The organism is Aeromonas sp. S41-2 (assembly GCF_027705845.1).
In the GTDB taxonomy this organism is placed as follows: Bacteria; Pseudomonadota; Gammaproteobacteria; order Enterobacterales; family Aeromonadaceae; genus Aeromonas; species Aeromonas hydrophila.
In genome coordinates this window covers 1-111,814 of the sequence record NZ_JAPDCG010000010.1, presented here as the reverse complement: position 1 = coordinate 111,814, position 111,814 = coordinate 1, and the positions used below count along the sequence as shown (strand labels likewise).

The 111,814-nt window shown below is 62.1% G+C and carries 105 protein-coding genes, 4 tRNA genes, 1 other RNA gene, 1 pseudogene and 1 riboswitch (1 of these 112 cut by a window edge); of the genes and pseudogenes, 62 read left to right on the top strand and 49 right to left on the bottom strand.

The window, feature by feature from the left end:
• From OKC44_RS19050 to OKC44_RS18995, 12 genes are all read right to left on the bottom strand, one after another.
• On the bottom strand, positions 1-40 hold the beginning of the coding sequence (locus OKC44_RS19050) for a BglG family transcription antiterminator (protein WP_270814580.1). 1,865 nt of this gene lie to the left of the window's left edge; only the first 40 of its 1,905 coding nucleotides appear in the window; it begins with the start codon at positions 38-40; its stop codon lies off the left edge, out of view.
• Positions 41-144: 104 nt separating this feature from the next.
• Complete coding sequence (gene dagF / locus OKC44_RS19045; RefSeq protein ID WP_270814579.1) at positions 145-885, bottom strand: 2-dehydro-3-deoxy-phosphogluconate aldolase; 741 nt, start codon at positions 883-885, stop codon at positions 145-147.
• Complete coding sequence (locus OKC44_RS19040; protein WP_113994833.1) at positions 885-2,000, bottom strand: DgaE family pyridoxal phosphate-dependent ammonia lyase; 1,116 nt, start codon at positions 1,998-2,000, stop codon at positions 885-887. The genes dagF and OKC44_RS19040 overlap by 1 nt, the downstream gene beginning before the upstream one ends.
• Positions 1,984-3,123: an amidohydrolase/deacetylase family metallohydrolase gene (locus tag OKC44_RS19035; protein WP_270814578.1), complete on the bottom strand. Its 1,140-nt coding sequence runs from the start codon at positions 3,121-3,123 to the stop codon at positions 1,984-1,986. The genes OKC44_RS19040 and OKC44_RS19035 overlap by 17 nt, the downstream gene beginning before the upstream one ends.
• Before the next feature lie 43 nt (positions 3,124-3,166).
• On the bottom strand, positions 3,167-3,817 hold the full coding sequence (locus OKC44_RS19030; RefSeq protein WP_049046546.1) for a DUF4310 family protein: 651 nt from the start codon (positions 3,815-3,817) through the stop codon (positions 3,167-3,169).
• Positions 3,818-3,828: 11 nt separating this feature from the next.
• Complete coding sequence (locus OKC44_RS19025) at positions 3,829-4,605, bottom strand: DUF4311 domain-containing protein (protein ID WP_016352193.1); 777 nt, start codon at positions 4,603-4,605, stop codon at positions 3,829-3,831.
• Between the two features lie 40 nt (positions 4,606-4,645).
• Positions 4,646-4,942, bottom strand: coding sequence for a DUF4312 family protein (locus OKC44_RS19020; protein ID WP_270814577.1), 297 nt, complete (start codon positions 4,940-4,942; stop codon positions 4,646-4,648).
• On the bottom strand, positions 4,942-5,307 hold the full coding sequence (locus OKC44_RS19015; RefSeq protein ID WP_011707603.1) for a glycine-rich SFCGS family protein: 366 nt from the start codon (positions 5,305-5,307) through the stop codon (positions 4,942-4,944). The genes OKC44_RS19020 and OKC44_RS19015 overlap by 1 nt, the downstream gene beginning before the upstream one ends.
• Complete coding sequence (locus tag OKC44_RS19010; protein WP_118880249.1) at positions 5,308-5,670, bottom strand: transcriptional regulator; 363 nt, start codon at positions 5,668-5,670, stop codon at positions 5,308-5,310.
• A 308-nt stretch (positions 5,671-5,978) separates the two neighbouring features.
• Complete coding sequence (gene degS, locus OKC44_RS19005; RefSeq protein ID WP_011707601.1) at positions 5,979-7,100, bottom strand: outer membrane-stress sensor serine endopeptidase DegS; 1,122 nt, start codon at positions 7,098-7,100, stop codon at positions 5,979-5,981.
• Positions 7,101-7,189: 89 nt separating this feature from the next.
• Positions 7,190-8,551, bottom strand: coding sequence for a Do family serine endopeptidase (locus OKC44_RS19000; protein WP_011707600.1), 1,362 nt, complete (start codon positions 8,549-8,551; stop codon positions 7,190-7,192).
• 81 nt (positions 8,552-8,632) lie between these two features.
• Entirely contained in the window at positions 8,633-9,013 is a 381-nt protein-coding gene (locus tag OKC44_RS18995) for a YhcB family protein (RefSeq protein ID WP_011707599.1), read from the bottom strand.
• Positions 9,014-9,153: 140 nt separating this feature from the next.
• Between OKC44_RS18995 and zapE the strand changes: the two genes are divergently transcribed.
• The 8 genes from zapE (at position 9,154) to OKC44_RS18955 (ending at position 15,327) form a co-directional block, all read left to right on the top strand.
• Positions 9,154-10,248, top strand: coding sequence for a cell division protein ZapE (gene zapE, locus OKC44_RS18990; RefSeq protein WP_270814576.1), 1,095 nt, complete (start codon positions 9,154-9,156; stop codon positions 10,246-10,248).
• A 266-nt stretch (positions 10,249-10,514) separates the two neighbouring features.
• Entirely contained in the window at positions 10,515-10,943 is a 429-nt protein-coding gene (gene rplM / locus OKC44_RS18985) for a 50S ribosomal protein L13 (protein ID WP_005336289.1), read from the top strand.
• Between the two features lie 15 nt (positions 10,944-10,958).
• On the top strand, positions 10,959-11,351 hold the full coding sequence (rpsI, locus tag OKC44_RS18980; RefSeq protein WP_005336286.1) for a 30S ribosomal protein S9: 393 nt from the start codon (positions 10,959-10,961) through the stop codon (positions 11,349-11,351).
• Positions 11,352-11,646: 295 nt separating this feature from the next.
• Positions 11,647-12,237, top strand: coding sequence for a ubiquinol-cytochrome c reductase iron-sulfur subunit (gene petA / locus OKC44_RS18975; protein WP_011707597.1), 591 nt, complete (start codon positions 11,647-11,649; stop codon positions 12,235-12,237).
• Positions 12,238-12,239: 2 nt separating this feature from the next.
• Entirely contained in the window at positions 12,240-13,457 is a 1,218-nt protein-coding gene (locus tag OKC44_RS18970; protein WP_011707596.1) for a cytochrome b, read from the top strand.
• The gene (locus tag OKC44_RS18965; protein WP_011707595.1) at positions 13,454-14,188 is read left to right on the top strand and encodes a cytochrome c1; all 735 of its coding nucleotides are present in this window, start codon (positions 13,454-13,456) and stop codon (positions 14,186-14,188) included. The genes OKC44_RS18970 and OKC44_RS18965 overlap by 4 nt, the downstream gene beginning before the upstream one ends.
• Before the next feature lie 87 nt (positions 14,189-14,275).
• On the top strand, positions 14,276-14,905 hold the full coding sequence (sspA, locus tag OKC44_RS18960; RefSeq protein ID WP_011707594.1) for a stringent starvation protein SspA: 630 nt from the start codon (positions 14,276-14,278) through the stop codon (positions 14,903-14,905).
• Entirely contained in the window at positions 14,902-15,327 is a 426-nt protein-coding gene (locus tag OKC44_RS18955) for a ClpXP protease specificity-enhancing factor (protein WP_017409380.1), read from the top strand. The genes sspA and OKC44_RS18955 overlap by 4 nt, the downstream gene beginning before the upstream one ends.
• A gap of 52 nt (positions 15,328-15,379) precedes the next feature.
• Here the strand turns inward: OKC44_RS18955 and dolP are convergent, their stop codons facing one another.
• The 4 genes from dolP to OKC44_RS18935 are packed head-to-tail and all read right to left on the bottom strand — an operon-like array spanning position 15,380 to position 18,663.
• A complete protein-coding gene (gene dolP, locus OKC44_RS18950; protein WP_024945441.1) occupies positions 15,380-15,958 on the bottom strand; it encodes a division/outer membrane stress-associated lipid-binding lipoprotein in 579 nt (192 codons plus the stop codon).
• Positions 15,959-15,962: 4 nt separating this feature from the next.
• Entirely contained in the window at positions 15,963-16,553 is a 591-nt protein-coding gene (locus OKC44_RS18945) for a D-sedoheptulose-7-phosphate isomerase (RefSeq protein WP_005305871.1), read from the bottom strand.
• A 9-nt stretch (positions 16,554-16,562) separates the two neighbouring features.
• The gene (locus OKC44_RS18940) at positions 16,563-16,955 is read right to left on the bottom strand and encodes a YraN family protein (RefSeq protein WP_073351968.1); all 393 of its coding nucleotides are present in this window, start codon (positions 16,953-16,955) and stop codon (positions 16,563-16,565) included.
• The gene (locus OKC44_RS18935; RefSeq protein ID WP_016352185.1) at positions 16,876-18,663 is read right to left on the bottom strand and encodes a penicillin-binding protein activator; all 1,788 of its coding nucleotides are present in this window, start codon (positions 18,661-18,663) and stop codon (positions 16,876-16,878) included. Before OKC44_RS18935 ends, OKC44_RS18940 begins: the two co-directional genes overlap by 80 nt.
• A gap of 199 nt (positions 18,664-18,862) precedes the next feature.
• Between OKC44_RS18935 and rsmI the strand changes: the two genes are divergently transcribed.
• From rsmI to mutT, 21 genes and pseudogenes are all read left to right on the top strand, one after another.
• Positions 18,863-19,696: a 16S rRNA (cytidine(1402)-2'-O)-methyltransferase gene (gene rsmI, locus OKC44_RS18930; RefSeq protein ID WP_139748812.1), complete on the top strand. Its 834-nt coding sequence runs from the start codon at positions 18,863-18,865 to the stop codon at positions 19,694-19,696.
• 115 nt (positions 19,697-19,811) lie between these two features.
• Positions 19,812-20,198: RNase P RNA component class A (gene rnpB, locus OKC44_RS18925), an RNA gene on the top strand.
• A gap of 449 nt (positions 20,199-20,647) precedes the next feature.
• Positions 20,648-21,106 (top strand): division/cell wall cluster transcriptional repressor MraZ, encoded by a 459-nt coding sequence (gene mraZ / locus OKC44_RS18920; RefSeq protein WP_005305730.1) that lies wholly within the window; start codon positions 20,648-20,650, stop codon positions 21,104-21,106.
• Complete coding sequence (gene rsmH, locus OKC44_RS18915) at positions 21,107-22,045, top strand: 16S rRNA (cytosine(1402)-N(4))-methyltransferase RsmH (RefSeq protein WP_011707587.1); 939 nt, start codon at positions 21,107-21,109, stop codon at positions 22,043-22,045.
• 3 nt (positions 22,046-22,048) lie between these two features.
• A complete protein-coding gene (gene ftsL, locus OKC44_RS18910) occupies positions 22,049-22,363 on the top strand; it encodes a cell division protein FtsL (protein WP_005305726.1) in 315 nt (104 codons plus the stop codon).
• Entirely contained in the window at positions 22,360-24,114 is a 1,755-nt protein-coding gene (locus OKC44_RS18905) for a penicillin-binding transpeptidase domain-containing protein (protein WP_270814575.1), read from the top strand. Before ftsL ends, OKC44_RS18905 begins: the two co-directional genes overlap by 4 nt.
• Positions 24,095-25,579 (top strand): UDP-N-acetylmuramoyl-L-alanyl-D-glutamate--2,6-diaminopimelate ligase, encoded by a 1,485-nt coding sequence (gene murE / locus OKC44_RS18900; protein WP_270814574.1) that lies wholly within the window; start codon positions 24,095-24,097, stop codon positions 25,577-25,579. The genes OKC44_RS18905 and murE overlap by 20 nt, the downstream gene beginning before the upstream one ends.
• Complete coding sequence (gene murF, locus OKC44_RS18895; protein WP_270814573.1) at positions 25,576-26,931, top strand: UDP-N-acetylmuramoyl-tripeptide--D-alanyl-D-alanine ligase; 1,356 nt, start codon at positions 25,576-25,578, stop codon at positions 26,929-26,931. The genes murE and murF overlap by 4 nt, the downstream gene beginning before the upstream one ends.
• Positions 26,925-28,007, top strand: coding sequence for a phospho-N-acetylmuramoyl-pentapeptide-transferase (gene mraY, locus OKC44_RS18890; RefSeq protein ID WP_011707583.1), 1,083 nt, complete (start codon positions 26,925-26,927; stop codon positions 28,005-28,007). The genes murF and mraY overlap by 7 nt, the downstream gene beginning before the upstream one ends.
• 3 nt (positions 28,008-28,010) lie before the next feature.
• Complete coding sequence (gene murD / locus OKC44_RS18885; protein ID WP_270814572.1) at positions 28,011-29,294, top strand: UDP-N-acetylmuramoyl-L-alanine--D-glutamate ligase; 1,284 nt, start codon at positions 28,011-28,013, stop codon at positions 29,292-29,294.
• Positions 29,291-30,472: a cell division protein FtsW gene (gene ftsW / locus OKC44_RS18880; RefSeq protein WP_016352178.1), complete on the top strand. Its 1,182-nt coding sequence runs from the start codon at positions 29,291-29,293 to the stop codon at positions 30,470-30,472. The genes murD and ftsW overlap by 4 nt, the downstream gene beginning before the upstream one ends.
• Positions 30,472-31,557 (top strand): undecaprenyldiphospho-muramoylpentapeptide beta-N-acetylglucosaminyltransferase, encoded by a 1,086-nt coding sequence (gene murG / locus OKC44_RS18875; protein WP_270814570.1) that lies wholly within the window; start codon positions 30,472-30,474, stop codon positions 31,555-31,557. The genes ftsW and murG overlap by 1 nt, the downstream gene beginning before the upstream one ends.
• Positions 31,554-33,008, top strand: coding sequence for a UDP-N-acetylmuramate--L-alanine ligase (gene murC, locus OKC44_RS18870; protein ID WP_010635950.1), 1,455 nt, complete (start codon positions 31,554-31,556; stop codon positions 33,006-33,008). The genes murG and murC overlap by 4 nt, the downstream gene beginning before the upstream one ends.
• 97 nt (positions 33,009-33,105) lie before the next feature.
• On the top strand, positions 33,106-33,858 hold the full coding sequence (locus OKC44_RS18865) for a cell division protein FtsQ/DivIB (RefSeq protein WP_017409434.1): 753 nt from the start codon (positions 33,106-33,108) through the stop codon (positions 33,856-33,858).
• Positions 33,839-35,098: a cell division protein FtsA gene (gene ftsA, locus OKC44_RS18860; protein ID WP_005305690.1), complete on the top strand. Its 1,260-nt coding sequence runs from the start codon at positions 33,839-33,841 to the stop codon at positions 35,096-35,098. Before OKC44_RS18865 ends, ftsA begins: the two co-directional genes overlap by 20 nt.
• A 40-nt stretch (positions 35,099-35,138) precedes the next feature.
• A complete protein-coding gene (gene ftsZ, locus OKC44_RS18855; RefSeq protein WP_005305686.1) occupies positions 35,139-36,290 on the top strand; it encodes a cell division protein FtsZ in 1,152 nt (383 codons plus the stop codon).
• Positions 36,291-36,391: 101 nt separating this feature from the next.
• Positions 36,392-37,315 carry a UDP-3-O-acyl-N-acetylglucosamine deacetylase gene (gene lpxC / locus OKC44_RS18850; protein WP_011707578.1) on the top strand — a complete coding sequence of 308 codons (924 nt, stop codon included), beginning with the start codon at positions 36,392-36,394 and terminating at the stop codon, positions 37,313-37,315.
• 140 nt (positions 37,316-37,455) lie between these two features.
• A complete protein-coding gene (locus OKC44_RS18845; RefSeq protein ID WP_016352175.1) occupies positions 37,456-38,361 on the top strand; it encodes a M23 family metallopeptidase in 906 nt (301 codons plus the stop codon).
• Positions 38,362-38,419: 58 nt separating this feature from the next.
• Entirely contained in the window at positions 38,420-41,140 is a 2,721-nt protein-coding gene (secA, locus tag OKC44_RS18840) for a preprotein translocase subunit SecA (RefSeq protein WP_101614268.1), read from the top strand.
• A 74-nt stretch (positions 41,141-41,214) separates the two neighbouring features.
• A pseudogene (locus OKC44_RS22160) lies at positions 41,215-42,400 on the top strand (tetratricopeptide repeat protein).
• A gap of 8 nt (positions 42,401-42,408) precedes the next feature.
• Positions 42,409-42,822, top strand: coding sequence for an 8-oxo-dGTP diphosphatase MutT (mutT, locus tag OKC44_RS18825; protein WP_016352173.1), 414 nt, complete (start codon positions 42,409-42,411; stop codon positions 42,820-42,822).
• A gap of 60 nt (positions 42,823-42,882) precedes the next feature.
• Here mutT and yacG read toward each other — a convergent pair whose 3' ends face one another.
• The 9 genes from yacG to OKC44_RS18780 form a co-directional block, all read right to left on the bottom strand.
• On the bottom strand, positions 42,883-43,077 hold the full coding sequence (yacG, locus tag OKC44_RS18820; protein ID WP_005305661.1) for a DNA gyrase inhibitor YacG: 195 nt from the start codon (positions 43,075-43,077) through the stop codon (positions 42,883-42,885).
• A 9-nt stretch (positions 43,078-43,086) separates the two neighbouring features.
• Positions 43,087-43,809: a cell division protein ZapD gene (gene zapD, locus OKC44_RS18815; RefSeq protein WP_024945431.1), complete on the bottom strand. Its 723-nt coding sequence runs from the start codon at positions 43,807-43,809 to the stop codon at positions 43,087-43,089.
• A 37-nt stretch (positions 43,810-43,846) separates the two neighbouring features.
• A complete protein-coding gene (coaE, locus tag OKC44_RS18810; RefSeq protein WP_024945430.1) occupies positions 43,847-44,461 on the bottom strand; it encodes a dephospho-CoA kinase in 615 nt (204 codons plus the stop codon).
• Positions 44,462-44,480: 19 nt separating this feature from the next.
• Positions 44,481-45,353, bottom strand: a complete 873-nt coding sequence (locus tag OKC44_RS18805; RefSeq protein WP_270814561.1) for a prepilin peptidase — start codon at positions 45,351-45,353, stop codon at positions 44,481-44,483.
• A gap of 22 nt (positions 45,354-45,375) precedes the next feature.
• Positions 45,376-46,617, bottom strand: coding sequence for a type II secretion system F family protein (locus OKC44_RS18800; protein WP_270814560.1), 1,242 nt, complete (start codon positions 46,615-46,617; stop codon positions 45,376-45,378).
• Between the two features lie 115 nt (positions 46,618-46,732).
• On the bottom strand, positions 46,733-48,439 hold the full coding sequence (tapB, locus tag OKC44_RS18795) for a PilB family type IVa pilus assembly ATPase TapB (protein WP_270814558.1): 1,707 nt from the start codon (positions 48,437-48,439) through the stop codon (positions 46,733-46,735).
• Positions 48,440-48,445: 6 nt separating this feature from the next.
• Positions 48,446-48,877, bottom strand: coding sequence for a pilin (locus OKC44_RS18790; protein ID WP_041216993.1), 432 nt, complete (start codon positions 48,875-48,877; stop codon positions 48,446-48,448).
• A 322-nt stretch (positions 48,878-49,199) separates the two neighbouring features.
• Positions 49,200-50,057, bottom strand: coding sequence for a carboxylating nicotinate-nucleotide diphosphorylase (gene nadC / locus OKC44_RS18785; protein WP_270814554.1), 858 nt, complete (start codon positions 50,055-50,057; stop codon positions 49,200-49,202).
• A gap of 5 nt (positions 50,058-50,062) precedes the next feature.
• Entirely contained in the window at positions 50,063-50,533 is a 471-nt protein-coding gene (locus OKC44_RS18780) for a retropepsin-like aspartic protease family protein (protein WP_270814552.1), read from the bottom strand.
• 147 nt (positions 50,534-50,680) lie between these two features.
• On the opposite strand from OKC44_RS18780, the gene ampD reads away from it, so the two are divergent.
• The 5 genes from ampD to lpdA all read left to right on the top strand — a co-directional run bounded on the left by ampD (position 50,681) and on the right by lpdA (position 58,625).
• Positions 50,681-51,253 (top strand): 1,6-anhydro-N-acetylmuramyl-L-alanine amidase AmpD, encoded by a 573-nt coding sequence (gene ampD, locus OKC44_RS18775; protein WP_124251318.1) that lies wholly within the window; start codon positions 50,681-50,683, stop codon positions 51,251-51,253.
• A 275-nt stretch (positions 51,254-51,528) separates the two neighbouring features.
• A complete protein-coding gene (gene pdhR, locus OKC44_RS18770; protein WP_011707564.1) occupies positions 51,529-52,293 on the top strand; it encodes a pyruvate dehydrogenase complex transcriptional repressor PdhR in 765 nt (254 codons plus the stop codon).
• A 79-nt stretch (positions 52,294-52,372) separates the two neighbouring features.
• Positions 52,373-55,033, top strand: a complete 2,661-nt coding sequence (aceE, locus tag OKC44_RS18765) for a pyruvate dehydrogenase (acetyl-transferring), homodimeric type (RefSeq protein WP_011707563.1) — start codon at positions 52,373-52,375, stop codon at positions 55,031-55,033.
• Between the two features lie 113 nt (positions 55,034-55,146).
• Positions 55,147-57,048, top strand: coding sequence for a pyruvate dehydrogenase complex dihydrolipoyllysine-residue acetyltransferase (aceF, locus tag OKC44_RS18760; RefSeq protein ID WP_270814547.1), 1,902 nt, complete (start codon positions 55,147-55,149; stop codon positions 57,046-57,048).
• Between the two features lie 149 nt (positions 57,049-57,197).
• The gene (gene lpdA / locus OKC44_RS18755; RefSeq protein WP_017409445.1) at positions 57,198-58,625 is read left to right on the top strand and encodes a dihydrolipoyl dehydrogenase; all 1,428 of its coding nucleotides are present in this window, start codon (positions 57,198-57,200) and stop codon (positions 58,623-58,625) included.
• 67 nt (positions 58,626-58,692) lie between these two features.
• On the opposite strand, the gene OKC44_RS18750 is transcribed toward lpdA, so the two are convergent.
• The 3 genes from OKC44_RS18750 to OKC44_RS18740 form a co-directional block, all read right to left on the bottom strand.
• On the bottom strand, positions 58,693-58,875 hold the full coding sequence (locus tag OKC44_RS18750) for a hypothetical protein (protein ID WP_011707560.1): 183 nt from the start codon (positions 58,873-58,875) through the stop codon (positions 58,693-58,695).
• A gap of 143 nt (positions 58,876-59,018) precedes the next feature.
• Positions 59,019-60,665, bottom strand: a complete 1,647-nt coding sequence (locus tag OKC44_RS18745) for a methyl-accepting chemotaxis protein (RefSeq protein WP_201975711.1) — start codon at positions 60,663-60,665, stop codon at positions 59,019-59,021.
• Between the two features lie 133 nt (positions 60,666-60,798).
• Positions 60,799-62,706 (bottom strand): methyl-accepting chemotaxis protein, encoded by a 1,908-nt coding sequence (locus OKC44_RS18740; protein ID WP_041216960.1) that lies wholly within the window; start codon positions 62,704-62,706, stop codon positions 60,799-60,801.
• 237 nt (positions 62,707-62,943) lie between these two features.
• On the opposite strand from OKC44_RS18740, the gene OKC44_RS18735 reads away from it, so the two are divergent.
• The 3 genes from OKC44_RS18735 to OKC44_RS18725 all read left to right on the top strand — a co-directional run bounded on the left by OKC44_RS18735 (position 62,944) and on the right by OKC44_RS18725 (position 69,767).
• A complete protein-coding gene (locus OKC44_RS18735) occupies positions 62,944-65,202 on the top strand; it encodes a patatin-like phospholipase family protein (protein WP_270814543.1) in 2,259 nt (752 codons plus the stop codon).
• A 228-nt stretch (positions 65,203-65,430) separates the two neighbouring features.
• Positions 65,431-68,028, top strand: coding sequence for a bifunctional aconitate hydratase 2/2-methylisocitrate dehydratase (acnB, locus tag OKC44_RS18730; protein WP_045788912.1), 2,598 nt, complete (start codon positions 65,431-65,433; stop codon positions 68,026-68,028).
• A gap of 164 nt (positions 68,029-68,192) precedes the next feature.
• Positions 68,193-69,767 (top strand): cyclic diguanylate phosphodiesterase, encoded by a 1,575-nt coding sequence (locus tag OKC44_RS18725; RefSeq protein ID WP_270814540.1) that lies wholly within the window; start codon positions 68,193-68,195, stop codon positions 69,765-69,767.
• Positions 69,768-69,771: 4 nt separating this feature from the next.
• Here the strand turns inward: OKC44_RS18725 and OKC44_RS18720 are convergent, their stop codons facing one another.
• A complete protein-coding gene (locus OKC44_RS18720; RefSeq protein ID WP_049046609.1) occupies positions 69,772-70,680 on the bottom strand; it encodes a LysR family transcriptional regulator in 909 nt (302 codons plus the stop codon).
• 76 nt (positions 70,681-70,756) lie between these two features.
• On the opposite strand from OKC44_RS18720, the gene OKC44_RS18715 reads away from it, so the two are divergent.
• From OKC44_RS18715 to mdtD, 4 genes are all read left to right on the top strand, one after another.
• Positions 70,757-71,374 (top strand): LysE family translocator, encoded by a 618-nt coding sequence (locus OKC44_RS18715; RefSeq protein ID WP_257685719.1) that lies wholly within the window; start codon positions 70,757-70,759, stop codon positions 71,372-71,374.
• A 123-nt stretch (positions 71,375-71,497) separates the two neighbouring features.
• On the top strand, positions 71,498-72,892 hold the full coding sequence (locus tag OKC44_RS18710; protein WP_270814536.1) for a D-arabinono-1,4-lactone oxidase: 1,395 nt from the start codon (positions 71,498-71,500) through the stop codon (positions 72,890-72,892).
• Between the two features lie 71 nt (positions 72,893-72,963).
• Positions 72,964-74,091, top strand: a complete 1,128-nt coding sequence (locus OKC44_RS18705; RefSeq protein WP_270814534.1) for a CobW family GTP-binding protein — start codon at positions 72,964-72,966, stop codon at positions 74,089-74,091.
• Positions 74,092-74,152: 61 nt separating this feature from the next.
• Entirely contained in the window at positions 74,153-75,541 is a 1,389-nt protein-coding gene (gene mdtD / locus OKC44_RS18700) for a multidrug transporter subunit MdtD (protein ID WP_101614284.1), read from the top strand.
• Positions 75,542-75,550: 9 nt separating this feature from the next.
• Here the strand turns inward: mdtD and OKC44_RS18695 are convergent, their stop codons facing one another.
• The 3 genes from OKC44_RS18695 to folB all read right to left on the bottom strand — a co-directional run bounded on the left by OKC44_RS18695 (position 75,551) and on the right by folB (position 77,035).
• Entirely contained in the window at positions 75,551-76,033 is a 483-nt protein-coding gene (locus OKC44_RS18695; RefSeq protein WP_139388313.1) for a YbaK/EbsC family protein, read from the bottom strand.
• 121 nt (positions 76,034-76,154) lie between these two features.
• Entirely contained in the window at positions 76,155-76,664 is a 510-nt protein-coding gene (gene folK / locus OKC44_RS18690) for a 2-amino-4-hydroxy-6-hydroxymethyldihydropteridine diphosphokinase (protein WP_106551660.1), read from the bottom strand.
• The gene (gene folB / locus OKC44_RS18685; RefSeq protein ID WP_011707547.1) at positions 76,664-77,035 is read right to left on the bottom strand and encodes a dihydroneopterin aldolase; all 372 of its coding nucleotides are present in this window, start codon (positions 77,033-77,035) and stop codon (positions 76,664-76,666) included. Before folB ends, folK begins: the two co-directional genes overlap by 1 nt.
• 176 nt (positions 77,036-77,211) lie before the next feature.
• On the opposite strand from folB, the gene plsY reads away from it, so the two are divergent.
• The 6 genes from plsY (at position 77,212) to OKC44_RS18655 (ending at position 79,928) form a co-directional block, all read left to right on the top strand.
• Positions 77,212-77,874, top strand: coding sequence for a glycerol-3-phosphate 1-O-acyltransferase PlsY (gene plsY / locus OKC44_RS18680; RefSeq protein ID WP_270814530.1), 663 nt, complete (start codon positions 77,212-77,214; stop codon positions 77,872-77,874).
• A 47-nt stretch (positions 77,875-77,921) separates the two neighbouring features.
• A tRNA-Phe gene (locus OKC44_RS18675) sits at positions 77,922-77,997 on the top strand.
• A 52-nt stretch (positions 77,998-78,049) separates the two neighbouring features.
• Positions 78,050-78,125: transfer RNA gene (locus tag OKC44_RS18670), tRNA-Thr, on the top strand.
• Between the two features lie 3 nt (positions 78,126-78,128).
• Positions 78,129-78,204: transfer RNA gene (locus tag OKC44_RS18665), tRNA-Phe, on the top strand.
• Positions 78,205-78,249: 45 nt separating this feature from the next.
• Positions 78,250-78,325 (top strand) — tRNA-Asn (locus tag OKC44_RS18660).
• Between the two features lie 259 nt (positions 78,326-78,584).
• Complete coding sequence (locus OKC44_RS18655; protein ID WP_024944784.1) at positions 78,585-79,928, top strand: potassium channel family protein; 1,344 nt, start codon at positions 78,585-78,587, stop codon at positions 79,926-79,928.
• Between the two features lie 27 nt (positions 79,929-79,955).
• Here the strand turns inward: OKC44_RS18655 and OKC44_RS18650 are convergent, their stop codons facing one another.
• A complete protein-coding gene (locus OKC44_RS18650) occupies positions 79,956-80,288 on the bottom strand; it encodes a hypothetical protein (protein WP_270814527.1) in 333 nt (110 codons plus the stop codon).
• A gap of 119 nt (positions 80,289-80,407) precedes the next feature.
• Here OKC44_RS18650 and OKC44_RS18645 point away from each other — a divergent pair, with 119 nt between their 5' ends.
• Positions 80,408-80,923, top strand: coding sequence for a ClbS/DfsB family four-helix bundle protein (locus OKC44_RS18645; protein ID WP_244089211.1), 516 nt, complete (start codon positions 80,408-80,410; stop codon positions 80,921-80,923).
• A 344-nt stretch (positions 80,924-81,267) separates the two neighbouring features.
• Positions 81,268-82,440, top strand: a complete 1,173-nt coding sequence (locus tag OKC44_RS18640) for a CD0519/CD1768 family membrane protein (RefSeq protein ID WP_270814523.1) — start codon at positions 81,268-81,270, stop codon at positions 82,438-82,440.
• Positions 82,441-82,500: 60 nt separating this feature from the next.
• Here the strand turns inward: OKC44_RS18640 and OKC44_RS18635 are convergent, their stop codons facing one another.
• Positions 82,501-83,514: a chemotaxis protein gene (locus tag OKC44_RS18635; RefSeq protein ID WP_011707542.1), complete on the bottom strand. Its 1,014-nt coding sequence runs from the start codon at positions 83,512-83,514 to the stop codon at positions 82,501-82,503.
• Between the two features lie 206 nt (positions 83,515-83,720).
• On the opposite strand from OKC44_RS18635, the gene OKC44_RS18630 reads away from it, so the two are divergent.
• Positions 83,721-84,440, top strand: coding sequence for an SDR family NAD(P)-dependent oxidoreductase (locus tag OKC44_RS18630; RefSeq protein WP_270814522.1), 720 nt, complete (start codon positions 83,721-83,723; stop codon positions 84,438-84,440).
• On the opposite strand, the gene OKC44_RS18625 is transcribed toward OKC44_RS18630, so the two are convergent.
• Both OKC44_RS18625 and OKC44_RS18620 read right to left on the bottom strand, forming a co-directional pair.
• Positions 84,427-86,493 carry a tRNA(Met) cytidine acetyltransferase TmcA gene (locus OKC44_RS18625; protein WP_270814520.1) on the bottom strand — a complete coding sequence of 689 codons (2,067 nt, stop codon included), beginning with the start codon at positions 86,491-86,493 and terminating at the stop codon, positions 84,427-84,429. The genes OKC44_RS18630 and OKC44_RS18625 overlap by 14 nt on opposite strands.
• The gene (locus OKC44_RS18620; RefSeq protein ID WP_270814518.1) at positions 86,490-86,801 is read right to left on the bottom strand and encodes an HlyU family transcriptional regulator; all 312 of its coding nucleotides are present in this window, start codon (positions 86,799-86,801) and stop codon (positions 86,490-86,492) included. The genes OKC44_RS18625 and OKC44_RS18620 overlap by 4 nt, the downstream gene beginning before the upstream one ends.
• 137 nt (positions 86,802-86,938) lie before the next feature.
• Here OKC44_RS18620 and OKC44_RS18615 point away from each other — a divergent pair, with 137 nt between their 5' ends.
• The 4 genes from OKC44_RS18615 (at position 86,939) to OKC44_RS18600 (ending at position 90,622) form a co-directional block, all read left to right on the top strand.
• Positions 86,939-87,145 (top strand): bacterioferritin-associated ferredoxin, encoded by a 207-nt coding sequence (locus tag OKC44_RS18615; protein WP_016352142.1) that lies wholly within the window; start codon positions 86,939-86,941, stop codon positions 87,143-87,145.
• A gap of 142 nt (positions 87,146-87,287) precedes the next feature.
• On the top strand, positions 87,288-87,767 hold the full coding sequence (bfr, locus tag OKC44_RS18610; RefSeq protein ID WP_011707537.1) for a bacterioferritin: 480 nt from the start codon (positions 87,288-87,290) through the stop codon (positions 87,765-87,767).
• A gap of 202 nt (positions 87,768-87,969) precedes the next feature.
• Entirely contained in the window at positions 87,970-90,075 is a 2,106-nt protein-coding gene (locus tag OKC44_RS18605) for a DUF885 domain-containing protein (protein WP_270814516.1), read from the top strand.
• A gap of 88 nt (positions 90,076-90,163) precedes the next feature.
• Entirely contained in the window at positions 90,164-90,622 is a 459-nt protein-coding gene (locus OKC44_RS18600) for a methylglyoxal synthase (RefSeq protein WP_010635987.1), read from the top strand.
• A 60-nt stretch (positions 90,623-90,682) separates the two neighbouring features.
• On the opposite strand, the gene OKC44_RS18595 is transcribed toward OKC44_RS18600, so the two are convergent.
• Entirely contained in the window at positions 90,683-91,270 is a 588-nt protein-coding gene (locus OKC44_RS18595) for a superinfection exclusion B family protein (RefSeq protein ID WP_010635988.1), read from the bottom strand.
• A 194-nt stretch (positions 91,271-91,464) separates the two neighbouring features.
• Positions 91,465-91,572, top strand: a riboswitch (yybP-ykoY riboswitch).
• An 88-nt stretch (positions 91,573-91,660) separates the two neighbouring features.
• Between OKC44_RS18595 and OKC44_RS18590 the strand changes: the two genes are divergently transcribed.
• Positions 91,661-92,647 (top strand): sodium:calcium antiporter, encoded by a 987-nt coding sequence (locus OKC44_RS18590; protein WP_270814515.1) that lies wholly within the window; start codon positions 91,661-91,663, stop codon positions 92,645-92,647.
• 90 nt (positions 92,648-92,737) lie between these two features.
• Here OKC44_RS18590 and ansB read toward each other — a convergent pair whose 3' ends face one another.
• From ansB to OKC44_RS18575, 3 genes are all read right to left on the bottom strand, one after another.
• Positions 92,738-93,796, bottom strand: a complete 1,059-nt coding sequence (gene ansB / locus OKC44_RS18585) for an L-asparaginase 2 (RefSeq protein WP_011707533.1) — start codon at positions 93,794-93,796, stop codon at positions 92,738-92,740.
• A 132-nt stretch (positions 93,797-93,928) separates the two neighbouring features.
• A complete protein-coding gene (locus OKC44_RS18580; protein ID WP_011707532.1) occupies positions 93,929-94,123 on the bottom strand; it encodes a heavy-metal-associated domain-containing protein in 195 nt (64 codons plus the stop codon).
• 100 nt (positions 94,124-94,223) lie between these two features.
• Positions 94,224-95,174, bottom strand: coding sequence for an AEC family transporter (locus OKC44_RS18575; RefSeq protein WP_227290592.1), 951 nt, complete (start codon positions 95,172-95,174; stop codon positions 94,224-94,226).
• Positions 95,175-95,454: 280 nt separating this feature from the next.
• Between OKC44_RS18575 and treR the strand changes: the two genes are divergently transcribed.
• The 4 genes from treR (at position 95,455) to OKC44_RS18555 (ending at position 100,363) form a co-directional block, all read left to right on the top strand.
• On the top strand, positions 95,455-96,402 hold the full coding sequence (gene treR / locus OKC44_RS18570; RefSeq protein WP_270814512.1) for a trehalose operon repressor TreR: 948 nt from the start codon (positions 95,455-95,457) through the stop codon (positions 96,400-96,402).
• A gap of 191 nt (positions 96,403-96,593) precedes the next feature.
• A complete protein-coding gene (gene treB / locus OKC44_RS18565) occupies positions 96,594-98,024 on the top strand; it encodes a PTS trehalose transporter subunit IIBC (RefSeq protein WP_042066915.1) in 1,431 nt (476 codons plus the stop codon).
• A 68-nt stretch (positions 98,025-98,092) separates the two neighbouring features.
• Positions 98,093-99,754 (top strand): alpha,alpha-phosphotrehalase, encoded by a 1,662-nt coding sequence (gene treC / locus OKC44_RS18560; RefSeq protein ID WP_227290594.1) that lies wholly within the window; start codon positions 98,093-98,095, stop codon positions 99,752-99,754.
• Positions 99,755-99,757: 3 nt separating this feature from the next.
• Positions 99,758-100,363 (top strand): sugar O-acetyltransferase, encoded by a 606-nt coding sequence (locus OKC44_RS18555; RefSeq protein ID WP_227290596.1) that lies wholly within the window; start codon positions 99,758-99,760, stop codon positions 100,361-100,363.
• 118 nt (positions 100,364-100,481) lie between these two features.
• Here the strand turns inward: OKC44_RS18555 and OKC44_RS18550 are convergent, their stop codons facing one another.
• A complete protein-coding gene (locus tag OKC44_RS18550) occupies positions 100,482-100,940 on the bottom strand; it encodes an Lrp/AsnC family transcriptional regulator (RefSeq protein WP_039214000.1) in 459 nt (152 codons plus the stop codon).
• Between the two features lie 103 nt (positions 100,941-101,043).
• On the opposite strand from OKC44_RS18550, the gene OKC44_RS18545 reads away from it, so the two are divergent.
• Complete coding sequence (locus OKC44_RS18545; RefSeq protein ID WP_050490575.1) at positions 101,044-101,910, top strand: EamA family transporter; 867 nt, start codon at positions 101,044-101,046, stop codon at positions 101,908-101,910.
• A 335-nt stretch (positions 101,911-102,245) separates the two neighbouring features.
• Complete coding sequence (locus OKC44_RS18540; protein ID WP_016352131.1) at positions 102,246-102,578, top strand: hypothetical protein; 333 nt, start codon at positions 102,246-102,248, stop codon at positions 102,576-102,578.
• A gap of 156 nt (positions 102,579-102,734) precedes the next feature.
• Here OKC44_RS18540 and OKC44_RS18535 read toward each other — a convergent pair whose 3' ends face one another.
• The 7 genes from OKC44_RS18535 to nhaC form a co-directional block, all read right to left on the bottom strand.
• Positions 102,735-104,165, bottom strand: coding sequence for a gamma-aminobutyraldehyde dehydrogenase (locus tag OKC44_RS18535; protein ID WP_270814509.1), 1,431 nt, complete (start codon positions 104,163-104,165; stop codon positions 102,735-102,737).
• Between the two features lie 29 nt (positions 104,166-104,194).
• On the bottom strand, positions 104,195-105,010 hold the full coding sequence (locus tag OKC44_RS18530; protein ID WP_019840685.1) for an ABC transporter permease: 816 nt from the start codon (positions 105,008-105,010) through the stop codon (positions 104,195-104,197).
• A 7-nt stretch (positions 105,011-105,017) separates the two neighbouring features.
• Complete coding sequence (locus OKC44_RS18525) at positions 105,018-105,986, bottom strand: ABC transporter permease (RefSeq protein ID WP_270814508.1); 969 nt, start codon at positions 105,984-105,986, stop codon at positions 105,018-105,020.
• The gene (locus tag OKC44_RS18520; RefSeq protein ID WP_270814507.1) at positions 105,983-106,996 is read right to left on the bottom strand and encodes an ABC transporter ATP-binding protein; all 1,014 of its coding nucleotides are present in this window, start codon (positions 106,994-106,996) and stop codon (positions 105,983-105,985) included. The genes OKC44_RS18525 and OKC44_RS18520 overlap by 4 nt, the downstream gene beginning before the upstream one ends.
• A gap of 72 nt (positions 106,997-107,068) precedes the next feature.
• Positions 107,069-108,214: an ABC transporter substrate-binding protein gene (locus tag OKC44_RS18515; RefSeq protein ID WP_270814505.1), complete on the bottom strand. Its 1,146-nt coding sequence runs from the start codon at positions 108,212-108,214 to the stop codon at positions 107,069-107,071.
• A gap of 199 nt (positions 108,215-108,413) precedes the next feature.
• A complete protein-coding gene (locus OKC44_RS18510; RefSeq protein WP_011707518.1) occupies positions 108,414-109,337 on the bottom strand; it encodes a LysR family transcriptional regulator in 924 nt (307 codons plus the stop codon).
• 106 nt (positions 109,338-109,443) lie between these two features.
• Positions 109,444-110,853, bottom strand: coding sequence for a Na+/H+ antiporter NhaC (gene nhaC, locus OKC44_RS18505; RefSeq protein ID WP_029302109.1), 1,410 nt, complete (start codon positions 110,851-110,853; stop codon positions 109,444-109,446).
• Positions 110,854-111,152: 299 nt separating this feature from the next.
• Between nhaC and OKC44_RS18500 the strand changes: the two genes are divergently transcribed.
• Positions 111,153-111,362 (top strand): hypothetical protein, encoded by a 210-nt coding sequence (locus OKC44_RS18500; protein ID WP_045525625.1) that lies wholly within the window; start codon positions 111,153-111,155, stop codon positions 111,360-111,362.
• On the opposite strand, the gene OKC44_RS18495 is transcribed toward OKC44_RS18500, so the two are convergent.
• Positions 111,357-111,629: a late competence development ComFB family protein gene (locus OKC44_RS18495; protein ID WP_016352123.1), complete on the bottom strand. Its 273-nt coding sequence runs from the start codon at positions 111,627-111,629 to the stop codon at positions 111,357-111,359. The two genes, OKC44_RS18500 and OKC44_RS18495, sit on opposite strands and share 6 nt — an antisense overlap.
• Between the last annotated feature and the right edge of the window lie 185 nt (positions 111,630-111,814).

Here is a 111,814-nt window from a genome sequence, read left to right as displayed (position 1 = left end):
TGAGCAGTTGATGGAGTCTGGGGTGGGGCAGCTTGATCATGAGGGGGGAACGGACTCCTGTCGCGGAATGAACAATCGATGTTAACAAGCGGGTCATTAACAAGCCAGGCACCGGTCAGTGATCGGACCGGTGCCTGAAGGCCGTCAGGCCAGCAGCCGCTTCACCGTGGCCAGCAGGGTACGCACGTCTTCGGGACGAGTCTGACCGCTCGCGCTGTCGATGATGGAGCTGTAGATGTGGGGGATCACCTTCTCGACCCCGGCATCCAGTGCAATCCGCACTATCTCCTCGAAGTTGTCCAGATCGATGCCGCCGGTGGGCTCCAGCCAGAAGCCGTGGCGAGCACAGGCCTCGGCCACCGCCTGATACTCGGCGCGGCAGGTGAGCCCGCCCATGGGGAAGAACTTGACCGAGCTGCCGCCCATGTCCTTGAGCAGGGCGATGGCGGTGTCGATGGGAGCGATGCCGTCGGGCTGCTGGCTACTCAGGGGGCCGGTGGAGATCTTCACCATCCCCGGGGTACCGGTGGGAGAAACAAGGCCATTGACGAGGGTGTCAGACTGGCCGAGCAGTGCCCGGCTGGCGCCGACCCCGGTGAACACCTGGTTGACGTGCTGGGGCTGCAGCTGGCGAGCCAGCTCGGCCACCATGGCAGACTGGCGCGGATCGCCGGCTCCCAGCCCGATGGAGAGGGCGTTGTCGATAAGCTTGGCGTAGGCCTGCATGTCAGCGACGGCGGAGGGCACATCCGGGTAGTTCTTGGAGAGCACACCGACCAGCACGTGGCCCTCGGCGGCCTCATAAATGTCGACGGCATTCTGTCGGGAGCCAGCCAGCACGTTGAGGCAGACCCGATCGCGGTAGTAATTGGGAGTCAAAGACATCAGTTGTTCTCCTGAACGAGGTGGGCAATGGCGGAGTGGATTTGGTCGAGCTGGGGCACGGTGACGCTGCGCACGTCTATCTCGATATGCCCCTCGTTGGCCTTGTAGCCACGGCAGTAGATGGCAGGTGTGCCCTGCTGCAGACGGGCGACGACCTGCACTGTGGTCATGCCGATCTGCTGGTGGTCGAAGGCGATGTCGGTGCGGGCAATATCGCGCCCCGCGCTGTCCCACACCACCCGGGCCTCGACGCCGGGCAACTGGTTGAGGCGCTCGATGAAGGGGGTCATCTTGGCGACCATGGCGGCGCCGCTCTCCTTCTCTTTGAGCAGGTAGCGCTCAATGGCGTGGGTGAGGCCGAGGATCCCCTCCTTGCCCACCTTCATGGCACGGCCGATGCCGTTGGCCTGCTGCTTGACCCACTCCACATACTGGCGCTTGCCGAGTACCAGCCCGCTGGTGGGCCCTTCGATGGCCTTGGCGCCGCTGTAGATGACCAGATCCGCCCCCAGGTTGTAGTAGAGACGCAGATCTTCCTCGGCCGCGGCATCGACGATGAGCGGGAGCCCGTGGGCCTTGGCCACCTCGGCTGCCTCTGCCACCGACAGAATGCTCTTCTGCACGCAGTGGTGGGACTTGATGTAGAGGATGGCAGCTGTGCTGGCATTGATGGCGGCGGCCAGCTGGGCAGCAGAGCACTCGTTGGCGTAGCCGGCCTCCACCACCTTGCCGCCCCCCAGGTTGACCATGGTACCGACCGGGGCGCCGAAGTTGACGTTGTGCCCCTTGGGCAGCACGATTTCGCTCGGCACATGGTGGGCATGGGCGTGCAACTGCTCGAGGCGGTAGGGGTCGCCGCGCACTATCACGGCGGCCACCGACTGGGCGATGCCGGCGCTGGCGCAAGAGACCACCACCGCATCTTCCACGTCCAGCAAGCCCGCCAGATAGGCGCCGGTCTTGTTGACCAGATCCTTCACCTCGAAGTAGTGGCCGAGGCCGAAGTTGACTGCATCGATCACCTCCTGCTCGGGGGTGGAGACGCCGAGAATGGTCATGCGCCCGGAGGCGTTGATCACCGGTTTGAGCTGATATTTCTCATACACAGAAGGCATGGTGTGATTTCCCATAGTGAGTCAGAACCAGTTCGCCACCAACCAGGGCGGCGAGGGGCAGCAACTGCCGATCGCCATTGCGGGCGCCGGCTTCGGTATCGGTAAAGAGGGTTGGGCCGCTGCTCACCTCGAACAGGGTCAGATCGGCAGCGGCGCCCACCTCGAGTCGCCCCTTGCCGGGCAGGCGCAGGGCATCGGCGGCATGGTGGGTGACACAGGCGAGCACCTGCTCCAGGGTCATGCCGATGGCGAGAAACTTCGACATCACGTGGGCCAGGCTGTAGACCGGCCCCTTGATGCGGTTCTTGCAGTAGATGTCGGAGCTGATGGTGCGGGGCAGGATCCCCTGCCGGATAGCCAGCTCCGCCACCTCGAAGCTGAAGCTGGCGCCGCCGTGACCGATGTCGAGCAAGAGGCCCCGCTGCATCGCCTCGCGCACCGCCTGGCGCAGTTCGCCGGCCGGGGTCAGGATGCGGTTGGGCTTGCCGTTGAAGCAGTGGGTCAGCAGATCGCCATCCCCCAACAGGGCGACGATCTCGTCCAGATCCGGCGGCGTGTTGCCCACGTGTACCATCAGCGGCAGCCGGCCGTGGGCCTGTTGCAGCGCCTTGGCCATGCGCAGCGGCTGCAGGCCGTTCTCACCTACCACGCTGCCGCTCATCCGCGCCTTGATGCCGACGATGAAGCCGGGGTGGCGAGCAATGGCCGCCGAGGCGAGATCCATGTCGAGGTCCCGGCTGTCGGCCAGCTCGTTCTGGCGCAGCAGGCCGATGCGGGAGATGTTGAGCAGGGCGTGCACCCGGGTCTTGCAGCCGGCGGCGAGACGCTGGAAGTCATCCACGTCGTCGGCCCCGGTGCTGCCGGCATCGATGACGGTGGTGACACCGGACTCCACGCCCACCTTGTCCGGCTCATCGTGATAGATGGGGGAGGCGGGGTAGCAGTGGGTGTGGCCGTCGATCCAGCCGGCGCTCACATGCACCCGGCCGCCGAGATCCAGGATCTGCCGCGCCGCTGCCGTCTCCGGCAGAGTGCCGATGGCGGCTATCCTGCCCTGCTGGATGGCGATATCGATGAGCTGGCCATCTCCCTGGCGCCCCGCTCTGATGATCATGTCGTACATGCTAGATGGCCTCTCGAGCGCCGCCCCGCAGGGCGGCGGATGGTTATGCAAGTGCAACCGGGAAGAAGGTGCCGAGCAGCATGGCCCCCAGGATGGCACCGCCGGTGATGGGCTTGCCCCACACGTAGAACAGCAGCGCACCCAGCAGGGAACCGATACCGATCGGGATCGAGGCGCCCATGGCGGAGAGGATGATGAGGGGGCCGAGGAAGCGGCCCGAGCTGTTGCCAGCCCCCATCATGACGTCTGCGCCATAGGTGGAGTTGCTCTGGTTGATGGTGAACTTGCGCGCCAGGATGATCACGTAGCCGATGGCCAGACCAATCCCCATGCCGGTGACCAGCGAGGCACCGAAGTTCTCCACTGGATAGACGATGCCGGCCCCCAGCAGCAGGGCGGGCACGCCGAGGCCGACCCCGGTCTGGATGGCGCCGCCGATATCCAGGATCCCCACCAGGGAGCCCTCGATGATGCGGGCAAACAGGAAGCTGGCGCCGAAGGCCGCCACCGCACCATAGGCACCGGTGTCCATGCCGGCCTTGAGCATGGCGACGAAGGCCACCTCGTTGAAGGCGCCGACCCCGTACAGGTAGAACATGTGGGTACCGGCAAAGACCCCGGCCGACAGCAGGCCGACAAAGATGGGGAAGGACCAGTCTGCGTACCAGAAGTTGTTTTTCAGTTTCTCATCCACGGTGTGACCCCTTATTTGCCGCTCAGCAGGTTATGGACGTTTTCCAGCCACAGGGGAACACCCAGATGGAAGGACTCGATGAGTTTCATGTCGAAGCCGCGGAAGAAGCCGCTCAGCACGAACAGCAGGACGATGGCTGCCATCATCACCTTGGTGACATGGTTCCAGCCGCTCTCTTCCACGCCCTTGCCGATCAGGATGCCGAGCACCAGGCCCGGTACCGCGTTGCCCATGATGAGCTGGGCCAGACCGCCGAAGATGGTGGCCCAGAAACCGGACTTCTTGCCCGCCTCGATGGCGGCCAGCCAGAAGATCACCGGCATGACGGTGTTGACCAGCAGGTTGGCAGCCGGTACCAGCACCTTGACCGCGGTGACTTGCAATGCGGCCGGTACGGCGGCGGCCGTGCTGTTGAGGAAGGCGACCACGATGGCACCTATGATGCCGCCGGCAATGGCCATCTTCTTTGGGTCGTGCAGGGTGGTGGCGAGATCCCGGTTCTTGAACAGCAGTGCCGCCGTGGCCCAGTGCGGAATGATGCGGTGATCCACATCCTGGGTGAAGGCGCCGGCTGCCACGGTGGAAGCCCAGGCGTTGAAGAAGAAGCCGAGACCAAACGAGAAGTGGGAGGCGGGGTCCCCTTCGCAGGAGTTGAGCTCACCCAGGGTACGGAAGGCTCCCATGCCCTGCACGGTCGGCGCGTGGAACATCCGTGCCGCGCCGGCCCCCACCCCGACGCCCACCAGGCCGCCGATGATGAGTGACTTGATAAATATGATTAGAAACATCCAACGTATCCTTCTTGTGGGGTGGTACCCGCGGGCGGCGTCACACCAGGGTGAACGTCACTTGTTCGGCATCCAGGCTGGTGACCTTGACCGTGAGCGCCAGCTGGACCCGGAATTCGCGGCGCTGGCGCGGCAGGAAGAAGAACAGGAACTTCTCCACCCGGACCGACTCTTCGGCCTTGAGCACCTGCACCTCGAGCGGCTCGATGCGCAGCATCACCCGCGGGTTGTCCTTGAGCAGCGTTGGCTGCACCTGGCTGAGGGCGGCGGCGAACGCCTGCTGGCGAGTCGGCCCCTTGCCGCTGACCATGACCTGGGTGGTGAAGTCCTCTTTCATCAGGCGCGTCCGTGTTTCTTGGCGAAGGCTTCGATCAGCTTCTGACCCAGCTCTTCCTTGTCCATGAAGCCGAAGCCCAGCACCACGCAGCCTTCGTTGATGGCGGTCACTCCCTCTTCGATGGAGCGCATGCCGTAGCGGCACTTGTAGCCGTACTTGGTCTGGGCCGTGATGGCACCGGCGCCGCCGCTGCCGCAGAAGGAGATGCCGAGATCCGCCTGCTCCTTGTTCATCACGTCACCGAGTTTCATGTCGGCGGCCATGCCGGGGATGATGGTCACGCTGGCGCCGGCGGTTTCCGCGCCTGCCCCCACTTTCTGGCCCTTGCCGAGTCGATCACCGATCACGAGTTTGATGGCTGTCATTTAGCTTTCTCCTTTCACTGAGCTGAGTTCGTTTTCTTTGGCAACTTCGAAATGGACGGACAGCAGATGGGCCTCTTCATAGGCCAGCTTGTCCAGCCAGGCGACGACCTGTTCTGCCAGACGCAGGGAGAGGGGGGAGATCTCCTCGAACAGGCTGAGATCCACCTCCGGCAGTGATTCACCGCTGTAGGAGCGCCACACCATGGCTTTGACGTGGGAGGCCAGCATCTGCCGCTGTACCTCGTTGGGGTGGATGCCCTGCTCGCCGAGCAGGGTGTGGATGCGCGCCAGCGTGTGGTCGGTCTGGCGCAGCAACGCCGGGCTGTCCGGGGTCAGGTTCTGGTCATGGGTCTCTGTGTGCAAGATCTGCTCTCCAAGGCTGGCAGAAGGGATAGCGCTACCCTAAGCCGGCAGTAGAGGAGAGAGGAGGCACGGTTTTTCCGATTCGAAGCGGAAATTCCCGCACGCCTGGGCTGAAAACGGTGATTTTTGTGGGGTGGAGGGAAAAAGGGCTGCTATCGGGGCCGATTTTGTGTGATCGAGGGCGCACTTGGCCCGTCGAGTCGGGCCGACAAGGCTTGCTGGAAACTGTGAGTCGCCTCACGGATGGGGGAGTATGGGAGAAACAAACAGGGGCGGTTGACCGCCCCTGTCGAAGGGGATTGGCGGGATCAGCTGGCGGTGGCGGCGCTCGCGCTGGCCCGGTTCTGGTAGCGCAGATCCTCTTCGATGGTGACCTCCACCTCCAGCGGCTTGCCGTCACGGATCACCGAGATGGTGAGCTTGGTGCCCGGCCGGCTCTCGACGATCTTGTCCATGGCGGTACGCACGCCGCTGATGGCCTCGCCGTTGATCTTGAGCAGCACGTCGCCCCGCTTCAACCCGCCTCTGGTGGCCGGACCGTTGGGATCCAGGCTCTCCACCACCAGGCCGCGCAGATCGCCCAGGTTCATCATGCGGGCGACGATGGGGTTGATCTCGACGCTGGAGATGCCGAGGTAGCCGCGGATCACCCGGCCGTTGGCGATGAGCTCATCCATGATGCGCTTGGCCAGCTTGTAGGGGATGGCGAAGCTGATGCCGTAGCTCTCCTGGTTGCCATTGAGGTGGTAGGCGGCGGTGTTGATGCCCACCAGATCGCCGCGGGCATTGACCAGGGCGCCCCCCGAGTTGCCCTCGTTGATGGCGGCGTCGGTCTGCAGCAGATCCTGCCGGCCGTTGCTGTCCGGGCCCATGCTGGAGAGGCCGATGCGGCCGGTGGCGCTGATGATGCCCTGGGTGATGGTCTGGCCGACGTTGTAGGGGTTGCCGATGGCGAGCACCACGTCGCCCACGTCGGGCAGGCGTTCCGGATCCTGCGGGATCACCGGCAGATTGTCCGACTCGATGTAGAGCACCGCCAGATCGGTCAGCTGATCGGAGCCGACCAGCTCGGCGCTGAATACCCGCCCATCCTGCAGCGCGACGATGATCTGGTCCGCATCGGCGATGACGTGATAGTTGGTCAGCACGTGGCCACGCTGGCTCATGATGACGCCGGAGCCGAGCCCCTGCGGCCTGAGTTCGGCCTGATTGCCCTGGTTGCGGGCGAAGCTGCGGGTATAGATGTTGACGACCGCCGGCCCGGCGCGGTGGGCGGCGTAGGAGAAACTCAGTTCACGGGCATTGGTGATGAGGCCGGGCAACTGGGCCCCGCCACGGAAATTGGGGAACAGCAGCAACAGAAGAGCCGCCACGGTGAGACCGAAGCCGACAGACTTGCCCAAGTAACTGACTAGAGGGGGGATTTTCATGTCATTCTCATCCGTACATACAGCGCGCAGAGAATAACACTATCGGTGGATAAAAATCACCCGCGGCGAGGGCCGCGGGTGAGAGGGAGTTAACGGATCACCAGATAGAGGGAGGATTCCCCGCGCTGGATGTTCAGCGCCAGCACATCCGGCTTGTTCTTCAACGCCTTGCTCAGCTCTTCCAGTGAGTTGATGCGCAGGCGGTTGACCCCGATGATGATGTCACCCTTCTGCAGGCCGGAGGCGGCGGCAGGCGAGCGCGGATCGATGTCGGCCACGGCCACGCCGGTCACCGGCTCGGCGGTGGTGCTCAGCTTGGCCCCTTCCAGTGCCGGGTGGAGGGCGCTGGCCAGGATCTCGCTGTCATCCGCCTTCTTCAGCGTGACCTTGACAGTCTGCTCCTTGCCATCGCGGATGAGGCCCAGAGCGACCTGCTTGTCAGCCCCCATGGTGGCGATCTTGGCGCGCAGCTCACCAAACGAGCGGATGGCCTTGCCATCGATGCTGATGATGATGTCGCCGGCCTTGATGCCCGCCTTGGCGGCGGCGGAGTCAGGCATGACCTGGTTGACGAAGGCGCCATCCTTCTTGTTGTAGCCGAAGGTCTTGGCGATTTCGGAGGTGAGCTCGGTGCCGGTGATGCCCAGCTGGCCGCGGCGCACTTCACCGTATTTCACGATCTGCTCGGACAGGTCGCGCACCATGTTGGACGGAATCGCGAAGCCGATGCCGATGTTGCCGCCGTTCGGTCCCAGGATGGCGGTGTTGATGCCGATCAGCTCGCCGCGCAGGTTGAGCAGGGCACCACCTGAGTTGCCGGAGTTGATGGCCGCATCGGTCTGGATGAAGTTTTCCAGATTTTCGATGTTGAGGCCGCTGCGGCCGAGCGCACTGACGATGCCGGAGGTGACGGTCTGGCCGAGGCCGAACGGGTTGCCGATGGCCAGCGCATAGTCACCGACCCGCAGCTCGTCGGAGTCGGCAAACTTGATCTGCACCAGATCCTCGGCCTTGATTTGCAGCAGTGCGATGTCGGACTGCTTGTCCTCACCGATCTTCTTGGCGGCGTATTCACGGCCATCCTTCAGATTGACCTTGATCTCGTCCGCCTCGTGCACCACGTGGGCGTTGGTGATCACGTAGCCCTTCTTGGCATCGATGATGACGCCGGAGCCGAGCGCCTGGAAGGGCTGCTCGCTCACCTGCTCGTCGGGCATGTTGGGGCCGAAGAAGAAACGGAACTGTTCCGGCAGACGCTGGCGGGTGATCTTCTTGCCGGAGACTGAAATGTTGACCACGGCAGGCGTGACCTGCTCGAGTACCGGCGCCAGGCTCGGCATCTCCTGATTGTTCGCCAGCAGAGAGGGCAGTGCAGCCTGTACAGGGGCCGCAGACATGGCGATACCGACACTGAGGGCTAACACACTGAGCACAGAAAGAGGTTTACGCATATGAAAAACAGCTCCCAGAAAAAGTTGCAATGCAATCGTCAAGGTCTGACCACGCTACCGCGCAATTAGTTCCGCAGGGAACTAACTGGACTGCTTGAGCAGACCGGAGGCCCCGGCATAGTCACGGGGTGGAACGCCCGGTTCTTCATTGGCCGGGACATCGCTGCTCTCGTCGAGCAGGGTTTCACGGAACAGCGGCTCCTGAGCCTTGGCCAGGAATTTGCTCTGCTCCGCCATATGGCGATAAAGGGTCTGGTACTGCTCGGCCAGTTGCTCCATCAGGGCGGCGCTGTCGGCGAAGTGGGTATTGATCTGGCCCTGGTAGCTTTCCAGTTCCTTGTGAGCCTTCTTCAGTTCTTGTTCCAGACGGCCGGCATCCCGGCTGCGCACTGTGAAGCGGCCGATGATGACACCGATAATCAAGGCGGCGACAGCCAGCAGGATCCCGTTTAACAGACTCATAGAAGCTCCTTGTTACAGCTAAATCAATGTGGGTTGATGCGGCCAAAGCGGCCGCTACGCCTTGATGGCACTATACCGTGCACCCCGAGAGCGTGATACCATTTTGTCCTTCATTCAGGGACTTGAAGGCAATCGACAGGATGACCCCGCAGCAAAAGTATCAGCAGGATTTGCAGCGCCCCGGCTTCGTGGCCGACCCCGCCCAGGCGATGGCAGTGGCCCGTCTGGAGCGACTCTATCAGGATTTGTGCCAAACCCCGACTCCGACCAGATCCCGCGGCCTGCTGGGCTGGCTACAAAAGCCGAAACCTCGCACGCCCATCCTGGGTCTATATATGTGGGGCGGAGTGGGCAGAGGCAAGACCTGGCTGATGGATACTTTTTTCGACAGCTTGCCGGGAGAGCGCAAGCTGCGCATTCACTTCCACCGTTTCATGCACCGGGTGCACGATGAGCTCAAGGGGCTGACCGGTCAGGCCGATCCGCTCAAGCTGATCGCCAGCAAGCTGGCCGGCGAGACCGACGTCATCTGCTTCGACGAATTTTTCGTCTCCGACATCACCGATGCCATGCTGTTGGGAACGCTGTTTCAGGAGTTGTTCGGCCACGGGGTGGTGCTGGTGGCGACCTCGAACATACCGCCGCAGGATTTGTATCGAAATGGTCTGCAGCGCGCCCGTTTTCTACCGGCGATTGCGCTCATCGAGCGCCATTGCGAGATACTTAACGTGGACGGCGGCACCGACTATCGCCTGCGCACGCTGGAGCAGGCGGAGATTTATCACTTCCCGCTGGATCAGCAGGCAAAATCCAATCTGGATCGTTATTTTGGGCAGTTAACCGGGTTGGAGGAGGCCCGGGCGGGCAGTGTCGAGATCAATCACCGTCAGCTGGCGTCGCTGGGGATGGGAGAAGGTGTGCTCTATATGGAGTTTGAGCAACTTTGCTGTACTCCCCGCTCACAGGGCGATTACATCGAGCTGGCCCGGCTGTTTCACACCGTCCTGCTGGCCAATGTGCAGCCAATGGGGGCGGGCACGGATGACGCGGCGCGGCGCTTCATCGCCATGGTGGACGAGTTCTATGAGCGGCACGTCAAGCTGATCATATCGGCGGCGGTGCCGATGCAGGAACTCTATGGCAACGGGCTGCTGAATTTCGAGTTCAAACGTTGTCTTTCACGGCTTCAGGAAATGCAATCGCACGAATACCTTGCCAGAGTGCACCTTCCTTAGTCACAATACCGCGCCTGCCAGTCGGATGGGCATCTGCGGCAGGTAGGGCCGGGCGACATTTGCTAGCTTCATGGCAGTGAAATTAGCAGGTGATATTTAAGGCAACTTCACTTATAATCGCCCGGCCCACGTTACAGCTGTCGATAAGACAGCAACACTTTAAGCTTTACTTGTATTCGAAGGGGTACAGGTAGGCCATCGTTTGTTGTTTGTGGGAGAGCCCCCATAAGCAATTGGGTCTGTAACAGGTAATTGGGTTTAACTTAATGAAAACTTTCGTTGCCAAGCCAGAAACCGTAAAACGTGACTGGTACATTGTGGACGCAGAAGGTAAAACTCTGGGTCGTATCGCAACCGAGATCGCTGCTCGTCTGCGTGGTAAGCACAAAGCTGAGTACACTCCGCACGTTGACACCGGTGATTACATCATCGTTGTAAACGCTGAGAAGGTACACGTAACCGGTAAGAAATTTACCGACAAAATGTACCATGCTCACTCCGGTTTCCCGGGTGGTATCAAGTCCATCAGCTTCGACAAGCTGATTCAGCGTAAACCGGAAATGGTAATCGAAGCTGCCGTCAAAGGCATGCTGCCGAAGGGTCCGCTGGGCCGTGCCATGTTCCGTAAGCTGAAAGTTTACGCAGGCGCCGAGCACGCTCATGCTGCTCAGCAACCTCAAGTACTGGATATCTAACGGGAACTGGCAACAATGGCAGAAAATCAATACTACGGTACCGGCCGTCGCAAAAGCTCCACTGCTCGCGTATTTATCAAAGCGGGTAGCGGTAAAATCGTAATCAACCAGCGCTCCCTGGAGCAGTACTTCGGCCGTCCGACTGCCCGCATGGTAGTTCGTCAGCCGCTGGAACTGGTTGAGATGACCGAGAAACTGGACCTGTACATCACCGTTAACGGTGGTGGCATCTCCGGTCAAGCTGGTGCGATCCGCCACGGTATCACTCGTGCTCTGATGCAGTACGATGAAACCCTGCGTTCCGAACTGCGTAAAGCAGGCTTTGTTACTCGCGATGCCCGTAAGGTTGAGCGTAAGAAAGTCGGTCTGCACAAAGCTCGTAAGCGTCCGCAGTACTCCAAGCGTTAATTCGCTTTTGGTACGCACTCTCGCGAGTGTCAAAAAAGCCTGGCCATGTGCCAGGCTTTTTTTATTGGTAATATTACCAATGGTATTGCTAACACCACGTCACAAAAGACAAAAAATTGTGTATTTATTGTTTTTGACCTTCGCTTCTCTTTCTTGTCAAGTTGTTATCTTTTCTTTAAAATTCCCTCGGTTTTTCTGTGACAATTGTAACTCCGCTTCCGCCGCTGTTGTCACGGAAGAAAGGGGAACAGGGACACAATAAGAATGTGCGGAGTCCACATGGGAGAGTTTTTGGATGAGCAATGCGCCAGTTGATACCGGTCGCCGCAGATTTCTTACCTGGTCAACGGTCGCCGTTGGTGGGGTAGGAGCTGCTTTTACCGCAGTGCCGTTTATTAAGTCATGGAACCCGAGTGCCAAAGCCAAAGCGGCGGGTGCTCCGGTAGAAGTGGATATCAGTAAGTTGGAACCAGGCCAGCTCATCCGTGTTGAGTGGCGAGGCAAGCCGGTCTGGGTGGTGAAACGCACCAAGCAGACGCTGGATGCCCTGGCCGCGCACGACGACAAGTTGCGCGATCCGGCTTCCGACGAGCCCCAGCAACCCGACTATGCCCACAACGGTTACAGATCCATCAAGCCGGAGATCTTCGTGGCCGTCGGTATCTGCACTCATCTGGGCTGCTCCCCCTCCTATCTGCCGGACAGCTTTGGCGAGCAGGTGCAGGGCGTGACTTCAGGCTTCTTCTGCCCCTGTCATGGCTCCAAGTTCGACATGGCTGGTCGAGTGTTCCAGGGGGTGCCAGCACCCTTGAACCTGGTCATTCCGCCGTACAAATATCTTAGCGACACCACCATCCTGGTCGGTGCCGATGGCAAGGAGGCCTGACCATGTTTGCCAAACTGATGGGCTGGATTGACTACCGTTTTCCGCTCACTGCCATGTACAACGACCACATGGCCAAGTATCCGGCGCCCAAGAACCTGAACTTCTGGTACTTCTTTGGCTCGCTCGCCATGCTGGTGCTGGTCAACCAGATCATCACGGGTATCTGGCTGACCATGAACTACAACCCCTCCGCCGAAGGTGCTTTCGCCTCCGTCGAGTACATCATGCGGGATGTGGACTACGGCTGGTTGCTGCGCTACATGCACTCCACCGGCGCGTCTGCGTTCTTCATCGTGGTCTATCTGCACATGTTCCGCGGCATGATCTACGGCTCCTACCAGAAGCCGCGCGAGCTGCTGTGGATCTTCGGCATGCTGATCTTCCTCTGCCTGATGGCGGAAGCCTTCATGGGCTATCTGCTGCCGTGGGGCCAGATGTCGTTCTGGGGGGCCCAGGTCATCATCTCGCTGTTTGGCGCCATTCCGGTCATCGGCGACGATCTGACCCTGTGGATCCGCGGTGACTACGTCATCTCCGGCGCTACCCTGAACCGCTTCTTCGCGCTGCACGTCATCGCCCTGCCGCTGGTACTGGTGATGCTGGTTGCCATGCACATTCTGGCGTTGCACGAAGTGGGTTCCAACAACCCGGACGGCATCGATATCAAGAAGCACAAGGACGAGAACGGCTGGCCGCTGGATGCGGTGGCATTCCACCCCTACTTCACCGTCAAGGACATGATCGGCGTTGCAGGCTTCCTGTTCCTGTTCTGCGCCATCATCTTCTTCAAGCCGGACATGTGGGGTTATTTCCTCGAGAAGCCGAACTTTGAAGTGGCCAATGGTCTGAAGACCCCGGCCCACATTGCGCCTGTGTGGTACTTCACTCCCTTCTACGCCATCTTGCGGGCGGTGCCTGACAAGCTGCTGGGCGTCATCATGATGGGGCTCTCCATCGTGGTGCTGTTCCTGCTGCCCTGGCTGGATCGCTGCAAGGTACGTTCGGTGCGCTATCGCAGTACCCTGCACAAGCTGAACATCGCCCAGTTCGTGGTCTGCTTCATCATTCTCGGGGTGCTCGGCGTCTTGCCATCGACTCCGACCCTGACGCTGATCGCCCAGATCTGTACCCTGGGTTATTTCGGGTTCTTCGTCCTGTTGTTCTTCTACAGCAAGAATGAAAGCACCAAGCCGCTGCCGGAGAGGGTGACATTTAAATGAAAAGAATAATTTTTGCAGTGCTGACCCTGCTGCCGTCGCTGGTGTTTGCCAACACCGGGGCAGTGCACCTGGACAAGGCCAACTATGACCTGAACGACAAGGCGTCGTTGCAGCGTGGTGCGGCCACCTTCATGAACTACTGCTTTGGCTGTCACAGCACCCAGTACCAGCGTTACAACCGGGTGGCGGCAGACATCGGTATTCCGGAAGATCTGATGGCGGCCAACCTGATCGTCAATGGTGCCAAGATCGGTGATCTGATGGAAAACTCGGTGCCGGACAAGGATGCGGCCAAATGGTTTGGCGCCCCGCCCCCCGACCTGACCCTGGTTGCCCGGGTACGTGGTGCCGACTGGATTTACACCTACCTGCGCTCTTTCTACGTGGATGAGACCCGTCCGTTTGGCGTGAACAACGTGGTATTCCCGTCCGTGGGCATGCCCCATGTGCTGGAGCCTCTGCAAGGCACGCCCCGCGCCGAGTTCGCGACCCACACCGTCGACGGAGTGGAAGTACAGCAGGTTGTCAGTGTCAAATCTGACGGCAACGGTGAAATGAATAACGAAGAGTATGATCAGACGGTACTGGATCTGGTAAACTTCTTGGTCTACTCGGCTGAACCGGTACAACAGGAGCGCGAACGCATGGGCTTCTGGGTACTTGGCTTCATCGTGATCTTCTTCATCTTCACTGTGCTGTTGAAGAAGGAATTCTGGCGCGACGTTCACTAAGCGACCAGATCCGGGTAATATAATGCACGGCAATGAAGACCAAGAGGCTTCATTGCCGTTTCTGCTTTTTAATGACGGGAGGGTTCAATGGCTGTAGCTGCCAATAAGCGTTCGGTAATGACGCTGTTTTCCGGTGCCAACGATATGTTCAGCCATCAGGTGCGTATTGTCCTGGCGGAGAAGGGTGTTAGCGTAGATATCTGCCAGGTTGACCCAAGCAACCTGCCGGATGAGCTGGCCGAGCTGAACCCCTACAACACCGTACCGACCCTGGTCGATCGCGAGCTGGCGTTGTACACCTCACGCATCATCATGGAGTATCTGGACGAGCGCTTCCCGCACCCGCCCCTGATGCCGGTCTACCCTGTGGCCCGCGGCAACAGCCGTCTGATGATGCATCGTATCGAGCTGGACTGGTATTCTCTGGCCGACAAGATCATGGCGGGTACCGACGTGGATGCGGCGCGTGCCGAACTGCGGGACAACCTGCTGGCCATCGCGCCGATTTTCGGTGAAATGCCCTATTTCATGAGCGAAGAGTTTGGCCTGGTCGACTGCTACATGGCCCCGCTGCTGTGGCGTCTGCCGAGCCTCGGCATCGACTTCACCGGTCGTGGTGCCAAAGAGCTGAAGGCCTACATGGTTCGTCTGTTCGAGCGCGAGTCTTTCCAGGCTTCCCTGACTGAAGCCGAGCGCGAGATCCGTGCCGGCGTATGAGCATGGAACCGACAATGACACCCAGTCGCCCGTACCTGCTGCGGGCGTTCTTCGACTGGTTGCTGGACAATGACCTGACCCCGCATCTGGTGGTCAACGTCAACATCCCTCATGTGATGGTGCCGATGCAGTTTGTCCAGGATGGACAGATAGTGCTGAACATCGCACCCCGTGCGGTAGGGCAGTTCCACATGGACAATGAAGCCATCAGCTTTAGCGCCCGTTTTGGTGGTGTCTCCCAGCAGGTTTACATCCCGATGGCGGCCGTATTGGCCATCCATGCCCGGGAAAACGGCGTGGGGACCCTGTTCCCGCCCGAGCCGGGTTATGACCTCTGGCTGGAGCAAGCCGAAGCGCCGGTGGAACCCGAGCCGGAACCACCGCGTCCGAGCGGTCGTCCGACCCTGAAGGTCATCAAATAAAAAACGCAGCCAGCTGGCTGCGTTTTTTTATGCCGAGAGCCGGTGGTCAGCGCTAGTTCTGGGCAAACTCGAAGGCCTTGATGACGCGCTTGACGCCGCTGACGTGGCGGGCGATCTCGACGGCGTGATCCCCTTCCTGGCGGGTCACCAGGCCAATCAGGAATACCTCGCCGTTCTCGGTGACCACCTTGACCTTGGCACTGTCAAAATTCTTGGCGCCCAGCATGTCTGCCCGCACCTTGGAGGTGATCCAGGAGTCATTGCTGCGAACCCCTATGCTGACCGGCTGGCCGAGGCGCAATTCGTTGTAGACATGGCGCACCCCCTCGATGCGGGCCACTATCTTGCCAGCTTCGAGCTTGTAAGCGTCAGAAGGTGTCTGGCCGACCAGCAGCACACGGCCGTTGTTGCTGTAGACGCTGATCTTGCTGGCCGCGCTCAGCGGCTTGTTGTCAGCCAGCAGGTTGGCCGCTTTCAGCTCGATGGCCTGATCGTCCCACTGGGCGCCCAGGGTGCGACGATCGCCGGAGGCTTTGGCGGTGCCGGCGGCACCGCCAACCACTACGGCTGCGCAACCTTGCAGCAGCAGGGTGCCGGCCAGCAGGCCGAGCAGGAGCATTTGCTTGTTCATGGTTTCAATCTTCCTGTTGCGGGAAAAGAGTCTGGTCGATGAGATCACACAGGCAGTGCAGGGTCAACAGGTTCACTTCCAGAATGCGGGGCCGACGAGCCGACGGCACCCGGATCTCCACGTCGTTGGGACCGAGCAGGCCGGCGATCTCGCCACCGTCACCACCACCCAGCACCACTATGGTCATGTCGCGGGAGAGGGCGGCCTCGGCAGCCTTGATCAGGCTGCGGCTGTTGCCGGTGGTGGTGATGACCACCAGGATGTCGCCGGGCTGACCGAGCGCCCGGATCTGCTTGGCATACACCTCTTCAAAACCGTGATCGGTGGCGATGGCGCTGATGGTGGCCATGTCAGGGGTCAGCGCCATGCCGGGCAGGGAAGGGCGCTCGGTTTCGTAGCAGTTGACCAATTCCGAGATGAACAGCTGGGCCAGCGCTGCGGAAGGACCGTTGCCGCATGCCATCACCTTGTGGCCATTGAGCAGGCAGATGGTCAGCATCTGGGCTGCGGTATGGATGGCATCCGGCAGCGCCTCGGCGGCGGCTATCTTGGTCTGGATGCTCTCGGTGTAGTTCTCTTTGATGCGGTCAGTCATGGGGTCCTCTTAAAATGCGTTCTGGATCCAGTCTGGCTGGTCGCCCTCGAACGCGATCACATCGAATCGGCAGGCCTGGCTGGCCTCGTTGATGGCATGTTGCTTGAAATAGTGGCGCGCTGCCAGCACGATCTTGTGCTGCTTGCGCCGGGTGACCGAGGCGGCGGCGCCGCCATGGCTGGTCTGGGCGCGGTAGCGGACCTCAACAAACACCAGGGTCTCCCCCTGGCGCATGATGAGATCGATCTCGCCGCCCCGGCAGCGGTAGTTGCGGGTCACGGGTTGCAGGCCGCGGGCCTGCAACCAGCGTTCCGCTAGCTGCTCAAAGTGCTGTCCCTTGCTCGGTGCTGACGGGAACAGGTTCTGCCACTGCTGGTGCATCCGTGCCAATAGACCCTTCATGGGGGGCTCCCTCGAGCTGAGGCATGGCACTGTCGCTGACCAGCTTGCCGTTCTGGTAGGTGGCCCAGTCCAGTACCCGCACTATGTTGCCGCTGGCATCCACGCTCAGCTGGCCGCTCATGCCCGGCTGCTGCATGGCATTGACCTTGCGCATCTGCTGCAGGTTTTCCGCCAGTGCCACGGCATCGTAGCCCAGCGCGAACAGTCGCAGCAGGTCACCCTGAGTTTGCGGCCAGAGCAGGGCAATCTGTTCGCGCTGCTTCTCGTAACCGCCCAGCAGCAGCGGCATATCGGAGATATGCATGCCGTTGAGCTCGGAAGCCACTTCGGTGGTGGCGCTGTCATAGCTGCGCGAGCTGCTGTAGATCGGCAGGCTGCCCATCGGATTGACCGAGATGTCCACATACGGCTTGATCATCCGGGTCTCCAGGCTGTTGGCGACCACATAGACCACGTCGATGCTGCGCGGCGCCGTGTCAGCAAGCTGCACCACTTCGCCGGCCCGGGCGGTGGAGCGACCGCTCAGAGCGTTCTTGACCATGCCCTGCACTTCGTTGCGAGCGCCGAAGGTGGCGACGACCGGCTTGTCCTGGCTCACGGTGGCCCAGGCCTGTTCGAACGCCTTGATGCTGCCATAGCCGATCCGGCCCTGGGCGGCGATCAGCAGGGGCTTGCGATAGCCCTGACCGTAGAGGTACTGGGCGGCCTGCGCTGCATCGGCGGCGGCGGAGAGGGAGAAGTAGAAGGTGTTGTCGTTGACGATTGGCTTGTCCAGCTCGTTGAGAGCCAGCACCGGCACGGTCGGATTGGACTTGAGCAGCTCCTCGACCCGGTCTTTGAGCAGCGGGCCGATGATCATGTTGGCCCCTTCCTGAATCGCCTGTTTGTAGAGCTCGCCCATCGCCTTGGTCTGGGTGTCGTAGAAGTTCAGGGTGAACTGGCCCTGATTCTCCTTGTAAGACATCAGCATGCCGTTGCGGATGGCGGCGCCCTGCGGCTCCAGATTGCCGGAGAGCGGCAGGAACACGGCGATCTGCTGCAGGGTATTGATGTTGCTGGTCGCCAGATCGCCCAGACCCGCCGGCATGTCTTTCTGGGCCGGGTGGTTCGGGAAGGCCTGCTTCCAGCCAGCGAGTTGGCGTGCCAGCTGATTGGGCTGGGCGCCGAACTCGTTCACCAGCGCTGCCAGTCGCAGCCAGCCGGTAGTCACGTCGGGAGCCGGCGCCTCTTCCAGTGCCTGCAGGGTGGAGGGGGTCATGCTTTTGAGCAGTGACCAGATTTGCTGGTGATTGGTGGCCAGCTCGTTCTGGGCCAGATAGGGCTCCAGCAGGATCAGCGACTTGGCGGCACCGAACTTGTTGTTGATGTCCAGTTGCAGCACCACCCGCTGGCGATACCAGTCCTTCTGGGTATCGGCATCCAGCGCCACCTCGGGTTTGCCCTCCAGCAGGATCAGCGCCTGGTTGGCGTTGCCCTGGGCGAGCAGCAGGTGAGCCTGCAACAGTTGCAGCTGAGCTTTTTGCTCGGCGCTCTGGCCCTGCTTCTGCAGTTGCTGGAACAGGGCCGCGGCCGGCTTGGCCTGACCGAGCGCCAGATAGCTGCGCGCCGCCATCACCTGCCAGGTGAAGGCTTCGGCCGGCTTGGCCGGATCCACCTGTGCCAGATACCACTGGGCATTCTTGGTCAGATCCGAGAAGGCCGACGGCATGCCGGATTGTCCGGCTGATTGATTGGGCTCCGACGCACAGGCGGCAAGCAGTACTGCCGCGAGTAGGATGCCGAAGAGTCGTGATACACTTAGCTGCTTTGTAACCCGGTTCAAGTTCATTCCCCGACCAGTGTTGAAATTCTCCATAGTGTAAACGGGCCAATATGGCGACACAATTGTCGGGACACTCGGAGCTCCCATGAGTGACATCCCAACCCTGTACATAGTCCCCACCCCGATCGGCAATCTGGCTGACATTACCCAGCGTGCATTGGACATTTTACGCAGTGTCGATCTGGTGGCTGCCGAGGATACCCGTCATACCGGCATCCTGCTCAGCCACTATCAAATCTCGGTACCCACCTTCGCGCTGCACGATCACAACGAACAGCAGAAGGCTGATGTATTGATCGGCCGGATAAAAGAGGGCAAGAACGTGGCCCTGGTCTCCGATGCCGGTACGCCGCTCATCAGCGACCCCGGTTATCACCTGGTCACCCGTTGTCGCGAAGCCGGGGTCAAGGTAGTGCCGCTGCCCGGCCCCTGCGCTGCCATCACGGCACTTTCTGCGGCCGGGCTGCCCACCGACCGGTTTGCCTTCGAAGGTTTTTTGCCCGCCAAGAGCAAGGGACGTGACGACCGTTTGCAGGCGGTGATCGAAGACACCCGTTCACTGGTGTTCTACGAATCCCCGCGTCGGGTGCAGGACACGGTGGAAGCAATCGCCCGCATTCTCGGCGAACGCCAGGTGGTGGTGTGCCGCGAACTGACCAAGACCTTCGAGTCGATCCACGGTCTGCCCGCTTCCGAGATGCTGGTCTGGCTGGGCGAAGACGAAAATCGCTGCCGCGGCGAGATCGTGCTGGTGGTCGCGGGCGCCAATAAAACGGAAGAGGAACTGCCGGCCGAGGCGATCCGTACCCTGGGGCTGCTGGTGGCCGAACTGCCGCTCAAAAAAGCGGCGGCGCTCACCGCCGAGATCCACGGGGTGAAGAAGAACGCGCTCTACAAGTACGGCCTCGAACATTACTGAGGCGGGCAGATGCAGGCCGGAGGCCAGCCTTGGCGTTCTCTCGAGTGCGATTAACTCGGTTAAAACTCAATTGCAGGTTTACCCGAGGTGCCGGACAAGGCTATAATCCGCGCCCGGAGTTGGCTGGGCAATCGCTGCTTCGTCGTTGTGTCCCTCGGGACAGACGGGCGGAGGGGAGGAAAGTCCGGGCTTCATAGGGCAGGGTGCCAGGTAACGCCTGGGGGGCGTGAGCCTACGACCAGTGCAACAGAGAGCAAACCGCCGATGGCCCGCAAGGGATCAGGTAAGGGTGAAAGGGTGCGGTAAGAGCGCACCGCGCGACTGGCAACAGTTCGTGGCACGGTAAACTCCACCCGAAGCAAGACCAAATAGGCCCCTATTGGCGCGGCCCGCGTTGGGGGCGGGTAGGTTGCTTGAGCCAGCGAGCGATTGCTGGCCTAGAGGAATGATTGCTACCCGGGGCAACCCGGTACAGAACCCGGCTTACAGGCCGACTCCGACCTATTCCTGAAGAGCCTTGCGATTTATCGCGAGGCTCTTTTTTATTGGCGAGAAAATAGCAGCTTGTACCGAGAGATATATGCGTTGGCGGATAGTGAGATAGCTGGCTCTATGCATATAGATCAGTTGGTTATGGATTTTTTATACACAATGCCTGAGTTATGTGGGTGCCTGTGAATCTGAGAGGATCATACCGCTGCTTATTGGTTCACCCTGCTGAGCTTTTAATTCTTCGCAATTAATCGATACGCCTCTTACGCAAATAACTTGTGGAAAATCAACTCATTTAATCCTTGCTGCTGAAACGCTGCGTCAATATGTTCCCCATGCCCGAGATCCTCGCTTGAAAAGCCCTCAGCACGTCCTTAAACTTCAAGGTGGGGAAAAGTGGATCAAAGTGGTTTTTATCGGGCGGTTTGCCCCCTTTAACTCATTTTCAGGGACTGCAATTTGTTGCGTGGTGCGCATGCCATCAGCCTCGACAGCAAGGGGCGATTGGCGATTCCGACCAAGTACCGTGATTGGCTGCGCGACGAAAGCGAGGGCCAGCTGGTCTGCACCATCGATATTGCCCATCCCTGCCTGCTGCTTTATCCCCTGAACGAATGGGAAGAGATCGAGCGCAAGCTCAAGACGCTCTCCAGCATGAATCCCCTTGAGCGCCGCCTGCAGCGGCTGTTGCTCGGGCATGCGACCGAATGCGAGCTGGATGGCAATGGCCGTCTGCTGCTCAGCCAGCCACTGCGCAGCCACGCCGGGCTGGACAAGAAGATCATGCTGGTGGGCCAGCTCAACAAGTTTGAGCTGTGGGATGAAGCCCGCTGGCAACAACAGGTCAATGACGACATTCAGGGCTTGCCCGAAGACGACTGGGCAAGCTCGCCACGACTACAGGATTTCTCTTTATAAATGACCCAAGCCGCTGAACACATCACAGTGCTGCTGCACGAAGCCGTTGAAGGGCTGGCCATCAAGCCGGACGGCATCTACGTCGACGGTACGTTTGGCCGGGGTGGTCACTCTCGTCTCATTCTCCAGCAGCTTGGCCCCAACGGCCGGCTGATCGCCATCGACCGGGATCCCCAGGCCATTGCAGAAGCGGCCAAGATCCAGGATCCCCGCTTCGAAATCGTGCACGGCCCCTTCTCCGGTATTGCCTCCTATCTGGATGAACGCGGCCTGCTGGGCAAGGTAGACGGTTTCCTGCTGGATCTGGGGGTCTCTTCTCCCCAGCTGGACGATGCCGAGCGCGGTTTCAGCTTCATGAAGGACGGTCCGCTCGACATGCGGATGGACCCCACCTCCGGTCAGAGCGCCGCCGAATGGCTCGCTCGCGCCGATGTGGACGACATCGCCTGGGTGCTGAAGACCTTTGGCGAGGAGCGTTTCGCCAAGAAGATCGCCCGCGCCATCGTGCACGATCGTGTCACCGAGCCCTATGTCCGCACCCGTCAACTGGCGGAGATGATTGCCCGCGTCAATCCGAGCAAGGAGAAGGGCAAGCACGCCGCCACTCGCAGCTTCCAGGCCATCCGCATCTACATCAACAGCGAGCTGGACGAGATCGAGACTGCGCTCAACGGGGCCCTGCAGGTGCTGGCACCGGAAGGTCGTCTCTCCGTCATCAGCTTCCACTCGCTGGAAGATCGGCTGGTGAAGCATTTCATTCGCAAGCATGAGAAAGGCCCGGAAGTGCCGCACGGCATTCCGTTGACCGAGGCCCAGTTGGCCGGCGGTCGCAAATTGAAGTCGGTCGGCAAGGCGCTTAAGCCTTCCGAGCACGAGGTCAATGAAAACAGCCGATCCCGCAGCTCGGTGCTGCGGGTTGCCCAGCGGTTGGCGGAGTAAGCCATGAGCGAGGTGCGCGTTCATCTGGCCAGGGAGATCCTCGGTGATCTCTGGCGGCACAAGCTGCAGGTGGTGCTGGCCATCGCGGTGCTGATCACCGCCTTTGCGGTGATCCTGGTGACCAACATGACCCGCGGTCTGACGGCCAAGCAGAACGACCTGATGGCGGAGGAGGATCGCCTCAATATCGAATGGCGGCACCTGTTGCTGGAGCAGGGGACACTGGCCGAGCACTCCCGGGTGGCGAGTCTGGCCATGGACAAGTTGCAGATGGCTCGCCCGCTGGTGACCACCGAGAAGGTAATTACACAACCATGAAACGCAAGGCTTCCGCCAAGGCCCAACCCAAGGTCAAAGCTCCGTCACTCTATCCGTGGCGCTTTCGCACGCTGGTGTTCTTCATCGGCATTGCGTTTGCCGGCTTGATCCTGCGACTGGCCTGGATCCAGGTGATCGACCCGGATCGGCTGCGCCAGGAGGGGGACATGCGTTCGCTGCGTACCACCGCCACTCAGGCGGTGCGCGGCATGATCACCGATCGCAACGGCGAGCAGCTGGCGGTGTCGGTGCCTGTTGAAGCTGTCTGGGCCGATCCCAAGACGGTGCACGAGTCTGGCGCCATCCATAACGAGCGGGCCTGGCTGGCCCTGTCCGCCGTGCTCAAGCTCGACATCAACACCCTCAAGCACCGCATCTCCAACCCGAGCAAGCGCTTCGTCTACCTGCAGCGTCAGGTGACGCCGGCGGTGGCGGAATACATCAAGGGCCTCAAGCTGGGCGGCATCTATCTGCGCCCCGAGGCGCGCCGTTTCTATCCGACCGGCGAAATCAGCGCCCATCTGGTGGGGGTAACCAACATCGACGGTAGCGGCATCGAGGGGATCGAGCGCAGCTACAACGAGTGGCTGACGGCAACCCCTGGCGAGATGCGGGTGCGCAAGGACAGGCAGGGCCGGGTCATCGAGCGGCTTGGTCTGGTCAAAGAGGGCAAGAACGCCAACGACCTGCAGCTGAGCATCGATCAACGGGTGCAGGCGCTGGCCTACCGGGCGCTCAAGCGGGCCACCGACGAGAACAAGGCGACCTCCGGCTCCATGGTGATGCTGGACGTCAAGACCGGCGAGGTGCTCGCCATGGTCAACACCCCTTCCTACAACCCCAACAACCGCGGTCAGTACCAGAGTTTCCGGGTGCGCAACCGGGTGGTGACTGATACCTACGAGCCGGGCTCCACCGTCAAGCCGTTGATCCTGCTCAGCGCGCTGCAGGCCGGCGTTACCAGCTGGAAGGACACCATTCCTGGCGGCCCACTGTTTATCGGGGCCAAGCAGATTCGCGACGTGAGTATCCACAAGGCGACCAACCTGTACGACATTCTGCGCTACTCCTCCAACATCGGCATGTCGCGCATCGCGCTGCGGATGCCGGCGCAGGAGATGATCAACACCCTCAGCATGGTGGGCTTCGGGATGGACACCGGCAGCGGCCTGATGGGTGAGAGCAGCGGCATGCTGCCCCAGCGCCGGCGCTGGTCCGACATCGAACGGGCCACCCTGTCGTTCGGCTATGGCCTGCGGGTCACCCCGCTGCAGCTGGCCTCCGCCTATGCCACCCTGGCCAACAAGGGCAAGCGGGTGCCGCTCTCCATCGTCAAGGTGGCCGAGCCGCCCAAGGGGGAGCAGGTCATCGACCACAACAACGCCACCGCCATGCTGCAGGCGCTGGAGTACGTGGTCAGCAATGCCATTCCGAAAGCGCAGATCCCCGGTTATCGGGTCGGCGGCAAGAGTGGTACCGCCAAGGTTGCCGTCGCGGGTGGCTACGGCAAGGACTACATGGCCTGGTTCGCCGGTTTCGCCCCGGCCAGCAATCCCCGTTTCGTCATGGTAGTGGTGATCAACGAGCCCAAGGGCGACGCCTACTACGGTGGCGCCGTGGCGACGCCGCCGTTTGCCGAAGCCATGGGCGGGGTACTGCAGCTCTTCAATATTCGTCCCGACGCGGTGCCGCCTGCGGTGCCCACCAAACTTGCCCGTACGGAGGCTTCCAATGTTGTCCCGCGCACTTGATCAACTGATGCGCCCCTTTGGCATTACTGCCCCGGCGCTCGCGCTTACCGACATCCAGCTGGACAGTCGGCGGGTCGGGCCCGGTTGTCTCTTCGTGGCGATTCGCGGGCATCAGGTGGATGGAAGACGGTTTATCGAACAGGCGGTGGCTCAGGGAGCGACCGCCGTACTGTTTGAAGAGGACGGTGAATTCGTGGCACCGGCACTGAGTGTGCCTTGTCTCGGGATCCCGGATCTGCCAGCTAGGCTCTCCGAGCTGGCCGGCTATTGCTACGACCAGCCGGCCGGCAAGCTGGATCTGGTGGGCATCACCGGCACCAACGGCAAGAGCACCACGGCGCTGCTGGTAGCCAACTGGCGCACCCTGCTGGGGGGCAAGGCCGGGGTGATGGGCACCATCGGCAACGGCCTGTTCGGCGATCTGGTGGAAGCGGAAAACACCACCGGCAGCGCGGTGCAGGTGCAGGCCAATCTGGCCGCTCTGCAAGCGCAGGGGGCGGATCTGGTGGCGATGGAGGTGTCCAGCCACGGCCTGGTACAGCATCGCGTGGCGGCCCTGCCGTTTGCCGCTGCCGTGTTCACCAACCTGAGTCGGGATCATCTGGACTATCACGGCACCATGGAGGCCTACGGCGCCGCCAAGGAAGAGCTGCTGAAACTGGTGGACGAACCTTGCGCCGTGCTCAATGCCGACGACCGGTTGGGCCGCCAATGGCTGGCCGCCTATCCGGCCGCAGTGGCGTTCAGCGTGCACGGCCCGGTGGCCGGTCACCCGGGGCGACAGCTGACGGCGCAGGATCCCCATTTCCACCAGCAAGGTTTTCGCACGCAGATTAACTCCAGCTGGGGGAATGGTGTATTATCCGCCCCCTTGCTCGGGCGCTTCAACGTCAGCAATGTGCTGGCCGCGATGGGCGCCATGCTGGTGCTCGGTTATGACTTCGACGAGTTGCTGGCCAGCGCGCCGCAACTGCAGCCGGTAACCGGCCGCATGGAGTGCTTCGGTGGAGGCAAGGCGCCGCTCGCCGTGGTCGATTATGCCCACACGCCGGATGCGCTGGAGAAGGCCTTGCAGGCCCTGCGGGTGCACTGTGAAGGACGGCTCTGGTGCCTGGTGGGTTGTGGTGGCGACAGGGATCGCGGCAAGCGTCCCATGATGGCCGCCATGGCCGAGCTGCATGCGGATCGCGTGATCCTGACCGATGACAATCCCCGTACCGAGGAGCCGGCCCGGATCATGGCCGACATGGTGGCGGGTCTTCGCGATCCCGGCGCCGTGCAGATCGAGCACGACAGGACCAAGGCAATCCAGCTGGCACTGAGCCAGGCGAGCAAACAGGACATCATCCTGGTGGCCGGTAAGGGTCACGAGGATTATCAGATCATTGGAACCGACAAGCGGCACTACAGCGACCGGGAAACCGTCGCGGCCGCTTTGCACACATTATTGGAGTCATTCGCATGATGACCCTCAGGCTTGCCGAGCTGGCGCAGGTACTCGATGCCCGTCTGATTGGTGAAGACGGAGCGATCACGGCTGTCAGCACCGACACCCGTACCTTGGGCGCAGGCGCGCTATTCGTTGCGCTGCGCGGCGAACGTTTCGATGCCCACGATTTCTGCGAGCAGGCCGTGGCCGCCGGGGCATCGGCCTTGCTGGTCGAGCGTGAACTGCCGTTGGCGATCCCCCAGCTGGTGGTGACCGACAGTCTCAAGGGACTGGGTCGCCTCGGTCGGCTGGTGCGCGAGCGGATCAACCCGAAAGTGCTGGCCATTACCGGCAGCTGCGGCAAGACCACGGTGAAGGAGATGGCGACCGCCATCCTGCGTCAGGAAGGGGACGTGCTGGCCACCGCCGGCAACTTCAACAACGAAGTGGGGGTACCGCTGACCCTGCTGCGCCTCGAGCCGCAACACCGGTTTGCAGTGATGGAGCTGGGGGCCAACCACCCGGGCGAGATCGCCTGGACCACCTCGCTGGCCAAACCCGATGCCGCCATCATCAACAACGTGGCGGCCGCCCACCTGGAGGGCTTCGGCTCGCTGGAAGGGGTATTCCACGCCAAGAGCGAAATCTTCGAGGGGCTGGGTGAAGGTGGCTGCGCCATCGTCAATGCCGACAACGAATTCTGGCCGAAGTGGCAGGCTCGCGGGATCCAGTGCGCCTTCTCCATCGAGGATCAGCGTCAGCTGTTCCACGCCAAAGACGTGGTGATCAACCAGCAGGGCTGTGCCGAGTTCGTCATGGTGACCCCGCAGGGCGAAGTGAGCCTGACCCTGGCCATCCCGGGCCGCCACAACGTGGCGAACGCCCTGGCCGCCGCCGCCGGCACGCTGGCGCTCGGTGCCTCGCTCGCCTCGGTCAAGGCCGGGCTCGAGCAGATGGCGCCGGTCAAGGGCCGTTTCTGCGTCCAGCGCTGGGGTGGTCTCACTTTGGTGGACGATACCTACAACGCCAGCGTGGAGTCCGTGCTGGCGGGCATCGATGCCCTGACCGCCATGAGCGGCTACAAGGTGCTGGTGTTCGGTGACATGAAGGAGTTGGGTGAGGAGTCCGCCGAGCAGCACGCCCGGGTCGGACGCCACGCCAGCGAGCGCGGCCTCGATGCCGTGCTGACCGTAGGGGAACAGAGTCGCCACACCGCAGATGCCGCGGCTGGCCGACATTTCGATAACAAGGCGTCGTTGTTTGAAGTGCTTGCGCAAATGATAAATACACATCAAGAAATCGCGATCCTGGTCAAGGGTGCCCGCGGCTCCCGTATGGAAGATATCGTCGAGATGGTCAAAGACCGTCAGGAGTCAGCCACATGCTAGTCTGGCTGGCGGAACTGCTCACCCCGCACTTCACCTTCTTCAACGTCTTCTCCTACCTGACGTTTCGCGCCATCCTGTCGATCATCACCGGCCTGGTGGTGGCGCTCTGGATGGGGCCTCGCCTCATCCGCCGATTGCAGATCCTCAAATTTGGCCAGGTGATCCGCAATGACGGACCCGAGTCGCACCTGAGCAAGAAAGGCACCCCGACCATGGGCGGCCTGATGATCATTGCCGCCATCTTCATCTCGGTGCTGCTCTGGTGCCGCCTCGACAACCCCTATGTCTGGTTGGTGCTGTTCGTGCTGGGCGCCTATGGCGCCATCGGCTTTGCCGATGACTACCTCAAGGTGGTGCGCAAGAACACCGATGGCCTGATCGCCCGCTGGAAGTACTTCTGGCAATCCGCCGTTGCGCTGGGGGTGGCCGTGTTCCTTTACGCCACCGCCACGCACGACGGTCAGACCCAGCTGGTAGTGCCCTTCCTCAAGGACGTGATGCCGCAACTCGGGCTGATGTTCATCGTATTGACCTACTTCGTCATCGTCGGCACCTCCAACGCGGTCAATCTCACGGATGGCCTGGATGGTCTCGCCATCATGCCGACCGTGATGGTGGCGGGGGGCTTCGCCTTCATCGCCTGGGCCACCGGCAACGTCAATTTCGCCAACTACCTGCATATTCCCTATGTGCCCTATACCTCCGAGCTGGTGATCGTCTGTACCGCCATCGTCGGGGCGGGTCTGGGTTTCCTCTGGTTCAACACCTACCCGGCCCAGGTATTCATGGGGGACGTGGGCTCCCTGGCGCTGGGCGGCGCGCTCGGCACCATCGCCGTGCTGGTGCGTCAGGAGTTTCTGCTGGTGATCATGGGCGGCGTCTTCGTGATGGAGACCGTCTCGGTGATCCTGCAGGTGGGGTCCTACAAGCTGCGCGGCGTGCGCATCTTCCGCATGGCACCGATCCATCACCACTATGAGAAGAAGGGCTGGCCGGAGCCGCGCGTCATCGTGCGCTTCTGGATCATCACGCTCATGCTGGTGCTGCTCGGCCTCGCCACCCTGAAGGTGAGGTAAGCCATGGTCATCATCATCGGACTCGGCAAAACCGGACTCTCCTGCGTCGATTACTTCCTCGGCCGTGGCGTGACGCCGCTGGTGATGGACACCCGCGCCAACCCGCCCGGCAAGGATCAACTGCCTGCCGAGGTGGCGCTCATCCACGGGCTGGATGGCGAGCTGCTCAAGCAGGCGCACATGATAGTGGCGAGCCCGGGCATTGCCCTGGCTACGCCCGAACTGCAAGCGGCCGCCGAGTTCGGGGTGCGCATCGTCGGCGACATCGAGCTGTTCGTGCGCGAGACCCAGGTGCCGGTGATCGCCATCACCGGCTCCAACGGCAAGAGCACGGTCACCACCCTGGTGGGCGAGATGATCGCCGAAGCCGGCCTCAAGGTCGGGGTGGGTGGCAACATCGGCACGCCGGCGCTCGAGCTGCTCAAGCAGCCGATGGATCTCTGCGTGCTGGAGCTCTCCAGCTTCCAGCTGGAGACCACCCACAGCCTGCGCGCCGCCGCCTCCGTGGTATTGAACCTCAGTGAAGATCATATGGATCGCTATCAGGGCATGGCCGACTATCGCGCCGCCAAGATGGAGATCCATCAGCACTCACAGCACATCCTGATCAATCGCGACGATGCCCAGACCCTGCCCGACGTGGGGCAGGTGTGGCAGAGCTTCGGCCTTGACTGCAACGGTTACGGTCGCTGCGAGCTGGATGGCCGTCACTGGCTGACCCTGCACGGCGAGCCGTTGCTGGCGGTGGACGAGATGAAGATCGTCGGCGCCCACAACCAGGCCAACGCGCTGGCCGCCATGGCCCTGTGCGATGCGGTCGGTATCCCGCGCGAGCCGCAGTTGCGAGTACTGCGCCGTTTCGAGGGGTTGCCCCACCGTGCTCGCTTCGTGCGGGAGGTAAACGGGGTGCGCTGGATCAACGACTCCAAGGCCACCAACGTGGGGGCGACTCTGGCTGCCGTGGCCGGGGTGCGTGAGTCGGTGAAAGGCCGTCTGCTGTTGCTGGCCGGTGGCCAGGGCAAGGGCCAGGATTTCGGCCCGGTGCAGGCCCTGCTCGGCAGCCAGATCGATCACATGTACTGCTTTGGCCAGGATGCCGAGGTGCTGCTGGCGCTGGGTGAGCAGACCGAGCGGGTGGCGGATCTGGATGCCGCGGTCGCCAAGGCGGCTGCCGATGCCAGACCCGGCGACTGGGTGCTGCTGGCGCCGGCCTGCGCCAGCCTGGACCAATTCAAGTCTTTCGAAGCGCGCGGTGATCGTTTCACCGAGCTGGTACAGAAGTTATGAACGCCCTTCGCGCAGTCGCAGGCTTCTTGCAGCGCTGGCTGTTGCCGGCGCGCCCTGCCGGTCTCTATGACCGGCAGCTGGTCGTGCTGGCGCTGGCGCTGATGGCGGTGGGTCTGGTGATCGTGGCCTCCGCCTCGATCCCGGAGGGGATCGCCATCAACAACGATCCCTTCATGTTCGTGAAGCGTCACGGCCTGTTTCTGCTGATGGCGCTCGGCATCTCCTGGTTCGTGCTGCAGGTGCCGATGGCGCGCTGGCAGCACTACAACGGCCCCATGCTGCTGCTGGCCATCGTCATGCTGGTGCTGGTGTTGCTGGTGGGCCGCAGCGTCAACGGCTCGGTGCGCTGGTTGCCGCTTGGCCCGTTCAACCTGCAGCCGGCCGAGTTCGGCAAGCTGGCGCTGTTCGTCTATCTGGCGGGTTATCTGGTGCGCCGTCAGAGCGAGGTGCGCGAGCGTTTCATCGGTTTCATGAAGCCGATGGCGGTGCTGTTCGTGGTGGCCATCCTGCTGCTGGCCCAGCCCGATCTGGGCTCCGTGGTGGTGATGTTCGTCACCTCGCTCGGCATGCTGTTCCTGGCCGGCGCCCGCTTGGTGCAGTTCATCGGCCTCATCCTGGTGGGGGTGAGCGCCGTGGTGACCCTGATCATCGCCGAGCCGTACCGGATGCGGCGGGTGACCTCCTTCCTCGATCCCTGGGCCGATCCGTTCGGCAGCGGCTACCAGCTGACCCAGTCGCTGATGGCCTTCGGCCGTGGCAGCTGGTTTGGCGAGGGGCTTGGCAACTCCATCCAGAAGATGGAGTACCTGCCGGAGGCGCACACCGACTTCGTGTTCGCCATCCTGGGGGAAGAGCTGGGCTATGTGGGCGTGCTGGGCGCGCTGTTTCTCATCTTTGCGCTGGCAATCAAGGCGCTCAAGCTGGGGCACCAGGCGCTGGTGGCCGAGCGACTGTATGAAGGCTATCTGGCCATCGGCATCGGCATCTGGTTCAGCTTCCAGACCTTCGTCAACGTGGGGGCAGCCAGCGGCATGATGCCGACCAAGGGGTTGACCCTGCCGCTGGTCAGTTATGGTGGTTCGAGCCTCATCATCATGATGGTGGCGGTGAGCATGTTGATTCGTATCGATTTCGAGTTGCGCCAGGCCAGTGCCCAGGCGCGCGTGCGGGAGGTTTAGTGAGCAAGACGCTGTTGGTGATGGCAGGCGGTACCGGGGGCCATGTGTTCCCCGGCTTGGCCGTGGCTGATCGCCTCAAGGCCCAGGGCTGGACCATTCACTGGCTCGGCACCGCCGACCGGATGGAGGCCGAGCTGGTGCCTGCCCATGGTTACCCCATCTCCTTCATCGATATCCAGGGGGTGCGTGGCAACGGCATCAAGCGTCTGCTGGTGGCGCCCTATCGCATCGTCAAATCAGTGCTGCAGGCGCGCCGGGTGCTCAAGACCATTCGCCCCGACGTGGTGCTCGGCATGGGCGGCTTTGCCTCCGGCCCGGGTGGCGTGGCGGCCTGGCTGTCCGGTATCCCGCTGCTGCTGCACGAGCAGAATGCTGCTGCAGGCCTGACCAACAAGCTGCTGGCTCGCCTCGCCAAGCGGGTGCTGATGGCATTTCCGGGCGCCTTCGCGCCGAGCCGTCGCACCGCCGTGGTGGGCAATCCGGTACGCCCCGAAGTGGTGGCACTGCCGGATCCCCAGTTGCGCAGCGGGGCAGAGCCCCTGCGGCTGTTGATCGTCGGTGGCAGCCTGGGGGCCCGGGTGCTCAACGAGCAGGTGCCGCCAGCGGTGGCGGCGGCCGGCGTGCCCATCGAGGTACGTCACCAGTGTGGCAAGGGCAATCGGGATGCCGTGGCCGAAGCCTACGCCAAGCAGGGTGTTGCGGCTGAAGTGAGTGAATTTATCAAGGACATGGCCGGTGCCTATGCCTGGGCCGATCTGGTGGTGTGCCGGGCGGGGGCGCTGACCGTCTCCGAAGTGGCTGCCGCCGGGGTCGCCGCCATTTTTGTACCACTGCCTCACGCGGTGGATGATCACCAGACCCGCAACGCCCTGACCCTGGTCGATTGCGGTGCGGCTGAATTCCTGCCCCAATCCGAGCTGACGACGGCCTCGCTGGCTGCCCGTCTCTCCTGGCTTGCCGGGCGCAGGGAAACCCTATTGAACATGGCTCAGGCCGCCCGTCGCGTGGCCATTACCGATGCCGCCGAGCGGGTTGCCGATGAGTGCAAACGCCTGGCGACCGGGCAGATTGAGAGAGAACTATGACCAAGGTTGAACTGGCAAAACTGCGTACCGTTATCCCTGAAATGCGCCGCGTGCGTCGCATCCACTTCATCGGCATCGGTGGTGCCGGGATGGGCGGTATCGCCGAAGTGCTTGCCAACGAAGGGTATCAGGTAACCGGCTCGGATCTGGCCCGCAATGCGGTGACCGAGCGACTCGAGTCCCTTGGCGCCCACATCTTCGTCGGTCACAGTGCCGAGCACGTGAACGAGGCGAGCGTGGTGGTGGTCTCTACCGCCATCAAGCAGGACAACCCCGAGCTGCTGGCCGCCCGCGAGCTGCGCATCCCCGTGGTGCGCCGCGCCGAGATGCTGGCCGAGCTGATGCGTTTCCGCCACGGCATCGCCATCGCCGGCACCCATGGCAAGACCACCACCACCAGTCTGGTGGCGAGCATCTATGCCGAAGCGGACCGGGATCCGACCTTCGTCATCGGCGGTTTGCTCAACAGCGCCGGAACCAATGCCCGCCTGGGCAGCAGCCGCTATCTGATTGCCGAGGCGGACGAGAGCGACGCCTCCTTCCTGCATCTGCAGCCGATGGTCTCCATCGTGACCAACATCGAAGCGGATCACATGGATACCTATGGTGGCGACTTCTCCAAGCTGAAGGCCACCTTCATCGACTTCCTGCACAACCTGCCGTTCTACGGGCTGGCCGTGGTGTGCGTGGATGACCCGGTAATCCGCGGCATGCTGCCGGAGATCGCTCGTCCCACCATCACCTACGGCCTGAGTGATGATGCCGACGTGCAGGTGCTGGACTTCGTGCAGACCAGCAACCGCAGTCGCTTCCGGGTGCGCCGCAAAGATGCCGGCGAGCTGGAGGTGACTCTCAATCTGCCCGGCATCCACAATGCGCTCAATGCCGCCGCGGCGATTGCGGTCGCCACCGAGGACGGGATCGGCGATGATGCCATCATCCGGGCGCTGGCCAAGTTTGAAGGGGTCGGTCGCCGCTTCCAGCAATATGGCGAGTTCGAGACCGGTCGCGGCAAGGCCATGCTGGTGGACGACTACGGTCACCACCCGAGCGAGGTCAAGGTCACCATCAACGCCGCTCGCGCCGGCTGGCCCGAGAAGCGGTTGGTGATGGTGTTCCAGCCGCACCGCTACACCCGTACCCGTGATCTCTACGAAGACTTCGCGGATGTGCTTTCCAAGGTGGACGTGCTGGTGATGCTGGAGGTTTATGCCGCCGGTGAAGAGCCGATTCCGGGCGCCGATGGCCGTGCCCTGTGCCGTTCCATCCGCTCCCGCGGCAGCCTGGAGCCCATCTTTGTCGCGACGCCGGACGATGTGCCGGCGGTGCTGGCCGGGCTGGTCGGCGAGGGCGATCTGGTACTGACCCAGGGGGCAGGGAACGTCGGCGCACTGGCTCGCCGTCTTGGCGAGATGAAATTGAGCATCGAGAGCATGAAATCCGGCGCCTGAGGGCCCAATGAGTATTTTGACCGCCAAGCCGGGGCCTATATAATGGCGAACCGGTCTGCAAAGGGCCGGCATGGCGCGTTAAACGGGGATCGATCGGGTGGAGGCAAGGGCACAAGGGCGCACCAAGGGGGGCTTCATCGCCGGGGTGGGATTTTTCATCCTGGTCATGTGGGGCCTCTACCAGACCGCGCTGGATGTTAAAGATTGGCTGACGGATGCCAATCGGTTGCCCATGAGCGAGCTGTTGCTGCAGGGGCAACACCAGTATTTGCAAACCGATGAACTGCGCAGCGCCGTGCTGGATGGCGCCGAGTTGCGCAACTTCTTCGAGTTGGATGTGAACGAATTGCAGGCGCGGTTGAACGCCTTGCCTTGGGTGGCCCAGGTCTCGGTACGCAAGAAGTGGCCCAACAAGATCAAGGTCTACCTCACCGAACAGGCGGTCGCGGCCCGCTGGAACGGCAACCGCTTCGTCAACACCAAGGGTGAGGTGTTCAGTGCGCCGGACAGGGTGAAGACCCCTCTGATGCAGCTGTCAGGGCCAGAAGATCAGGCCGTCAAGGTGCTGGAGGCCAGCCGCCAATACGAGGCGCAGCTGGCGGCCAGAGGGTACAAGCTGCTGGGGGTGAATCTGACCCCCCGCCATGCCTGGGAACTGACCCTGGATGGCAACATTCAGCTGTTTTTGGGGCGCTCGGATATTGCGCTTCGATTGCAGCGGTTTATCGATGCCTTTCCGGTCATCGAGCCTCGTGAGCGGGTTGCTTACGTGGATCTTCGATACGACACCGGAATGGCAGTTGGCTGGAAGAAGAACGAAGAGAAAGTGAATGACCAAAACCGCAGATAGAAATCTGATTGTCGGGCTGGATATCGGCACAACCAAGGTGGCGGTTCTGGTTGGCGAAGTGCTGCCAGACGGTGAGCTCAATGTCATCGGCATGGGCAGTCACGCCTCTCGCGGCATGGACAAGGGCGGGGTCAACGATCTTGATTCCGTGGTTAAGTCCCTGCGTCGCGCGGTGGAAGAGGCTGAAATGATGGCCGACTGCCAGATCAGCTCCGTCTATCTGGGGTTGTCCGGCAAGCATATCGACTGTCGCAATGAAACCGGCATGGTGCCCATCTCCGATGAAGAGGTGACCCAGGAAGACGTGGACAACGTCATCCACACCGCCAAGTCGGTACGGTTGTCCGATGAGCTCCGGGTGCTGCACGTGCTGCCCCAGGAGTTCGCCATCGACTACCAGGAAGGGATCAAGAACCCGGTCGGCCTCTCTGGCGTGCGGATGGCGGCCAAGGTGCACCTGATCACCTGCCACAACGACATGGCTCGCAACATCGAGAAATGTGTGGAGAAGGTGGGTCTGCGGGTGGATCAGCTGATCTTCTCCGCACTGGCGTCCAGCTACGCCGTGCTGACCGAAGACGAGAAAGAGCTGGGTGTCTGCGTGGTGGACATCGGTGGCGGCACCATGGACATGTCGCTGTTTACCGGCGGTGCCCTGCGTCACACCAAGGTGATCCCGTACGCCGGCAGCACGGTGACCAGCGACATCGCCTATGCCTTCGGCACCCCGCCGCTGGATGCGGAGGCGATCAAGGTGCGCTATGGCTGCGCCCTCGGCCGGCTGGTCAGCAAGGAAGACAATATTGAAGTACCCAGTGTCGGCGGTCGTCCGGCGCGCAGCCTGCAGCGGCAGACACTGGCTGAAGTGATTGAGCCCCGTTACACCGAGTTGCTCTCCATGGTGAATGATGAGCTGGTGCGGGTACAAAGCGAATTGAAAGCGCAGGGGGTCAAGCATCAGCTTGCAGCCGGTGTGGTCTTGACCGGCGGCGCTGCCCAGATCGAAGGCATTGTGGAGTGCGCAGAGCAGATCTTCCAGAGCCAGGTCCGGGTAGGGGAGCCCATGAATATCCGGGGATTGAGTGATTATGTGCAGGCGCCTGTGTACTCGACCGCGGTCGGGTTGCTGCAGTATGGCCGCACCCATCAATCCACCGGCAGTAGCAAGGAATATGCCGCCAAGGCAAGCGTAGGTGGGCTGGTCAAACGGGTCAGCAACTGGTTGCGTGGCGAGTTCTAAAAGATTTTGCTGAGTCAGGCAAATAAAGCGGAGAGACAACATGTTTGAATTTATGGATAGCCACACTGACGAAGCCGTCATTAAAGTGATTGGTGTGGGTGGCGGCGGCGGCAACGCGGTCGAGCACATGGTTCGTCAAAACATCGAAGGCGTTGAATTCATTACCGTCAACACCGACGCTCAGGCTCTGCGTAACTCCAGCGCCAACACAACCCTGCAGATCGGCGGTGGCATCACCAAGGGTCTGGGTGCCGGAGCCAATCCGGAAGTGGGTCGCGATGCGGCCATGGAAGATCGGGAAGCGCTGCGTGAGCTGCTGACTGGCTCCGACATGGTGTTCATCGCCGCCGGCATGGGTGGCGGTACCGGTACCGGTGCTGCGCCGATCGTGGCCGAAGTGGCCCGCGAGATGGGTATCCTGACAGTTGCTGTCGTAACCAAGCCGTTCTCCTTTGAAGGGAAGAAGCGGATGGGCTTCGCCGCTCACGGTATCGAAGAGCTGTCCAAGAACGTCGACTCCCTGATCACCATCCCCAACGACAAGTTGCTGAAGGTGCTGGGCCGCGGTATCTCCCTGCTGGACGCCTTCAAGGCTGCCAACGACGTACTGCTTGGCGCGGTACAGGGCATTGCCGAGCTGATCACCCGTCCGGGCTTGATCAACGTCGACTTCGCGGACGTGCGTACCGTGATGCGTGAAATGGGTACCGCGATGATGGGTACCGGTTCCGCCTCCGGTGATGACCGCGCCGAAGAAGCGGCCGAGAAAGCCATCTCCAGCCCGCTGCTGGAAGACGTGGATCTGGCCGGTGCCCGTGGCATCCTGGTCAACATCACCGCCGGCATGGACATGACCATCGAAGAGTTCGAAACCGTGGGTAACGCGGTCAAGGCCTTCGCCTCCGAGAACGCCACCGTGGTGGTAGGTACCGTAATCGACCCGGAAATGCACGACGAACTGCGCGTGACCGTGGTTGCCACCGGTATCGGTGCCGAGCGCAAGCCGGACATCACGCTGGTGAAGAACAACATGGTACAAGAGCGTCCGGCCCGTCAGCCCCTGATCAGCGAAGCCCTGCAGTCTCGCGTGATGGAAGAGGCTCCGGCCAAGGTGGTCAACGCCGAGCCGCAAGCTCGTCGCGAACCGGATTATCTCGATATTCCTGCGTTCCTGCGCAAGCAAGCTGACTAAGCCTCCAATGACGCTGGTTTGTTTGTTGCTTAAGGAATGTGCTAAGATGGCCCGGCAACGACCATCTGGTCAGGAATTTGAGCTGTTAAGCGGATACGCCCATGATTAGACAAAGAACCTTGAAAACGAGTGTCCAGGCCACCGGTGTCGGCCTGCATTCGGGCCGGAAAGTCACAATGACGTTCCGTCCGGCGCCTGTTAACACAGGGATCGTTTACTTGCGTACCGATCTGAATCCTGTGGTTGAGCTGCCAGCCAATGCCGATCAGGTGCGTGATACCGTGCTTTGTACCGCTCTGGTCAATGAAGCCGGTGTCCGAGTCTCTACTATTGAGCACCTCTCTGCCGCGCTGGCCGGGATGGGCATCGACAACCTCTATGTCGAGGTTGATGCGCCCGAGATCCCGGTGATGGACGGTAGTGCGCACCCCTTTATCTACCTGCTGCAAGAAGTTGGTATCCGTGAACAGAATGCGCCCAAGCAGTTTGTGCGGATCAAGCAGAGCATCCGGGTTGAAGACGGCGACAAGTGGGCGGAATTCCACCCCTATCGCAACGGCTTCAAGATGGATCTCGAGATCGACTTCCAGCATCCGGTATTTGAAGGACGCAATCAGCGTTGCGTGCTGGACTTCTCCGGTGCCTCTTTCGTGAAAGAGATCAGCCGTGCTCGTACGTTCGGTTTCATGCGTGACATCGAGTACCTGCGTTCCCAGAACCTGGCGCTGGGCGGAAGCCTGGAAAACGCCGTGGTGCTGGATGACTACCGGGTACTGAACGAAGATGGTCTGCGCTATGAAGATGAATTCGTCAAACACAAGATGTTGGATGCAATCGGTGACCTTTACATGTGTAACCGCAGCATTATCGGCGAATTCCGTGCCTACAAGACCGGCCATGCCCTGAACAACAAGCTGCTGCGTGCCTTGCTGGCCAAGCAGGAGGCCTGGGAACTGGTGACCTTCGAGGGTGAGGGCGACAAAGCGCCCATCGCTTACTACGATAACGGTCTGGTTCTGGCCTGATAGCTGTGCAACGGAACGTCGGTCTTCTCTCCGCACCGACGTTCCGTCATTTGTTTACTCCATTCTGTAATACCGATTATCTCCCGGTTTTATTTCCCGTGCGGGCCAATGGCCACACCTGACCGAGCAGACTGATTTCTATGAGCATTACCCTGATCCTCAATGGCAAGCAGCGACGCAAGTTGCACTTACCTAAACAACGTCTGGCCTGGGTCGGCGGTATCTTCTTCACTGTATTGGCCCTGAGTGGTGGCTGGCTCTGGCAGAGCTGGCATCAAAAAATGGAGGCGCTGGAAGTCGCGCTGGCCATGGCCGAACAGCAAAAATCCACGCAAGGGGCTGACGAAGCCCGCGAACAGCTTGCCATGCTGGCCGCCCAGGTGGGCACCATGCAGGGGCAGCTGGGTCGTCTCAACGCGCTCGGCGAGCGGCTGACCGAAAAGGCCGACCTCGATCCCGAAGAGTTCAATTTCAAGGAGCTGCCTCCCATGGGCGGCCCCTCCTATGATGCGGATCTGGAAGTCAGCCTCAACGAGCTGCAGGACTCCATGAAGCATCTCAGCCAGCAGCTCAGCAGTCGTGAAGAGCAGCTGTCGGTACTTGAATCTTTCATCATGAATCACCATATAACCGATGCCGGCTTTATTTCCGGAACACCGGTCAAGCAGGAGCGGGTTTGGGTCTCCTCTGGCTTCGGTGGCCGGGTCGATCCGTTCAACGGTCGTGCCAAGATGCACAAAGGGGTGGATTTCCGTGGCAAGCCCGGCACTCCCATTCTGGCGACGGGCCCGGGCGTAGTGAGCTGGGCGGGCCGTCATCCGGAATTTGGCAACATGGTGGAGATCAATCATGGCAATGGTTTGGTGACCCGCTATGCCCACAACTCCAAGTTGCTGGTCGAAGTGGGCACCCTGGTCGATGAGGGCCAGAAAATTGCCTTGATGGGACGCACCGGTCGCGCGACCGGGGTCCATTTGCATTACGAAGTGTTGAAAGATGGTCGTCAGGTGGACCCCGCGCGTTTTCTCAATGCCAGACGGGGTTAGGTTTTTTTCTCCAGGTTCCAGTGACGGAACACTTATATAACCAGAATAGTTGGTACCCATGATTAGCACACTGCTTACCAAGATTATCGGCAGCCGGAACGACAGAACGCTCAAGGCTCTGCGCAAAATTGTAAAACAGATCAATGCGATGGAGCCTCAGTTCGAAGCTCTGTCCGATGCACAGCTGCAGGCCAAGACGGCCGAGTATCGTCAGCGTCTGGAGCAGGGTGAGACACTGGAGCAGTTGCTGCCGGAGGCCTTTGCCACCGTGCGTGAAGCCTCTCGCCGGGTGTTCGGCATGCGTCATTTCGACGTTCAGCTGATCGGTGGCATGGTGCTGAACTCCAACCGCATCGCCGAGATGAAGACAGGTGAAGGTAAAACCCTCACCGCGACCCTGCCGGCCTACCTGAACGCCCTGAGCGGTCGTGGCGTGCACGTGGTGACCGTGAACGACTATCTGGCCAAGCGTGACGCCGAGGCGAACCGCCCGCTGTTCGCTTTCCTCGGCATGACAGTCGACTGCAACGTGCCCGGCATGGACGCGTCCCAGAAGCGTGACGCCTACGCCGCCGACATCACCTACGGTACCAACAACGAATTCGGTTTCGACTACCTGCGCGACAACATGGCGTTCTCGCCAGAGCAGCGCGTGCAGCGTCCGCTCAACTACGCGCTGGTGGATGAGGTGGACTCGGTGCTCATCGATGAAGCCCGTACCCCGCTCATCATCTCCGGCCCGGCAGAAGACAGCTCCGAGCTCTATATCCGTGTCAACAAGCTGATCCCGCTGCTGGTCAAGCAGGACAAGGAAGACTCCGAAGAGTACACCGGCGACGGCCACTACACGGTGGACGAGAAGAACCGCCAGGCATTGCTGACCGAGAACGGCCAGATCTTCGTGGAAGAGCTGCTCAAGAAAGAGGGGCTGCTGGCCGAGGACGACTCCCTGTTCTCCGCCACCAACATCAGCCTGCTGCACCACGTCAACGCCGGCCTGCGTGCTCACACCCTGTTTGAGCGCAACGTCGACTACATCGTCCAGAAGGACGAGATCGTCATCGTCGACGAGCACACCGGCCGTACCATGCCGGGCCGTCGCTGGTCCGATGGTCTGCATCAGGCAGTCGAGGCGAAGGAAGGGGTCAAGATCCAGAACGAGAACCAGACCCTGGCCTCCATCACCTTCCAGAACTACTTCCGTCTGTACGACAAGCTGGCGGGCATGACGGGTACTGCCGATACCGAAGCCTTTGAATTCCAGCAAATTTATGGCCTGGATACCGTGGTTATCCCGACCAACAAGCCGATGGTGCGCAAGGACATGGGCGATCTGGTCTACCTGACCGCCAACGAGAAGTATGCCGCCATCATCGAAGACATTCGCGGTTGCGTCGAGCGCGGCCAGCCGGTACTGGTCGGTACCGTCTCCATCGAGAACTCCGAGCTGCTCTCCGGCATCCTGACCAAGGAAAACATCCCGCACAAGGTGCTGAACGCCAAGTTCCACGCCATGGAAGCGGAGATCGTCGCCCAGGCCGGTCAGACCGGTGCCGTCACCATCGCCACCAACATGGCCGGTCGTGGTACCGACATAGTGCTCGGGGGCAACTGGCAAGCGGAAATCGCCCAGCTGGAGAACCCGACCGAGGAGCAGATTGCCGAGCTGAAAGCGGCCTGGCAGGTGCGTCACGATGCGGTATTGGCCGCCGGTGGTCTGCACATTATCGGTACCGAGCGCCACGAATCCCGTCGTATCGACAACCAGCTGCGCGGCCGTTCCGGTCGTCAGGGCGACCCGGGCTCCTCCCGTTTCTACCTCTCCATGGAAGATACCCTGATGCGGATCTTCGCCTCCGATCGCGTCACCGGCATGATGAAGAAGCTGGGGATGGAAGAGGGCGAGGCCATCGAGCACCCGTGGGTGACCAAGGCGATCGAAAATGCCCAGCGCAAGGTGGAAGGTCGCAACTTCGACATCCGCAAGAGCTTGCTGGAGTTTGACGACGTTGCCAACGATCAGCGCAAGGTGGTCTACGAGCAGCGCAACGAGCTGTTGGACACCAGCGACATCTCCGAGACCATCCACGTCATCCGTGACGATGTCTATGGCGCCATCATCGACGAGTACATCCCGCCGCAGTCCCTGGAAGAGATGTGGGACGTGCCGGGTCTGGAAGCCCGTCTGAAGTCTGACTTCGCACTGGATCTGCCGTTGCAGCAGTGGCTGGCGGAAGACGACAAGCTCTATGAAGAGAAGCTGCGCGAGCGCATCCTGGATGAAGCCACCAAACTCTATGCCCACAAGGAAGAGCTGGTCGGCAAGGAAGTGCTGCGCAACTTCGAGAAGGCGGTGATGCTGCAAACCCTGGACGGCCTGTGGAAAGAGCACCTGGCGGCCATGGATCACCTGCGTCAGGGCATCCATCTGCGCGGTTACGCCCAGAAGAACCCCAAGCAGGAGTACAAGCGCGAATCCTTCGATCTGTTCACCCAGATGCTGGAAACCCTGAAGCGCGACGTGGTCAGCATCCTGAGCCGGGTACAGGTTCAGGAACGCGATGTGGAGGCGATGGAAGAGCAGCAGCGCCAGCAGGCCGAAGCCGCTCCCCGCACCTACACCCATGCTGCGGCCGACAACCAGCTGGCTGACGACGAGGCCCAGGCCGAAGCGGCCCCGGTTACCTTCGTGCGGGATGAGCAGAAGGTGGGACGCAATGACCCCTGCCCATGCGGTTCAGGCAAAAAATACAAGCACTGCCACGGTCAGTTGACCTGATAGCGCAATGACGATGATGCACCGCCTCCGGGCGGTGCATTCATTTCCGGCAGGCAAAGAAGGAGAGCCGTGCGATGAGCAAGATGCCGACAGGATGGGATACTACTGCCCACAACAGCTGGCTGGCGGGCCAGCGCCAGGTTGCCATCCAGCAACTGCTGGCCCGGCTCAACGGCAGCGCAGCCAAGCCGATTGCCTTGCAGCTGCAGTTTGCCTATTACCTCTTTCTGTGCGATGACCCGGCTTCCGCGGCGCAGGTGCTGGAGATGGCCCACAAGGCCGAACCCGGCAATGACGAGGTGCTGCGCAACCTCTGCGCTTGCCTGTCGCGGGCCGGTCAGTACGAGCTGGCAGTAGCACGCTTGCAGACCTTGCTGCAGCGCGTCCCCGACGATTTCCATGCGCTGGACGCCCTCTGCGCCTCGCTGGCCAAGCAGGATCGCTACGATGAGGCCGCCCTGGCGGGAACCCGCTCATTGACCCTGAAGGCCCGGTCGGCGGGCAAGGCGCCACCATCCTGGTCATTGCCTGCGGCAGAACCGGCCGTCTGGTTGGCCGATGGCAGTGGCAAGCTGGATGTCATCGCTTTTTCCCTGTGGGGCAGTGAGCCCCGTTATCTGCGGGGGGGCCATCGACAATGTGCTGGCAGCGGCCTATCTCTACCCGGGCTGGCGGGTGCGTTTCTACGTGGATGAGAGCGTGCCGGCCGAGTTGCTCGCTGCGCTGCGCGAACTGGGGGCTGAGCTCTTGTTGCAACCTGCCGGTCAGACTTTGCGTCAGCGTTTGTGCTGGCGCTTCCAGGTGGCCAATGATCCATTGGTGGGGCGCTTCCTGGTGCGGGATGTGGATTCGGTACCGGGCGTGCGCGAGCGGCTGGCGGTACAGGAGTGGCTTGCATCGACGCGCTGGTTTCATATCATGCGCGACTGGTGGAGTCATACCGATCTGGTGCTGGCGGGGATGTGGGGCGGGGTGGCCGGCGTATTGCCACCGTTGGCACCCCTGCTCGAAGGCTATCAGCCCGACGTGATGGAGACGCCAAACATCGACCAATGGTTTTTGCGCGATCGGCTCTGGGGTTATCTCTCGCAGAGCTGTCTGGTACACGATCGCTGCTTCACGCCGCCAGGCGCCATACCCTGGCCGCAGCCCGCCCCTGGCGGGAGCAAGCATGTGGGGCAGGATATCTTTACGGCACAAAGGGAGCCGCAGGCCCGTCGGCTGGCGCCCTGGATTGCCCGTTTGCCGTGTTTACGTTGAGGACAATGATGGAACAGAAGAAACGGATCTGGGTGGCGGTCGGCGTCATCGAGAACGAACGGGGCGATATCTTCATCGCCAAGCGCTCCGCCGATCGCCATCAGGGGGATCGCTGGGAGTTTCCAGGCGGCAAGGTGGAAGCCGGGGAGGATCTGCTTACTGCGCTGGATCGCGAACTGTGGGAAGAGATCGGGATCCGGGTGCAGGATTGCGCCCCCTTCATGGAACTGCATCACGACTATCCGGACAAGCAGGTGCTGCTGGATATCTGGAAGGTGACCCGCTTCAGCGGCGAGCCGTTCGGCAAGGAGGGGCAGGAGTGTCGCTGGGTGCCGCTGGCCTCGCTGCACGAGTACCATTTCCCCGACGCCAATGGCCCGATCGTGACGCGCCTGCAGGCATCGCTGGCTGCACAGGGCTGATGTGAATCGCAGTGCATACCAAAATAAAAAGGGCCGTATCGGCCCTTTTTATTTGCTGGCTTACTGCCACTGCTCCCCTTCTTCGGGGTATGGTAGCAGCTCCGGGTCTATTTCCCCCGGGATCCGCTTCTCCTCGTCGGCCCACTCGCCGAGATCGATCAGCTGGCAGCGCTTGCTGCAGAACGGGCGAAACGGGCTTTGCGGGCCCCATTCCAGCTCGGTTTGGCAGGTCGGGCACTTTACTTTGGTCACCATGAATACTCCTCAGCAGCAGGCAAGCTGGAAGGGGACATCACCGATCTGCTGCTCCGTGGTGGGCAGGAAACGCAGGGCGAACCGGTTCTTGTGGCCGCTCAGGGTGGGGTAGCACTGCTGGGTGCCGGTCAAACGAATGCGGATCAGCTCGGCGCTCTCGGCAGTGTCCTGGAAGAAGCCATTGACGGCAACCTGCTCGCTGAAGTTGCCGGACTCACGCCACAGTCGCAGCAGCAGGGAGATGGCGTTCATCAACAGATTGATGTCGCTCAGCCACAGCTGCATCTGCTGATGACGGGCGATGGCCGGGGTGGCCAGCCAGTGGTGCAGTTGCGGCACGTCGAAGGCGCACAACCCGCCCGGAATGGAGAAGCGCTGGCGAATGGAGCCGAGCAGCCGATCCTCTTTGAGGCGGGCACCGGGACGTGGGGCACTCAGCAGGTTGCGGGAGAGCTGGGCGCTCTCCTGTTGCATCTGGCTGATCTGCTCCAGGTCGACATCGGGCAGGCTGGCCCAGTGGCTCAGGCGCTGGCCGAGGCGCTCCAGATCCTTGATCAGATCGGCGCGCAGGTCGCCGCGTTCCAGCAACTCCTGCAGGTCGAACAGACCCTTGAAAAAGGCGATATGTGCCCAAGACTGGTCGCTCTCCAGATTGTCGCGGATCTGGGAAAACAGGGACTCCAGACGAAGATAGGTCCGGCTTTTTTCATTGAGGGGAAAATCGTAAATCATGCCTAATCCTGGCCAGCCATAAACCGGCCTAGTGTACTCACAGTTGGCGGGCTTGTTGAGAGGCAAATGCCAGATATGTCTCGTGCAGCGTTAAAATTCGGCTCTTTATCGCCTCGGGCGTGCCATTCTGGTTATCCAGCACATCGTCGGCTGCCGCCAGCCGTTCGGCCCGGCTCGCCTGGGCGGCCAGGATGGCTTGGGCCTGCTCGCGGCTCACGCCGTCCCGGCGGCAGGTTCGTTCAATCTGGGTCGCCTCGTCCACGTCGATCACCAGTACCCGATTGGCCAGGGCAGTGAGCCGGTTTTCCACCAGCAAGGGCACTACCAACAAGCAATAGGGGGAGCGAGCGGCCGCACACTGGCGCTGCATCTCGGTGCGAATGAGGGGGTGGAGCAGAGCGTTGAGCCAGCCCTTGGCCTGCGGGTCAGTGAAGACCCGCTCACGCAGCCGACGGCGATCGAGCTGGCCAGCGGGAGTGATGACTGCTGAGCCAAAATGGGCAGTAATGGCGGCCAGGGCCGGGGTACCGGGCTCGACGACCTCGCGGGCGATGACGTCCGCATCCACTACTTCGATGCCGAGCTCTGCAAACTGATTGGCAACCGTGGTCTTGCCGCTGCCAATTCCGCCGGTGATTGCGACTACATACATGGGTCAGTGCTGCCTTTGATCAGAGAAACGTCGTGAGGTACCAGCGGGTGATGGTATCGCCCCACAGCAGCGCGATCCAGCCGGCGATGGCCAGGTAGGGGCCGAAGGGGATGGGTTTGTTCTGATGATGGTTGTGCAGCAGGATGAGACCAATCCCGATGAAAGCGCCCACCAGCGACGAGAGCAGCAGCACTATGGGCAGTGCCTGCCAGCCGAGCCAGGCACCCAGCGCCGCCAGCAGCTTGAAGTCGCCATAGCCCATCCCTTCCTTGCCGGTCAGCAGCTTGAAGGCCCAGTAGAGGCTCCAGAGTACCAGATAGCCGGCCATGGCGCCGATCACCGCATCGGCCAGCGGTGCAAATCCCCCTGCCAGGTTGAACAGCAAGCCGCCCCACAGCAGTGGCAGGGTCAGCTGGTCAGGCAGCAGCATTTTGTCCAGATCGATGAAAGTGAGTGCCACCAGTACCCAGGTGAGCAGCAGGGCGGCCAGCAAGCCCCAGCCCGGTGGGAATGTTGCGGCGACGACCAGCGAGAGCAGGGATGTCAGCAGTTCCACCAGAGGATAACGGGCCGAGATGGGGGCTTGGCATTCACGGCAGCGCCCCTTGAGCCAGAGCCAGCTGAGCAGAGGGATGTTCTCCATGGCCGTGATGGCGTGGCCGCAATGGGGACAGGCAGAACGCGGCACCATCAGGTTGTAGCGCTCTTCCTGCTGCGGCTGTATTTCCGGATTGAAATAGCCGAGATACTCGGCCTGCCACTCCCGCTCCAGCATGATGGGCAGGCGATGAATGACCACGTTGAGAAAACTGCCGATCATCAGGGAAAAGAGGAATACCAGCGAGAAATAGAGCCAGGGCAGGCTGTGAAAAACGTCAGTGATCAGCAACATTGAGTCTCGGATTGATGGGGGATCAGTGGATCACCGACCCCAGTTTGAAGATGGGCAGATACATGGCGACCACCATGCCGCCGACCAGAACCCCCAGCACCACCATGATGAGAGGTTCCAGCAGGCTGGTGAGGCCGTCGACCAGATCGTCCACCTCCTGCTCGAAGATGGTGGCGACCTTGGAGAGCATATCATCGATGGCGCCAGACTCCTCGCCGATCATCACCATCTGGATCACCATGTCCGGGAACAGATCGACGGTGCGCATGGCCACGTTGATCTGCATGCCGGCCACCACCTCGTTGCGAATGGCCATGACGGCAGTGCGGTAGACATAGTTGCCGGAGGCGCCAGCTGCAGAAACCAAGGCATCCACCAGTGGAATACCGGCGGAGAAGGTAGTGGAGAGGGTGCGGGCGAAGCGGGCCATGGCGGCCTTGTGCAATATCATGCCGACCACGGGGATGGTCAATATGAACTTGTCGGTGTTGTCCTTGACCTTCTGGGAGGCGCGCCAGGCGCGCACGTAGAGAAAGATGGCGAGCGCTATGCCGCCAAAGATCACATACCACCAGTTCTGCATGAAACGGGAGATGCCGATAACGAACTTAGTGAAGATGGGCAGCTCGGCGCCGAAACTCTTGAAAATGTCCTCGAACTGGGGAATGACGAACAGCAGCAGGATGGAGGTAACGACAATGGCCACCAGGATAACCATGGTGGGGTAGAACATGGCTTTCTTGATCTTGGACTTGAGGGCTTCCGATTTCTCGCGATAGGTAGCGATGCGATCGTAGATGGTCTCCAGGGCGCCGGACTGCTCACCAGCCTCCACCAGATCGCAGTAGAGATCGTCAAAGTGACGGGGATGGCGGCGTAGCGCCTCCGACATGGGCGTACCGGTCTCCACATCGGCGGCAATCTGGCCCATGAGCTCGCGCATGGCTGCCTTCTCGTGGCTGCGAGCGATGATCTGCAGGCTCTGGACCAGAGGTACGCCGGCTGACAGCATGGTGGTGAGCTGGCGGGAGACGACGGCGATGTCCATCGGCTTGACCTTGGCGCCGCCCTTGGAGAAAAGCCCCTGGCTCTTCTTGCTCACCTTGGTGACGTTGACACCCTGTTTGCGCAGCTCTGCCTTGACCGTGTTGATGCTGTCGGCCTGCAATTCGCCGGAGACCTTTTGGCCCTTGCGATTCACCCCGCTCCAGCGAAAGGCGAAGACTTTTTTGGGGGCATTCTGTTTCTGGGTTAGCGTTGCCATCACTGCGTCCTGCAATGGGGCTCGGGTTGCTCGTCATGAGGAGAAGCAGCCTCGGCCTGATGGAAATCGCCAGGGCCGGCGGCACCTGGATGAATCGGCTGAGCGAAAGACACTGTCAGTTGGTTGTTACCCGGTTTATCTCCGCCAGACTGGTCACCCCCAGGCGGGCCTTCTCGAGGCCGGAGGTGCGCAAGGTACGCATGCCTTCTTTCTGGGCGATGGCGGCAATCTGCAGAGAGTTGGCCCCCTGCATGATCAATTTTGCGATGTTTTCAGACATTAGCATGATTTCGTAGATGCCGACCCGGCCCTTGTACCCACCCGAGCACTCTTTGCAGCCAACCGGTTTGAACAGCCGCAAGCCAGCGGCCAGCTGCTGCTGGGTAAAACCCAGCTCAAGCAGCTCAGCCTCGGGCACCACTTCGGGGACTTTGCAGTGATCGCACAGTTTACGCGCCAGCCGTTGAGCCATGATCAGGGTGACCGAGGAGGCGATATTGAAGGCGGGGACCCCCATGTTCATCATCCGGGTCAGCGTTTCAGCCGCCGAGTTGGTGTGCAGGGTGGATAGCACTAGGTGGCCGGTCTGGGCGGCCTTGATGGCAATTTCAGCGGTCTCCAGATCCCGGATTTCACCTACCATGACCACATCGGGGTCTTGGCGCAAGAAAGAACGCAGGGCGCTGGCGAAGGTCAGCCCGGCCTTGGGATTGACCTGTACCTGATTGACGCCGGGCAGGTTGATCTCCACCGGATCTTCGGCGGTGGAGATATTGACCTCGGTGGTATTGAGAATGTTGAGACCGGTATAGAGCGAAACCGTCTTGCCCGAACCGGTAGGGCCGGTCACCAGGATCATGCCTTGCGGCTTCGATAGGGCACGCAGGTATTGCGCTTTCTGCCGATCGTCAAAACCGAGCTGCTCAATGTTGAGGCGTGCCGCGGAGGAGTCGAGCAAACGGATAACGATCTTTTCGCCCCACATGGTGGGCAGGGTATTGACCCGCATATCCATTGACTTGTTGCGCGACAGCTTGAGCTTGATGCGACCATCCTGGGGCAGTCGCCGCTCAGCGATGTCGAGCCGTGCCATCACCTTGAGGCGGGCGGAGAAGCGGTTGGCCAGGTTGACCGGTGGGGTCGCTATTTCATGCAGGATCCCGTCTATCCGAAAGCGGATACGATATTTGGTCTCATAGGGTTCGAAGTGGAGGTCGGAGGCTCCGCGCTTGATGGCATCCATCATGATTTTGTTGATGTATTTGACGATGGGCGCGTCGTCGTCGGCCGTATTGACGCTCTCGTCGAGCCGCGACCCCTCGTCAGACACTTCCAGTTCGGAGATCTCGGATTCATCAATGTCCTCCATGCCGAGGGCATCCTGATCGCTCTCCATCAGCTTGCCGATGGCTGTGGTGAGTTTGTTCTCCTCGACCAGCAGCGCCTCGGTATGCAACCCGAAGCTGAAGCCAAAATCCTCCAGTGCAGACACATTGGTCGGGTCTGACATGGCGATATAGAGGGTGTGGCCTTGGGTATAGATGGGCAGGACGTGATGTTTTTCAATCAGCTTTTGATTGAGGTATTTCTGCGGGATCTCGGCCAGGTCGAAGGCGGCAAGATCCAGCAGAGGTACCCCATACTCCAGCTCGCAGAAGTCCGCCAATGCTTTGCTGTCGAGGATTTCGTTTTCGATCAGAAAGGTCACAAAAGGTTTGCGCTGTGCCTTGGCTTGGCTCAGATAGCGTTGTGAGTCGGACTCACTGAGCAGGGAAGAGGCGGCCAGGCTTAACGCCAGGCCGCTATTGGGGCTGGAGGTCATGCTAACTCAGCAAATTCCATCCGCAACACAGGTGCCAACAGAACCGCTTGGATTTGACTCCCATTTAACTCTCCCACTTTCTTCAGTGCCTTGTAGGATATAGGTTTTATCAACCGGTGCATTTCCTTCAGCCTCGATCTTATATACAGCAGAGCCTTGGTTGCCTGAACTAGACACAGTTACGCTTTTTACTATGGCAGTTGCAACACTGCCACTCACCGCATTATTCCCGGTAGTAACGCATGTCGCTGGGGCATTACCTGCTTGGCTACAAATCTCTACTGCTGTTTTTGCTGCGCCAGTAGCGGTAACTACTTCTGTAAATTTCGCTTTTTTGGTGTAGGTCTGATATGCCGGCAGCGCGATGGCCGCCAAAATGGCGACGATCGCGACCACGATCATCAATTCGATAAGGGTAAAGCCTGATTGTTTCTTCATTTCAAATATCCTTTTTGTCCTTGGTTCCTGGGAAGTGCCGGTGGAAAACTATCCACACGTCAGTATCTTATCCGAGCTGTTTGACTTGGCAACAGAGGCCGGGGTCTTTGTTAACAATCTTTCTGTCATTTGCGAAAATTTTGATATAAATCATGGATGAAGAGTCCCTATCGACTCTTTTTTACTGGCGGGGATGGGTCCATCTCACACTCCTTTGCCGAGGGATCCTGCCTTAAAGAAAAGGCGCCCGTGGCGCCTTTTGCAAGTCCTTCATCTTGTTATATGTCAGCGACAAGATGGGGGCATGATGATGCCTCTCCGGCTAGATGAATCGCATCGAGAGATCCAGAGCGCGGACATGCTTGGTCAGTGCACCGACCGAGATAAAATCGACTCCAGTTGCGGCATAGTCAGCCAGGGTATCCAGCGTGACGTTGCCAGATACCTCCAGCTTGGCCCGGCCCTGATTGAGGGCAACCGCCTCGCGCATCATGGGAATGTCGAAGTTATCCAGCATCACTATGTCAGCGCAGGCAGCCAAGGCCTGCTCCAGCTCGACCAGAGATTCTACTTCCACCTCTACCGGTTTACCCGGGTTGAGACGGCGCGCTTCGCTGATGGCTTCAGCAATGCCGCCACAGGCGAGAATGTGGTTCTCCTTGATGAGGTAAGCGTCGAACAGGCCGATCCTGTGATTCTTGCCACCGCCGCAGGTGACAGCGTACTTCTGGGCGCTGCGCAGTCCCGGCAGGGTCTTGCGGGTATCGAGCAGCCGACAATCGGTATCTGCCAGCTCGGCCACGTAGCGAGCGGTAAGAGAGGCCACTCCGGAGAGGGTCTGCACGAAGTTGAGGGCATTGCGCTCACCGGTCAGCAACACGCGGGCCGGGCCGTGCAGGCGAAACAGTTCCTGATTGGGGGAGAGCACTTCGCCATCTTGTACCAGCCATTCAACTCTGACTTCGCCACCAAGCTGGACAAACACCTCATCGACCCAGGGCTGGCCGCAAAATACGCCCCCCTCGCGGGTGATGACCCTGGCGCTGGCGAGGCGATCCGCCGGGATCAGCTGGGCCGTGATGTCGGCGCTGGCATCGGGTTGATCCAACGGGGTGAGGGCATCGCCCAAGTCTTCGAGTAGCGCGGCGCGCACGGCGCGGCGGATGTCCTGTTGTAGCATGCCTTTTATTCCTGCAAAGGTCTGAGCAGCAACTGCCGCTCCTTTTGAACCAGCTCCAGCCGGCCGAGGGCGTTCATGCCTACCAGCACCTCGTCGCCAGCCGCTGCCGGATTGATGAAGATGGCCAGATCGTACAAGGTCAGTGGTCCCATCGCCAGCGTTTCGATGGTGCCGTTGCCGACCCGGATAAAGCCGGCTGCCGTATTCACCTGACTGCTGCCGCGGGCGGTCAGGCCAAGCCGCTCGGCGAGCTGTTGTGGCACGGTAATGCGCGTCGCACCGGTATCGAGCAGCAGTTGCACCGGCTGACCGTTGATGGCACCCTCCAGACGATAGTGGCCGCTGGCATCGGCCTTGAGCAGCAGGTCGCCGCTGGCGGTGACTGATGGTTGTTCGCGGGCATGAAAATAGAGGGTCAGCAATCCCATCAGGGAGAGCCAGGCCAGCAACCAGAAGCGGCGTGCCATCGGGTGCATATCCTTTCCTGAGTCGAGCGGAAGATGGCTCAGCCTACCACAGTTGCCCGTTGTCATGAGGTGACTGCGATGAGCCTGAGAGGTGGATCGCCTTGTTGCCCGTCCAGTGTTGCCAGATGCGCCATCCCATTGCAGAGCGAGTAGACAATGACTCAGCCTAAAATAGTTTTTTCCATTGATTCAGACGGTTGGTGTGAGCAAGCCCGCAAGGTGCCATCACCACACCACAACGAGCGGGCTACTCCGAGCGATATCTCCCTGCTGGTGGTGCATGGTATTAGCCTGCCGCCTGGCGAGTTTGGCGGTCCCTTCATCGATGATCTTTTCCTTGGGCGGCTCGATCCCGATGCTCACCCCTATTTTGCCGGTATCCATCAGCTGCGGGTCTCGGCACATTGCCTGATCCGGCGCGACGGTGAGCTGGTGCAATATGTGCCGTTTGGTGCCAGAGCCTGGCATGCGGGGGTATCGAGCTGGCAAGGACGAGAGGCGTGCAACGACTTTTCTATCGGGATCGAGCTGGAAGGGACCGATGAGCAGCCCTACACGGATGCACAATACGAGGCATTGGTCGGGCTCAGCCGAACCTTGTCTAGCCATTACCCCGCTATTACGGCGGATCGCATCGTCGGCCATTGCGACATAGCGCCGGGGCGCAAGACGGATCCGGGTGACAGTTTCGAATGGCCGCGCTACCGTCAGGCACTCAACTTTAAGTAATTATTCTAAAAATAAGTTTGTGTTTTTAAAACAATGGCTTGCCTTTATGGCAGGCCATTTTTGCTGGCTGTTGATCAAATGTTGCCTGTGAGCGATGTCAAAAATATTGGTCTGACCAATTTCTATGAGCTAAATCATAAATCCCTCTCTTTACCCCTTAAGTGGCAAGGTTGATTCTTGATTCAGATCATCTTTTGGGTGGACTTTTCCCATGCCCTCTGCTAATTTTCGCCCCATTCATGAAATTGGTAATACCAATTTAACAAAGCAGCCTCATGCCCTATCTCAAGATTACTCAACCCAAGTTGGCCGACGCCATTGTCGCCGAGCTGGAACAGATGATTCTGGAAGGCAGTTTGCAGCCGGGCCAGAAGTTGCCGCCCGAGCGGGAACTGGCCATCCAGTTTCAGGTGTCGCGCCCCTCGCTGCGCGAAGCCATCCAGCGCCTCGAGGCAAGAGGACTCTTGTATCGTCGTCAGGGCGGCGGCACTTACGTACAAAACGCCTTGAGCAAAGGGATCGCCGATCCCCTGTTCGAGCTGCTCAGCACTCACCCGGAAGCCCAGTATGACCTGCTGGAGTTTCGCCACGCACTGGAAGGCATCTGTGCCTACTATGCTGCGTTACGGGGTACGGACGCCGATTTCGAGCGCATCCGTCAAGTGCAGTCCGCCATCGAGGAGGCCGGCCAGCAAGGCTCGCTGGTCAGCGAATCCGCTGCCGTCACCCAGTTCTATCTGGCGGTGGCCGAGGCGTCCCACAACGTGGTGCTGTTGCATCTGCTGCGGGCCATGGGCCCCATGCTTGAGCAGAACATTTTACGCAATAACGAAATTCTGAATCGCCGTCCGGGAGTGGTCGCCAAGATCCGTCGCCATCGCGCGCATCTGATCGAGGCTATCCTGTCGGGGGCTCCGGAGCGGGCCAGGGCAGCTTGTCATGAGCACCTGGCCTTTATCGAGGACACCTTGTTGGATATGCAGAGGGAAGACAGCCGGATCCAGCGATCCATGCGTCGGATCCGTCAGCAGGAAAACTAATCCCACAAGGCTTTATTGTCGAATGCTTGCGCCCTTCGCCGTGCAATGCCGTGCAATCACAACAAAATAGGAACCAGCCATGTCTGATATCCTGAAGAACGATGTGGACCCGATAGAAACGCTGGAGTGGCTTGCCTCTCTGGAATCCCTGCTGCGTGAAGAGGGTCCCCAACGCGCTCAGTTCATCCTTGAACAGTTGGCCGAGAAAGCCCGCGCAAGCGGTGTGGACGTGGCTGCCAAGGCAAACCGCGATTACATCAACACCATCCCGTCCAGCGAAGAGCCGGACTACCCGGGCGACCTGGAGATGGAGCGCCGCATTCGCGCTATCATCCGCTGGAACGCCATGATGATCGTGCTGCGCGCTTCCAAGAAAGACCTGGACCTGGGTGGTCACATGTCTTCCTTCGCTTCTTCCGCGACCATCTACGAAGTCTGCTACAACCACTTCTTCCGCGCTCGCAGCGAGAAGGACGGTGGTGACCTGGTCTACTTCCAGGGTCACATCTCCCCGGGTATCTATGCCCGTGCCTTCGCCGAAGGTCGTCTGACCGAAGAGCAGCTGGACAACTTCCGTCAGGAAGTGGATGGCAAGGGTATCCCTTCCTACCCGCACCCGAAACTGATGCCGGACTTCTGGCAGTTCCCGACCGTCTCCATGGGTCTGGGCCCCATCGCCGCCATCTATCAGGCTCGCTTCCTGAAGTACCTGACCGACCGTGGCATCAAGGATTGCTCCGAGCAGACCGTTTACGCCTTCCTGGGTGATGGCGAGATGGACGAGCCGGAAGCCAAGGGCGCCCTGACCGTTGCCGTGCGTGAAAAGCTCGACAACCTGGTGTTCGTGGTCAACTGCAACCTGCAGCGTCTGGATGGTCCGGTTGTCGGCAACGGCAAGGTCATCAACGAGCTGGAAGGCCTGTTCTCCGGCGCCGGCTGGGATGTCACCAAGGTGATCTGGGGTCGCAAGTGGGATGAGCTGCTGAAGAAAGACACTTCCGGCAAGCTGATCCAGCTGATGAACGAGACCGTGGACGGTGACTACCAGACCATGAAGTCCCGTGATGGCGGCTACGTGCGTGAGCATTTCTTCAACCGTTACCCGGAAACCGCCGCGCTGGTCAAAGACATGACCGACGAGGAGATCTTCGCCCTGAACCGCGGTGGTCACGATCCTCGCAAACTGTTTGCCGCCTTCTCCAAGGCTGCGGCGACCAAGGGCAAGCCGACCGTGATCCTGGCCAAGACCATCAAGGGTTACGGCATGGGTGAAGCGGCCGAAGGCAAGAACATCGCTCACCAGGTCAAGAAGATGGATCTGGGCTCCGTGCGTCACCTGCGCGATCGTTTCAACCTGCCGGTCACCGACGAGCAGCTGGAAACCCTGCCGTACCTGAAGATCGAAGAAGGTACCGAAGAGCACAAATACCTGCACGCCCGCCGTGCCGCGCTGAAGGGCTATGTACCGACCCGTCTGCGCGAGAGCACCACCAAGCTGGAAATCCCTGCGCTGGATGCTTTTGGTCCGCTGCTGGGTGAACAGGCGCGCGAGATCTCCACCACCATGGCGTTCGTGCGTTCCCTGAACGTGATGCTGAAAGACAAGTCCATCGGCAAGCGCATCGTCCCGATCCTGGCTGACGAAGCCCGTACCTTCGGTATGGAAGGTCTGTTCCGCCAGATCGGTATCTACAGCCCGCACGGTCAGCAGTACACCCCGCAAGACCGCGACATCGTCTCCTACTACAAGGAAGACAAGCAGGGTCAGGTTCTGCAAGACGGCATCAACGAGCTGGGCGCCATGTCCTCCTGGCTGGCTGCTGCGACCTCTTACAGCACCAACGATTGCCCGATGATCCCGTTCTACATCTACTACTCCATGTTCGGCTTCCAGCGGATCGGCGACATGGCGTGGGCAGCCGGTGACCAGCAAGCCCGTGGCTTCCTGCTGGGTGCGACCTCCGGTCGTACTACCCTGAACGGCGAAGGTCTGCAGCACGAAGATGGTCACAGCCACATCCTGGCCAACACCATCCCGAACTGCGTCTCCTACGACCCGTCCTACGCCTATGAAGTAGCGGTGATCGTACAGGACGGTCTGCGTCGCATGTACGGTGAGAAGCCGGAGAACGTCTTCTACTACATCACCACCCTGAACGAGAACTACGCCATGCCGGCCATGCCGGAAGGCGCCGAGGAAGGCATCCGCAAGGGTATCTACAAGCTGGAAACCGTGGCCGGCACCAAGGCCAAGGTACAGCTGCTTGGTTGTGGTTCCATCCTGGGTCACGTGCGCACCGCCGCCCAGATCCTGGCCAGCGAGTACGGCATCGGCTCCGATGTGTTCAGCGTCACCTCCTTCAACGAGCTGGCTCGTGACGGTCAGGATGCGGATCGCTGGAACATGCTGCACCCGAATGCAGATGCTCGCGTACCGTACATCGCTCAGGTACTGGGTTCTGAAGCCACCATCGCCGCGACCGACTACATGAAGTCCTTCGCCGATCAGGTGCGTGCCTTCGTACCGACTGAGAACTACCGCGTGCTGGGTACCGACGGTTACGGCCGTTCCGACAGCCGTGCCAACCTGCGTCGTCACTTCGAAGTGAACGAATTCTACGTGGTGGTTGCTGCCCTGACCGAACTGGCCAAGCGCGGCGAGGTAGACAAGCAGGTTGTGGCTGACGCCATCGCCAAGTACGGCATCGATGCCGACAAGGTCAACCCGCTGTACGCGTAAGAGGATCAAGTGTCGTGCCGGGACTCGCTGCCCGGCACGACCTTGCAAAGGTTAACGCGAGAGACGCGTGACAGCAGTCGGTCACGCGGATGCACGCAAGAGGATAAAGCACAATGTCCAAACAGATTATGGTGCCGGATATCGGCGCCGATGAAGTTGAAGTCACCGAGATCATGGTGGCCGTGGGTGACAAGGTCGAACTCGATCAGTCCATCATCGCGGTAGAAGGCGACAAGGCCTCCATGGAAGTACCGGCCCCGTCCGCCGGTATCGTCAAAGAGATCCTGATCAAGGTGGGTGACAAGGTTGCCACCGGTTCCCAGATTATGATCTTCGAAGCCGAAGGTGCTGCCGCACCTGCGCCGGTTCAGGCCGCTGCCCCGGTTGCAGCCGCACCGGCCGCCGCTCCTACTGCTGCCGCTCGCAAAGACGTGCACGTGCCGGACATCGGTGACGACGAAGTGGACGTGACCGAGATCATGGTTGCCGTGGGCGACATGGTTGAAGCCGACCAGTCCATCATCGCCGTGGAAGGTGACAAGGCCTCCATGGAAGTACCGGCACCGTTCGCGGGCCGCGTGGTCGAGATCAAGGTCGCCGCCGGTGCCAAGGTCTCTACCGGTTCCCTGGTGATGGTCTTTGAAGTGGCTGGCGCCGCTCCTGCCGTTGCTGCTGCTCCGGCCCAGGCTGCCGCTCCCGTGGCTGCTGCCCCGGTTGCCGCCGCTGCCAAAGAGGTCAATGTACCGGATATCGGTGGCGACGAAGTCGAAGTCACCGAGATCATGGTCGCCGTGGGTGACAAGGTTGAAGCCGACCAGTCCCTGATCGCCGTGGAAGGTGACAAGGCCTCCATGGAAGTGCCTGCGCCGTTCGCCGGTGTGGTCAAAGAGATCAAGGTGAAGGCGGGTGACAAGGTCTCCACCGGTTCCCTGATCATGGTATTCGAAGTGGCTGGTGCTGCTCCGGCCGCCGTAGCTGCCCCGGTTGCTCAGGCTGCCGCCCCGGTCGCTGCTGCCCCTGTTGCCGCAGCTCCGGCTCCGGTTGCTCAGGCTGCTGCTGCCTCCGACTTCGTTGCCAACGATGCCTACGTGCACGCCTCTCCGGCCGTGCGCCGTCTGGCTCGTGAGTTCGGTGTCAACCTGGCCAAGGTGAAAGCCTCCGGTCGCAAGGGCCGCATCGTCAAAGAAGACGTGCAAGCCTACGTGAAGGATGCGGTCAAGCGCGCCGAGTCCGCTCCAGCTGCAGGTACCGGTACTGGCAACGGTAACGGCATGAGTGTGCTGGCGTGGCCGAAGGTCGATTTCAGCAAGTTCGGTGATGTGGAAGAGGTCGATCTGACCCGCATCCAGAAGATCTCCGGTCCGAACCTGCACCGCAACTGGGTCATGATCCCCCATGTCACCCAGTTCGACGAAGCCGATACCACCGAGCTGGAAGCGTTCCGCAAAGAGCAGAACGCGATGCTCGAGAAGCAGAAGGCTGACGTGAAGATCACCCCGCTGGTGTTCATCCTGAAAGCCGCCGCCAAGGCGCTGGAAGCCCATCCGCGCTTCTGCAGCTCCCTGTCCGAAGATGGCAGCAAGCTGATCATGAAGAAGTACATCCATATCGGTGTGGCGGTGGATACCCCCAACGGCCTGGTTGTGCCCGTGGTGCGCGACGTCAACAAGAAGGGCATCATGGAGCTGTCTCGCGATCTGGCCGAGATCTCCAAGAAGGCCCGTGCCGGCAAGCTGACCGCTGCCGACATGCAGGGCGGTTGCTTCACCATCTCCAGCCTGGGTGGCATCGGCGGTACCAGCTTTACCCCGATCGTCAACGCGCCAGAAGTGGCCATCCTGGGCGTCTCCAAGTCCGAGATGAAGCCGAAGTGGAACGGTAAAGAGTTCGCGCCGCGCCTGATGCTGCCGCTGGCTCTGAGCTACGACCACCGCGTCATCGATGGTGCCGATGGGGCTCGCTTCATCACCACCATGAACGGCGTGCTGTCCGACATTCGTCGACTGGTCCTGTAAGTGAGAGGGCGGGCCCAGAGCCTGCCCTTTTTACTTCTCATTTCGTTAACAGGATTGTAAACTTGCCCCGTTTTTTTCACGGCTGCAGCCGCCTCGTTCTGGTTTAAGACTGCGCTGTCCGGGGATATAAGAACGACAAAGAGGTCATGATGAGTAAAGAAATCAAAACCCAGGTCGTAGTACTGGGTGCTGGCCCTGCCGGTTATTCCGCTGCCTTCCGTGCAGCCGATCTGGGTCTGGATACTATTATCGTCGAGCGTTACTCCACCCTGGGTGGCGTCTGCCTGAACGTGGGTTGCATCCCGTCCAAGGCGCTGCTGCACGTCGCCAAAGTCATTGAAGAAGCCAAGGCGCTGGCCGAGCACGGCATCGTCTTCGGTGCCCCGCAGACCGACATCGACAAGATCCGTCTGTGGAAAGAGAAAGTCATCAACCAGCTGACCGGCGGTCTGGCTGGCATGGCCAAGATGCGTAAAGTACAGGTTGTTAACGGCTTCGGTAAATTCACCGGCCCGAATACTCTGGAAGTGGAAGGTGCCGACGGCAAGACCACCGTGACCTTCGACAACGCCATCATCGCTGCCGGTTCCCGCCCGGTGAAGCTGCCGTTCATCCCGCATGACGACCCGCGCGTATGGGACTCTACCGATGCGCTGGAGCTGACTACCGTTCCTGGCAAGTTGCTGGTTATCGGTGGCGGCATCATCGGCCTGGAGATGGGTACCGTGTACTCCTCCCTGGGTTCCGAGATCGACGTGGTGGAATTTGCCGACCAGCTGGTACCGGCTGCCGACAAAGATATCGTCAAGATCTACACCAAGCGCGTGGCCAAGAAGTTCAACATCATGCTGGAGACCAAGGTCACCGCAGTTGAAGCCCGTGAAGATGGCCTGTACGTTTCCTACGAAGGCAAGCACGCCCCGGCCGAGCCGGTGCGTTACGACAACGTGCTGGTTGCCGTAGGTCGTGTGCCGAACGGCAAGATGCTGGATGCCGAGAAGGCCGGCGTTGCCGTGACCGAGCGCGGTTTCATCGAGGTGGACAAGCAGCTGCGTACCAACGTGGCGCACATCCACGCCATCGGTGACATCGTGGGTCAGCCGATGCTGGCTCACAAGGGTGTGCACGAAGGCCACGTGGCTGCCGAAGTCATCGCCGGCAAGAAGCACTACTTCGATCCGAAAGTGATCCCGTCCATTGCCTACACCGAGCCAGAGATGGCATGGGTTGGTCTGACCGAGAAGGAAGCCAAGCAACAAGGGCTGAACTTCGAAGTGGCCACCTTCCCGTGGGCTGCTTCCGGTCGCGCCATCGCGTCCGACTGCTCCGACGGCATGACCAAGCTGATCTTCGACAAGGAGAGCGGCCGCGTCATCGGTGGTGCCATCGTGGGTACCAACGGTGGTGAACTGCTGGGTGAAATCGGTCTGGCCATCGAGATGGGTGCCGACGCCGAAGACATCGCGCTGACCATCCACGCTCACCCGACTCTGCACGAGTCCGTGGGTCTGGCTGCCGAAGTGTTCGAAGGCTCCATCACCGACCTGCCGAACGCCAAGGCCAAGAAGAAGAAGTAATTCGCTTCTGCCTGTAAAAAAGCCGCTCAATCGAGCGGCTTTTTGTTTTTCAGCGTCTGCTGGCGGTTTAGCAGCGCCCTTTCTTGGCCTGCCCAGGCGGACAGAAGGTGCCGTAGCCCCCTCGATCCCCATCGCTGACCCGGATCCGGGTATCGTCCACGCTCACGTCGGCGCCGTGCACCCGCACCGGCCCGCTGCTGCAGGCGCTGAGCAGACCGCTCAGCAAGATCATCACTACCAGCTTGCCCATAACTCCTCCTCTCATTTTCCTGATTATGGGGCATTTTCAGAGGCGGGTGGAGGCGGCGCAAAGCCCCTGCGTCACGGCCTGCCGTGGTGGCGACAGAGGGCGCCGCAGCGCCTTCTGGCAAGTTGTGTCGAGGTAGCCAGAGGCTACAGGCGGAAGTGGCCGACCAGCTTGTCCAGCTCGCCGGAGAGCTGCTGTAGACCACGACTGGCATCGGTCAGCTGGTGCGCAATGTCGGCGGTCTCCATGGTGAGCTGGTTGATGTCCTCCACGTTGCGGTTGAGTTCGCCGACCACGCTCGACTGCTCTTCGGTGGCGGTAGCGACCTGGATGTTCATGTCGTTGATCTGGGTGATGTGGGCGGTTATCTGGCCGAGGGCGCCGTTGGCCTCGTCAGCCTGGGTCACGACGGCGAGGCTCTGGCTGCGGCCCTGGGTCATGGCACTGACGGCGCGGGCACTCTGTTCCTGCAACCGGTTGATCATGCCCTGGATCTCGGCGGTGGAGGCGGCGGAGCGGTTGGCGAGGTTGCGCACCTCGTCGGCCACCACGGCGAAGCCGCGACCCTGCTCACCGGCGCGGGCGGCCTCGATGGCGGCGTTGAGTGCCAGCAGGTTGGTCTGCTCCGAGATGCTGCGGATGGTTTCGAGAATGCTGCCGATGGAGTCGGTCTGGGTCGCCAGCGACTCGATCACTCCGGCGACCTGTGCAATCTCGTCGGAGAGACCGACGATGCCGTGGCGCGCCTGGGCGACCACGCCGGCACCCGCATCCGCCTGTTCGTTGGCCTGTCTCGCCACTTCTGCGGCGAGGGAGGCGTTGCCGGCGATCTCGGTGACGGTGGCGCCCATCTGGTGGATGGCGGTGGCCACCTGCACGGTGCGGTCGCGCTGGGCGGTACAGTTCTGCTGGGTCAGCTGGGCCTTGGCGGCCACCTCGTCGGCCGTGGCGGCCAGCTGATGGGAGTTGCGGGCCACCTGCTCGATGGCGCTATGGATCTTGCTGACGAAGTGATTGAAGCTCACCGTGATCTCCGCCAGCTCGTCATTGCCGTTCAGCTGGGCACGGGAATCCAGCGCCAGGTGTTCGGCGGCATAGCCGATGTACTGCTGCAGGAAGCCGACCCGGCGCTTGAGGTTCATCAGGATGAGTACCGAGACCAGCAGCGAGATGAGGATGGCACCGGTGATGATGCTGATCATCTGCAGCCGCCCGCTGGCATAGCTCTGTTCACCGAGCTGATGGCGCTGCTGGGCCTGCTGGATCAGGCCGTCGAGCAGGGCGTTGGCATCCTTGCGCATGGCGCCGTAGGTGACGGTATAGCGATCCCGATAGATGCCCCTTGCCGCTTCCATGTCGCCCTGTTCCAGCGCCTGCAACATGGGAGCCAGCTCGTTGCTCGCCATTCCCTCGAACTGGCTGAGCAGCTGCTGGGCATTGGCTTTGGCGGCGGGGTCGGTCTGGGCGGTAACGGCCTGTTGCATGGCCTGACGCATCTCAGGAATGTCCTCCTCCCGGCTTTCCTTGACCCGGGTGATGACCCCCTTCGCATCTTTGAGGGAGGTATCCTGCAGCAGCATCATGTCGATGCCGACTCGCATGCGGGGAATGCGCGACACCACCTCCGCCATGGCGCGCATGGGGGTGGCGGTGTTCTGGTAAAGCTCGGTGGATTGTTGCTGGATGGTGCCCATGCTCTTGAGGCTGGCACCGCCCACCAGCAGCAGGGCGAGACAGGGCACGGTGACAGCCAGGATCAGCTGCAATTTGAGCGTCAGTTTACCTTCTAGCATGGGTTTTCCTCGCTGATCATGACGATGTGAATTATCAGAGTATAAATCGACGGATTTGGCGCCAACTTGAGTTTTTGTTAACAAACGGCCAACAAAAAGGGGCGCCATAGCGCCCCTTATGATGTCAGAAGTCTTAGAGCCGGAAGTTGCCGACCAGCTTGTCCAGTTCGCCGGAGAGGTGCTGCAGGCTGCGGCTCGACTCGGTCAGCTGGTGGGCGATGTCGGCGGTCTCCATGGTGAGCTGGTTGATGTCTTCCACGTTGCGGTTGATCTCGCCCACTACGCTGGACTGCTCCTCGGTGGCGGTGGCGACCTGGATGTTCATGTCGCTGATCTGGGTGATGTGGGCGGTGATCTGGCCGAGGGCGCCGTTGGCCTCGTCAGCCTGGGTCACCACTTCCAGACTCTGGTTGCGGCCCTGGGCCATGGCGCTGACGGCGCGGGCGCTCTGCTCCTGCAGCCGGTTGATCATGCCCTGGATCTCGGCGGTGGAGGCGGCAGAGCGGCTGGCGAGGTTGCGCACCTCGTCGGCCACCACCGCGAAGCCACGCCCTTGCTCCCCGGCGCGGGCGGCCTCGATGGCGGCGTTGAGCGCCAGCAGGTTGGTCTGCTCCGAGATGCTGCGGATGGTGTCGAGGATGCTGCCGATGGAGTCGGTCTGGCTGGCCAGCGACTCGATCACCCCGGCCACCTGCTCAATCTCGCCGGAGAGGCCGACGATACCGTGACGGGCCTGGGCTACCACCAGGGCGCCGGCGTCGGCCTGTTCGTTGGCCTGCTTGGCCACATCGGCCGCCAGTGAGGCATTGCCGGCGATTTCACTCACGGTGGCGCCCATCTCGTGGATGGCGGTGGCTACCTGCACGGTGCGATCCCGCTGGGCGGTACAGTTGTGCTGGGTCAGCTGGGCCTTGGCGGCCACCTCGTTGGCGGTGGCGGCGAGCTGGCGGGAGTTGCTCGCCACCTGCTCGATGGAGCCGTGGATCTTGGCGACGAAGTTGTTGAAGCCGGTGGCCACCTGGGCCAGTTCATCCCGCCCCTCCACCTTGAGGCGCTGGGTCAGATCGCCGTCGCCGCTGCCGAGTTCGCGGAACAGGCGGGCCAGCTGGTTGAGCGGGCGGCTGACCGAGCCGGCCAGCAGCATGCCGAGCAGCCCCATGCCAGCGGCGATGGCCAGGCTCACCAGCAGGATGTGCAGGCGGGCCCGGTCCAGCTCGGCATAGATCTCCGCTTCCGGCACCTGGGCCACCAGATACCAGTCGAGCAGGGGAATGTAGCTGCTGGCCAGCACCACCGGCTGGCCGTCGATCTCGGCGTGGGTGGCGGCAAAGGGCTGCTTGTTCAGCAGGTTGCCGCTACCGCTTGCCAGCTGGGCCAGGCTGTCACGGTCGATGCGGCTGGCGTCTGGGTGCAGTTTCACCTTGCCGCTGCCGTCGGTCATAAACACGAAGCCGCTGTCGCCGATACGGAAGTTGGCGAGCATGCTGACCATGCTGTCGAGGGACTTGGCGAGGCCGGCGAGGCCGCGGCCATTGAGCTGCTGGAAGTTGACGAACAGCTTCACCTCGCCGTTGCTCTCGCGAAAGATGCTGAGCATCAGGTCTTGCTGGCTCTTGGTGTAGCCATAGAACCAGGCATCCTGCTCCGGGGTGAGGTTGCGCAGGAAGCCATCCTGGTTGTAGTAGGCGGCGCTCTGGCGATCGGCGAAAGAGGCGGTGACCAGCCCGTACTGGGCTGCCATGTCTTTGAGCTGGTCGATCAGGATCGACTCCTGCTCCTTGGGCATGCCGCGGGCCACCCAGTCCAGCACGAAGCGATCGTTGGCCAGTTGTCTGGCGGCGCCGGCGACCGAGGTGAGATCCTTCTCGATCTCCTTGCCGATGCGTTGGGTCAGGTTGGGCAGCTCCTGCTCGAACATGCGGCTTTCGATCAGCTGCTGCGCCGAGCGCTGGCTGAAGTAGCCTACCAGCAGGCAGGAGAGCACCACGGCCAGGGTGACCGTGGCCAGGATTTTCTGTTTGAGTGTCAGGCTTGCAAGCATAGGAGTGACTCGGGTGTGTGAACACGGGATTGAGGACATATTAGCGGCAGCCCGGCGTCACCCTTGATAGGCCGACCCACTTTATTGACGGATTACGTTTGCGCTCACATCGCCGCATGGGCGGCCAGCGTCGCAATGCGTGCCGATATCCCCTGCGAACTGTTGCGGTTCGCCGGCCGCCCCTTATAGTAGGCTTCACTGCCTAGCTGGCTCGCCCTGGATTCAATGGAAAATCATATGCGCATCTTTCGTCGAGGATGGAACCCCCTGTTCCTGATATTGCTGGCCTGTCTGCCGCTGATGGCAGCGGCCCAGTCCGAGCGGCCCAAAATTGCCCTGGTGCTCAGCGGCGGCGGCGCCAAGGGGGCGGCCCACATCGGCATCCTCAAGGTGCTGGAAGAGAAGCGCATCCCGGTCGACATCATAGTGGGCACCAGCATGGGTTCCTACGTGGCGGGCATGTACGCCATGGGGCTCAGCGCCGAAGAGGTGGAGCGCACCACCCTGGCCATCGACTGGAACAAGGGCTACCAGGACAAGGTGGGGCGTGACGAGCTCTCCCTGCGCAAGAAGCAGCAGAGCGAGCAGTATCAGCTGCGTACCGACATCGGGATCAATGGCGACTCGGTCCAGTTCCCAGACGGTTTCTTCCAGGGCCAGTCCATGGCCAGCCTGCTGCGCCACGCCACTTCCAACCTGCCGGTGCAGAAGAGCTTCGATGATCTGCCCATTCCCTATCGCGCCATGGCGACCGACATGGAGACGGTGACCCCCTTCGTGCTGGACCACGGCAGCCTCGCCAAGGCGATGCAGGCGTCCATGTCCATTCCCGGCGCCCTCAAGCCGGTGGAGTGGGAGGGACACATCCTGGCCGATGGCGGCACCGTCAACAACATGCCGGTGGATGTGGCCAAGGCGATGGGGGCTGACGTGGTGATCGCGGTGGACATCAGCGCCAAGCTGCGCACCCGCGAGTCCTTGAAGTCGGGGCTGGCCATGATCGATCAGCTCACCACCTACATGACCCAGGTCGGTACCGAGAAACAGAAGGCGCTGATGGGGCCCAGGGACGTATTGCTGACGCCTGAGTTTGGCAACATGGGCATCGCCGACTTCGCCCTGATGCCGGAGGGGATCAAGCTCGGGGAGCAGGTGGCCAACCGCGCCTCGGCCCAGCTGGATGCGCTCTCTCTGTCGCCCGCCGCCTATACCGCCTATCGCAACCAGAAGCTGAGCCGGCGCGCCGAGCGCAGCGGCCAGCCCGCCTACTACATCGACAAGGTGGAGATCATCAACAAGTCCCGTCTCTCCGACGAGACGGTGCGCGCCATGCTGAAGGTGCGGCCCGACAAGATCCAGACCAACGAGAGCCTGGAGGCGGGCATTCGCCGGCTCTATGCGCTGGAGTCGTTCGATCGCATCACCTACGAGGTGGAGGAGCGGGGCGGCGAGAACGTGCTGGTGGTCAACGCCAGCGAGAAGAACTGGGGGCCGGGCTACCTCAACTTCCAGTTCGGCTTCTCCGATGACTTCGAGAGCAGCTCCAACTACAACGTGGGCATGTCCTACACCCTCACCAACGTCAACGACTGGGGCGCAGAGTGGCTGACCGAGGCATCGCTCGGCACCGCCAAGCACTTCAAGACCGACTTCTACACCCCGCTGGAACCCTCCCAGACCTTTTTCGGCGAGGCGAGCCTGGCCTATGACAAGACCCAGCGTCGCATCTTCATTCCCGAGGAGACGCGGGCGGCGGATGGGGTGAGCTATGTCGACTCCGAGTACAACTTCACCAACGTCGATCTGGCGGTAGGCTGGAATCGCCAGCCCTGGAGCCGCCTCTCGCTCGGGTTGGAGGGGAAGGTAGGCGACATCGACGTGCGCAACGTAGCGAATGCCAAGGTGGATGCCTCCTCCTGGGGCCCCTATGTCCGCTTCGAGCACGATACCCTCGACAGCCGCTACTTCCCCTATCAGGGTGCCTACTGGGACATCAAGGGGGGGTACTCCGCCGTCCGGCTGGATAATAACGATGACATAGATGATCGCTATGAGGGGGTCAACTACCACCTGGCGATGGTCAAACCCTGGTCCTGGGACAGACACAGCCTGAACCTGTTGCTGGAGGGCGGGGGCTCCACTTCGCAGGAAGAGCTGCCGCTGTTCGTGCAGGATCTGGGCGGCTTGTTCCGCATGTCGGGCTTCCAGCGCTATCAGCTGAGCGGCCGCTACAGCCTGTTTGGCGGGCTGCGCTACATCTACCGGGTGGCGGACAACGACTTCGGCGCGCTGCGGGCGCCGCTCTATCTGGGCGGCTCCCTCGAGCAGGGCGGGGTGTGGGACAAGGGTGAAGACATCAGCATGGAGAGCTCCTTCACCGCCGGCTCCGTCTACGTGGGGGTGGAGAGCTTCCTCGGCCCCATCTTCCTCGGCTACGGCATGGCGGAGGGGGGCAACGACATGTTCTATCTGCAATTGGGCAGCACATTCGAATAACGGCCAAATGATGCCTTTTTGTTAACTTATTTCTGGTGTGCCATTTATCTGTTTGTAAAACACCAGCAACTTTAGATGGTTATGTTGTTTTGATGAATATCTGTACAGGCTTTGGATTTTAATTAGTCGTTAAAACTTATATAGTGGGGGGCACCCTACGGGTGTCCCGCAAGGACGATCGCCGCGAGCGTGGGCGAACCCCAAAAAAAGACCAAAGAGGAATTAGTCGTGCTTGAAACATACCGTAAACACGTCGCAGAACGTGCCGCCGAAGGCGTGGTTGCCAAACCTCTGGACGCAGAGCAGGTCGCCGCCCTGGTTGAGCTGCTCAAGAACCCGCCCGCCGGCGAACAAGACTTTCTGAAAGAGCTGTTGTCCTCCCGTATTCCCCCTGGTGTTGATGAAGCGGCCTATGTCAAAGCCGGCTTCCTCACCGCCGTCGCCAAGGGCGAAGCCCACTCTCCCATCCTGAGCGCTGCCGAAGCCGTCGAGCTGCTGGGCACCATGCAGGGTGGTTACAACATTCAGCCGCTGATCGACCTGCTGGACCACGCGACCCTGGCTCCTCTTGCCGCCAAGGGCCTCTCCCACACCCTGCTGATGTTCGACTCCTTCCACGACGTGGAAGAGAAGGCCAAGGCGGGCAATGCCCACGCCAAGCAGGTGATGCAATCCTGGGCCGACGCCGAGTGGTTCCTCTCCCGCCCCGAGCTGGCCGAGAAGATCACCGTTACCGTGTTCAAGGTGACCGGCGAAACCAACACCGACGATCTGTCGCCGGCGCCGGACGCCTGGTCCCGCCCGGACATTCCGCTGCACGCGCTGGCCATGCTGAAGAACGCCCGTCCCGGCATCACCCCGGACAAGGATGGCGTCATCGGCCCCATCAAGACCATCGATGCGCTGAAAGAGAAAGGTTTCCCGCTGGCTTACGTGGGTGACGTGGTCGGTACCGGCTCTTCCCGTAAATCCGCCACCAACTCGGTGCTCTGGTTCATGGGCGACGACATTCCGCACGTGCCAAACAAGCGCGCCGGCGGTGTCTGCCTCGGCGGCAAGATTGCCCCGATCTTCTTCAACACCATGGAAGATGCCGGCGCCCTGCCCATCGAAGTGGACGTCTCCAAGCTGGAGATGGGCGATGTGATCGACATCTACCCGTTTGCCGGCAAGATCTGCAAGCACGGCACCGACCAGGTGCTGGCGCAGTTTGAACTGAAAACCGACGTGCTGATCGACGAAGTGCGCGCCGGTGGCCGTATTCCGCTGATCATCGGCCGCGGCCTGACCGACAAGGCCCGCGAAGCGCTGGGTCTGCCGTTCTCCACCGTGTTCCGCCGTCCGCAGCCGGTGGCCGATACCGGCAAGGGCTTCACCCTGGCCCAGAAGATGGTGGGCAAGGCGTGCGGCGTGAAGGGCATTCGCCCCGGCACTTACTGCGAACCCAAGATGACCACGGTCGGCTCCCAGGACACCACGGGCCCGATGACCCGCGACGAGCTCAAAGATCTGGCCTGCCTCGGCTTCTCCGCCGATCTGACCATGCAGTCCTTCTGCCACACCGCGGCCTATCCCAAGCCCATCGACGTGCAGACCCACCACACCCTGCCGGACTTCATCATGAACCGCGGCGGTGTCTCCCTGCGTCCGGGCGACGGCGTCATTCACTCCTGGCTGAACCGCATGCTGCTGCCGGATACCGTGGGTACCGGCGGTGACTCCCACACCCGTTTCCCCATCGGTATCTCCTTCCCGGCAGGCTCTGGCCTCGTGGCCTTCGCCGCCGCCACCGGCGTGATGCCGCTGGACATGCCGGAATCCGTGCTGGTGCGCTTCAAGGGCGAGTTGCAGCCGGGCATCACCCTGCGTGACCTGGTCCATGCCATCCCCTACGCCGCCATCCAGAAAGGGCTGCTGACCGTCGAGAAAGCGGGCAAGAAGAACATCTTCTCCGGCCGCATCCTCGAGATCGAAGGTCTGCCGACCCTGAAGGTAGAGCAGGCGTTTGAGCTGGCGGACGCCAGCGCCGAGCGTTCCGCCGCCGGTTGCACCATCAAGCTGGATAAAGAGCCGATTATCGAGTATCTGAAGTCCAATATCGTGATGCTGAAATGGATGCTGTCCGAAGGCTATGGCGACGTACGCACCATCACCCGCCGCATCAAGGGGATGGAAGAGTGGCTGGCCAACCCGGTGCTGATGGAAGCGGACAAGGATGCCGAGTACGCCGAAATCATCGAGATCGATCTGGCCACCATCAAGGAGCCGATCCTGTGCGCGCCGAACGATCCGGACGATGCCCGTCTGCTGAGCGACGTGGCTGGTGACAAGATCGACGAGGTGTTCATCGGTTCCTGCATGACCAACATCGGCCACTTCCGCGCCGCCGGCAAACTGCTCGAGAAGTATCAGGGCGAGCTGCCGACCCGCATGTGGATCGCGCCGCCCACCAAGATGGACAAGGATCAGCTGACCGAAGAGGGCTACTACGGCATCTTCGGCCGGGTCGGTGCCCGCATCGAGATCCCGGGCTGCTCCCTGTGCATGGGCAACCAGGCGCGGGTAGCGGAAGGGGCCTCCGTGGTCTCCACCTCCACCCGTAACTTCCCGAACCGTCTGGGCAAGGGTGCCAACGTCTATCTGGCCTCTGCCGAGCTGGCTGCGGTTGCCGCCATCATCGGCAAGATCCCGACCGTGGCCGAGTACCTGCAGTACGCCAAGACTCTGGACGCCACTGCGGCCGACACCTATCGCTACCTCAACTTCAACGAGATCGCCTCCTATACCAAGAAGGCCGATGCGGTGATCCTGCAGCAAGCGGTATAAGGGTCGGCGCCGCCATGGCGCTCCCGTGCTGATGCAAAGCCCCGGCCCGTGCCGGGGCTTTTGTTTGCATTCTCATCAGCCGCTGCTCGTTTTTTGCTCTCATTAGGGCCCGATTCAGCATCGGCTGTTAAGGTGGGCGGCCATGTTTGCTGTCTGGTCCCGCTATGTCGATATCACTGTCCAACCTGGATTTCTCCCGTCCCTGGCTGCGTCTGGGGTGTACCCTGCTGCTGTTCACGCTGCCCCTCGCACTCGGGTTGTGGATGCTCTACAACGGTCACCTGCAGATGCTGGATCGTCAGTCAGAGCGCTCGGCCCGGCAGGCGGTCACCCTGATGGAGACCATGCTGGCCCACGCCGAGAGCGCCAACCGTACCTTGCTGCCCTTCGTCGAACAGCCGTGCGAACAGGCCCTGTTCACCCTGCGTCAGCAGGTGGCGCTGGTGCCCTTCGTGCGTACCGTCAACCTGGTGGGGGAGCAGGGGATCTACTGCAACTCGCTGTTCGGTGCCATCCAGTGGCCGGATCGGGCCGAGAGTTACAGTGACGGGCGGCTGCGGCTGCTGGCGGGCAATCAGGTGCGGGCCGATCACCCCCTGCTGGCGCTGCGTGACAGCGAGGGCAGGGGGGCCGCCTTCAGCACCATAGACGGCGATTACCTGCGCTTCATGCTGGTGCTGAGCGGGCGGCCCTGCACCCTGCTGCTGCACGTGGGCAAGCAGTGGCTGGATGAGCGGGGCGTGCTGAGCGAAGGGGGTCAGCCGTTGCCGACCCTGGCCAGTCATGAAGTCCGTTCCGAGCACTATCCGCTCTCGATCTATGCCGGACACGAGATCCCCTCGCTCTGGTCCTCCCTGTGGCAGGCCCGGCAGTGGGCCATTATGGTGCTGTTTGGACTCTGCTTCGGCTTTGCCCTGCTCATCTGGTGGTTGCTGGGACGGCCCCGCTCTCCCGTGGTGGAACTGGCTCGCGCCCTACGCAATCGGGAGTTTGTGCCCTACTTGCAACCGCTGGTGGCGGCGGGGAGCGAGCGGGTGATGGGGGCCGAGGTGTTGATGCGTTGGCAGCACCCGACGGCCGGGCTGATCCGCCCCGATCTCTTCATTCCCCAGGCGGAGGCGAGCGGTCTGATCGTGCCGATGACCAGCCTGCTGATGGAGGAGGTGGCCCGCGAGCTGAGCATGGAGCGCGACCTGGTGCCCGACGGGTTTCACATCAGCTTCAACATCAGTGCCGCCCACTGTCGCGACATGGCACTGCTTGCCGAGTGCCGGCGCTTCCTCGATCACTTCGCGCCGGGCCAGGTGGTACTGGTGCTGGAGCTGACCGAGCGGGAGCTGCTGGTGGCGGATCCCCAGACCCTGGCGCTGTTTCGCCAGCTCGACGAGATGGGGGTCAGGCTGGCCATGGACGATTTTGGCACCGGCCACTCCAGCCTGCACTACCTGCAGCAGTTCCATGTGGACTATCTCAAGATAGATCAGTCGTTTATCGGCAGGATCGGCACCGAGTCCCTGTCCGAGCACATAGTCGACAACGTGATCGATCTGGGGACCCGGCTCGGCCTTGCGCTGGTTGCCGAGGGGGTGGAGACGCGCCAGCAGGCCGACTACCTGAGAAGCAAGGGCGTCGACTACCTGCAGGGCTATCTGTTTGGCCGCCCGCTGCCGCTGCGCGACTTTCAGGCTGCGTTGGGCCGGCCGCAGGCCGAGCCCGCGACGCCGGCGGTCTCGGCCTGAGCCATCAGGTGAGGGACTGCAGCCACTCTGCCAGTCTGGCGTGGGCACTGCCGGGAGCGGGCGGGGCGGGGGCGAGCAGGTGGTAGCCGGTGCCGTCGGGGCAAAAGCCGAGCGGTGCCACCAGCAGGCCGGCCTCGATGTCGTCGCACACCTGCCGGTAGGGACCGATGGCGACCCCCAACCCGGCGACGGCCGCCTGCAGGCTGAAATAGAAGTGCTCGAAGGTCTGCCCCGGCGCCTCCTCGCCGGCGGACTGGCCGGCGTGCTGCAACCACTCCTGCCAGGCTCCCGGCCGGGTCTTGGTGTGCAGGCGGGGTGCAGCAGGGCGCAGGGCCAGGCCGTTGGCCCCCGCTTCGAAGAACTGTGTCACCTTGCCCGGCTGGCAGACCGGCCCGGTCAGCTCCTCGAACAGCGGCTGGCTGTAGAGCTCGGCGGGCCACTGGAAGTCGTTGCGCCGGATGGCGAGATCGATGCCGCTGCCGAAGCTGAGGGCGCCGCCACCGGCCATCAGGTGCACGTCCAGCTCGGGATGCAGGGCCTGGAAGGCGGGCCAGCGCGGGATCAACCAGCGCATCAGCAGGGTTGGCTCGCAGGAGATGACCAGCGATGACGGCCGCCCCTGCCGGCGCAGCGCCTGCGCCGTCTGGCGGATGCCGCCCAGCCCCTCCCTGACCGCCTGATAGAGCCGCTCCCCCGCCTCGGTCAGAAAGACCCGGCGCTGGCGCCGCTCGAACAGCATGACCCCGAGATCCTCTTCCAGCAGCCGTACCGCCCGGCTGACCGCGCCGTGGGTGAGGTGCAGCTCGTCGGCGGCGCGACTGAAGTGCTCGGTGCGGGCCGCTACCTCGAAACAGCGCAGCGCGGTCAGGGCCGGCAGCGACAGACTTTTCTGTGAATCATTCTCACCGTTCATGTCAGAAGTTATCGTTCGTTATTGGTGCTATGGCCAAATAAAATAGCCGATATTCCATGTGATCAGGACTATTTTCATGACCGAACTGTTAGCCGTAGTAGCCATTACCTTCTTTGCCGTCATCAGCCCGGGACCCGACTTCGCCATGGTGTCGCGCAACAGCCTGCTGCTCTCTCGCCGCAGCGGGGTGCTGACGGCGGTTGGCATCGGCGCCGGGGTCTGCGTGCACGTCACCTACACCCTGCTCGGGGTGGGATTGCTGATCCAGCAGTCGCTCTGGCTGTTCAATCTCATCAAGCTGGCGGGGGCTGCCTACCTCATCTTCCTCGGCATCAAGATGCTGCGGGCCAAACCGGTGACCGCCGAGGTGCTGGCCGAGCAGCCCGCCCTCTCCAGCCTGGGGGCGCTGCGCACCGGTTTTCTGACCAATGTGCTCAACCCCAAGACCACCATCTTCATCGTCAGCCTGTTCATGCAGGTGGTGCAGCCGCAGACGCCGCTGGCGGTCCAGCTCGGTTACGGCGCCTTTATCGTGCTGGCCCACGCCGTCTGGTTCAGCGCGGTGGCGATCTTCTTCTCCACCGACTCGGTACGGGGTCGGCTGCTGGCGGTGCGCCACTGGATCGATCGGGTGTTCGGTGGGCTGCTGGTGGGATTTGGCATGCTGCTGGCTTTGACCCAGCAGACGCGCTGAGGCGAGGGGAGAGGCGCTCTTCCCTATCCACCCCCGACTGTAGGGGCTTGTTTTTCATGCCTTGTGGTCCGCTTTTCGGTAGAATTGGCGCTCATTTTGACGTCAATAAAGATGAGGGGCGGTATGACGGTCAGGTTCCAGGCATTTCACAGCATCAAGGCGATAGGTCAGCGGGAGGTGCTGTTCAACTGGTCCAGGACCAATCCGCTCGGCGCACTGGAGCAGGTGTGGCGTCCGAAGAATCGCGACGAACTGCAGCAACTGCTGCGGGAAAACCCCGAGCGCAAGCTGCGCCTCATCGGCTCCGGCCTCTCCTTCGAACCCATCCACAGCGTCTATGCCGAGGGCAGCCAGGCGCTGCTGGTGGACTTGCACCACCTGCGTGGCCAGCTAGGGCAGACCGCCGACACCGTCACCTACCAGGCGGGCACTCCGCTCGACATTGTCTACGCCGATCTCATTGCCATGGAGCGGATGTTGCCGGCTTCTCCCGGCGTCATCGGCATCCAGACTCTGGGCGGTGCACTCAGCACCGGCACCCACGGCCAGGGGCTGCACCAGTCCGCCCTGTGCGATGCGGTGGCGGCCATGACGGTGATGCTGGCCAGCGGCGACATCATCCGGGTGGATCGCAGCGACTCGCGCTTCGGCGCCTTCGTGATGGGCATGGGCATGCTCGGCATTCTGCTCGACGTCACCCTGCAGACCGTGCCCAACCGCATCATGCGCTGCACCAAGTTCACCACCGACTATCCCTTCCTGCTGGCGCACAACGAGCGGCTCAACCGCGAGCACGCCTTCGTGAAGAGCTGGTGGTTCGCCTGGACCGGCGAGAGCCACATCTGGCTGGTGGATCCCGCCTCCGAAGAGGAGGTGGCCCGCTACCGCGCCGGTGGCAGCGAGCCGCTGTTGCTGGAGGGCGACATCGACGCCCGCATGAATGCCACCATAGATGCGACTCTGCAGAAGATGGCCAAGGACACTAAGGATGAGGCGCTGGCCGGCGAGCACTTCGAGACGGTGCGCCGCTTCAAGGATGCCTCCGATCTGGTGGGCAACGTCTACCAGATCCTCTGCAAGGGGATCCCGGCGCCCCAGATCAATTGCGAAGTGGCGGTGCCGCTTAATCGCATGAACGAGGCGCTGGAGACCCTGCAGGCGTGGCAGCAGGACAACCCCGGTGTGCTGCACTATCCCTTTATCCTGCGCTGCACCGGCCCCTCCAAGGCCTGGCTCAGCGCCGCCCATGATCAGTCGGTGTGCTGGATCGGGTTCCTGGTCTATCTGGCGGCGGACGGCACCTTCGTCAACGGCTCCATGGAGCAGATGCGCGAGCTGCAGCAACTGCTGGTGCCGCTCGGCGGCATCCCGCACTTCGGCAAGCACCTGGCGATGGATCTCTATGACTTCCCGGCCCTGCTGCCGCGCTGGCACGACTTCCTGGCCCTCAAGGGCGAGCTCGACCCCCACGGCCGCTTTGAAAACCGCTGGCTCGCCGACCTGTTTGCCAACCGGTAAGGATCTGACATGACCGATATGCAAGACACTCGCTTACTCATCACCCTGCCGACCAGAGGGGAGTCATCCCTATGACGGACATGCAAGATACGCGTATCCCTGTGACCCTGCTGACCGGTTTTCTCGGCAGCGGCAAGACCACCTTGCTCAACCACTGGGTCAAGCAGCCCGAGCTTGGCGAGTGCGCGGTGCTGATCAACGAGTTCGGCTCGGTGGGGCTGGATCACCATTTGGTACAGCAGGTGGACGAGCAGGTGGTGCTGCTCGATTCCGGCTGCATCTGCTGCTCGGTGCAGGGCTCACTGGTGGAGGCGCTGCAGGGGCTGTTTATGAAGGCCATTCAGCGCAAGATCAAACCGTTCAAGCGACTCATCATCGAGACCACAGGCCTCGCCGATCCGGCCCCCGTGCTGTTCACGTTGAGGGAGGAGGGCTTTATCGCCCAGCGTTACCGCTTCGACGGCACCGTCACCGTGGTGGATGCCGGTCATATCGAGCAACAGTTGGCGGCTCAGTATGAAGCGGTGAAACAGGTGGCGCTGGCGGATCTGCTGGTAGTGAGCAAGGGGGATCTGGTGGATGGTGAGCAGCTGGCGCGGGTCGAAGCCCAGCTGGCGGCCCTCAATCCGGCGGCCCCCATCGAGCGGGTCAGCAACGGGGTGCTCTCGCCCGCCGTGCTGGAGAAGCTGGGTGCCTACAACGAGGCGGCCGGGCGCGACGTGCGCCAGCTGCTGGCCTGGCTGCGCACCGAAGCCCCGAAACAGGGGCTGGCCTCACCGATGCAGCCGAAGATGAAGCCGTTCGCCGCCAAGGTGGGCACGGCCGCGCCGACCCACTTCGAGCACGGCAATATCGAGAGTTTCGCCCTGCGCATCGGCGAGCCGCTCAAGCCGTCCCGCCTGCTGGCCGCCATCGATGCGGTGCAGGCGCAATACGGCGATGCGCTGCTGCGGCTCAAGGGCATATTGCAGCTGGAGGGGGAGAGCCAGCCGGTGGTAATCCACGGCGTCCATGGCCAGCTCTATCCGCTGCAGGCGCTGGGAGAGTGGCCGGAAGGCAAGGCCCAGTCCCGGCTGGTGTTCATCGTGAAGAGTCAGGACAAGGCGGGCATAGAGGGGTTGTTCCTGGATACGCTCAAGGCGCCCGAGCCCAGCCTGGAAGAGCAGCTCAGAGCCATGTTCGGCCAGCCTGATGCCTGATGTAATGAGATGACCCGCGCTTGTGCGGGTCTTTTTTTGTCTGAAGAGGAGGTGGCTGCAGATGCCCGATAGCACACACATGGTGACCCCTGCCCAGCGCAAATGGCTGCCGCCGCTCACGGCGGTCGGTTTCTTCATGCAGACGCTGGATGGCACCATCCTCAACACTGCCCTGCCCAGCATGGCCGAGACCCTGGGCGAGAGCCCGCTGCAGATGCAGTCGGTGATCATCGCCTACATGCTGACGGTGGCGCTGCTCATTCCCGCCTCCGGTTGGCTGGCGGACAGATTCGGCACCCGCCGCATCTATCTGGCCGCCATCCTGCTGTTTACTCTGGGCTCCCTGGCCTGCGCGGCCGCCAACTCCCTGCCGCTGCTGGTGGCGGCGCGGGTACTGCAGGGGATCGGTGGCGCCCTGCTGATGCCGGTCGGCAGGCTGGCGGTACTGCGGGTCTACAGCAAGCACGAGCTGCTGCGGGTGATGTCGTTCGTCACCATTCCCGGCCTGGTGGGGCCGCTGATCGGCCCGGCACTGGGGGGCTGGCTGGTGGAAGTGGCGAGCTGGCACTGGGTGTTTCTCATCAACCTGCCGGTGGGGTTGCTCGGCTTTATCGCCAGCTGGTACTTCATGCCGGATCTGCGCCAGAGCACGGCCAAGTTCGACTGGCAGGGGTTCGTGATGTTCAGCGCCGGCATGGTGCTGGTGTCGGTGGGCCTGCAGGGGCTGGGGGAGCACAGCATCTCCACCGGCTGGGCGCTGTTTGCCCTGCTGTTCGGGCTGGCCGCCATGGCGAGCTACTGGCTCTACGCCGCCAATGCCGAGGAGCCGCTGTTCGGGTTGGGACTGTTCAAGACCAGCACCTTCGCCATCGGCATCTGGGGCAACCTGTTTGCCCGCCTCGGCAGCGGCGCCATGCCGTTTCTCACCCCGCTGTTTCTGCAACTGGGGCTCGGCTTCTCGCCGAGCAAGGCGGGGATGACCATGATCCCCACCGTGCTGGGAGCCATGCTGACCAAGACGCTGGTGAACAAGCTCATTCCGCGCATCGGCTATCGCCGCATCCTGATCGGCAACACCCTGGCGCTCGGGGTGATGATCGCCAGCTTCTCCCTCATCGACAAGCAGCTCCCCTACGGGGTGTTGCTGGGCTGGCTGATGGTGTTCGGCGCCATCAACTCGCTGCAGTTCTCCGCCATGAACACCCTGACCCTGCAGGATCTCAGCCCCGAGTTTGCCAGCAGCGGCAACGGCCTGCTGTCGGTGGTGATGCAGCTCTCCATGAGCCTGGGGGTGGCCATCGCCGCCAGCCTGCTGGGGCTCTTCTCTGCCGGCTCGTCGGCGGCGGATGGCCAGTGGCTGGGAGGCTTTCACCTCACCTATCTCTGCATCGGCCTGATGTCGATGCTGGCGGCGCTGATCTTCGCCCAGCTGGCGCGGGACAAGCGCTGAGCCGCTGGCTCAGGGGGCCGGCAGGTAGCTCACCTGGCAGGGCAGCTGGGTCAGCAGCCCGGCCAGGTGGGCGGTTTCCAGCAGGAAGGTCTGCTCGGGGTGGCCCGGCGTCCAGGTAAAGGCGTGGTGGGTCATGAGAGCGGGATCCACCAGCAGCGGGATGTCGGCGCGGGGCAGGAAGGGGCAGACCGCGCCCGGCAGGCAACCGATCTGGGCCTGCATCTCGTCGGCGGTGCAGATGGAGGGCTTGGCGCCGAGCGCCGCCTTGACCGCCTTGTTGTCGAGCCGGCCGTCCCTGTGGGTCAGCAGCAGGGCGAAGCGGCCATCCTTGAACTTGAGAAACAGGGTCTTGCTGAATTCGGCCTGCCAGCCGAGGCGGGCTCTCACCTTTTCATCGGTGGCGTAATCGAGAATGGGTTCGTGCTCGAAGCGCTGGTGGGGCAGCCCGGCCAGCAGCCGGCAGTTGAAGTCGTGAATGGTATCGAGTGGCATGGAGTTCTCCTGTGATGGCGGCCATCCTGCCACTTGCATCGGCGCAGGCCCAATCACGGTTTCTTATCCTTTATCAGCTCCGTCCATCAACAACAAGGGCACCGCGAGGTGCCCTTGTTGTTCAGTGGTGCTGCAATTCGCCCGCTGCCCAGTGAAAGGGGATGGGGCAGAGCCGTTGGGAGGCCTTGTCGTAACGCTCCCACAGCTCACCGAGAGTACGGCCATCCAGCGGATGGCGCAGGGTGGGGGCCAGTTCGGCCAGCGGCCAGAGCACGAAGGCGTTGCTGAGGATCTCGCCGCGCGGCAGTACCAGCGGCGTCTCGCAGACCAGATCGCCGTAGAGCAGCAGATCGAGATCCAGGGTGCGCGGGGCGAACTTCTTGGCGTCCGGCTCGCGGCCGTGGGCAAACTCCATGGCGCGCAGTCGCTGGCACAGGGTCGCCAGCGGCAGCTCGGTATCGGCGCCCACCACCAGGTTGTAGAAGGGGCGGCCGTTGAAGCCCACCGCCTCGCTCTCGAACACCCGGGAGACCTGCAGCTCGCCAAACTCGGCCTGCAGTGCATCGAGGCCGGCGCGGATATGGCGTTCCCGCTCGATGTTGGATCCCAGGCTGATATAGATGCGGGTCATCAGTTGGCGCTCGCGGCCGGGGTGCGGTGACGCAGGATCTCGACGCCGACGCCGGCGGCATTGGGGACGGCGCCCGGTTTGGTCAGGGTGACCTTGACCCACTGTACCCGTTCGTCGGCCAGCACCAGCATGGCGACCTGTTCGGCCATGGTTTCGACCAGCTCCACCACCTTGCTGGAGGCGTGATCACAGATCTTGCGAGAGAGGGTGGCGTAATCCAGTGCCAGCTTGATATCGTCGGTTGCGGCGGCGGGGCGGTTGTCGAACCCCATCTCGAGGTCGAAACAGAGCTTCTGGCGAATGCCTTTCTCCCACTCGTATACACCGATAGTGGTCAAAACCTCGAGTCCGCGAATAAACACCTTGTCCATGACAGTACTTCTTCTTTACTCTTGATGGGCTGTGATGACAGCGCAGGGATGCAGGCCTGGCCAGCGGATGAGTGCCGGCGGCCGGTTTGGGCGACACGCGTTGGGCAACCCCACGTCGGCGCCAGAGAATGTGGCCCGCATCATACCCCATTCATATCGTGGTAAAAACGACCAAGATGACGGCCCTGACGATTTTGATGATTATTCTGGCCTACCTGGGCGGCTCGCTGTCCAGTGCGGTGCTGGTTTCCCGCATCACGGGTCTGCCGGATCCCCGTGATCACGGCTCCCACAACCCGGGGGCCACCAATGTGCTGCGCCTCGGTGGTCGGCTGGCGGCCGTGGTGGTGTTGCTGCTCGATGTGCTCAAGGGCACGGCTCCCGTCTATCTCGCCTGGTATCTGCAGATCAAACCCGTCTACCTCGGCTTTATCGGGGTGGCTGCCTGTCTCGGCCACATGTACCCCATCTTCTTCCACTTTCGTGGCGGCAAGGGAGTAGCCACGGCGCTCGGCACCATGATGCCCATCGGCTTCACCATGGGGGGCGCGGTGATCGGCACCTGGCTGCTGGTGCTGCTGGTGAGCGGCTATTCGTCGCTAGCCTCCATCATTACCGTGTTGTTGACCCCGCTCTTTACCTACCTGCTCAAACCGGAATACACGTTGCCGGTGTCGCTGCTCTCCTGCCTCATTCTGATCCGCCATCACGAGAACATTGCCCGCCTGCTGAAGGGGGAGGAACCCAGAGTCTGGGGCCGCCAGAACCGCGCCGAGCATGAAGAAGTGCTGGAAATGGATGATCCTGAGCAAAAAAGAGACGAACGAGACAAAAAGTGAAATTTCCCGTTGACCACCTGCCTTAAAATCCGTTTAATAGCGCCCACGCCCAGATAGCTCAGTCGGTAGAGCAGGGGATTGAAAATCCCCGTGTCGGCGGTTCGATTCCGTCTCTGGGCACCAAATTTTGGTGCCATGAAATAAAAACTTGTTCATGCACAACGGTTTAAAGTGTGCCGGCTTAGCTCAGTAGGTAGAGCAACTGACTTGTAATCAGTAGGTCACCAGTTCGATTCCGGTAGCCGGCACCATTTGCCCAGATAGCTCAGTCGGTAGAGCAGGGGATTGAAAATCCCCGTGTCGGCGGTTCGATTCCGTCTCTGGGCACCACAATAAAGGCGATGAGATAGCGATATCTGGTCTCCAAAGTACAATTCCTCCTTAGTTCAGTCGGTAGAACGGCGGACTGTTAATCCGTATGTCACTGGTTCAAGTCCAGTAGGAGGAGCCAATTCAAAAGCCCAGCAGCAATGCTGGGCTTTTTCTTTGCCCGTTTGCCGCTATCCGGCACTCGCTGCGGACAATAAATGGGCCAACCGGCGCCAAGTTGTCGCATTGCTCACCCTGTTCCCTCCCCATCAGTGACTTCGTCGGCTCGGCTAGTATGATGGCTTGCTGAGTCCGTCTCCTGCCCGGTTCGGGTCATTCAGGCTTATCGGGTACCAGGCCCGGTGCAGGTAAACGGAACCGTTTCTTGAGCGAGGTCATCCATGAATGCAACAGAGCTTTGGCAGCTTTCCCCCGAACAGTTCAACGAGTGGCGCCGGGCCAACGACTATCCCCTGATCTGGGATCTGCTGGTGGCGTCGCTGCCCCATTTCGACGACTGGATGACGGAGCAGAAGATCGACAAGCAGGTGATCTTCCAGATCGGCATCGCCCGCTTCATCAGCTCCCGCTGCGTGCTGAGCCTGTGCCTCTACATGAGCGACGACAAGATCAGGCTCTATGAGACTGCCTCGAGTGCGCTGGAGTCCCTGCGCAAGAGCGGGCTAATCCGCGCCGAGACGCGCTTTGAACCCTACTGCATGTGGCTGGCCGGCAAGCACGGCAAGGACGAGGTGAAGCGGGTGCAGAGCCTGCTCTCGGTCTCCGAGAACAACAAGGGGGAGGCCCAGGTACTGGGCAAGCACCGCCTGCTCAACATCGGCGGCGTCGAGCTCAAAAGCCCCATCATCTCCGGCCGGTTGCTCGACTTCACCTGCCTGGACGAGCTCTCGCTGGATGGCGCCGTCAACAACTCCAAGGTCTATCTGTGGCACTGCTCGGCCAAGGGGGTGAGGGTCAACGGCGGGGTGATCGGACTCGATCTGTTCGATTCTCTGCTGTGGGACCACAGGGCCTGGGCCAAGAAGCGGGAGCTGGCGCTGGAGGACGGGGTGTTTCAGGACTTCACCATCGAGTGCGAGGAGATCCGCTTTCACTCCTCCCGGGCGGTGCTGAAAAACTTCAACGTGCGGGCCAAGAACTTCGACGCCACCATGGAGCACACCAACCTTGACAAGGTGCAGGTGGCCTACAACGAGAATGGCCGGGTCGATCACAGCGAAGCCAGCAAGCTCTACCGCAATGCCAAGCGGCTCTTCTCCAGCGTGGGGGATACCGTCGATGCCGGCGAGTGCTACTACAAGGAGAAGCTGCACGAGATGAAGTCGCTGGCGAGCCCCAGGGAGCTGTTCAAGGAGTGCTGGCTACGCAGCGGTTTGCTAAAGAAAGGCTGGCTCACCCTGTTGTGCTACCTGAAGTGCGCCGCCAAGTTCATCAGCTTCATCACCTGGGGCTTTGGCGAGCGGCCGATCCGCAGCCTGCTGCTGTCGATGGGGGTGATCCTGCTGGCGACCCTGACCTATTTTCTGGCGCCGGCCTCGGTCACCTACCACCACCTGGGCCGCTCGCTCTACTTCAGCATCGTCACCTTTGTGACCCTGGGCTATGGCGACATCTCCCAGACCTCCTCCCCGCTCCAGCTGCTGTCAGCCATCGAAGCCTTCTGTGGCATGTTTCTGACCGGGCTGTTCCTGGCGGGGTTTGCCTCCAAGACCAAGCAGTATTGATGGGGCGTCGGTGGCCGGTCGAGCGGGTCAGCCGGCTGGCGTGATCTGCTGCATCTTGAGCCAGAAGGCCTCCTGACAGGGGTTGTGGAACAGCTTGCGCGCAGGTGTGATGGGAATGGGGCTGGCGACCACCCGGTAGCTGATCCAGCACTCCGGGCAGAGCTGCGGGGAGGGCTCTTCGTCCAGCTCCAGCTGGTGGCAGATGACCACGCCGTTGGCAAACCAGTAATGGGTCTGCCGGTGATGAGTCAGGGTGCCGCTCTCGTCCTGCTCGCTGTGTTGTTCACTCTGCTGGCGGACGATGATCGCCGGCCCGGCCTGGCGATGGATGGCTCTGATGTAGGTCACGAGGTCGTTCATGGTGCTGCTGGATGCTGGGTGAGTAGATGGATGGCCGATGGGGCGAGCTTACCCGCGCCGGCCGTGGACGGCAATCTCGCCCGCCGCTTGTCGGGTGGCGGGCATTCAGGAGAAAAGTGATGGGGATCCCTGCTGACAAGGCCGAGCTGCTGCTCGCCATCGAGACGAACTTTGGCAAGCTGTTCAAGGCCTTGCAGGCCGTCCCCGAGGGCCTGACACAAGAGCCGGTGATGGAGGGGCACAGCAAGGGCACCCGCATGAGCGTGGCCAATCTGGTGGCCTACCTCATCGGCTGGAATGAGCTGGTGATCAAGTGGATCGAGCGGGATGCGGCGGGTCTGCCGGTGGATTTTCCCGAGACCGGTTTTAAATGGAACGAGCTGGGCGGGCTGGCGCACAAATTCTATCGGGACTATGAGGGGCTGACTTACTCGCAGCTGCTGACCCGGCTGGTGGCGGCCAGGGCCCGCATCGTCGAGCTGATCGGGCAGCGCAGCGACGATGAGCTGTACGGTCATCCCTGGTATGAACGCTGGCCGCTGGGACGGATGATCCAGTTCAATACCGCCTCGCCCTATCACAATGCCAACGGCCGGCTGCGCAAGTGGTTGAAGAGCGAAGGGGTGACGCGGTAGGGCTCGTTGGCGGCCAGCACAGGCAAGGGGGTGGCAAGGTGCAGGTCTCCCCCCTTGTTTCGCTGGCAGGCCCCAGTTGTTATACTGCCGCCCCGTTTCGTCGCCGGGCTGGCCGTGGGCCGGCGCGCTGACGCGAGACGGGCAGACTGGACAGGATCGTCCGGCCACCCGTTTTTTCCTCTCTGGTTCAGCCGCGAGCGCGGCGACCCGTCAATCCGTATGGCACGGGTTTGCGGCCAGCAGGAAGAGTCATTCAAGGAGCCCTTGTCGCAAGACAAGGGCTCCTGCTTTATGGGTGCCATAACAACAATACTCACCACACAGCGACAGATTTCAGGATTGGTATGGAAAATCAAGCAGTTAAAGATTATCACCAGGGGGCGGCCTCCCTTCGCCGCTGGCTGGAGCCGGTATTGGTGCTGGTTATCCTCGGCAGCCTGTTTGGCTACCTCGGCAGCCAGATGGGCCTCTCCGCCCTGGTCAACACCCTGTTCAACACCGCCCACCAGCTGTTGCTCAACACCGTGCTCTTCATCATGGGCATTACCGTGCTGTCTGGCGCGCTCAGCCAGCTGCTCAGCGAGTTCGGGGTGATCCGCCTGCTGGAGGTGCTGCTGGCACCGCTGATGAAGCCGGTGTTCCGGCTGCCGGGGCGCACCGCATTGGCGGCCCTGATGACCTTCTTCTCCGACAACCCGGCGGTGATCAGCCTCGCCAAGGACAGCCGCTTTCGCAAGGGCTTCACCCCCTGGCAGCTGGTGTCGCTCACCAACTTCGGCACCGCCTTCGGCATGGGGCTGATCGTGGTGACCTTCATGGCCACCCTGCAACTGCCGGGCGGCGAGTCCACCGCCAGCGCGGCGCTGATCGGCCTGCTCGGCGCCCTCATCGGCTCCGTGGTGTCGACCCGGCTGATGCAGCGGATGATCCGCCCGCTGGTGGGGGAGACTCCGATCTCTGACGAGGTGGCGAGCGTGGGGGCCAAACCGGGTCTTAGCCAGGAAGCCGCCCCTACCTGGCTGCGGGTGCTCAACGCCCTGCTGGACGGTGGCAAGTCCGGGGTGGAGCTGGGGATGGCGGTGATCCCGGGGGTGCTCATCATCAGCACCTTCGTGATGCTGCTGACCTTCGGCCCGGGCGAGCAGGGCTACAGCGGTGAGGCTTTCCAGGGGGTGGCGCTGCTGCCGGTGCTGGCGGCCAAGGTGGGCTGGCTGTTCGAGCTGCTGTTCGGCTTCACCCACGCCGAGCTGGTGGCCTTCCCGGTCACCTCGCTGGGGGCGGTCGGGGCCGCCATGTCGCTGGTGCCCCCCTTCATCGGCAAGGGCTGGATCACCGGCAACGAGGTGGCGGTGTTCACCGCCATGGGCATGTGCTGGAGCGGCTTCTTGAGCACCCACACCGCCATGCTGGATGCGCTCGGCTATCGTCATCTCACCTCTCGCGCCATCGTGGCCCACACCATCGGCGGCTTGTGCGCCGGGGTGGCGGCTCACCAGCTCTATCTCTGGCTGGGCTGAGTCATCAAGCAGCAAAAGGGCGCCTCGGCGCCCTTTTGCTTGCGTGGCCGTCCGGCGGCCTCACAGGTTGCCGGGTCTGGGGATGGGGATGCCAAGCAGGAAGTTGTCCATCATGCCGACCATGCGGCCCAGTTCCGGTTTGGTGATGGTGTCGTTGGCGCCCAGCTGCAGCGCCTTGTGGCGGTTGTCATCGCTCATCAGCGACGAGAACATGACGATGGGGGTAGTCTTGAAGGCGGGGGTATCGCGCAGCCGCTTGAGCAGGTGCATGCCGTCCATGCGGGGCATCTCCACGTCGGTGATGATGCCGCTGACAAACTCGGCCACCGGGATCTTTTCCTCTTGTGACAGGCGATCGAACTCCATCAGCATCTCCAGCCCGTCGCCCCCGTCCTTGGCGGTCACCACGTTGTAGCCCGCGGTGCGCAGGGTGGTCTCGATCATCTTGCGGATGAAGGCGGAGTCGTCCACCACCAAAATGGTTTTGGCCTGGCGCATGGCCATCATGCGATCGTCGATGATGACCTTGCGATCCTGGGTCACATCGTACTTCTCCATGCTGAGCTCAGGGTTGATGTCGGCGATGATCTTCTCGAAGTCGAGGATCATGATGAGGTTGCCGTCGCGCCTGACCACCGCCACCACGCAGTCATTCTCGCCCGCCTCCAGGAACTGGCTGGGGGACTCCACATCCTCCCAGGAGACCCGGTGGATCCTGCTGACGCTGTCGATGAGGAAGCCGTTTGCCATCTTGTTGAAGTCGGTGACGATGACCACCTTGTTGCTGTTGTCCGGGTTGGTGCGGATGCCGAGCCAGCCGGCCAGATCCACCAGCGGGATCAGCCGCTCGCGCAGGGAGAATACCCCCACCATGTGGCGCTGGGCATTGGGGTAGTCGGTGGTCTCCGGCACCCGGATCACCTCGCGCACCTTGGCGACGTTGATGCCGTAATAGGCTATTTTTTCGCGGCCATCGGGCAGCTGCTTCTTGAGGTGGAATTCGATGATCTCGAGCTCGTTGGTGCCGCTCTCGGTCAGGATGGATTTACGCTCTTCCCCGTCTTTGGACATCATGGTCACTCTCGTACTTCTGGTTGCGCTGGCAGCACCCGCTGCGGTTTTCCCTCAGTATAGGAATGGATCCGCCGCTGACGGCGGGATCCACACAAGATCACCTCCATAACCGCTTGATCCCGCAGGCTGGAAGGCGCGTATCAGCCTATCAGGAAAAGCGCGGGGCGATGGAGAAGGCCATCACACTCGCCACAAGGGGGCTTGTCATGGAAGAGAGTGTCGTGGTGATCGGCGCCGGCGGAGGGCTGGGAAGCGCCCTGGTCGAGCACTGGCTGGCGGCGGGCGCCGCGCCCGTCATCGCCGTCAGTCGCCAGCCGCAACCGGCGGGGCTCAACTGCAGCAGGCTGCACTGGCTGCGCTGCGATTACAGTGATGAACAGCTGGCGCAGGTGGTGGCCCGCATCGGCGAGCTGGCACCGAGGCCGCGTTGGCTGGTGATCTGCAACGGCCTGCTGCAGCAGGGAAGCATCCGGCCGGAGAAGCGGCTCGAGGCGCTCAACCTTGAGGCCATGACCCAGCTCTACCAGACCAACGCCCTGCTGCCGCTGCGCTGGATCAGCCAGCTGCTGCCTCTGCTGGGGTCTAGCCCCTGTACCCTGGCGGTGCTCAGTGCCCGGGTCGGCAGCATCGGCGACAACCGTGCCGGGGGCTGGTATGGCTATCGCGCTGCCAAGGCGGCCCTCAACATGCTGCTCAAGTGTGCCGCCATCGAGCTCGCCAGACGGGCGCCCGGCGTCAAGTTGCTGGCGTTTCATCCGGGCACAGTGGATACCGCGCTCTCGCGCCCATTTCACGGCAACCTGGCCGCTGGCAGCCTGCACAGCCCGCAACAGGCTGCCGCGCATCTGGTGACGCTGATGGCGCGGTTGACGCCGGACGGTGAGCTGAGCTACCTCGACTGGCGAGGCGAGCCTATCGAGTGGTAGCGGGCGGCAGCAGCCGGGCCAGCAGGCTGCGCAGCGCCTTGATGACCGCCGGCTTGCCTGCCAGTTGCAGCCTGGCCGCCAGCGTTCCCCAGTCGGCATATTGCCAGATGGCGGCGATCAGCAGTTGCCGCTCGGCGGGGTCAAGCTTTGCCAGTTGTGTCAGGTTGCCCGCCAGCCAGCGCTGCAGGCTGGGTTGGCACAGCTCGAACGGCTTGTGGTGGTGGGCAAAGCAGGCTAGCTCATCCTGATCAAACTCATCGAGCCCGCTCGAGCTGGCCTCACCATCCCGCAGGCATTGCCACACCAGCTCGGATTCAAGATTTTTCAGCTCGCCCGCCAGCAGGGTGGGCAGCTGGCGCACGAAGCGTTGGTGCCAGTCGGCCAGCTCGGCGGCGCAGGTCGGTTGCAGCGCCTTGAGCAGCAAGGCGGCGTGGCTGCCGCTGGCGGCATCCCGCTGCAGGCCGATGCGCAGCACCCTGAGCCCGGCCTTGTGCCAGAAGGGCAGCAGATCGGCGCTGGCCGAGAAGGCGGAGCCCAGATAGTCGAGCCCTGCCGCCTGATAATGCTGTTCGAGGTGGGCCAGCAGGAGCGACCCCAGCCCGTGGCGATGGAGCGTCGGATGAATGGCGATGCGCATCACCCGGGCGTAGCTGCGTGCGCCTGCGGCTTTGAAGCCGGCGTGCGCCAGCAGCGACTGGGGCAGCAGATGGCCGCGCGGGCGCCGCCGGCCGGCCCAGATCGCCTCGGCCAGCTCGTCTGCTATCTCTCCTTCCCGGGCCACCAGCGCCACCCCGAGCAGATGCGGGCCCTGCTCCAGCAGGTGGATGTCGAGGGCCGGGCACTCCAGCAGGTAGCGCAGATCGCTCGGCGTGGTCTGGTAGTGGGCCAGCACCAGCAGGCCGAACACCCGATGCAGCAGCCCCTCGTCGGCAGCCAGCGCATCCTGTTCTAGCCGGCGCCAGCCAGGCTGGGTGGGCGCTGGCGGTGTCTCGACCTCGGCATTGAGACCGAGCAGCCGGAACACCAGCGGCTCCAGCGGATCCCGGCTGCTCCAGCGGATCGGCTCGGCCAGGTGGATCTCCTGCCAGCCGGGCGTCTCGCGATCGAGCACCCGCTTGAAGCGCAGGTGAAAACCGCGACCCGTGCCCTCGTAGCCGTGCTCTGTGGTGGCGAAGACGATGCGGCCGTGCCGGGCCAGCATGGCTTCCAGCAGCGGGGTCGGAATGGCGGCCGCTTCGTCCACCAGCAGCAGGTCGGGTTGCAGCGGTTCGTGCACCAGCCTATCCGGCGAGCAGTAGCTGAGCCTTGCCAGCAGTTGCGGCGCGTCTTCAAGGGCACGGGTGGCGTGGGCAAACAGGGTAGCGACCGTGGCCTGGGAGGGCGCCGTCACCACGATCTGCAGATCGGGTTGCTGGCGCAGCAGCTCGGCGGCGGCCAGCCCCAGCAGGCTGCTCTTGCCGCGGCCCCGATCCGCGCTCAACACCAGCGGGCGGCGGCGGTGACCGTGCAACACCTTGTGGATGGCGGGCAGGGCGCGCACCTGATCACAGCTCAATGGCCGCGCTGGCCCAACCGGCTGCCACGGGGTAGGCGTGGCAGGGGGCGTCAGCTCGAGGGCGGGGTCACCCGCCAGCAGCCGCACCAGCCGGGCGAGAAAGCCGTGACCCGCCAGCACCATGTCTTCCGGTTGTGCCACCAGCCGTACCCGATCCGGATCCGGCCAGGCTGGCCATTGGGCCCGCGGCGGGGTCAGCAACAGCAGCAGACCGCCTGCCCGCAAGGTGCCTGCCAGCGCCCCGAATGCGTCGGGGTGAAAACCGCTGAAAGCGTTGAAGACAAGGGTGTCGTACTCCTGACCGAGCCGTTGCAACGCCTTGGTCGCCGGTTGCGGGTGGTGCTCGCTCGGGCCGTCCCCCAGCCAGTAGCTGGCGCCACTTAGCAGCGCCTCGGCTCGGGCGATGCAATCGGCCTCGTCACCTTCCAGCCAGATCAGCCGCCGTTCGCCGGTACGGGCCAGCGCCTGGCGCAACTCGTCGAGCGCAGCCGGCATCATGAGGCGGTGCTGTCGGCCGGTTTGCGGGGTTCGAACATGCGATCCCCCATCTGGTCGATGAAGGTGTGTGCCTTCTGCACCATGAAGCGCTCCGCGTCGGCGGGGTTGGCAAACAGATCGGAGCGGATGAAGCGGTGGGTCTGCAGCACGCCATCCAGCTCCTTGGTGATGCGGCCAGCCAGTCGATACTGACCCCCTTCGGCCATGGGCTCGGGATAGATCAGGTAGCCGGCGTATTCGGTGGGTGTGACTTCGGCGGCCACAGCGGGCTGGCCGCCAAACAGGGCAGTGAACAGTTTCTTGAGCATGATGTTTCCCTCAGTGACAGGGCATTGTCACCAAGGGGTTGATGGCTGGCAAGCGGGGGATCTTATTACCAATCGTTATTTGCACTACGAACCATTCTCATTTAGATTTCATGGCAATCCAGCATGAGGTAAACACTATGTACGTCTGTTTGTGCCGCGGCATCACAGATTCCCAGATCCGCAAGGCGGTACAGGCAGGCAAGACCGAGTTTCGCCAGCTCAAGCAGTCGCTCGAAGTGGGTGCCCAGTGTGGCAAATGCGTGCGCATGACCATGGAGATCATCGCCGCCGAACTCGACAAGGCCGAGCTGGAACAGGCGCCGCTCTACTACGAGGTGGCCTGAGCAGGGCCTGTCGCCGGCAAAACCGGCCCGTCTTTTCAATTCCTTCCCGCAGGCGAGCTGGCTCGCCGGACCTCTTGTTGTCACTTTTCTGGACTAAGCTCTAAGGATCTCAGCCTCAGGCACGAACCAAGGAGCACTGTCGATGAAAGGAGATCCCAAGATCATTGCCCACCTCAACAAGGTGCTGGCCAATGAGCTGATAGCCATCAACCAATATTTTCTGCATGCCCGCATCTACGATGACTGGGGCCTCAAGGCGCTCGGTCACAAGGAGTATCACGAGTCTATCGATGAGATGAAGCACGCCGACGAGCTGGTCAAGCGGGTGCTGTTTCTGGAAGGGCTGCCCAACTTGCAGGATCTGGGCAAGCTGCGCATCGGCGAGACGGTGGAGGAGATGCTGCGCTGCGACCTGTCGCTGGAGATGGATGCCATCCCGGACCTGAAGGTCGCCATCGCCTACGCCGAGTCGGTGCAGGATTACATCAGCCGCGACCTGTTCCAGGAGATCCTGGAAGACGAGGAGGAGCACGTGGACTGGCTGGAGACCCAGCTCGATCTCATCGATCGCATCGGGCTGGAGAACTATCAGCAGTCTCAGTTGCATCACGGCGGCTCCTGAATAGTTATGGCATGAAAAAACGATTAAAAAACCCGCTGCGGCGGGTTTTTTAATGTCTGGCTGCATAGCTTTTCATGAGGCTTATCACCATGAAAAGTAAGCTTATTTTTGTTAATCAGGTCGCAAAAAAGTACGCGGGAGAGATGCACTATTGGAACCCCTTATTGGGGACAAACAATAACAACGGTTAAAGGACTACACCATGCACTTCTTGCCCAACAAGCTGGCGCTGGCTTGCGCCATCGCACTCTCGCTTGCTGCCTGCAATGACAACAGCTCCAACGCCCCGGCGGATCCCGCCGCCACCAAGGCCTCTCTGATGCAGACCATGGACGAGGCCCTGCGCGAAGGCCAGGCGCTCGATCCCTACGGTTTTGCCATCGATGCCGCCAGTATCGCCAAGCGCAAGGCCCTCGACAGTTCCCTGCTCAAACGGCTGGATGCCCTGGACTCGAGCGTGCTGAGCGAACGGGACCGGTTGTTCTACGACATGATCCGCTGGGATCTGCAGATCAACCTGGCGGGTTACGATCTGCCCCAGTCCCAGATCCCGATCCATCACTTCCGCAACCGGGTGGTGGATCTGGCCGATGAGGTGGGGGCTGCGCCCGCCAGCGGCAGGGCCGCCCGCACCGTCGAGGGTGGCTTCGACTACTTCGAGCAGAGCTCGGCCGAGCAGGTCGCACCGGGGGATGCCGCCTGGCGGCGCGACCTCGATCGCCCGGCTGCGGCACCGGTTCCGGCGAGCAAGGCGAGGGCCGCCACCGCGCCACTGGCCTGGTATCAGGATCACCTCACCTGGCTCAAGGCCTATGACGGCTACCTTGCTGAGGTGAAGCACCAGTTCGAACTGGGCAGCGCCCAGGGCAACACTCTGCCGGACGAGCTGGTGGATCGGCTGCTGGCCCAGCTCAACAGCAAGCTGGATGGGGAGGCGATCGCCGGCGCCTATCTCGGCTGGCAGCAACTGCCGGGAGAGGCGGACGAGGCGCTGCGCAGCGAGTACAAGGGGGTGCTGGACAGCATCAACGGCCGCTATCTGGCGCTGCGTGACTACCTGGATTACCGGCACGGCGGCGCCTATGCGGTGCGCCTTGGCAGCGGCGAGTGCGACGACGGTTTCTGCGGCATGACCAACGGACGCGACTGGTATCGCTGGCTGCTGAAGAAGCACACCACCACCGACATGACGCCGGAGCAGGTGCATGCGCTGGGGCTGAGCGAGGTGGAGCGGATCTTCGGCGCCATGGTCAAGGTGTGCCATACCGTCGGCAAGTGTGACAGCGACGACGTGGCCCAGAGCAAGCAGAGCGGCCAGATCTACGCCTTCTTCCGCTATCTGAACGAGCCGGCCTTCTTCTATCAGAACCCGCTGGCGGTGTGGTCGGCCGGCCTCAACCCGGACAATGCCGCCGGGGCGACCCTGAGCGGACCGCAGCAGCAGGCGCTGGCCGAACACGAGCGGGCACTGCAGGAGTACAACGCCTTCAAGAGCAAGGCGGCGCTGGTGCTGCCAGACTTCTTCGATGCCGAGCGTACCATTCCCAAGCTGGATTACGAGGTGGTGCCCGTCTCCTATGCGGATGCGCCATACGGCGGGGTGGCCTGGTATCAGGACGGCAACCCGCAGACCGGCCGCAAGGGGCAGTTCTTCCTCAATACCTACTACCCCTATGGTCTGCAGAGCTGGAACATCAGCACCCTGCTGGCCCACGAGGCGGCGCCGGGCCACCACTTCCAGATCACCATCGCCCAGGAGCTGGCCGCCAAGGATCCCGACTTCCCGCAGTACGTGGCGAACGCCTCCTACACCGCCTATGCGGAGGGCTGGGCGCTCTACACCGAATACCTGGCGGATCACGACATGGGGCTCTATCAGGGGCGCGGTCTCTATGATCCGGCGGTGGGGGACGTGAAGGTCGAGGGATCGTCCGCCTTCAACAACCAGCAGCAGTACTTCGGCCGCCTCAACGAGGAGATGCTGAGGGCCATGCGGCTGGTGGTGGATACCGGCATCCACTGGTATGGCTGGAGCCACGACCAGGCCGTCAACTACATGAAGGAGAACTCGGCGTTGGGGGCGGGGGACATCAGCTCCGAGGTGCCGCGCTACATGGCCTACACCGGCCAGGCGACCTCCTACAAGGCGGGCCAGCTGGCGCTGATCCGGATGCGGGAGTCGGCCGAGCAGGCGCTGGGGGGCGGCTTTGACCTCAAGGCGTTCCACCACCATGTGCTGGAATACGGCATGCTGCCCATCTCGGTGCTGGAGCAGAAGAACAAGCAGTGGATTGAACAGTCGAAGTGATCACAGTTACGGCGCCCGGCAAGGCAACGGGCGCCGCTTTCGATTAGGATACGGCTCTATTCAAACAACACTGCTACGGATGATGTCCATGGAACAGATCGCCCGTGAGATGGCGGCCCACAAGCGAGTGGCGCTGGTGGCTCACGACAACATGAAGACCCCCCTGCTGAACTGGGTGATGCGGCGCAAGGAGGAGCTCAAGCTCCATCACCTCTACGCCACCGGCACCACCGGCACCATGCTCGGCAAGCAGGCACAACTGCCCATCACCTGTCTCTTCTCCGGCCCCATGGGGGGCGACCAGCAGCTCGGCGCCCTGATCGCCGAGGGCAAGATCGACGTGCTGATCTTCTTCTGGGATCCCCTCAATGCGGTGCCCCACGATCCGGACGTGAAGGCCTTGCTGCGCCTCGCGGCAGTCTGGAACATCCCGGTCGCCACCAACGAGGCGACCGCTGATTTCATCATGGACAGCCCCCACATGCGCCAGGCGTTCAGCGTGCAGATCCCGGACTACGCCGGTTATCTCAAGGCCAGAACCCAGTAACGGGGCAGAAACGACAGAGCCGGCCACAGGGCCGGCTCTTTTTATTGGCGGGAACGAAGATCAACGCTGGAAGCTTTTCTGCGCGAACTTGGGTCTGGCATTCATGATCTGCTCTACCTGCTCGTCGCTCATCTTGCCGCGCGACAGCCCCAATACCTTGTAGGTGAGCAGCGGCCGGGCCGGCAGGGCGATCATCAGGGCGCGGATCTGGTTCTCGTCCTCTTTCTCGCGCACCGGTTTGCCATAGGCATAGGTCAGTACGCCGGCATCCATCAGGTTTTTGACGGCAGGCTCGGTGATCGGCAAGTTTATGACGCTTTTGCGTTGCAGCACGAACTCGCGCAGCACCGCCTTCTCGTTGAAGTCGAGAAAGGAGATCATCTGGGCCAGCTGATCCTGCTGTCGGCGGGACTGCCACTCGTCGCAGGCCCACTCCCAGGCGATCAGGAAGCCCTGACTGCAGAAGTAGGAGATGGCGATCAGCATGCCGACGCCGAGCCAGGCGGCGTGTGTGGCGGCCCACTGGCTGACGGCCCCCTTCATCAAACCGGCCGGAAACAGCAGGATGATGCTGCAGCAGAGCAGCAGCCAGACCATCAGCCAGTTGAGGCGGTTCAGTTGATAGAAATGTTGGATCCACCGTTTCATCGTTCACCCTTCCCAAATCAGTGTGGACAGTAGTCATCTCATAGCAAACGGTGTGCCAAGGCGAAGCGTTCGCCGGCAGGGGAGTGGATCCAGACGGCAAAGCCGGTGGTGGGACGGTTACATTCCCTTACAACTTGTTGAGCGAATGATCATTAGTTTGCCTTGTGAGGTGGCGCTCAACTTGGTAAAAAGCCCGCACTGTCATAGGGGAGTAGCAACCCGCCCGTGATCCGGGCAGGGCTCATGTCAACATTCTTGGATCCTAAGATCCATGGCATGGGCGGCGATGATATCCATCGCTCTGCAAGACCTTTGGCCTCGATATGCAAGCCAGCCGGGCGAGCCGTATCGGGTCCATTGGTTGTTCTGCTCGCCTGGCGGTTACTCATCATGCTGATCACCCTGCTGTTATTTCTGCTCTCTGCCATCACCATCTATCTGGCCTGCGAATATTTCGTCAACGGCATCGAATGGACCGGCCACCACTTCAAGTTCTCCCAGAGTGCCACGGGCTCCCTGTTGGCGGCCCTTGGCACGGCCCTGCCCGAATGCATCGTCACCCTGACCGCATTGCTGATGGGGAATGCTCCCGCTCAGCAGCAGATCGGGATAGGCGCCGCCCTCGGCGGTCCGCTGGTACTCTCCACCATTGGCTATGCCGCCGTCGGCGTGACCCTGCTGCTGTGCATGAGCCGCGAGCACAGGGCCATCGATGGCGAGGTGCAGCGGGAGATAGGCCGCGATCAGGCCTGGTTCGTCGGCATCTTCCTGGTGGCGGTGGCCCTCGGCATGGTGGCCTTCACCGGTAAAACCTGGCTGGCCCCGCTGTTCGTGCTGGTGTATCTGGTCTATGTGCGGCGCGAGCTGAAACAGACCGACAGCCACGAGGTCGAGTTGCCAGAGCCCCTCAAGCTGGATCCGGGCGCCGAGATCCCGGCGCTCGGCAAGGTGCTGCTACAAACCCTGGTGGCGCTGGTGGTGGTGGCGCTGGCGGCCCAGCTGTTCGTTCACCAGCTGGAGAGCATGGGCGAGCTGTTCGGCCTCTCGCCGGTGCTGGCGGCCCTGTTGCTGAGCCCGGTGGCGACCGAGATGCCCGAGCTGATGAACGTGCTGATCTGGGTGCGGCAGGGCAAGCACCGGCTGGCGCTGGCCAATATCTCGGGGGCCATGATGATCCAGGGCACCATTCCCAAGGCGTTCTGCCTGTTGTTCACCCCCTGGCTGCTGGACAGCACCATGATGGTCTCCTCGCTGGTGACGCTGCTGGCGGTCGTGCTGTTGTGGTGGGGGTTCAGTCGGGAGCGGATGACGGCGGGCAGGCTCGCCTGGGTGGGGCTGATCTATCTTGGCTTCTGCGGCTGGCTGATGGCGAACTGAGGCACCAGCCACATCGCATGCAAAAGGGCGGGACCTTGTCCCGCCCTTGTTGTTGTCATCACCCCATGCCGGCCGATGCCGGCAAGGAGGTCAGAACTGCTGGAACCAGCGCTGGATCTGGGCTGGATCCTTGCTCTGGGTGAGCGAGAGCATCAACAGGATCCGCGCTTTCTGTGGGTTGAGGGTCTCGGCGGCGACGAAGCCGTACTTGGCGTCATCGATCTCGGCATCCAGGGTGGTGGAGCCGGTCGGTACGCGGGCGGAGCGCACGACCCGGATGCCGTCCTTGCTCGCCTTGGCCAGGGTATCGAACAGTGTGTGGTAGAGGTTGCCGTTGCCCACCCCGGCGCTGACGATGCCGTCGAACTTGGCATCCACCATCGCCTTGGCCGGCAGATCGGTGGCGTTGGCGTAGCTGTAGACGATGCCGACCTGCGGCAGCTTGTCGAGCTTGCTCACGTCAAACGGGGTCTTGCTGGTGTGCAGACGGGCCGGGCTGCGCTGGTAGTCGATCTTGCCGTTGTGGATGTAGCCGAGCGGGCCGAAGTTGGGGGAGGCGAAGGTCTGCACCCCGGTGGTGTTGGTCTTGGTGACGTCGCGGGCATCGAGCACGGTGTCGTTCATCGCCACCATGACGCCACGCCCCTTGGAGGCGGGGTCAGAGGCGGTCACCACGGCGTTGTAGAGGTTCATCGGACCGTCGGCGCTCATGGCGGTGGAGGGGCGCATGGCGCCGACCAGCACCACCGGCTTGTCGCTCTTGACGGTGAGGTTCAGGAAGTAGGCGGTCTCTTCCATGGTGTCGGTGCCGTGGGTGATGACGATGCCGTCCACGTCATCCTTGGCCAGCAGCTCGTTGACCCGCTTGGCCAGCTTGAGCCACACCTCGTCGTTCATGTCCTGGGAGCCGATCTTGACCACCTGCTCACCCTGCACGTCGGCCACGTTTTTCATCTCGGGCACGGCGGCGATCAGCGTCTCGATGGCCACCTTGCCGGCCTCGTAGTTGGACTGGGTGGCGGACTGTCCCGCCCCGGCAATGGTACCGCCGGTGGCCAGGATATGGACGTTGGGCAGGGCCATGGCCATCGGGGAGAGGGTCAGGCCGAGGACGGCGGCGAGCAGGGTCTTGCGGATCGGGAGAGTCATGCAGCAAATCCTTCTGAGGTGAGAAAAATTGCAGCAAGTTTGCGCTTTCTGTCGCCGGGGTTTGTGATGACTCTCACCAAAAAACAGCTGGGTACAGAATTTTAACCTGTTTTATACCTATATGGAGATAATTTAACTCGCCGAAAAGCCCTTGGCTTCGATCAGGGCGATCAGCTCGGCCTTGCTCAGTTCGCTCTCGATGACGGCCTTGCTGCTGGCAAAGTCGACGCTGGCGGTGCTGACGGCAGGCTGGGCCAGCAGGGCTTTTTGCAGACTGGCGGCGCAGCCACCGCAGGACATGCCGGAGACGGTGAGTTCGATGGTCATGGGATATCTCCTCTGTTGATAGGCAGTCAGCGTAAAGCTGCCGCCCACGGCAAGGTCAAGGGGGTGATGAGGGAGTGAGGGCCAGCCCGTTTGCTGCTGGCTAGCCCATCAGCCCCAGGTAGTTCATCAGGGCGGCGCCCAGGCTGGTGCTGACCAGAGAACCCAGCGTGGTGGTGGCGATGATGTTGGCTGCCAGCACGCTGTCGCCCCCCATGGCGCGGGTCATCACATAGCTGGCGGCGGCGGTGGGGGTGGAGCTGATGAGAAACAGGATGCCGATCGCCTGCGGGCTGAAGCCCAGCGCCCAGGCCCCCATCACCAGCAGCACGGGGATGCACAGCAGCCGGTTGGCGGTGGCCCAGCCGGTCAGCAGGGCGCCCCCGCGCAGGGCCTTGAGGTTGAGGCTGGCGCCGGTGCAGAGCAGGGCCAGCGGCAGGGTCATGTTGGCGAAGTAGCTGCCGGTGGTGATCACCAGCTGGGGCAGCTCGATGCCGAGCAGGCCGAAGGGCAGGGCGGACAGAATGGCGATGATCAGCGGGTTTTTGGCGATCCCCTTGAGGATTGGCTTGATCCCCTTGCTGCCCCCCAGGCTGCGGGTCAGGGTGATCACCGCGAGCACGTTGTAGAGCACGGTGACCGAGCCCACCAGCAGTGCGGCGGCGCCGATCCCCTCGGCACCGTAGGCGTTCTGTACATAAGCCAGCCCCATGATCCCCATGTTGCCGCGAAAGCTGCCCTGCACGAAGATGCCGCGCTGGCGCCGCTCGGGGATGAAGCGGGCCGCCAGCAGCTCCAGCACCAGAAAGCCGGTGAGGGTGCCGAGCAGGCCGTAGAGGATGAGCCAGGGGCTCGGCATGGTGGAGAAGTCGGTGCGCACCATGCTGAGGAACAGCAGGGCGGGCAGAGTGACCTGGAACACCAGGCGGGAGGCGGATTCGACGAAGCTGTCGGGCAACAGACCCAGCTGCTTGAGCCAGATGCCGAGCAGCAGCACCACGCAGATGGGGCCCGTGATGGAGAGGGAGAAGTGCAGACTGGCCAACAGAGTCATGATGGATCTCCTGTGCGATAGACGGGGCCCGTGACGGAGAGGGAGAAGTGCAGACTGGCCAACAGAGTCATGATGGATCTCCTGTGCGATAGACGAGGCCCGTGACGGAGATAGATGGAAGCAGACTGGCGAATAGACCCATGATGCGCGTCCTGTGCGATGGCGAATGGCACGGCGTTCGCTGGGCCAAAGGGGCATTCTAACGCCATGGGCTTGTATTCACAGGGGTTAATCACAACAATGTGGGCAATTCCACCGCCGAGCCCCTGTGAGCCACTTCATGGACAAAAAACTGACCATCCTCGATATCGCCCGACTCAGTGGTGTCGGCAAGTCGACCGTTTCCCGGGTGCTCAATCAGGATCCCAAGGTGAAGCAGGCGACCCGCGATCGGGTGGAGCAGATCATCGCCGAACACGGCTTCGTGCCGAGCAAGTCGGCGCGAGCCATGCGCAGCCAGAGCCAGCAGGTGGTGGGGATCATCGTCTCGCGGCTCGACTCCAGCTCGGAAAACCAGGCGGTGCGCGGCATGCTGGAGACCCTCTACCAGCGCGGTTACGACGCCGTGCTGATGGAGAGCAAGTTCTCCCCCGCCAAGGTGCAGGAGCATCTGGCGGTGCTGGAGCGGCGCGGGGTGGATGGCATTATTTTGTTCGCTTTCAACGATCTGGACTATGCCGCCATGGCGCCGCTCAGGGAGAAGCTGGTGCTGGTGGCCCGGGATCATCCCGGCTTCTCCTCGGTCTGTTTCGACGATGCCGGTGCGGTGCACACCATGCTGGACCAGCTCGCCGCCCGCGGCATTCGCGACATCGCCTATCTGGGGGTGGATACCAGCGACCTCACCACCGGTCAGCGCCGGCTCGACGCCTACCTCGGCTATTGTGCCGAACAGGGGCTGGCGGCGCGCAGCGCCCTCGGCGATCTCAGCCTGCAGAGCGGCTACCGGCTGGCGGGGGAGCTGCTCACCCCGACCACTGGCGCCCTGGTCTGCGCCAGCGACACCCTCGCCATCGGCGCGGCGAAATACCTGCAGGAACAGGGGCGCAGCGAGGTGCTGGTGACCGGTCTTGGCAACAACCCCATGCTCAGCTTTCTCTTCCCCAACGCCCTCAGCCTGGATCTCGGCTACAAGGGGGCGGGCGAGCAGGCGGCTCGTCAGCTGCTCGGCCAGATCGAGCAGGATCTGCCCCCGCTGGCGACCATAGCCCCCAGCCACCCTCTGTGATTGCCATCACCTAGTCCTGCACAAAAACTGTGCTTTTTGTGAGCTCGGCCACGAAATGGGAACGTTCCCATTTTGATCTGGCCAGATTGTCGGCATGCTAAATGGGAACGATACCAAAAACGCTCGGGCTCACTGACTGGCCCAAAAGGGCGACGCAGACCAATATCAATGGAGTCACAGAGGGAAGACTCATGTCCAAGATCAACGCACAACACCTGGCCACGCTCATCGACAAGATCGGTGGCAAGGAGAACATCGCCACCGTCAGCCACTGCCTGACCCGGCTGCGCTTCGTCCTGAACGATCCGGCCAAGGCCGACAGCAAGGCCATCGAAACCATCCCGGCGGTGAAGGGGAGCTTCACTCAGGGTGGCCAGTTCCAGGTGGTCATCGGCAACGAGGTAGAGCAGTGGTACAAGGCGCTGACCGAAGAGATCGGCGTCAGCGGTGGCAGCAAGGAGGCCGCCAAGCAGGCGGCGCGCCAGAACATGAATCCGCTGGAGCGGGGCATCTCCCATCTGGCGGAGATCTTCGTGCCGCTGCTGCCCGCCATCATCACCGGTGGTCTGATCCTGGGCTTTCGCAACGTCATCGGCGACATCAAGATGTTCGACGATGGCACCCATTCCCTCACCGAGATCAGCCAGTTCTGGGCGCAGGTGCATGCCTTCCTCTGGCTGCTGGGTGAGGCGATCTTCCACTTCCTGCCGGTGGGCGTCTGCTGGTCTGCGGTCAAGAAGATGGGCGGCTCCGAGATCCTGGGCATCGTGCTCGGTATCACCCTAGTCTCCCCGCAACTGATGAACGCCTACGGCATCGGTCAGCAGACCCCCGAGGTGTGGGACTTCGGTCTGTTCGTCATCCAGAAGGTGGGTTATCAGGCGCAGGTCATTCCGGCCCTGCTGGCGGGGGTATTCCTGGCCTGGGTGGAGACCAACCTCAAGCGCATCATTCCGGCCTATCTCTATCTGGTGATCGTGCCCTTCATCTCCCTGCTGCTGGCGGTGATCGTGGCCCACGCCTTTATCGGCCCGTTCGGTCGCTGGTTGGGTGACGGCGTCGGCTTTGCTGCCAAGGCGGCCATGACAGGTTCGTTTGCCCCCATCGGTGCCGCCCTGTTCGGCTTCCTCTATGCGCCGCTGGTCATCACCGGCATCCACCACACCACCAACGCGGTGGATCTGCAGCTGATGCAGAGCATGGGTGGCACCCCGATCTGGCCGCTGATCGCCCTCTCCAACATCGCCCAGGCGTCTGCAGTGGTGGGGATCATCCTCATCAGCCGCAAGGAGAACGAGCGGGAGATTTCGGTGCCTGCCGCCATCTCCGCCTACCTGGGGGTGACTGAGCCGGCCATGTACGGCATCAACCTCAAGTACAAGTTCCCCATGCTGTGCGCCATGGTGGGCTCCAGCCTTGCGGCCCTCATCTGTGGTTTCGCCGGGGTGATGGCCAACGGCATCGGGGTAGGGGGCCTGCCGGGCATCCTCTCCATCCAGCCGCAATACTGGGCCATTTACTCCCTTGCCATGCTGGTGGCCATCGTAGTGCCTGTGGTGCTGACCCTGCTGGTCTACAAGCGCCAGCAGGCGGCCGGCAAGCTGGCCCAGGCCAGCGCCTGATTCCACGTATCAGGGCGACCCGCAGGGGTCGCCCTCTCCCTTTTTCATTCGAGACAAGAGCAAGACCCATGAGCCAAACACCCTGGTGGCAGAGCGCCGTGATTTACCAGATTTACCCCAAGAGCTTTCAGGATTCCGCTGCCCGTGGCACCGGCGATCTCAAGGGGATCATGGCCCGCCTCGACTATCTCAAGACCCTCGGTGTCGATGCCCTCTGGCTGACTCCGGTGTACGTTTCCCCGCAGGTGGACAACGGCTACGACATCGCCGACTACCTTGCCATCGACCCCGCCTACGGCACCATGGCCGACTTCGAGGCGCTGCTGGCTGCCGCCCACGCGCGCGACATCCGCATCGTGATGGATATCGTGGTGAACCACACCTCCACCGAGCACGCCTGGTTCAAGTCGGCGCTGGGGGATAAAAACAGCCCCTACCGCGACTACTACATCTGGCGCGATCCGGTGGATGGCGGTGTGCCCAACAACTGGCAATCCAAATTTGGCGGCAGCGCCTGGGAGCTCGATGAGCTCACCGGTCAGTACTACCTGCACCTGTTTGCCCGCGAGCAGGCGGATCTCAACTGGGAAAACCCGGCGGTACGTGCCGAGGTGAAAAACATCATCCACTTCTGGGCCAAGAAGGGGGTGGACGGGTTCCGGCTCGACGTCATCAACCTCATCTCCAAGGATCAGGCGTTCCCGAATGACGAGGTGGGCGATGGCCGCCGCTTCTACACCGACGGGCCGCGCATCCACGAATTTTTGCAGGACGTGAGCCGCGACGTGTTTGCCCCGGTCGGTGCCATGACGGTGGGGGAGATGTCCTCAACCAGTCTCGAGCACTGCCAGCGTTACGGCGCGCTGGATGGCTCCGAGCTCTCCATGGTGTTCAACTTCCACCACCTCAAGGTGGATTACCCCAACGGCGACAAGTGGACCAAGGCGCCGTTCGATTTCCTCGAGCTCAAGCGCATCTTCAACCACTGGCAGAGCGGCATGCACGGCAAGGGGTGGTCGGCGCTGTTCTGGTGCAACCACGATCAGCCGCGCATCGTCTCCCGCTTCGGTGACGAGGGTGAGCATAGGGTGGTGGCCGCCAAGATGCTGGCCAGCACGCTGCACGGCCTGCAGGGCACCCCCTACATCTATCAGGGGGAGGAGATCGGCATGACCAACCCCGGCTATCAGCGTATAGATGACTATCAGGATGTGGAGAGCCGCAACATCTTCGCCATCAAGCAGGCGGAAGGGATGAGCGAGGCCGAGATCCTGGCCATTCTCGGCGCCAAGTCCCGCGACAACTCGCGCACCCCGATGCAGTGGAGCGCTGGGGCCAACGCCGGCTTCACCAGCGGAACGCCCTGGCTCACGCCCGCCGCCAATTACCCCGAGATCAACGCCGAGGCGGCGCTGGCCGACCAGCACTCGGTGTTCTGGCACTACCGGGATCTGATCCGCCTGCGCAAGGCACACCCCATCTTTACCCAGGGGGATTATCAGGAGCTGCTGGCAGGGCACCCGCAGATCTGGGCCTATGCCCGCCGCGCCAACGGCCAGACATTGCTGGTGGTGAGCAATTTCTACGGCGAGCCGGCCACCTTCGCCCTGCCGGACGAGTTGGCCACCGGCAAGGGGCGCCTGCTGCTGGGCAACTACCCGGATAGCCCGGCCCGGCCGCAGTCCTGTATGCTGCGCCCTTATGAATCCCTGATCTGGCTGGTGGAGTAGGCGATGAACGAGGTGATGACGAAGACGGCGGTGCGTGGCGCCGAGTGGCAGAAGATGGTAGCAGGGGAGCCTTATGATGCAGGCGACCCTGAGCTGAAAGCGGCGCGCGAGCGCTGCCGCAGGCTCTATCACACCTTCAACACCAGCTGGCAGGAGAAACCGGCGCGGGATGCCCTGCTCCATGAACTGCTGGGTGGCCGTGGCAAAGCGTGCGCCATCAATCCGCCGTTCTTTTGCGACTATGGTGCCAACATCTTCGTGGGGGAGAACTTCTACGCCAACGTGGGCTGCACCATTCTCGACGTGTGCGAGGTGCACATCGGCGACAACGTGCTGCTGGCGCCCGGAGTGCAGATCTACACCGCCGCTCATCCGGTGGCGGTGGCGCCGCGCATCAAGGGGGTGGAGTTCGGCAAGCCGGTACGCATCGGCCACAACGTCTGGATTGGCGGGAGCACAGTCATCTGCCCCGGCGTCACCATAGGGGACAACAGCGTCATTGGCGCGGGTTCGGTGGTGACCAAGGATGTGCCGGCGGGCGTGGTGGCGGCCGGCAACCCCTGCAAGGTGTTGCGGCCGATGACGGCGGAGGAGCTGGCGGCGGTCTGACCCAGCCGGGGCGGGCAATCCCGCCCCGGTTGAGATCTGGCGCCGCGCTCAAGGCGCCATCCTTCATCTGATTTTTTCCCAAGGGCGTGCGGGCCCGACCGGGCAGTGCGTTCTCACCTCAGGCAGGCAGCAAGGCTCCGCAGCGTTTGTGCTGTTTCATGATCACCAGGGTCTTGAAGCTGCGCACCTGCTCCCTGGCATGCAGCACCCGCCGGGTAAACAGGTCGTAGCTCTGCATGTCCCGTGCGGCGACCTGCAGCACGAAGTCCTGCTCCCCCGTGACGTACCAGAGGTCCATGACCTCCGGCTCCCCTTGCAGGCTGGCGATCATCTCATCGACGATGCGGCCGTGATCCCGCTCCAGCGTCACGAGCACCAGCATGGTGATGGGCCAGCCCATGGTGGCCGGTGCCACCAGCGCTACCTCCCGTTCGATGAGCTCTGCCTCCCGCAGCGCCCGCACGCGGCGGTAACAGGCCGGTGCCGAGAGGCCGACCCGGTGGGCAAGCTCGGGGATCGGCAGGCGGGCATCCTGCTGCAGTTCGGCGAGGATGAGCAGATCGAATTTGTCGGTCATGGAGAGAGAGATAAAAATTATCGAATAGGGCCAGTTTTAGACCGAAATTACGGCCGTCGCCAGATATATTTTACTTCTCATTGTCTGCTCAGGTTTGAACAAGATGCCGCCGAACACCACTGCTTTCTCCTCCCTGCTGGCGGTCATCCTCGCCATGCTGTCGATTACCCTCGGCGCCTCGCTGGCCAAGTCCCTGTTTCCCCTGATCGGGGCCGCCGGTACCACCTTGTTCCGACTGGGATGCGCCGCCCTGCTCCTCTCGCTGGTGTTTCGGATCTGGCGAATGCCCTTCGATCGACGCACCCTGCTGGGGGCCATCCCCTATGGGCTGTCGCTGGGAGCAATGAATCTGCTTTTCTATCTGGCGATCGAGCGGATCCCCCTCGGCGTGGCGCTGGCCATCGAGTTCATCGGCCCCTTGACGGTGGCGCTGCTCGGCTCGCGCCATCGGGCAGACTTCCTCTGGTTGGCGCTGGCCATCGTCGGCCTGCTGTTGTTGCTGCCGCTGCGGGCGGCCGAACAGACCCTCGATCCCCTGGGGGCGGCATTGGCGCTCGGCGCCGGGGTGTTCTGGGGGCTCTATATGCTGACCGGCAAGCGGGCCGGTGCCCTGCTGGGGGCGCAGGCGCCGGCGCTGGGCATGTGGGTGGGGGCCTTGCTGGTACTGCCCTTCGGCCTCGGTGGTGCGAGCGAGGCCACCTTCACCCTGCCCGTGGTGCTGACCATCGTGGGGGTAGGGCTGCTCTCCAGCGCGATTCCCTACTCCCTCGAGATGTTTGCCCTGCGCCGGCTGCCGCTCAAGAGCTACGGCATTCTGACCAGCGGTGAACCTGCCATGGGGGCCCTGATGGGGTTGCTGTTGCTGGGGGAACAGTTGCCCCCGGCCCAGTGGTTGGGGATAGCGGCGATCATCGTCGCCTCCATGGGCACCACCTGGCAAGGCGGGCGCCGGCGCACCGAGCCGGCGTGATCTGCCGGACCCGTATGGTAGCCGGATTACGCTCATTACCTTGCCGGTAGGGGTCTGCCGTTCGCTGAACCCGGGATGTACAGCCACTTCAGATTTTTTGAACATCTAGGCCAGTTTATCTCGCTAACAATGGCGGGCCTGGATGTTTAATATTCACTCAACGCTTAGGCAGGAACGCCAAGCGGCCAAATAACTGGTCGTTCAAGGCTGTGGCACTCTCAAACTGGGTGCCGGATGTCGGTGAAAGAACAACACACTATTTGAATAACCTCTTGCAAGGATGCATTGATTCGGGCCCGTCGGCCCAGGCAATGACATAAAAACCAAGAGAGTGAATGAACATGAAAAACGTAATCAAGATGCTGGCCGTTGCAGGCCTGATGACCGCAGGCTTCGCCCAGGCTTCCGTTCCGGCTGACTTCAACGCCGCCCCGGGCGTGCTGTTTGTGAACTGGCACGCGACCGCCGCCGTCGAAGGCAAGGCCAACCCCATGCTGGAAGTGCGTGACGAGTCTGGCGACGTGGTTGCCTCCGTCCATGCCAACCTGATGGGCACCCAGCAAGTGCAGATCCCGAGCCGCACCCAGGGCAACCTGACCGTGAGCCTGGGTGATCAGAGCAGCGACTACCGCATCCCGTTCGGTATCGGTAGCGGCAAGCAGCGCTAAGCCGACGACGCCCTGGCGCGATGGCCGCAGACCGCACCGGCTCGACCGGTACCGTCCCCGGCCATGATCGCCAGCGTGGCGTGAAGATGCAGAGTGCTCAGAGAGAAGGCCCCGCCATGCGGGGCCTTCTGCTTTTCGTCTTCGGTTGGCCGAGCCTCACAGCTTGAGCATGATGTGGCGCGGCACCGTGTAGTCCTCCAGCGCGTAGAGGGAGAGATCCTTGCCGTAGCCGGACATCTTCATGCCGCCGTGGGGCATCTCGGAGGTGAGCATGAAGTGGGTGTTGATCCAGGTGCAGCCGTACTGCAGGTGGCTGGACACCTTGCTGGCAAGGCTCAGATCCTTGGTCCAGACCGAGCTGGCGAGGCCGTAGTCCGAGTCGTTTGCCCACTGCACCACCTGCTCGGCGTCGCTGAAGCGGGTCACCGACACCACTGGGCCGAACACCTCGCGGCGCACGATTTCATCCTCCTGACGGGCATGGGCGATCAGGGTCGGCTCGAAGAAGAAGCCGTTGCCGGGGCGGATCTTGCCCCCCGCCGTCACCTCCACGTGACCACTGCTCTGGGCCCGCTCCACGAAGCTGGCCACCCGGTTGCGCTGCCGGTCCGAGATGAGCGGCCCCATCTCCACCCCCTCCTCGCGCGGACCGCCCACCTTGATGGAGGCGACCGCCTCGGTCATGGCGGCGACAAACTTGTCGTAGATCTTGCCCTGGGCATAGATGCGGCAGGCGGCGGTGCAATCCTGGCCGGCGTTGTAGAAGCCGAAGGTACGAATGCCCGCCACCACGGCCTCCAGATCCGCATCGTCGAAGATGATGACCGGCGCCTTGCCCCCCAGCTCCAGGTGGGTGCGCTTCATGGTGCGGGCGGCGCTCTGCAGGATCTTCTGGCCGGTGGCGATGTCACCGGTCAGCGACACCATGCGTACCAGCGGGTGCTCCACCAGCGGCGCCCCCACGCTCTCGCCCCGACCGCAGACGATGTTGATGACGCCGCGCGGGAAGAGCTCGCTGGCGAGCTCCGCCAGGCGCAGGGCGGTGAGCGGGGTCTGCTCGGAGGGCTTGAGGACCACCGTATTGCCGGCGGCGAGCACCGGGGCCATCTTCCAGGCTGCCATCATCAGCGGATAGTTCCAGGGGGCGATACTGCCGACCACCCCGATGGGGTCGCGGCGGATCATGCTGGTGTGCCCCTCGATGTACTCCCCGGCGAGTGGCCCTTGCAGGCAGCGGGCCGCACCGGCGAAGAAACGGAAGCAGTCCACCACCGCCGGCAGCTCGTCATTGAGCACCGCCAGATAGGGCTTGCCGCAGTTGAGGGATTCGAGCGCAGCAAACTCCTCGGCGTGACGCTCGATGGCATCGGCCAGGCGCAGCAGCAGGGTACTGCGCTGGGCCGGGATGGTGCGGCTCCACTGGGCGAAGGCGCGCTGGGCGCCGTTCACCGCCCGGTTCACCTGCTCGAACGAGGCTTCTGGCACTGAGACGAGAAGTTCCCCGGTGGCCGGGTTGAGGATGGGCTCGGCCTGGCCGTCACCGGTGACGAACTGACCGTCGATCAAGAGTTGGGTAGAGAGTTTCATGGTTGCATCCTTGCGCACGCGTTGAGTCGTTATTTGCCGCTGCCGGCGACGTCCTGGCCGTCGCGGGTGAGGTAGTAGGCAAGCAGAATGGGGATGGTGGTGAAGGCCACTATGATGAGCGCCACCACGTTGGTGACCGGCCTGTCCCGTGGCCGGATCAGCTCCTGATACATCCAGATCGGCAGCGTGGTCTGCTGGCCGGCGGTGAAGGTGGTGACGATCACTTCGTCAAAGCTGAGGGCGAACGCCAGCATGCCCCCCGCCAGCAGCGCGGTGGCGAGGTTGGGCAGGATCACGTAGCGCAGGGTCTGGAAGCCGTCGGCCCCGAGATCCATCGACGCCTCGATGAGGCTCTGGTTGGTGCGGCGAAAGCGCGCCAGCGCATTGTTGTAGACCACCACCACGCAGAAGGTGGCGTGACCGATGACGATGGTCCAGAAGCTGAAGGGGATCTCCATCACCCCGTAGGCGGAGCGCAGCGCGATGCCGGTGACGATACCGGGCAGGGCGATGGGCAGCACCAGCAACAGCGATACCACCTCCTGGCCGAAGAAGCGGCTGCGGGCGATGGCCCCCGCCGCCAGGGTGCCGAGCACCATGGCGGCCAGCGTCGCCAGCCCAGCTACCTCCAGCGACAGCTGGATGGCACGCCACACGTCGGGGCGGTTGAGGGTCACCTCGAACCACTTGAGGGTGAGCCCGGGCGGCGGGAACTGGTAGCTCTTGCTCTCGCTGGTGAAGGCGTAGAGGAAGATGAACAGGATCGGAAAGTGCAGGAACAAGAGGCCGCCGATGGCCGCGTACTTGAGCAGGCCGGAAGGCTGGCTGCCATGGTCCCGTTTCATGGAGGTATCAGAGTGCATCGAAGGCCCCCAAGCGTTTCGCGATGGTGAGGTAGATGGCGATGATGAGGATCGGCACCAGCGAGAAGGCGGCGGCGAAGGGCAGGTTGCCCGCCGTGCCCTGCTGCATGTAGACCACCTGACCTATGTACATGGTGGAGTTGCCTATGATGCCGGGGATGATGTAGTCCCCCAGCGTCAGGGAGAAGGTGAAGATGGAGCCCGCCACCACGCCGGGCAGGGCCAGCGGCAGGATCAGGGTGCGAAAGGTCTGGGCCGGGGTGGCGCCGAGATCGCCACTCGCCTCCAGCAGGGAGCGCGGGATCCGCTCCACCGCCGCCTGGATGGGCAGGATCATGAAGGGCAACCAGACGTAGACGAACACGATGAAGGTGCCGATGCGCGAGAACGACAGCGACGGCCCCCCGATCACCGGCAGCGAGAGGATGGCGTCCAGCAGCCAGTCCAGCCCAAGGCTGTCTGCCAGCCAGCTGATGACCCCCTCCTTGGCCAGGATCAGCTTCCAGGCGTAGACCCGCACCAGATAGCTGGACCAGAGCGGCAGCATGATGCCGACGTAGAACAGGGCCCGGGTCTTGCCGCTGGTGTAGCGCGCCATGTAGTAGGCCACCGGAAAGCCGAGCAGGGCGCAGGCCAGGGTCACCAGCAGCGACATGCCGACGGTGCGCAGGATCACGTCCAGGTTCTCCGCCCGCAGCAGGGCGACGAAGTTCTGCAGCCCCAGCTCGTGGCGGATCTGGCCGCTGAACTCGTCCAGCCCAAAGAAGGCATTGGAGAGCAGCATCAGCAGGGAGCCGACATAGATGATGCCAAGCCACAGCAGGGGCGGCCCGAGCAGGATGGCCAGCAGCAGACCTGGCCGCCCGTAGAGCAGGGTGGAAAGGCGCCGCAGCGGCCGATAGGAGAGGGAGGCAGTGGGTTGGCTCATGGCAAGGCTCGCACTGTGGGGGGCGCTCATGGTTGAGCTCCCAGAGGGGCGGTGTGCAGGCGATGGATCGCCTGCTCCGGCCAGCTGAGGCTGACCCGGGCGCCACGGGGCAGGCGAGCCTGGCCCTCGTTGGGGTGGTTGACGATAAGCTCGAGCTGCTCGCCGAGATCGACCCGGTAGCGCACGAAGGGGCCGAGATACTCCACCTCGCGCACCTCCCCTGACCAGCCCGGCGTGCTGGCCTCGGCGAGCCGGATCCGCTCCGGGCGCACCATCATCTGGCGCGCATCGCCGCACAGCCGGCGGGCCTGCTCTCCCTCGAACAGGTTGACGGTGCCGACGAAGCGGGCGACGAAGGGGGTGGCGGGGGCGTCGTAGATGGTATCCGGCGCGGCGATCTGCTCGATCTTGCCCTGATTGAAGATGCAGATGCGGTCGCTCATGGAGAGCGCCTCCTGCTGATCGTGGGTGACGAAGATGAAGGTGATGCCGAGCTGGCGCTGCAAGGCTTTCAGCTCGAGCTGCATCTGCTCGCGCAGCTTGAGGTCGAGCGCCCCGAGCGGTTCGTCCAGCAGCAGGATGCGCGGCTGGTTGATCAGTGCCCGGGCGATGGCGATGCGCTGGCGCTGGCCGCCGGAGAGCTGGCCCGGCTTGCGGTTGCCGACGCCGGGCAGGCGCACCAGCTCCAGCATCTCGTCCACCTTGCGGTAACGCTCCGCCTTGGCGACGCCCTTGAGCATCAGGCCGTAGCCTATGTTGTCGCGCACATCCATGTTGGGAAACAGGGCGTAGTCCTGAAACACGGTATTGAGGTTGCGATCATAGGGGGGCACGGTGGAGCAGGGCTCGCCGAACAGCCGGATCTCCCCCTCGCTCGGGTATTCGAAGCCCGCGATCATCCGCAGGCAGGTGGTCTTGCCGGAACCGCTCGGCCCCAGCAGGGTGAAAAACTCGCCGGCCGGGATCTGGAAGGAGATGTCGTCGACCGCCTTCACCTCGCCATAGTGGCGGCTGACCCGGTCAAATTGTACGGCATTCATGGGGCGTCCTTGTCTGTGTGGGAAGCGGGCCGGACTCCTGTCCGGCCCCATATCGGCATTTACTGAGGCACCTCAGCGACCACCCAGGATGGCGATATAGTCCGAGACCCAGCGGTAGTAAGGCACGCAGGTTCCCTGGCTCTTGCACTGGGTGACGGGGGTACGCCAGAAGCGCACTCGATCGAAGTTGTCGATGCCGTTGGTCTTGCACCCCTCTTTCCCGAGCAGGGCATTGCCCTCGCAGGCAGCCGGCACTACGGGTACGGAGCCGAACCAGGAGGCGAGATCCCCCTGCAGCTTGTTGTTGAGGGAGTGCTCCAGCCACTTATAGGCACAGGTCAGGTTCTTCGCCTCGCTGTGCACCATGCTGGTGTCGGCCCAGCCGGTGACGCCCTCCTTGGGCACCGTGGTGGCGATGGGTTGCTTGTCGGCGATCAGGGTATTGGCCTGGAACGGCCAGGAACCGGAGGCCACCACCCCCTCGTTCTTGAAGTCGTCGATCTGGACGAAGGCGTCGTGCCAGTAGCGTCCCACCAGCTGACGCTGCTGGCGCAAGAGGTCGAGGGCTGCCTTGTACTGATCCTCGTTCAGCTCGTAGGGATCCTTGATGCCGAGCGCCGGCTGGTGGCTCATCAGATAGAGGGCCGCATCGGCGATGTGGATCGGGCCGTCGAACGCCTGCACCCGCCCCTTGTTGGACTTGCCGTCCGGCAGGGTCTGCTCTTCGAACACCACGCTCCAGGAGTCGGGCGCCTTGGGGAATACCTTGGTGTTGTACATCAAGATGTTGCCGCCCCACTGGTAGGGCACGCCGTAGTGCTTGCCGTCCACCGTGTGCCAGGGAGCATTCTGCAGGCGGGGGTCTATCTTGCCGTAGCTCGGGATGAGCGCCAGGTTCAGTGCCTGCACCTTGCCACCGGCGATGAGGCGCAGGCTGGCGTCGCCGGAGGCGGTCAGCAGATCGAAGCCTCCCTCGTTCATCAGCGCCACCATCTCGTCCGAGGTGGCGGCCGTCTTGACGTTGACCTTGCAGCCGGTCTCTTGCTCGAAGCCGGTGACCCAGTCGTAGTTCTTGTCGGTCTCGCCACGCTCCACGTAGCCGGCCCAGGCCACGATGTTGAGCTGGCCTTCACCCTTGCCGAGGGTGGTGGGGGCAGCCTGGGTCTGACCTGCCAGCAGGGCGGGGATCAGGGCCAGGGTGAGGGGGGTCAGTTTCATTTTGCTCTCCTTGCTGAGGCGGGCACGGTTGTGATGCCACGCTGACAATTAACATCCTGTTAACCAGTCATGAGCGTAGGAGAAGCCGTGAGCAATGAGAATTTCAATTTTTAACGCCAGAGGTATCTGCTAAATCGATATCGAGTGCAGATGAATCTGAATTTCTGCGGCAGATACCACGACAGTGCAGGGGACAGGCTCAGCGGGCGAGGGGCTGACGGGCCCGCAGCCGGCTCTGATCCCGCACTATGTCGATGAACTCGCGGGCGGTCCACTCCAGCCGCGAGCCGCGCCGCCACACCAGGCCGATGTCGATGGCGGGGATGGGTTCTTTGATGGCGCGGGCCTCGACCCGCTCCTGCTCCAGCGACCAGGGGCGGTAGGCAAAATCCGGCAGCAGGGCGAGCCCGAGCTGGCTCGCCACCAGGCTGCGCACCGCTTCCACCGAGGCGGTCCGCAGCACGATGCGCGGCGCTATGCCGTAGCGGCGCAGGCCGCCACCGATGATCTGGTCCAGCTGATCGGCGGTCAGCGAGATCATGGGCTCCTCACCGAGCGCCTTGAGAGAGAGGGTCGACTCGGCGCAGAGCGGGTGGTTGGCGGCGAGCCAGACTCGCAGCGGTGAGCGGGTCAGCAGCTCGGTATCGAACGCCTCCTGGCGGATGGTGCGGTTGGTCATCAGGATCCCCACATCCACCTCGCCGTTGACGATCTGGTGCTCGAGATAGGGCTGCTCATCCTCCTTCACCTCGATCTGCACCGCCGGGAAGGCGCGGCGAAAGCGGCCGAGTGCCTCCGACAGGTAGTAGCCGGCTACTAGCGTGGTGACGCCTATGGTGAGCCGCCCCTGATCCTGCTGGGCCACCGCCTTGAGGGACTGGCCGGCTTCGGTCATGGCGCCGAGGATGCGACGGGCGTGCAGCAGAAACTGGTGACCCTGGGTGGTGAGGCTGACGCCGCGCGGATTGCGCTCGAACAGGGCGGCGCCGAGCTCGGTCTCCAGCTCGCGGATGGCGCTGGTGACCGCCGACTGGGAGATGTGCAGCTCGGCGGCGGCGCGGCTGACCGAGAAGCTGTCGGCCACCGCCACGAAATAGCGGATCTGGCGAAAGGTGAAGTTCATCTGGGCGTCCTGCCGCGTGTGCTCAAGGTGACTGCCAGCTTAACCTCGAATCGCGGCCAGACAAAAGGCGCCGTGCTGGCGCCTTTTGTCATGGTTTTTCCGGCGGTTAGCGGGAGCTGGCCGCCTCGATCACCGGGATCCGGTTCACCGCCTTGCCGAGATAGGCGAGGGTGATGGTCACGATGATGCAGGTGAAGCTGAGCCACATGTAGGGCAGGTAGTCGAGGGTAGCCACCCCCAGTACCCCGGCCATGAAGATGCCGTTGTCGCTCCAGGGTACCATGCCGCAGGTGAGGGTGCCGCCGAACTCGGCGTTGCGGGAGAGGTTCTTGCGTGCCAGCCCCAGCCGGTCGTAGTTCTTGGCCATGATCTTGGGGGTCAGGATCAGCGACACATACATGGCCGAGCCGAACACGTTGGCCAGGAAGGCGGTGCCTATGGTGTGGGTAGTCAGGCTGCCGGCACCGTTGATGCGCTTCTCGAAGGCGCTGGCGATCACTTCCAGAATGCCGACCTTCTCCAGCAGGCCGCCAAACCCCAAGCCGAAGATGATGACGGCCACCGAGCCCAGCATGGACTCCATGCCACCGCGGCCCAGGATGTTGTCGATGAAGTCGACGCCGGAGGTGATGGCAAACGGGCTGTAGGCGGAGTGCATCGCCTTGACCGGGTCCATGTCCTGGAACAGGATGGCCCAGACAAGGCCCAGCAGGGCACCGAAGCTGATCACCGGGAAGGCGGGCTTGCGGTTGGCCAACAGGCCCAGCACCAGCACCACCGGGACTATGGCCAGCGGGGTGATGTTGAATTGCTTGTCGAGCGCTTCCATCACCAGGTTGACCTGCTCCAGGCTGACGTTGCCGGAGTACTGCATGCCGACCACGGTGAACAGGGCGGCGGTGATGACATAGGAGAACAGGCTGATGGGCAGCATCCCCTTGATGTGTTCCATCACGTCGACGTTGGACATGGTCGAGGCCAGCACCACGGAGTCGGAGAGCGGGGAGAGCTTGTCACCGAAGTAGACGCCGGAGAGCACGGCACCCGCTACCAGCGGGGCGGGCACGCCGAGGCTGTGGCCGATCCCCATCATGGCGATGCCGGCAGTGGCAGCCGAGCCCCAGGAGGTGCCGGTGGCCAGCGAGGTCAGCGAACAGATAATCAGGGTCGCCAGCAGGAAGATGGACGGGTGAATCACCTTGAGGCCGAAGTAGATGATGCTGGGGACGATGCCGCCGGCAATCCAGGTGCCCACCAGCGCCCCGACGGAGACCAGGATCAGGATGGCCCCCATCCCCTTGGCGACGCCGTCGACGGCCGCCTGCTCCAGGGATTTGTAATCATGGCCGAGCTTGATGCCGAGCCCCATGATGACGAACCAGGCGATGAACAGTGCCAACTGGATTGGCAGGTCGAGCACGCTGGTGAAGGAGAAGGCCAGGGCCAGGAAAATAGCCAGGCAGGCAAACACCTGCGACATGCCCGGCAATCGGATGTGGTTTTGTTGGTTTTGCATAGATACTTCCTAAACTCTTGCTCGCCAAGGTCAGTCCCTCTCGTCCTGTGGATACACGTATCCCGAGGGGCCCACCCAAAAAGAGGCCGCAATCTACCACAAACCTGGGGGGGCAAATCCCAACTGATTTAGCAAAAATGCAGTTTTGATTGAAAAACTTACAAATTAGTTGATCTCATAACCCGTTTTTGAGTGCTCTGTTTGCCCCGATGGGACATTCGACTCCGATAGAAAAGTCCGATTGCATACTCCTAAAATACAAATGATAATTGTTATCAATTGTTGGAGGGGAGTGTGTCATGAGATGGATAGTGAGGGCCATGCTGCTGATCGGGCTGCTGGCGATCCTGATCTGGGGTCAGGACAAGGCATACGGTATCTGGAGCCTGGGCTTCTTGCTGGCCGCCTGGGTCATGCTGGAACCCAGGCTGAGGCCTGCGCTGATCCTGCTGCCGGTGGCCGGTATGACGGGCGTCGCGGCCCTGATCTGGCAACAGCCCTGGTTATGACGAGGTGGCCGGGGCGCTTTGTACCTTCTCTTGCGCCAGCTTGAGCGACTCGATGACGTTTTTCTCCATCTCGGTACGCTTGGCATCGGTCAGGAAGTAGATCATGTCGACGTCGTGACGAATGTAGTGGGAGGGCAGCTGGTTCAGGGTCAGACAGCAGAGATCGGCCATCTGGTTGGCGCTCAGCTTCTGGTTGAGCCCCTGTCTCTCAATCTCCTTGAGCACCAGATGCTCGTAGAAGTTGTGAATGTCGGTATCCAGTATCATATGCGTTCCTTGGCATGACGATGGGCGGTGAGTCGTCAAAAGCATAGTCATAACAAGGGCTAAAAACAAAAGGCCCATCACTTTCGTGATGGGCCTTTTGCATAATTAATGGTGCGAAGAGAGGGACTCGAACCCTCACATCCGTGGGACACTAACACCTGAAGCTAGCGCGTCTACCAATTCCG

What these genes read in the sequence shown, in the direction of transcription:
- OKC44_RS18595 (WP_010635988.1), bottom strand. Translation starts at nt 91,270, where the DNA reads ATGAAACGGTGGATCCAACATTTCTATCAACTGAACCGCCTCAACTGG.
- OKC44_RS18955 (WP_017409380.1), top strand. Translation starts at nt 14,902, where the DNA reads ATGAGCATGGAACCGACAATGACACCCAGTCGCCCGTACCTGCTGCGG.
- OKC44_RS18605 (WP_270814516.1), top strand. Translation starts at nt 87,970, where the DNA reads ATGCACTTCTTGCCCAACAAGCTGGCGCTGGCTTGCGCCATCGCACTC.
- OKC44_RS18645 (WP_244089211.1), top strand. Translation starts at nt 80,408, where the DNA reads ATGGGGATCCCTGCTGACAAGGCCGAGCTGCTGCTCGCCATCGAGACG.
- ansB (WP_011707533.1), bottom strand. Translation starts at nt 93,796, where the DNA reads ATGACTCTCCCGATCCGCAAGACCCTGCTCGCCGCCGTCCTCGGCCTG.
- OKC44_RS18655 (WP_024944784.1), top strand. Translation starts at nt 78,585, where the DNA reads ATGAATGCAACAGAGCTTTGGCAGCTTTCCCCCGAACAGTTCAACGAG.
- OKC44_RS18555 (WP_227290596.1), top strand. Translation starts at nt 99,758, where the DNA reads ATGAACGAGGTGATGACGAAGACGGCGGTGCGTGGCGCCGAGTGGCAG.
- OKC44_RS19025 (WP_016352193.1), bottom strand. Translation starts at nt 4,605, where the DNA reads ATGTTTCTAATCATATTTATCAAGTCACTCATCATCGGCGGCCTGGTG.
- dagF (WP_270814579.1), bottom strand. Translation starts at nt 885, where the DNA reads ATGTCTTTGACTCCCAATTACTACCGCGATCGGGTCTGCCTCAACGTG.
- murC (WP_010635950.1), top strand. Translation starts at nt 31,554, where the DNA reads ATGACCAAGGTTGAACTGGCAAAACTGCGTACCGTTATCCCTGAAATG.
- OKC44_RS18600 (WP_010635987.1), top strand. Translation starts at nt 90,164, where the DNA reads ATGGAACAGATCGCCCGTGAGATGGCGGCCCACAAGCGAGTGGCGCTG.
- ftsZ (WP_005305686.1), top strand. Translation starts at nt 35,139, where the DNA reads ATGTTTGAATTTATGGATAGCCACACTGACGAAGCCGTCATTAAAGTG.
- OKC44_RS18530 (WP_019840685.1), bottom strand. Translation starts at nt 105,010, where the DNA reads ATGAAACGGGACCATGGCAGCCAGCCTTCCGGCCTGCTCAAGTACGCG.
- OKC44_RS18550 (WP_039214000.1), bottom strand. Translation starts at nt 100,940, where the DNA reads ATGACCGACAAATTCGATCTGCTCATCCTCGCCGAACTGCAGCAGGAT.
- OKC44_RS18500 (WP_045525625.1), top strand. Translation starts at nt 111,153, where the DNA reads ATGAGATGGATAGTGAGGGCCATGCTGCTGATCGGGCTGCTGGCGATC.
- treB (WP_042066915.1), top strand. Translation starts at nt 96,594, where the DNA reads ATGTCCAAGATCAACGCACAACACCTGGCCACGCTCATCGACAAGATC.
- zapE (WP_270814576.1), top strand. Translation starts at nt 9,154, where the DNA reads ATGACCCCGCAGCAAAAGTATCAGCAGGATTTGCAGCGCCCCGGCTTC.
- OKC44_RS18780 (WP_270814552.1), bottom strand. Translation starts at nt 50,533, where the DNA reads ATGCACCCGATGGCACGCCGCTTCTGGTTGCTGGCCTGGCTCTCCCTG.
- aceE (WP_011707563.1), top strand. Translation starts at nt 52,373, where the DNA reads ATGTCTGATATCCTGAAGAACGATGTGGACCCGATAGAAACGCTGGAG.
- mdtD (WP_101614284.1), top strand. Translation starts at nt 74,153, where the DNA reads ATGCCCGATAGCACACACATGGTGACCCCTGCCCAGCGCAAATGGCTG.
- mraY (WP_011707583.1), top strand. Translation starts at nt 26,925, where the DNA reads ATGCTAGTCTGGCTGGCGGAACTGCTCACCCCGCACTTCACCTTCTTC.
- OKC44_RS18495 (WP_016352123.1), bottom strand. Translation starts at nt 111,629, where the DNA reads ATGATACTGGATACCGACATTCACAACTTCTACGAGCATCTGGTGCTC.
- nadC (WP_270814554.1), bottom strand. Translation starts at nt 50,057, where the DNA reads ATGCTACAACAGGACATCCGCCGCGCCGTGCGCGCCGCGCTACTCGAA.
- bfr (WP_011707537.1), top strand. Translation starts at nt 87,288, where the DNA reads ATGAAAGGAGATCCCAAGATCATTGCCCACCTCAACAAGGTGCTGGCC.
- secA (WP_101614268.1), top strand. Translation starts at nt 38,420, where the DNA reads ATGATTAGCACACTGCTTACCAAGATTATCGGCAGCCGGAACGACAGA.
- lpxC (WP_011707578.1), top strand. Translation starts at nt 36,392, where the DNA reads ATGATTAGACAAAGAACCTTGAAAACGAGTGTCCAGGCCACCGGTGTC.
- OKC44_RS18575 (WP_227290592.1), bottom strand. Translation starts at nt 95,174, where the DNA reads ATGACTCTGTTGGCCAGTCTGCACTTCTCCCTCTCCATCACGGGCCCC.
- OKC44_RS18940 (WP_073351968.1), bottom strand. Translation starts at nt 16,955, where the DNA reads ATGAAGGGTCTATTGGCACGGATGCACCAGCAGTGGCAGAACCTGTTC.
- murE (WP_270814574.1), top strand. Translation starts at nt 24,095, where the DNA reads ATGTTGTCCCGCGCACTTGATCAACTGATGCGCCCCTTTGGCATTACT.
- OKC44_RS18905 (WP_270814575.1), top strand. Translation starts at nt 22,360, where the DNA reads ATGAAACGCAAGGCTTCCGCCAAGGCCCAACCCAAGGTCAAAGCTCCG.
- tapB (WP_270814558.1), bottom strand. Translation starts at nt 48,439, where the DNA reads ATGACCTCCAGCCCCAATAGCGGCCTGGCGTTAAGCCTGGCCGCCTCT.
- degS (WP_011707601.1), bottom strand. Translation starts at nt 7,100, where the DNA reads ATGAAAATCCCCCCTCTAGTCAGTTACTTGGGCAAGTCTGTCGGCTTC.
- rsmI (WP_139748812.1), top strand. Translation starts at nt 18,863, where the DNA reads ATGAGTGACATCCCAACCCTGTACATAGTCCCCACCCCGATCGGCAAT.
- OKC44_RS18800 (WP_270814560.1), bottom strand. Translation starts at nt 46,617, where the DNA reads ATGGCAACGCTAACCCAGAAACAGAATGCCCCCAAAAAAGTCTTCGCC.
- sspA (WP_011707594.1), top strand. Translation starts at nt 14,276, where the DNA reads ATGGCTGTAGCTGCCAATAAGCGTTCGGTAATGACGCTGTTTTCCGGT.
- OKC44_RS18640 (WP_270814523.1), top strand. Translation starts at nt 81,268, where the DNA reads ATGGAAAATCAAGCAGTTAAAGATTATCACCAGGGGGCGGCCTCCCTT.
- OKC44_RS18750 (WP_011707560.1), bottom strand. Translation starts at nt 58,875, where the DNA reads ATGGGCAAGCTGGTAGTGATGATCTTGCTGAGCGGTCTGCTCAGCGCC.
- OKC44_RS18695 (WP_139388313.1), bottom strand. Translation starts at nt 76,033, where the DNA reads ATGCCACTCGATACCATTCACGACTTCAACTGCCGGCTGCTGGCCGGG.
- ampD (WP_124251318.1), top strand. Translation starts at nt 50,681, where the DNA reads ATGACTCAGCCTAAAATAGTTTTTTCCATTGATTCAGACGGTTGGTGT.
- OKC44_RS18520 (WP_270814507.1), bottom strand. Translation starts at nt 106,996, where the DNA reads ATGAATGCCGTACAATTTGACCGGGTCAGCCGCCACTATGGCGAGGTG.
- pdhR (WP_011707564.1), top strand. Translation starts at nt 51,529, where the DNA reads ATGCCCTATCTCAAGATTACTCAACCCAAGTTGGCCGACGCCATTGTC.
- plsY (WP_270814530.1), top strand. Translation starts at nt 77,212, where the DNA reads ATGACGGCCCTGACGATTTTGATGATTATTCTGGCCTACCTGGGCGGC.
- OKC44_RS18945 (WP_005305871.1), bottom strand. Translation starts at nt 16,553, where the DNA reads ATGACTGACCGCATCAAAGAGAACTACACCGAGAGCATCCAGACCAAG.
- rsmH (WP_011707587.1), top strand. Translation starts at nt 21,107, where the DNA reads ATGACCCAAGCCGCTGAACACATCACAGTGCTGCTGCACGAAGCCGTT.
- OKC44_RS18650 (WP_270814527.1), bottom strand. Translation starts at nt 80,288, where the DNA reads ATGAACGACCTCGTGACCTACATCAGAGCCATCCATCGCCAGGCCGGG.
- OKC44_RS19040 (WP_113994833.1), bottom strand. Translation starts at nt 2,000, where the DNA reads ATGCCTTCTGTGTATGAGAAATATCAGCTCAAACCGGTGATCAACGCC.
- OKC44_RS18935 (WP_016352185.1), bottom strand. Translation starts at nt 18,663, where the DNA reads ATGCCGTCGGCCTTCTCGGATCTGACCAAGAATGCCCAGTGGTATCTG.
- OKC44_RS18590 (WP_270814515.1), top strand. Translation starts at nt 91,661, where the DNA reads ATGCTGATCACCCTGCTGTTATTTCTGCTCTCTGCCATCACCATCTAT.
- coaE (WP_024945430.1), bottom strand. Translation starts at nt 44,461, where the DNA reads ATGTATGTAGTCGCAATCACCGGCGGAATTGGCAGCGGCAAGACCACG.
- OKC44_RS18630 (WP_270814522.1), top strand. Translation starts at nt 83,721, where the DNA reads ATGGAAGAGAGTGTCGTGGTGATCGGCGCCGGCGGAGGGCTGGGAAGC.
- murF (WP_270814573.1), top strand. Translation starts at nt 25,576, where the DNA reads ATGATGACCCTCAGGCTTGCCGAGCTGGCGCAGGTACTCGATGCCCGT.
- ftsW (WP_016352178.1), top strand. Translation starts at nt 29,291, where the DNA reads ATGAACGCCCTTCGCGCAGTCGCAGGCTTCTTGCAGCGCTGGCTGTTG.
- OKC44_RS18715 (WP_257685719.1), top strand. Translation starts at nt 70,757, where the DNA reads ATGACCGAACTGTTAGCCGTAGTAGCCATTACCTTCTTTGCCGTCATC.
- OKC44_RS19020 (WP_270814577.1), bottom strand. Translation starts at nt 4,942, where the DNA reads ATGAAAGAGGACTTCACCACCCAGGTCATGGTCAGCGGCAAGGGGCCG.
- OKC44_RS19035 (WP_270814578.1), bottom strand. Translation starts at nt 3,123, where the DNA reads ATGTACGACATGATCATCAGAGCGGGGCGCCAGGGAGATGGCCAGCTC.
- OKC44_RS18790 (WP_041216993.1), bottom strand. Translation starts at nt 48,877, where the DNA reads ATGAAGAAACAATCAGGCTTTACCCTTATCGAATTGATGATCGTGGTC.
- OKC44_RS18710 (WP_270814536.1), top strand. Translation starts at nt 71,498, where the DNA reads ATGACGGTCAGGTTCCAGGCATTTCACAGCATCAAGGCGATAGGTCAG.
- OKC44_RS18740 (WP_041216960.1), bottom strand. Translation starts at nt 62,706, where the DNA reads ATGCTTGCAAGCCTGACACTCAAACAGAAAATCCTGGCCACGGTCACC.
- OKC44_RS18580 (WP_011707532.1), bottom strand. Translation starts at nt 94,123, where the DNA reads ATGACCATCGAACTCACCGTCTCCGGCATGTCCTGCGGTGGCTGCGCC.
- OKC44_RS18970 (WP_011707596.1), top strand. Translation starts at nt 12,240, where the DNA reads ATGTTTGCCAAACTGATGGGCTGGATTGACTACCGTTTTCCGCTCACT.
- dolP (WP_024945441.1), bottom strand. Translation starts at nt 15,958, where the DNA reads ATGAACAAGCAAATGCTCCTGCTCGGCCTGCTGGCCGGCACCCTGCTG.
- aceF (WP_270814547.1), top strand. Translation starts at nt 55,147, where the DNA reads ATGTCCAAACAGATTATGGTGCCGGATATCGGCGCCGATGAAGTTGAA.
- OKC44_RS18510 (WP_011707518.1), bottom strand. Translation starts at nt 109,337, where the DNA reads ATGAACTTCACCTTTCGCCAGATCCGCTATTTCGTGGCGGTGGCCGAC.
- OKC44_RS18845 (WP_016352175.1), top strand. Translation starts at nt 37,456, where the DNA reads ATGAGCATTACCCTGATCCTCAATGGCAAGCAGCGACGCAAGTTGCAC.
- OKC44_RS18745 (WP_201975711.1), bottom strand. Translation starts at nt 60,665, where the DNA reads ATGCTAGAAGGTAAACTGACGCTCAAATTGCAGCTGATCCTGGCTGTC.
- OKC44_RS18995 (WP_011707599.1), bottom strand. Translation starts at nt 9,013, where the DNA reads ATGAGTCTGTTAAACGGGATCCTGCTGGCTGTCGCCGCCTTGATTATC.
- OKC44_RS18625 (WP_270814520.1), bottom strand. Translation starts at nt 86,493, where the DNA reads ATGATGCCGGCTGCGCTCGACGAGTTGCGCCAGGCGCTGGCCCGTACC.
- yacG (WP_005305661.1), bottom strand. Translation starts at nt 43,077, where the DNA reads ATGGTGACCAAAGTAAAGTGCCCGACCTGCCAAACCGAGCTGGAATGG.
- OKC44_RS18620 (WP_270814518.1), bottom strand. Translation starts at nt 86,801, where the DNA reads ATGCTCAAGAAACTGTTCACTGCCCTGTTTGGCGGCCAGCCCGCTGTG.
- OKC44_RS19015 (WP_011707603.1), bottom strand. Translation starts at nt 5,307, where the DNA reads ATGACAGCCATCAAACTCGTGATCGGTGATCGACTCGGCAAGGGCCAG.
- OKC44_RS18725 (WP_270814540.1), top strand. Translation starts at nt 68,193, where the DNA reads ATGTCGATATCACTGTCCAACCTGGATTTCTCCCGTCCCTGGCTGCGT.
- OKC44_RS18540 (WP_016352131.1), top strand. Translation starts at nt 102,246, where the DNA reads ATGAACATGAAAAACGTAATCAAGATGCTGGCCGTTGCAGGCCTGATG.
- OKC44_RS19000 (WP_011707600.1), bottom strand. Translation starts at nt 8,551, where the DNA reads ATGCGTAAACCTCTTTCTGTGCTCAGTGTGTTAGCCCTCAGTGTCGGT.
- ftsL (WP_005305726.1), top strand. Translation starts at nt 22,049, where the DNA reads ATGAGCGAGGTGCGCGTTCATCTGGCCAGGGAGATCCTCGGTGATCTC.
- OKC44_RS18525 (WP_270814508.1), bottom strand. Translation starts at nt 105,986, where the DNA reads ATGAGCGCCCCCCACAGTGCGAGCCTTGCCATGAGCCAACCCACTGCC.
- OKC44_RS18805 (WP_270814561.1), bottom strand. Translation starts at nt 45,353, where the DNA reads ATGTTGCTGATCACTGACGTTTTTCACAGCCTGCCCTGGCTCTATTTC.
- mutT (WP_016352173.1), top strand. Translation starts at nt 42,409, where the DNA reads ATGGAACAGAAGAAACGGATCTGGGTGGCGGTCGGCGTCATCGAGAAC.
- OKC44_RS18705 (WP_270814534.1), top strand. Translation starts at nt 72,964, where the DNA reads ATGACGGACATGCAAGATACGCGTATCCCTGTGACCCTGCTGACCGGT.
- rplM (WP_005336289.1), top strand. Translation starts at nt 10,515, where the DNA reads ATGAAAACTTTCGTTGCCAAGCCAGAAACCGTAAAACGTGACTGGTAC.
- treC (WP_227290594.1), top strand. Translation starts at nt 98,093, where the DNA reads ATGAGCCAAACACCCTGGTGGCAGAGCGCCGTGATTTACCAGATTTAC.
- rpsI (WP_005336286.1), top strand. Translation starts at nt 10,959, where the DNA reads ATGGCAGAAAATCAATACTACGGTACCGGCCGTCGCAAAAGCTCCACT.
- nhaC (WP_029302109.1), bottom strand. Translation starts at nt 110,853, where the DNA reads ATGCAAAACCAACAAAACCACATCCGATTGCCGGGCATGTCGCAGGTG.
- zapD (WP_024945431.1), bottom strand. Translation starts at nt 43,809, where the DNA reads ATGATTTACGATTTTCCCCTCAATGAAAAAAGCCGGACCTATCTTCGT.
- ftsA (WP_005305690.1), top strand. Translation starts at nt 33,839, where the DNA reads ATGACCAAAACCGCAGATAGAAATCTGATTGTCGGGCTGGATATCGGC.
- lpdA (WP_017409445.1), top strand. Translation starts at nt 57,198, where the DNA reads ATGAGTAAAGAAATCAAAACCCAGGTCGTAGTACTGGGTGCTGGCCCT.
- folB (WP_011707547.1), bottom strand. Translation starts at nt 77,035, where the DNA reads ATGGACAAGGTGTTTATTCGCGGACTCGAGGTTTTGACCACTATCGGT.
- petA (WP_011707597.1), top strand. Translation starts at nt 11,647, where the DNA reads ATGAGCAATGCGCCAGTTGATACCGGTCGCCGCAGATTTCTTACCTGG.
- OKC44_RS18545 (WP_050490575.1), top strand. Translation starts at nt 101,044, where the DNA reads ATGCCGCCGAACACCACTGCTTTCTCCTCCCTGCTGGCGGTCATCCTC.
- folK (WP_106551660.1), bottom strand. Translation starts at nt 76,664, where the DNA reads ATGACCCGCATCTATATCAGCCTGGGATCCAACATCGAGCGGGAACGC.
- murD (WP_270814572.1), top strand. Translation starts at nt 28,011, where the DNA reads ATGGTCATCATCATCGGACTCGGCAAAACCGGACTCTCCTGCGTCGAT.
- OKC44_RS18635 (WP_011707542.1), bottom strand. Translation starts at nt 83,514, where the DNA reads ATGATGTCCAAAGACGGGGAAGAGCGTAAATCCATCCTGACCGAGAGC.
- OKC44_RS18615 (WP_016352142.1), top strand. Translation starts at nt 86,939, where the DNA reads ATGTACGTCTGTTTGTGCCGCGGCATCACAGATTCCCAGATCCGCAAG.
- OKC44_RS18720 (WP_049046609.1), bottom strand. Translation starts at nt 70,680, where the DNA reads ATGAACGGTGAGAATGATTCACAGAAAAGTCTGTCGCTGCCGGCCCTG.
- OKC44_RS18735 (WP_270814543.1), top strand. Translation starts at nt 62,944, where the DNA reads ATGCGCATCTTTCGTCGAGGATGGAACCCCCTGTTCCTGATATTGCTG.
- OKC44_RS18965 (WP_011707595.1), top strand. Translation starts at nt 13,454, where the DNA reads ATGAAAAGAATAATTTTTGCAGTGCTGACCCTGCTGCCGTCGCTGGTG.
- OKC44_RS18535 (WP_270814509.1), bottom strand. Translation starts at nt 104,165, where the DNA reads ATGAAACTCTCTACCCAACTCTTGATCGACGGTCAGTTCGTCACCGGT.
- OKC44_RS18515 (WP_270814505.1), bottom strand. Translation starts at nt 108,214, where the DNA reads ATGAAACTGACCCCCCTCACCCTGGCCCTGATCCCCGCCCTGCTGGCA.
- treR (WP_270814512.1), top strand. Translation starts at nt 95,455, where the DNA reads ATGGACAAAAAACTGACCATCCTCGATATCGCCCGACTCAGTGGTGTC.